Source organism: Flavobacterium hungaricum, assembly GCF_015182285.1.
GTDB classification, from domain to species: domain Bacteria; phylum Bacteroidota; class Bacteroidia; order Flavobacteriales; family Flavobacteriaceae; genus Flavobacterium; species Flavobacterium hungaricum.
Genome location: NZ_PRDM01000001.1, coordinates 115,344 through 230,686 on the forward strand (window position 1 = coordinate 115,344; position 115,343 = coordinate 230,686).

At 35.3% G+C, this 115,343-nt stretch carries 103 protein-coding genes and 2 tRNA genes (2 of these 105 cut by a window edge); 37 read left to right on the forward strand and 68 right to left on the reverse strand.

Features of this window, described 5'->3' with window-relative positions:
* Nucleotides 1-161: the final stretch of an McrC family protein gene (locus tag C4F50_RS00365; protein WP_193844459.1), read on the forward strand. 1,192 nt of this gene lie to the left of the window's left edge; the window shows 161 of its 1,353 coding nt (coding positions 1,193-1,353); the start codon falls outside the window, past its left edge; it ends in the stop codon at nt 159-161.
* Nucleotides 162-271: 110 nt separating this feature from the next.
* Here C4F50_RS00365 and C4F50_RS00370 read toward each other — a convergent pair whose 3' ends face one another.
* From C4F50_RS00370 to C4F50_RS00410, 9 genes are all read right to left on the reverse strand, one after another.
* A complete protein-coding gene (locus C4F50_RS00370) occupies nt 272-931 on the reverse strand; it encodes a class I SAM-dependent DNA methyltransferase (RefSeq protein ID WP_193844460.1) in 660 nt (219 codons plus the stop codon).
* A gap of 259 nt (nt 932-1,190) precedes the next feature.
* Nucleotides 1,191-2,357, reverse strand: a complete 1,167-nt coding sequence (locus C4F50_RS00375; protein WP_193844461.1) for an iron-containing alcohol dehydrogenase — start codon at nt 2,355-2,357, stop codon at nt 1,191-1,193.
* A 68-nt stretch (nt 2,358-2,425) separates the two neighbouring features.
* A complete protein-coding gene (locus C4F50_RS00380; protein WP_193844462.1) occupies nt 2,426-3,310 on the reverse strand; it encodes an AraC family transcriptional regulator in 885 nt (294 codons plus the stop codon).
* A gap of 263 nt (nt 3,311-3,573) precedes the next feature.
* Nucleotides 3,574-3,948 carry a hypothetical protein gene (locus tag C4F50_RS00385; protein ID WP_193844463.1) on the reverse strand — a complete coding sequence of 125 codons (375 nt, stop codon included), beginning with the start codon at nt 3,946-3,948 and terminating at the stop codon, nt 3,574-3,576.
* A 227-nt stretch (nt 3,949-4,175) separates the two neighbouring features.
* A complete protein-coding gene (locus C4F50_RS00390; protein WP_193844464.1) occupies nt 4,176-7,493 on the reverse strand; it encodes a TonB-dependent receptor in 3,318 nt (1,105 codons plus the stop codon).
* A gap of 288 nt (nt 7,494-7,781) precedes the next feature.
* Complete coding sequence (locus tag C4F50_RS00395) at nt 7,782-8,573, reverse strand: SDR family NAD(P)-dependent oxidoreductase (RefSeq protein WP_193844465.1); 792 nt, start codon at nt 8,571-8,573, stop codon at nt 7,782-7,784.
* A gap of 50 nt (nt 8,574-8,623) precedes the next feature.
* Complete coding sequence (locus C4F50_RS00400; RefSeq protein WP_193844466.1) at nt 8,624-9,205, reverse strand: TetR/AcrR family transcriptional regulator; 582 nt, start codon at nt 9,203-9,205, stop codon at nt 8,624-8,626.
* Between the two features lie 79 nt (nt 9,206-9,284).
* Nucleotides 9,285-10,199: an AraC family transcriptional regulator gene (locus C4F50_RS00405; protein ID WP_193844467.1), complete on the reverse strand. Its 915-nt coding sequence runs from the start codon at nt 10,197-10,199 to the stop codon at nt 9,285-9,287.
* 17 nt (nt 10,200-10,216) lie between these two features.
* Complete coding sequence (locus C4F50_RS00410; protein ID WP_193844468.1) at nt 10,217-11,050, reverse strand: SDR family NAD(P)-dependent oxidoreductase; 834 nt, start codon at nt 11,048-11,050, stop codon at nt 10,217-10,219.
* A gap of 1,118 nt (nt 11,051-12,168) precedes the next feature.
* Here C4F50_RS00410 and C4F50_RS00415 point away from each other — a divergent pair.
* Nucleotides 12,169-12,585 carry a hypothetical protein gene (locus C4F50_RS00415; RefSeq protein WP_193844469.1) on the forward strand — a complete coding sequence of 139 codons (417 nt, stop codon included), beginning with the start codon at nt 12,169-12,171 and terminating at the stop codon, nt 12,583-12,585.
* A 43-nt stretch (nt 12,586-12,628) separates the two neighbouring features.
* Nucleotides 12,629-12,910, forward strand: coding sequence for a helix-turn-helix domain-containing protein (locus tag C4F50_RS00420; RefSeq protein ID WP_193844470.1), 282 nt, complete (start codon nt 12,629-12,631; stop codon nt 12,908-12,910).
* Nucleotides 12,911-13,080: 170 nt separating this feature from the next.
* Here the strand turns inward: C4F50_RS00420 and C4F50_RS00425 are convergent, their stop codons facing one another.
* The 23 genes from C4F50_RS00425 to C4F50_RS00535 all read right to left on the reverse strand — a co-directional run bounded on the left by C4F50_RS00425 (nt 13,081) and on the right by C4F50_RS00535 (nt 43,036).
* The gene (locus C4F50_RS00425; protein WP_193844471.1) at nt 13,081-14,322 is read right to left on the reverse strand and encodes an McrC family protein; all 1,242 of its coding nucleotides are present in this window, start codon (nt 14,320-14,322) and stop codon (nt 13,081-13,083) included.
* Entirely contained in the window at nt 14,315-16,843 is a 2,529-nt protein-coding gene (locus tag C4F50_RS25810; RefSeq protein WP_284438364.1) for an McrB family protein, read from the reverse strand. Before C4F50_RS25810 ends, C4F50_RS00425 begins: the two co-directional genes overlap by 8 nt.
* 189 nt (nt 16,844-17,032) lie before the next feature.
* The gene (locus C4F50_RS00435) at nt 17,033-18,091 is read right to left on the reverse strand and encodes an HNH endonuclease family protein (protein ID WP_193844472.1); all 1,059 of its coding nucleotides are present in this window, start codon (nt 18,089-18,091) and stop codon (nt 17,033-17,035) included.
* Nucleotides 18,084-19,769, reverse strand: a complete 1,686-nt coding sequence (locus C4F50_RS00440; protein WP_193844473.1) for an AAA family ATPase — start codon at nt 19,767-19,769, stop codon at nt 18,084-18,086. Before C4F50_RS00440 ends, C4F50_RS00435 begins: the two co-directional genes overlap by 8 nt.
* Nucleotides 19,770-19,771: 2 nt before the next feature.
* Complete coding sequence (locus tag C4F50_RS00445) at nt 19,772-21,097, reverse strand: restriction endonuclease subunit S (RefSeq protein WP_193844474.1); 1,326 nt, start codon at nt 21,095-21,097, stop codon at nt 19,772-19,774.
* Complete coding sequence (locus C4F50_RS00450) at nt 21,090-22,709, reverse strand: HsdM family class I SAM-dependent methyltransferase (RefSeq protein WP_193844475.1); 1,620 nt, start codon at nt 22,707-22,709, stop codon at nt 21,090-21,092. The genes C4F50_RS00445 and C4F50_RS00450 overlap by 8 nt, the downstream gene beginning before the upstream one ends.
* 16 nt (nt 22,710-22,725) lie before the next feature.
* The gene (locus C4F50_RS00455) at nt 22,726-25,803 is read right to left on the reverse strand and encodes a type I restriction endonuclease subunit R (RefSeq protein WP_193844476.1); all 3,078 of its coding nucleotides are present in this window, start codon (nt 25,801-25,803) and stop codon (nt 22,726-22,728) included.
* Between the two features lie 633 nt (nt 25,804-26,436).
* Nucleotides 26,437-26,521 (reverse strand) — tRNA-Ser (locus C4F50_RS00460).
* A 554-nt stretch (nt 26,522-27,075) separates the two neighbouring features.
* Nucleotides 27,076-29,244 (reverse strand): TonB-dependent receptor, encoded by a 2,169-nt coding sequence (locus C4F50_RS00465; RefSeq protein ID WP_193844477.1) that lies wholly within the window; start codon nt 29,242-29,244, stop codon nt 27,076-27,078.
* A gap of 522 nt (nt 29,245-29,766) precedes the next feature.
* Complete coding sequence (locus tag C4F50_RS00470) at nt 29,767-30,327, reverse strand: hypothetical protein (RefSeq protein WP_193844478.1); 561 nt, start codon at nt 30,325-30,327, stop codon at nt 29,767-29,769.
* A 72-nt stretch (nt 30,328-30,399) separates the two neighbouring features.
* Nucleotides 30,400-30,972 (reverse strand): Crp/Fnr family transcriptional regulator, encoded by a 573-nt coding sequence (locus C4F50_RS00475; RefSeq protein WP_193844479.1) that lies wholly within the window; start codon nt 30,970-30,972, stop codon nt 30,400-30,402.
* Between the two features lie 23 nt (nt 30,973-30,995).
* The gene (locus C4F50_RS00480) at nt 30,996-31,730 is read right to left on the reverse strand and encodes a metallophosphoesterase family protein (RefSeq protein WP_193844480.1); all 735 of its coding nucleotides are present in this window, start codon (nt 31,728-31,730) and stop codon (nt 30,996-30,998) included.
* Nucleotides 31,731-31,753: 23 nt separating this feature from the next.
* Nucleotides 31,754-32,824 carry an ACR3 family arsenite efflux transporter gene (gene arsB, locus C4F50_RS00485; protein ID WP_193844481.1) on the reverse strand — a complete coding sequence of 357 codons (1,071 nt, stop codon included), beginning with the start codon at nt 32,822-32,824 and terminating at the stop codon, nt 31,754-31,756.
* Between the two features lie 2 nt (nt 32,825-32,826).
* Complete coding sequence (locus tag C4F50_RS00490) at nt 32,827-33,441, reverse strand: arsenate-mycothiol transferase ArsC (RefSeq protein ID WP_193844482.1); 615 nt, start codon at nt 33,439-33,441, stop codon at nt 32,827-32,829.
* Nucleotides 33,442-33,487: 46 nt separating this feature from the next.
* Entirely contained in the window at nt 33,488-33,961 is a 474-nt protein-coding gene (locus tag C4F50_RS00495; protein WP_193844483.1) for a DUF6428 family protein, read from the reverse strand.
* A gap of 96 nt (nt 33,962-34,057) precedes the next feature.
* A complete protein-coding gene (locus C4F50_RS00500; RefSeq protein ID WP_193844484.1) occupies nt 34,058-34,543 on the reverse strand; it encodes a GNAT family N-acetyltransferase in 486 nt (161 codons plus the stop codon).
* Nucleotides 34,544-34,553: 10 nt separating this feature from the next.
* Nucleotides 34,554-34,886 carry an ArsR/SmtB family transcription factor gene (locus tag C4F50_RS00505; RefSeq protein ID WP_072973580.1) on the reverse strand — a complete coding sequence of 111 codons (333 nt, stop codon included), beginning with the start codon at nt 34,884-34,886 and terminating at the stop codon, nt 34,554-34,556.
* Nucleotides 34,887-35,282: 396 nt separating this feature from the next.
* Nucleotides 35,283-36,008: a superoxide dismutase gene (locus tag C4F50_RS00510; RefSeq protein ID WP_193844485.1), complete on the reverse strand. Its 726-nt coding sequence runs from the start codon at nt 36,006-36,008 to the stop codon at nt 35,283-35,285.
* Nucleotides 36,005-37,174 carry a chromate transporter gene (locus C4F50_RS00515; protein ID WP_193844486.1) on the reverse strand — a complete coding sequence of 390 codons (1,170 nt, stop codon included), beginning with the start codon at nt 37,172-37,174 and terminating at the stop codon, nt 36,005-36,007. Before C4F50_RS00515 ends, C4F50_RS00510 begins: the two co-directional genes overlap by 4 nt.
* An 11-nt stretch (nt 37,175-37,185) precedes the next feature.
* On the reverse strand, nt 37,186-37,701 hold the full coding sequence (locus C4F50_RS00520) for a hypothetical protein (protein WP_348536967.1): 516 nt from the start codon (nt 37,699-37,701) through the stop codon (nt 37,186-37,188).
* Nucleotides 37,702-37,741: 40 nt separating this feature from the next.
* A complete protein-coding gene (locus tag C4F50_RS00525) occupies nt 37,742-38,611 on the reverse strand; it encodes a chromate resistance protein ChrB domain-containing protein (protein ID WP_193844487.1) in 870 nt (289 codons plus the stop codon).
* A 450-nt stretch (nt 38,612-39,061) separates the two neighbouring features.
* A complete protein-coding gene (locus tag C4F50_RS00530) occupies nt 39,062-42,046 on the reverse strand; it encodes a type I restriction enzyme HsdR N-terminal domain-containing protein (RefSeq protein ID WP_193844488.1) in 2,985 nt (994 codons plus the stop codon).
* A 678-nt stretch (nt 42,047-42,724) separates the two neighbouring features.
* Nucleotides 42,725-43,036 (reverse strand): hypothetical protein, encoded by a 312-nt coding sequence (locus tag C4F50_RS00535; protein ID WP_193844489.1) that lies wholly within the window; start codon nt 43,034-43,036, stop codon nt 42,725-42,727.
* A 464-nt stretch (nt 43,037-43,500) separates the two neighbouring features.
* On the opposite strand from C4F50_RS00535, the gene C4F50_RS00540 reads away from it, so the two are divergent.
* From C4F50_RS00540 to C4F50_RS00575, 8 genes are all read left to right on the forward strand, one after another.
* Entirely contained in the window at nt 43,501-44,598 is a 1,098-nt protein-coding gene (locus C4F50_RS00540; protein ID WP_193844490.1) for a Fic family protein, read from the forward strand.
* A 27-nt stretch (nt 44,599-44,625) separates the two neighbouring features.
* On the forward strand, nt 44,626-47,418 hold the full coding sequence (locus C4F50_RS00545) for a type I restriction endonuclease subunit R (protein ID WP_193844491.1): 2,793 nt from the start codon (nt 44,626-44,628) through the stop codon (nt 47,416-47,418).
* Nucleotides 47,418-47,792: a hypothetical protein gene (locus tag C4F50_RS00550; protein ID WP_193844492.1), complete on the forward strand. Its 375-nt coding sequence runs from the start codon at nt 47,418-47,420 to the stop codon at nt 47,790-47,792. The genes C4F50_RS00545 and C4F50_RS00550 overlap by 1 nt, the downstream gene beginning before the upstream one ends.
* 5 nt (nt 47,793-47,797) lie before the next feature.
* On the forward strand, nt 47,798-49,375 hold the full coding sequence (locus C4F50_RS00555) for a type I restriction-modification system subunit M (protein ID WP_193844493.1): 1,578 nt from the start codon (nt 47,798-47,800) through the stop codon (nt 49,373-49,375).
* Complete coding sequence (locus C4F50_RS00560; RefSeq protein ID WP_193844494.1) at nt 49,375-51,228, forward strand: restriction endonuclease subunit S; 1,854 nt, start codon at nt 49,375-49,377, stop codon at nt 51,226-51,228. The genes C4F50_RS00555 and C4F50_RS00560 overlap by 1 nt, the downstream gene beginning before the upstream one ends.
* Complete coding sequence (locus tag C4F50_RS00565; protein ID WP_193844495.1) at nt 51,225-52,871, forward strand: restriction system-associated AAA family ATPase; 1,647 nt, start codon at nt 51,225-51,227, stop codon at nt 52,869-52,871. The genes C4F50_RS00560 and C4F50_RS00565 overlap by 4 nt, the downstream gene beginning before the upstream one ends.
* Before the next feature lie 77 nt (nt 52,872-52,948).
* Nucleotides 52,949-53,938 carry a hypothetical protein gene (locus tag C4F50_RS00570; RefSeq protein ID WP_193844496.1) on the forward strand — a complete coding sequence of 330 codons (990 nt, stop codon included), beginning with the start codon at nt 52,949-52,951 and terminating at the stop codon, nt 53,936-53,938.
* Nucleotides 53,939-53,953: 15 nt separating this feature from the next.
* Nucleotides 53,954-54,472 carry a hypothetical protein gene (locus tag C4F50_RS00575; protein ID WP_193844497.1) on the forward strand — a complete coding sequence of 173 codons (519 nt, stop codon included), beginning with the start codon at nt 53,954-53,956 and terminating at the stop codon, nt 54,470-54,472.
* A gap of 13 nt (nt 54,473-54,485) precedes the next feature.
* Here the strand turns inward: C4F50_RS00575 and C4F50_RS00580 are convergent, their stop codons facing one another.
* The 11 genes from C4F50_RS00580 to C4F50_RS00630 all read right to left on the reverse strand — a co-directional run bounded on the left by C4F50_RS00580 (nt 54,486) and on the right by C4F50_RS00630 (nt 64,411).
* The gene (locus tag C4F50_RS00580; RefSeq protein WP_193844498.1) at nt 54,486-54,842 is read right to left on the reverse strand and encodes a hypothetical protein; all 357 of its coding nucleotides are present in this window, start codon (nt 54,840-54,842) and stop codon (nt 54,486-54,488) included.
* A 262-nt stretch (nt 54,843-55,104) separates the two neighbouring features.
* Nucleotides 55,105-55,530 (reverse strand): hypothetical protein, encoded by a 426-nt coding sequence (locus C4F50_RS00585; RefSeq protein WP_193844499.1) that lies wholly within the window; start codon nt 55,528-55,530, stop codon nt 55,105-55,107.
* Nucleotides 55,531-55,540: 10 nt separating this feature from the next.
* Nucleotides 55,541-56,167 (reverse strand): SOS response-associated peptidase, encoded by a 627-nt coding sequence (locus C4F50_RS00590; RefSeq protein ID WP_193844500.1) that lies wholly within the window; start codon nt 56,165-56,167, stop codon nt 55,541-55,543.
* A gap of 290 nt (nt 56,168-56,457) precedes the next feature.
* Complete coding sequence (locus tag C4F50_RS00595; protein ID WP_193844501.1) at nt 56,458-59,511, reverse strand: DNA polymerase III subunit alpha; 3,054 nt, start codon at nt 59,509-59,511, stop codon at nt 56,458-56,460.
* 3 nt (nt 59,512-59,514) lie between these two features.
* Entirely contained in the window at nt 59,515-60,696 is a 1,182-nt protein-coding gene (gene dinB / locus C4F50_RS00600; RefSeq protein ID WP_193845816.1) for a DNA polymerase IV, read from the reverse strand.
* A 169-nt stretch (nt 60,697-60,865) separates the two neighbouring features.
* Nucleotides 60,866-61,105, reverse strand: a complete 240-nt coding sequence (locus tag C4F50_RS00605) for a DUF6965 family protein (RefSeq protein ID WP_193844502.1) — start codon at nt 61,103-61,105, stop codon at nt 60,866-60,868.
* A gap of 58 nt (nt 61,106-61,163) precedes the next feature.
* Nucleotides 61,164-61,634: a JAB domain-containing protein gene (locus C4F50_RS00610; protein ID WP_193844503.1), complete on the reverse strand. Its 471-nt coding sequence runs from the start codon at nt 61,632-61,634 to the stop codon at nt 61,164-61,166.
* Nucleotides 61,635-61,903: 269 nt separating this feature from the next.
* A complete protein-coding gene (locus C4F50_RS00615) occupies nt 61,904-63,220 on the reverse strand; it encodes a PcfJ domain-containing protein (protein ID WP_193844504.1) in 1,317 nt (438 codons plus the stop codon).
* A complete protein-coding gene (locus tag C4F50_RS00620; protein ID WP_193844505.1) occupies nt 63,217-63,597 on the reverse strand; it encodes a Cas9 inhibitor AcrIIA9 family protein in 381 nt (126 codons plus the stop codon). The genes C4F50_RS00615 and C4F50_RS00620 overlap by 4 nt, the downstream gene beginning before the upstream one ends.
* Before the next feature lie 27 nt (nt 63,598-63,624).
* Entirely contained in the window at nt 63,625-63,984 is a 360-nt protein-coding gene (locus C4F50_RS00625) for a DUF7222 domain-containing protein (protein ID WP_070908213.1), read from the reverse strand.
* 37 nt (nt 63,985-64,021) lie between these two features.
* Nucleotides 64,022-64,411 (reverse strand): single-stranded DNA-binding protein, encoded by a 390-nt coding sequence (locus tag C4F50_RS00630; protein WP_193844506.1) that lies wholly within the window; start codon nt 64,409-64,411, stop codon nt 64,022-64,024.
* A gap of 315 nt (nt 64,412-64,726) precedes the next feature.
* Here C4F50_RS00630 and C4F50_RS00635 point away from each other — a divergent pair, with 315 nt between their 5' ends.
* The 3 genes from C4F50_RS00635 (at nt 64,727) to C4F50_RS00645 (ending at nt 66,817) form a co-directional block, all read left to right on the forward strand.
* Nucleotides 64,727-65,152: a DUF1810 domain-containing protein gene (locus C4F50_RS00635; protein WP_193844507.1), complete on the forward strand. Its 426-nt coding sequence runs from the start codon at nt 64,727-64,729 to the stop codon at nt 65,150-65,152.
* A gap of 1,210 nt (nt 65,153-66,362) precedes the next feature.
* Entirely contained in the window at nt 66,363-66,575 is a 213-nt protein-coding gene (locus C4F50_RS00640) for a hypothetical protein (RefSeq protein ID WP_193844508.1), read from the forward strand.
* A gap of 11 nt (nt 66,576-66,586) precedes the next feature.
* Nucleotides 66,587-66,817 carry a hypothetical protein gene (locus C4F50_RS00645; RefSeq protein ID WP_193844509.1) on the forward strand — a complete coding sequence of 77 codons (231 nt, stop codon included), beginning with the start codon at nt 66,587-66,589 and terminating at the stop codon, nt 66,815-66,817.
* A gap of 1,003 nt (nt 66,818-67,820) precedes the next feature.
* Here the strand turns inward: C4F50_RS00645 and C4F50_RS00650 are convergent.
* From C4F50_RS00650 to C4F50_RS00665, 4 genes are all read right to left on the reverse strand, one after another.
* Nucleotides 67,821-68,702 carry a hypothetical protein gene (locus C4F50_RS00650; RefSeq protein ID WP_193844510.1) on the reverse strand — a complete coding sequence of 294 codons (882 nt, stop codon included), beginning with the start codon at nt 68,700-68,702 and terminating at the stop codon, nt 67,821-67,823.
* Nucleotides 68,703-69,125: 423 nt separating this feature from the next.
* Complete coding sequence (mobC, locus tag C4F50_RS00655; protein ID WP_193844511.1) at nt 69,126-71,114, reverse strand: conjugal transfer protein MobC; 1,989 nt, start codon at nt 71,112-71,114, stop codon at nt 69,126-69,128.
* Nucleotides 71,115-71,132: 18 nt separating this feature from the next.
* Nucleotides 71,133-72,383 carry a relaxase/mobilization nuclease domain-containing protein gene (locus C4F50_RS00660; protein WP_193844512.1) on the reverse strand — a complete coding sequence of 417 codons (1,251 nt, stop codon included), beginning with the start codon at nt 72,381-72,383 and terminating at the stop codon, nt 71,133-71,135.
* A complete protein-coding gene (locus tag C4F50_RS00665) occupies nt 72,368-72,790 on the reverse strand; it encodes a plasmid mobilization protein (RefSeq protein ID WP_228011930.1) in 423 nt (140 codons plus the stop codon). The genes C4F50_RS00660 and C4F50_RS00665 overlap by 16 nt, the downstream gene beginning before the upstream one ends.
* A 368-nt stretch (nt 72,791-73,158) precedes the next feature.
* On the opposite strand from C4F50_RS00665, the gene C4F50_RS00670 reads away from it, so the two are divergent.
* From C4F50_RS00670 to C4F50_RS00680, 3 genes are all read left to right on the forward strand, one after another.
* Nucleotides 73,159-73,449, forward strand: coding sequence for a hypothetical protein (locus C4F50_RS00670; protein ID WP_099719111.1), 291 nt, complete (start codon nt 73,159-73,161; stop codon nt 73,447-73,449).
* Nucleotides 73,450-73,668: 219 nt separating this feature from the next.
* Complete coding sequence (locus tag C4F50_RS00675) at nt 73,669-75,186, forward strand: MauE/DoxX family redox-associated membrane protein (protein ID WP_193844514.1); 1,518 nt, start codon at nt 73,669-73,671, stop codon at nt 75,184-75,186.
* Nucleotides 75,187-75,293: 107 nt separating this feature from the next.
* Nucleotides 75,294-75,584: a DUF6520 family protein gene (locus C4F50_RS00680; protein ID WP_193844515.1), complete on the forward strand. Its 291-nt coding sequence runs from the start codon at nt 75,294-75,296 to the stop codon at nt 75,582-75,584.
* 54 nt (nt 75,585-75,638) lie between these two features.
* Here C4F50_RS00680 and C4F50_RS00685 read toward each other — a convergent pair whose 3' ends face one another.
* The 3 genes from C4F50_RS00685 to C4F50_RS00695 all read right to left on the reverse strand — a co-directional run bounded on the left by C4F50_RS00685 (nt 75,639) and on the right by C4F50_RS00695 (nt 82,720).
* Nucleotides 75,639-78,209, reverse strand: a complete 2,571-nt coding sequence (locus tag C4F50_RS00685; RefSeq protein ID WP_228011931.1) for an alpha/beta hydrolase family protein — start codon at nt 78,207-78,209, stop codon at nt 75,639-75,641.
* Nucleotides 78,210-78,308: 99 nt separating this feature from the next.
* Nucleotides 78,309-79,694 (reverse strand): RagB/SusD family nutrient uptake outer membrane protein, encoded by a 1,386-nt coding sequence (locus tag C4F50_RS00690; RefSeq protein ID WP_193844517.1) that lies wholly within the window; start codon nt 79,692-79,694, stop codon nt 78,309-78,311.
* 11 nt (nt 79,695-79,705) lie between these two features.
* Complete coding sequence (locus tag C4F50_RS00695) at nt 79,706-82,720, reverse strand: SusC/RagA family TonB-linked outer membrane protein (protein ID WP_193844518.1); 3,015 nt, start codon at nt 82,718-82,720, stop codon at nt 79,706-79,708.
* Nucleotides 82,721-83,233: 513 nt separating this feature from the next.
* On the opposite strand from C4F50_RS00695, the gene C4F50_RS00700 reads away from it, so the two are divergent.
* Nucleotides 83,234-83,560, forward strand: a complete 327-nt coding sequence (locus C4F50_RS00700) for a hypothetical protein (RefSeq protein WP_193844519.1) — start codon at nt 83,234-83,236, stop codon at nt 83,558-83,560.
* A 116-nt stretch (nt 83,561-83,676) separates the two neighbouring features.
* Here C4F50_RS00700 and C4F50_RS00705 read toward each other — a convergent pair whose 3' ends face one another.
* The 3 genes from C4F50_RS00705 to C4F50_RS00715 all read right to left on the reverse strand — a co-directional run bounded on the left by C4F50_RS00705 (nt 83,677) and on the right by C4F50_RS00715 (nt 85,605).
* Nucleotides 83,677-83,853, reverse strand: a complete 177-nt coding sequence (locus C4F50_RS00705; RefSeq protein WP_193844520.1) for a histone H1 — start codon at nt 83,851-83,853, stop codon at nt 83,677-83,679.
* A 78-nt stretch (nt 83,854-83,931) separates the two neighbouring features.
* Nucleotides 83,932-84,306: a helix-turn-helix domain-containing protein gene (locus tag C4F50_RS00710; protein WP_348536981.1), complete on the reverse strand. Its 375-nt coding sequence runs from the start codon at nt 84,304-84,306 to the stop codon at nt 83,932-83,934.
* A gap of 39 nt (nt 84,307-84,345) precedes the next feature.
* Nucleotides 84,346-85,605 carry a tetratricopeptide repeat protein gene (locus C4F50_RS00715; protein ID WP_193844522.1) on the reverse strand — a complete coding sequence of 420 codons (1,260 nt, stop codon included), beginning with the start codon at nt 85,603-85,605 and terminating at the stop codon, nt 84,346-84,348.
* A gap of 331 nt (nt 85,606-85,936) precedes the next feature.
* Between C4F50_RS00715 and C4F50_RS00720 the strand changes: the two genes are divergently transcribed.
* From C4F50_RS00720 to C4F50_RS00810, 19 genes are all read left to right on the forward strand, one after another.
* Nucleotides 85,937-86,542 (forward strand): hypothetical protein, encoded by a 606-nt coding sequence (locus C4F50_RS00720; protein WP_193844523.1) that lies wholly within the window; start codon nt 85,937-85,939, stop codon nt 86,540-86,542.
* Between the two features lie 434 nt (nt 86,543-86,976).
* Nucleotides 86,977-87,750 carry a helix-turn-helix domain-containing protein gene (locus C4F50_RS25830; RefSeq protein ID WP_193844524.1) on the forward strand — a complete coding sequence of 258 codons (774 nt, stop codon included), beginning with the start codon at nt 86,977-86,979 and terminating at the stop codon, nt 87,748-87,750.
* A 53-nt stretch (nt 87,751-87,803) separates the two neighbouring features.
* Nucleotides 87,804-89,000 (forward strand): hypothetical protein, encoded by a 1,197-nt coding sequence (locus C4F50_RS00730; protein WP_193844525.1) that lies wholly within the window; start codon nt 87,804-87,806, stop codon nt 88,998-89,000.
* 193 nt (nt 89,001-89,193) lie between these two features.
* The gene (locus C4F50_RS00735) at nt 89,194-89,655 is read left to right on the forward strand and encodes a hypothetical protein (protein WP_193844526.1); all 462 of its coding nucleotides are present in this window, start codon (nt 89,194-89,196) and stop codon (nt 89,653-89,655) included.
* Nucleotides 89,656-89,783: 128 nt separating this feature from the next.
* Nucleotides 89,784-90,119, forward strand: coding sequence for a DUF4134 domain-containing protein (locus C4F50_RS00740; RefSeq protein WP_193844527.1), 336 nt, complete (start codon nt 89,784-89,786; stop codon nt 90,117-90,119).
* Nucleotides 90,120-90,131: 12 nt separating this feature from the next.
* Complete coding sequence (locus C4F50_RS00745) at nt 90,132-90,446, forward strand: DUF4133 domain-containing protein (RefSeq protein ID WP_193844528.1); 315 nt, start codon at nt 90,132-90,134, stop codon at nt 90,444-90,446.
* A gap of 32 nt (nt 90,447-90,478) precedes the next feature.
* Nucleotides 90,479-92,950 carry a TraG family conjugative transposon ATPase gene (locus C4F50_RS00750; protein WP_193844529.1) on the forward strand — a complete coding sequence of 824 codons (2,472 nt, stop codon included), beginning with the start codon at nt 90,479-90,481 and terminating at the stop codon, nt 92,948-92,950.
* A gap of 9 nt (nt 92,951-92,959) precedes the next feature.
* Complete coding sequence (locus C4F50_RS00755) at nt 92,960-93,643, forward strand: conjugal transfer protein TraI (protein WP_193844530.1); 684 nt, start codon at nt 92,960-92,962, stop codon at nt 93,641-93,643.
* Nucleotides 93,644-93,658: 15 nt separating this feature from the next.
* Nucleotides 93,659-94,273, forward strand: coding sequence for a hypothetical protein (locus C4F50_RS00760; protein WP_193844531.1), 615 nt, complete (start codon nt 93,659-93,661; stop codon nt 94,271-94,273).
* Nucleotides 94,274-94,284: 11 nt separating this feature from the next.
* Nucleotides 94,285-94,920, forward strand: a complete 636-nt coding sequence (locus C4F50_RS00765) for a TerB family tellurite resistance protein (RefSeq protein ID WP_193844532.1) — start codon at nt 94,285-94,287, stop codon at nt 94,918-94,920.
* Nucleotides 94,921-94,923: 3 nt separating this feature from the next.
* Nucleotides 94,924-96,135 (forward strand): conjugative transposon protein TraJ, encoded by a 1,212-nt coding sequence (gene traJ / locus C4F50_RS00770; protein ID WP_193844533.1) that lies wholly within the window; start codon nt 94,924-94,926, stop codon nt 96,133-96,135.
* Between the two features lie 12 nt (nt 96,136-96,147).
* Complete coding sequence (traK, locus tag C4F50_RS00775; protein ID WP_193844534.1) at nt 96,148-96,768, forward strand: conjugative transposon protein TraK; 621 nt, start codon at nt 96,148-96,150, stop codon at nt 96,766-96,768.
* Between the two features lie 6 nt (nt 96,769-96,774).
* Nucleotides 96,775-97,026, forward strand: a complete 252-nt coding sequence (locus C4F50_RS00780) for a hypothetical protein (RefSeq protein WP_193844535.1) — start codon at nt 96,775-96,777, stop codon at nt 97,024-97,026.
* Nucleotides 97,027-97,030: 4 nt separating this feature from the next.
* Nucleotides 97,031-98,320 (forward strand): conjugative transposon protein TraM, encoded by a 1,290-nt coding sequence (gene traM, locus C4F50_RS00785; protein WP_193844536.1) that lies wholly within the window; start codon nt 97,031-97,033, stop codon nt 98,318-98,320.
* Between the two features lie 12 nt (nt 98,321-98,332).
* Complete coding sequence (traN, locus tag C4F50_RS00790) at nt 98,333-99,196, forward strand: conjugative transposon protein TraN (RefSeq protein ID WP_193844537.1); 864 nt, start codon at nt 98,333-98,335, stop codon at nt 99,194-99,196.
* 15 nt (nt 99,197-99,211) lie between these two features.
* Nucleotides 99,212-100,366 (forward strand): hypothetical protein, encoded by a 1,155-nt coding sequence (locus C4F50_RS00795; protein WP_193844538.1) that lies wholly within the window; start codon nt 99,212-99,214, stop codon nt 100,364-100,366.
* A gap of 5 nt (nt 100,367-100,371) precedes the next feature.
* The gene (locus C4F50_RS00800) at nt 100,372-100,674 is read left to right on the forward strand and encodes a hypothetical protein (RefSeq protein ID WP_193844539.1); all 303 of its coding nucleotides are present in this window, start codon (nt 100,372-100,374) and stop codon (nt 100,672-100,674) included.
* Between the two features lie 35 nt (nt 100,675-100,709).
* Nucleotides 100,710-100,985 (forward strand): MerR family transcriptional regulator, encoded by a 276-nt coding sequence (locus C4F50_RS00805; protein ID WP_193844540.1) that lies wholly within the window; start codon nt 100,710-100,712, stop codon nt 100,983-100,985.
* Nucleotides 100,972-101,289 carry a hypothetical protein gene (locus C4F50_RS00810; protein WP_228011932.1) on the forward strand — a complete coding sequence of 106 codons (318 nt, stop codon included), beginning with the start codon at nt 100,972-100,974 and terminating at the stop codon, nt 101,287-101,289. Before C4F50_RS00805 ends, C4F50_RS00810 begins: the two co-directional genes overlap by 14 nt.
* 45 nt (nt 101,290-101,334) lie before the next feature.
* Here the strand turns inward: C4F50_RS00810 and C4F50_RS00815 are convergent, their stop codons facing one another.
* From C4F50_RS00815 to C4F50_RS00885, 15 genes are all read right to left on the reverse strand, one after another.
* Nucleotides 101,335-102,648 carry a site-specific integrase gene (locus C4F50_RS00815; RefSeq protein WP_193844541.1) on the reverse strand — a complete coding sequence of 438 codons (1,314 nt, stop codon included), beginning with the start codon at nt 102,646-102,648 and terminating at the stop codon, nt 101,335-101,337.
* Nucleotides 102,649-102,939: 291 nt separating this feature from the next.
* Nucleotides 102,940-103,024, reverse strand: a tRNA-Ser gene (locus C4F50_RS00820).
* Nucleotides 103,025-103,164: 140 nt separating this feature from the next.
* A complete protein-coding gene (locus tag C4F50_RS00825; RefSeq protein ID WP_193844542.1) occupies nt 103,165-103,563 on the reverse strand; it encodes an acyl-CoA thioesterase in 399 nt (132 codons plus the stop codon).
* A gap of 1 nt (nt 103,564) precedes the next feature.
* Nucleotides 103,565-104,698 (reverse strand): 3,4-dihydroxy-2-butanone-4-phosphate synthase, encoded by a 1,134-nt coding sequence (ribB, locus tag C4F50_RS00830; RefSeq protein WP_193844543.1) that lies wholly within the window; start codon nt 104,696-104,698, stop codon nt 103,565-103,567.
* A 2-nt stretch (nt 104,699-104,700) separates the two neighbouring features.
* On the reverse strand, nt 104,701-106,155 hold the full coding sequence (locus C4F50_RS00835; RefSeq protein ID WP_193844544.1) for an LptF/LptG family permease: 1,455 nt from the start codon (nt 106,153-106,155) through the stop codon (nt 104,701-104,703).
* An 8-nt stretch (nt 106,156-106,163) separates the two neighbouring features.
* Nucleotides 106,164-106,790: an outer membrane lipoprotein periplasmic chaperone LolA1 gene (lolA1, locus tag C4F50_RS00840; RefSeq protein WP_489114252.1), complete on the reverse strand. Its 627-nt coding sequence runs from the start codon at nt 106,788-106,790 to the stop codon at nt 106,164-106,166.
* Between the two features lie 73 nt (nt 106,791-106,863).
* Nucleotides 106,864-109,317, reverse strand: a complete 2,454-nt coding sequence (locus C4F50_RS00845; RefSeq protein WP_193844545.1) for a DNA translocase FtsK — start codon at nt 109,315-109,317, stop codon at nt 106,864-106,866.
* Nucleotides 109,318-109,335: 18 nt separating this feature from the next.
* Nucleotides 109,336-109,710: a diacylglycerol kinase family protein gene (locus C4F50_RS00850; protein ID WP_193844546.1), complete on the reverse strand. Its 375-nt coding sequence runs from the start codon at nt 109,708-109,710 to the stop codon at nt 109,336-109,338.
* Between the two features lie 13 nt (nt 109,711-109,723).
* Entirely contained in the window at nt 109,724-110,221 is a 498-nt protein-coding gene (tpx, locus tag C4F50_RS00855) for a thiol peroxidase (protein ID WP_193844547.1), read from the reverse strand.
* A gap of 749 nt (nt 110,222-110,970) precedes the next feature.
* Nucleotides 110,971-111,228, reverse strand: a complete 258-nt coding sequence (locus C4F50_RS00860) for a DUF6952 family protein (RefSeq protein WP_008462029.1) — start codon at nt 111,226-111,228, stop codon at nt 110,971-110,973.
* A 112-nt stretch (nt 111,229-111,340) separates the two neighbouring features.
* Complete coding sequence (locus C4F50_RS00865; RefSeq protein WP_193844548.1) at nt 111,341-111,649, reverse strand: thioredoxin family protein; 309 nt, start codon at nt 111,647-111,649, stop codon at nt 111,341-111,343.
* Nucleotides 111,650-111,884: 235 nt separating this feature from the next.
* Nucleotides 111,885-112,523, reverse strand: coding sequence for a peroxiredoxin (locus C4F50_RS00870; protein WP_057119327.1), 639 nt, complete (start codon nt 112,521-112,523; stop codon nt 111,885-111,887).
* Nucleotides 112,524-112,648: 125 nt separating this feature from the next.
* Nucleotides 112,649-114,262 carry a glycoside hydrolase family 3 protein gene (locus C4F50_RS00875; RefSeq protein ID WP_193844549.1) on the reverse strand — a complete coding sequence of 538 codons (1,614 nt, stop codon included), beginning with the start codon at nt 114,260-114,262 and terminating at the stop codon, nt 112,649-112,651.
* A 2-nt stretch (nt 114,263-114,264) separates the two neighbouring features.
* Nucleotides 114,265-114,714 carry a GNAT family N-acetyltransferase gene (locus C4F50_RS00880; protein WP_193844550.1) on the reverse strand — a complete coding sequence of 150 codons (450 nt, stop codon included), beginning with the start codon at nt 114,712-114,714 and terminating at the stop codon, nt 114,265-114,267.
* A gap of 30 nt (nt 114,715-114,744) precedes the next feature.
* Nucleotides 114,745-115,343 carry the 3' portion of an XAC2610-related protein gene (locus tag C4F50_RS00885; protein ID WP_193844551.1) on the reverse strand. Its footprint extends 229 nt past the window's final position, so only the last 599 of its 828 coding nucleotides appear in the window; its start codon lies off the right edge, out of view; its stop codon occupies nt 114,745-114,747.

The following is a 115,343-nucleotide window of genomic DNA, read 5'->3' on the forward strand; positions in this document are numbered from 1 at the left end:
TTGCAGACAAGGAAAAAATATTCATCAAAGCCTATAAGTTGAGTATTATGGATAAAAATATTACTTCTGAATCTCTTAAAGAGTGTAGGTATCTATTTGATAATTTTAAGAATCTTAGAGCAAATCTGATATCCGAATTAGAACTTTGTTTAAAAGATTAATCTAGGGAGCAAAAACCATCATCTAAAATCTATGCTTGAGGTCAAAAATGCAGCTATTATTTTTTGTGCCATCCTGCCCATTAAAAGTTTTTTTTATAAAATTTACATCATTAAAAACTGTCTGCAGACGGGGTTTCTGCTGTTTTTTGTGCTATAATAATGGTGTGTATTTCTTCTGTTAGATCCTTTTTTAGATAATTTTTTCGGATTAGATTTAGATTTTTAAAAGCGTTTGCTTTCAACTGATTTTTTAATTTTTCTAAATTGTGATAATAAAAGTAAGTTCTGTCTCCGGTACTTCCTTTAATAAAACCCGATTTTTCTTTCTCGCCTTCAACAAAACTTAAATACAGTATTCCATTATTATGGAGCAGGTTTTTGCAGTCGCGTATGATTTTTTCCACATCCGATTCTGATAAATAAGGAATACAAAATCCGCATAGGACAGCATCAAATTTAGATTTTATCTGCTCAATTTTTCTACTGTCAATAAGCTCAAATTTGGCACTTGGACAATTTTTTTGTGCTAATTCAATCATATTGGGCGCTATGTCAGTTCCCAAAATTTCAAAATCGGGTCTTTTATTCAGTAAATATTTGGTGATGTTTCCGGGACCGCAGCCGATCTCCAGAATTGCAGCATTATTTTTTGAAAGTAAATCACAAAAAAGGTCATATGTATCATTATACAGATCTAAATCCATAAAAACATCTTCGTATAATTGGGCAATCTTATTCCAGGTTGCAAATGTTTCTAAATAATTATCCATAATTTTTTTTAGCTGACAGTTAGTTAAAACCAAAGATGATTTTTAGGCTAATATAAAAAGTATGATCAATAAAAATAAAAGAACAATTAAAGAAATAGAGGAATAAATAAAAATATTGTGATTTGAAAATTAGTTAATCAAGATTCGTTTTTATTTGAATAGAACAAAAGAGCTGCAGACAAAAATGCGAAACAGCGATAGATTTAAATCCATCAAGATTCCATTTTTGACTGCAGCTCTTATTCTTGAAACAATAAATTTAGCTTAAAACAGCGCTTTCGGTGTAAACCACTCCTTCATAACAAGCGTTATAAATGTCTTTTAAATCTTCTAGACTTGGAACACGAGGATTAAAACCTGTACACGGATCAATTAAGGCATTGCCTGCAATATAATCAAGGTTTTTAATCCAGTCTTCTTTAGAAATTCCGAATTCTTTAAGAGACCCAATATTGTTTACATTTTTTCGAAGTCCCTCAATTGCCTGTGCAAGTCCTTCTGCCGTTTCTTCTCCGATAACTTTTGCAAGTGCAGGATATTTATCTGTAGCCGACTCATTGTAACGAATAACATTTGGTAGGAAAATAGCATTGGCGCATCCGTGAGGAATACCATAAAGCGCACCTACTTGGTGTGACAATGAATGTACAATTCCGAGCCATGCATTGTTAAAAGCAAGTCCCGCCATAAATGAAGCATCATGCATGTTCTGACGCGCCGTAATGTTTGATGGATTTTTTACAGCTTCCTGCAGGTTATCAAAAACAATTTCTAACCCGCCTTTAGACAATACGTCAGCATAATTGTTGTCAATATTAGAAACAAAAGCTTCTACACAATGCGTTAAGGCATCAAGTCCCGTGTTTGATGTAATGTGAGCCGGCATAGAAGCGCAGATTTCACCGTCAACAATTGCGATATCGGGAGTCAATTCATACGATACAATTGGGTATTTTACACCTTTCTCACGATCAGTAATAACAGCAAGACCTGTAGTTTCTGTTCCTGTGCCGCTTGTAGACGGAATTGCAATAAATTTTGCTTTATTTCTAAGTACAGGAACGCTGAAAGGTTTGATTAACGAATCAAAATCAGTTTCAGGATATTCGTAAAAAATCCACATGGTTTTGGCAGCATCAATTGCAGAACAGCCTCCCAAACCAACAATCCAATCGGGCTGAAATTCAAGCATTGCCTGCGCACCTTTTAAACTTGTTGCAGATGACGGATCTTCTTCTACACCATCAAAAATCTTAGTTTCTATCCCTGCTTCTTGTAAAAATGCGACTGCTTTGTCAAGTGTACCGCTTTTTTTCATAGAACTTCCGCCTGTAACAATAATCGCCTTTTTACCTGGAATGTTTTTTAACTCCTCAAGGCTTCCCGCACCGTGAAATACCTCTGAAGCAATAAATAATTTGCTCATTTTTATACTTATTAGTTTATGAAGCAAAGGTAAAGTGGCGCCAGAGGCTGGCTGTTATACAAACAAGACTATGCGTTATAAATTTGCGCCAGTTCCTGCTGCAGTTCGGTAGGCGTTTCTTTGAGTTTGGCTCTTACAAATTTATTAAATGCCGATGGAGAGCTGAAACCTAGATCCAAGGCTATTTGTTTGTGCGAAAGATCAGAAAAAAGAAGCTGTCTTTTTATTTCGGTAAGAATTCGGTTGTGAATGGCATTAATGGCCGTTTCGCCGCAGTGTTTTTTGGTCACAGCATTCAGTTTTTTAGAACTCAGCGCCAGTTTATCAGAGTAATATTGTACTGTGCGTTCGCTTTTATAATGTTCATTGAGCATCTTCTTAAAACGAATGTAGATTAGTTTATCCGTTTCGGTTTCCTGATGTAAAAGCGTATGCTGTCCGTGAACAGATTCTATAAGTCCCAAAAGAAATACCTTGATAAAAAAACGAGCCTGTTCTTTTTTTATAAGGGTAGGAGCGTTATAAATCTGCTGAATTTCGGCAGTGAGTTTCAGACTGTTTTCAAATTCCTGCTGCGAAAGAAAAACGCAGTTTAGGTTTGTTGAAAGATTGACATTATAAACGCTTAATTCATTTTTAAGGATATCAGAACAAAAAAGAACTTCTTCAAATAAAATTATTTTACCCGCTAAATCGGCACTTGGATTGGAGATAAAATGGATCTGATCTGGAAAAATGATCGAAATTTTTCCGCCTTTTAGAAAATGTATTTTATCTTCTATTTGTATTTCAACAGTGCCTTTTTCGATAACTGCTATAAAGAAATGGTCTTTTTTATGCGGCTGCAGATAAGCGGCAATATTTGCATCATTTAAATCAAAAACACGGAAAGACAAATTTTTATCTTCCACTTTTTGAATGTTTTTCTTTATTTCCAGTCTTTTTAAATTCATATAAATGGGAGATTCAGAACAAAAACTTTTTTGGTTCAGGTACGGATTCTTTTTTTAATTGTGGTATGTTTTGGCAGTAAGCCAAGTCTTTTGTAGAAGTATGTATTTTTTGCAAAATTAGTTAAATTTTGATGTATAGCGAAAAGGAAACTCTTTTAATCGGATAGGTTTATTTTAAAATTCTATAAGCTAATGAACTAGATTGAAATAAGACCTAGAATAAAAAGTCTGAATTTTGCAATTTAAAGATTGTAAGCTTTGAATTATTTGCTTTTTAATAGATACTCATCGGCCATTTTTTTTGTCTTTTTATCTAAAAATTTCTCATCATGCATTAATATATCATAGACATCGAAAGAAGCTCTTTTGTAGTTGTATTTATTCGACATTATCAATGCATAATATAGAAAACCATTAAATTTTTGTTCTCCTATATAATGAATCCCTTTTAATTCATTGTACGCTAGAGTATCCCCTTTACTCAGTACAAGGTAGTCTAAGCTGTCCATAAGTTCCTTATTATGTAGTTTTTCTCTAAAAAAAGTTCCTGAATTTTCTGATGAGGTAATTTCACTTGGATTCTTTTTATTACAAGAAAACATTCCACTGCTGATAATAATGATTATAAGCCATTTCATAATTAAAATTTTTTAAATTTTTCCAATAGCGATGCATTCAGAAAGTCTTCGCGAGTGATTTTACGTTTTTTCTTTTGATTTTTTAAAATATGTAAATGTAGGATTTCTTGTTAGATATCTTTCAGCTTTATTTTTCCGTACAAAAGAAGCAAAAAATAGTATGACAAAAAGAAAACCTTCTCAATTCATTGAGAAGGTTTTCTTAAATAAGTTATTCTTGAAAAAAATTAATTACCAAATGTATATCTTAAGGTAAATTGTGCCTGCCATACATCAAACGTCGACGTGTTTTTTTGGAAGGTATCTTTTATCAATGTTTTAATTCCATTAGCATCTGCTTGTGTCGCTAACTGATAAACCGGTACGTTTCCTGCAGTAGTCGAGTTGTAAGCCAAAACATTTGGATTGGTAGCTCTTTGGGTAACTCCCCAGTCTTTATTAATCATGTTGGTAAAGTTTAGAATGTCTGCTCTTACTTGAAAAGAATTCTTTTTACCTTTTATCTTGATGTAGATGTCCTGAGTAACAGAAAGATCTAATCTGTGAAGCATTGGCAGGATAGCAGCATTTCTTTCAGCATACTGTCCTCTTCTCGTACGAAGGTATTTATCTTGATTGATGTAAGCGTCAAATGCTTCTTGTTGTTGTGCCTCTGTATAGGTAGTTACCACATTTGCACCATTTACAAGATTGGTCACTGCTAAGGGAGCGAAACGAACTTCAGAAGCACTGTTTGGAACATACATAAGGTCATTTCCATTTACTCTGTCTCCATTCATGTCTCCTCCGTAAGCATACGTAAATGGATTTGCCTGCTCTCCGATGTAACCTAAGCTTATAGAAGTAGCACCGCCTAAACCTTTACCGTATTCGATTCTGTATCCAAGAACTCCAACAAGTCTATTTGGAGTATTGTTATTTGAAGCTGAAACCTCTAAATCATTATTTCCGTTTACAGATCTTGCACCAGTCCATGAGCCAGATGCGATTGATCCCGGAGAAATTAAATCTGTTGCTTCAGAATGTGTGTAGGCAAAAGATCCCCAAAGACCATTTTGATACGGGTATTCTAATTTGAAGGTAGTAGAGTAGAAGTACCCTTTATCAGAATTGGTTAATACAATACCGTTAGAAACATTGTCATTTACTCTTGTTCCCGCATCATTACGAGAATATCTTGGTCTGTTGTCAGGACCAGCAAATGTTCCTACAGGAGCATCAAAATTTGCGTTGTAATAATCGATCGCATTAATGTTTTTCTGGATGATCCCTTCAACAGTACCTACAAAACCAAAAGGTAGTTTTTGATCTACTGCCATGGTGGTTTTCCAAACCTGAGGATATTTGAATTTTTTGTCTGTAAAAGCCAAATCAAAACTAGTTGGAAGAGTTGGGGTAGCAGGTGTAAAGTAATCTGCAGGTCGAGGTGTAAAACCGTAGCCTCCGGCCGCTAAAGCCGCACCGCTGACGTCAATAAATCCGGTAAGAACACCATTGTTTCCAATTTGGTTTGAAAGGAAAACCGACGGAGCTCTACCTGTAAAAATTCCTGAACCTCCACGTAATATTGTAGAAGCATCTGCATTTAAATCTAAATTGAAACCAATTCTAGGTTCAAATAAATATTGTGGATCAGGCATTTCTCCTGTATTAAATTTTTCTCCATTTGCAAAAGTCATAGCAGTTACAGCTGGGTTTTCTAACGCTGTGTCTGCAAACCAAACTCTTGAAGCTCTAAGACCAACACTTAATTTAAAGTTGTCGCCTAATTTAATTTCATCCTGAGCATACAAATCAAATTTATTAGATTTTAAAACCTGCATAGGTTCCTCACCTCCTGGTAAAGCAGAATATCTGTATTGAAAACGTGCAGGAGAAGTAGCCGTAGCTGAAGAAGGTGCACCTCCATTTGCTGCAGATTGATCGGCAGCAGCATAAAAATCAGCCAAAGAGTTGAAAACATAAACACCATTTGAACCTGAGAAAAACAAGTTACTTGATTTAAAGTATTCAAAATTAGCACCTAAAACAATAGAATGTTTTCCGATAGTCTTAGTCAGATTGTCTGTAAAGTGAAGTGTAGAGTAGCTCAATTTATTACCTTGAGTAAAAGGATCTAAACCAACAGAAATATAAGTTTGAGCTCCATTTTTGATATCAATAGTTGGAAATAATCCACCGCCTTGTAAACCTCTGTCTTCAATCTGTTTGTCATAACCCGCAATAAAGTTATTGTACCATGAGTTTCCAAATTTACTGTTCAATTCTACCACTATAGATCTTGTGTTATCTAAGATCGTATAACCGCTGTTTTTATAAGACATAGCCAGTACGCTTGTTCTTCTGTTTCCAAAACCTAATGAGTTTGAATTTGAAGTCAACTCGTCAGAAGATGAATTATGAAATACATAACGAGCTGTAAGTTTATGATTATCGTTAATATTCCAGTCAATACGAGTTAAGAATTTTTTGGATGTTTTAGACGCATCATAATTTTCCCAAGGTCCTGTTTCATATCCAAATTTATCTTTCATGTAATTTGAAAGTGTCTGCATTTCGGTATAAGTAGGATTCGAAGTCTGCTGTCCTCCAGTTGGAGAACCAGTAGAAGTCCAAGTGGTAGCAGGGCTTGTATTTTCGATAGTTTCAAAATTACCAAAAAAGAATAATTTGTTTTTGATAATGGGCGCCCCTACACGTAATCCCCAAATTTTTTCGTCGAATTTTCCAGGCTTGATAGTTACATCTTTACCAGGATGAGTTCCGATAAAACTCTTTTTGTTATTTCTGAAAGAATTATAAACAGATCCTTCAATTTCGTTTGTTCCGCTTCTAGTTACAGCATTAATACCTGAACCCAAAAAACCAGACTGACGGATGTCAAAAGGAGCAATATTTACCTGAAGCTGTTCGATAGCATCCATAGAAATCGCAGTAGATCCAGTTCTTCCTCCTGCTTGAGATTCAGATCCTAAACCAAATCCATTATTAAAAACAGAACCATCAATAGTAAAATTGTTTAATCTAGAATCCTGACCGCCGAAAGTTCCATTTGCGCCAGCATTAGCATTGTATTTTGTAACAGAGTTTACAGAACGAGATCCTAAAACAGGAACAGATGTAATCTCTCTATTAGAAAACTGTTGAGACGCACCCGTTCTTCCTTTATTAAAATTTCCTTTAGATTTTGTAGAGACCACAACCTCTTTAAGAGCATTTGATTCCTCCTCGATTTTAATGTTTACGGTTAAATTACTTCCCAGTCCGACATTAATATCTGTTATTTCCGAAGTTCGGTATCCTACATAACTTACTTTGACAGTGTAGGGACCTCCGGGTCTTAAACCTTGTGCAGCATATCCGCCATCGTAGTCGGTAGTAGAAAAGTACTTTGTACCCGTTGGTTTATGAATAATTTCTACGGTTGCACCAGGCAGTGCCTCGCCGTTACTTGATTTAACAGTACCGGACATTGCTGAACCTGTTACTTGCGCATGCCCAAATGCTGTTAAAAAAATAATTAAAACAAAAATAATTTTTTTCATTGTTTATGTTATAAGTTTAAAATTTTAGCAAAATTATAACATTCTAAAACCGACATGTTAATGAATTGTTAGTAAAAAGGTATGTTTACTGTCTTTTGAAAAATAACGGTTTATAGGGGATAGGGGAGATTCATTTAAATGATTTTCAAAGAATTCACTCCTAGATATTTTTTATAAAATCGCTTTTTTTGAGGAGTGAATTATCTTAAAAACTTGCTTTAAAATTTTGTGGCAGAAAGGAATCAAGTTCAATTTTTATTGGCAAAAAAAATAACAGCTTTTTAACGATCAGATAGTTTTTAAAACACCTCCATCAGCTCTTAACGATGCCCCGTTTGTTGCAGCCGAAAGCGGACTTGATAAATAAACAGCCAGCGACGCAATTTCGGATGGATCAATAAAACGCTGCAATAAAGAATGCGGATTGGTCTGCTGTATAATAGCACTTTTCATTTGTTCCACATCTATGTTTTGTAAAGAAGCAATATGTTCAATTGTGGAAGCAACGCCGTCAGAATAAGTTGGTCCGCCTAAAATCGTATTCACTGTAACTTCTGTACCTGCAGTTAATTTAGACAATCCATTGCTTACCGCCATCATGGCAGCTTTTGTCATTCCGTAATGAATCATGTTTCCGGGAATGTTTACACCAGATTCACTGCTGATAAAAACAATTCTTCCCGATTTCTTCTCCAGCATTTTTGGTAAAAGTTTTTTAGAAAGCCGGATACTGCTCATCACATTAACTTCAAAAATTCGATACCAATCTTCGTCTTCCAGATTTTCAAAATCTTTCAATTCAAAAATACCAACGTTATTAATCAAAATATCAATAGCGTTTAGTTGATTTAATAAAGCGGTAACTTCTTCCTTTTTTTCAAAATCACATACAATTCCTGAAACTACGGCATCTGGAAATTCATCCTTTAGTTTTTGTACCGCTGCATTTGTTTTTTCTTCGTGTCTTCCGTTTATGATGACTTCGGCTTTTTCATTTAATAATTGTTTGGCAATTGCAAAACCAATTCCTTGTGTCGAACCGCTTATGAAAGCTCTTTTTCCTTCTAATTTTAAATTCATTTTTATTGTTTTTATTTTTGTAATGATTGATACATAAATAGTCAAAAAAATTAGCTGATAACAGCTAATTGCATTTCGATTTGATTTTTTAAGACATTTTTGTCCGGGTACATTCGTCTGAGTGTATTGAGTCCGCACCAAAATGTTATTAGATATCTGCCCAGAATTTCGGGATCTGTTTGTGTTTTTAAGTTTCCTTTTAATTTTTCATTTTTAATTGCCTGAGTAAACATTTGTTCGACCTCTTTTAAAATCTGAACCGCATTGGCTTCCAGATTTTCATCAATAAAAGTCATTTCTACAACCGTATTGGCAATAATACAGCCTTTGAGGTGCTCATTTTCTTCCGAGGAAGCGATACTTCTAAAAAAGTCCTTAATTAATTCTAAGGGAGATTCACTTTTGCTTAATTCAGTTTTAAAAGTATCAAAAGCCAATCGTCGTTCTTCAATCGCTTTCTGGAAAACCTCTTTTTTGCCGCCTTTAAAAGTATTGTAAAAACTTCCGGCTCCAGCTCCGGTTGCTTTTTGCAGATCGCTCAATGAGGTTGCACTGTATCCTTTCTGCCAAAAAACTTCTTGCGCTTTTTTTACAATATTAGCGTCTTCATAGACGGTAGGTCTTCCTCTCATTGTTTTTATTTTTGTAATGATTGATACAAAATTAAATAAAAATAAGTTTACTCCAAATTTTTAAAGCAATTTTTCTTTTTTAATTAAAAGATTGTCTGAATTGCAGGGGAGTTAAATTGGTTTTCTTTTTGAAGAGTTTGCTAAAGGACTGTGCATACTCGAAACCTAATGAATAAGCGATTTCATTTACGCTTAAACTTGATCCGGCAAGTAATTGTTTTGATTTTTCAATAAGATGATTCTGAATGTATTGCTGAGCGCTTAGACCTGTAATGGTTCGGAGTAAATCGCTCAGATAATTGGAGGAAATATTGAGTTCCTGTGCCAAGTACTGAACCGTTGGAACGCCTTTTAGAACTCCGTTTTCATGATCAAAATAGTCCAATAAAGTTTGATCAATTCTGCTTAATAAATCATGATTTGACGTTTTTCGGGTAATAAATTGGCGGCCGTAGAATCTATTAATATAATTGAGCAGTAAATCGAGATGCGAAACAATTAAATCCTGGCTGTAATGATCGATATTGTTTTTCAGTTCATCCTGCATTTGTTTTAAAAGACCAGAAATAATTACATCTTCCTTGTCAGAAAGATGTAATGCTTCGGCAATTGAATAAGAAAAAAATCCGTAATTGTGTATTGTTTTTCCTAACGGATAATTTCGGATTAAATCTGGTTTAAAAACCAGCATAAAACCAGTTACCGGATTGTCATTGGTCTGTGTAACCGAAAACACCTGATCGGGTTTGGTCAAGGTCATCATTCCTTCATCAAAATCGTAATCACGCTGGCCGTATTTAAATTTTCCGTTAATGCCTTTTTTTAAGGTAATACAGTAAAAATCATTCGTAAAATGTTTCCAGATATCGCTGTGTTTGTAGCTCAGCAAAGCAAAATCAATTACACTCACCAAAGGATGATCTGGTTTGGTAAGTGCAAATAACTGATGCAGTTCTGAAATGCTTTTGATTTTATGTGGAAACGATTTTTTCATTGCAGCAAATTTACGAATTAATCGAAATTAGTCGAGAACGAAAGCTGTTTCCACGTTTCCATTTCCTGCGCTTCATTTTTTCGGTGTTCTACAATCGAATTATAACTGTCGTTTCCTAACGGAAGATGTACGGGCGGATTTGGCAATTCAGTAACAGCAAGCAGGACTTTGGCAAGTTTCTTTGGATCTCCGGGCTGGTTTCCGTCAAAACTTTTGAGCACATTTACATGTTGTTCTACATTGTAAACAGCTATTTTATTTTTGGCTTCCGCCAAAGTGCTGTCGCTCATAAAGCTGGTACGGAACATTCCCGGAGCGATTGCAGTAACTTTGATATGAAAAGGTTTTACTTCCTGAGCCAATGCCTCCGAAAGTCCGATGACAGCAAATTTTGCAGCGTTGTAACTTCCCGTATTGGCGTAACCGATATAGCCCATATTGGATGCGATATTTAAAATATGCCCTGATTTTTGCTGACGCAGAAAAGGCATTGCGTTACGGATTACGTTTACGGTTCCCAATAAATTGACGTCCATTGTTTTGCGGAATTCTTCATCACTGATTTCTTCAATACTTCCAACCAGATAATAACCTGCATTGTTTAATACCACATCAATTTTTCCGAAAGTATCAATTACGGTCTGAATCGCATTTTTTACTTCATCATCCTTTGTAATATCAACCTGAAGCGGAAGGAAATTTTCATTTGGATTCCCAATATTATCAATTAATTCTTTGAGATTTCTGGAAGTGGCGGCAACTTTACCGCCGTTTTTTAAAACTGCATTTACGGTTTCAAGTCCCATTCCTTTTGATGCGCCGGTAATAAACCATACTTTTTGAGTGCTCATAATTTTGTATTTTAATTATAAAAGCAAAATTCAGGAAGTTATGGCTCTAAAAAGTGTTCGAATTCAGGATTTATGTGTTCAGATTAAATTGTTTTCTTTTTTAATCTTCTCTTTAAAATGGTTAAAGATGTTTAAAATTCGCCTTAGCTTTTTGTGGCAGAAAAGGTATGGAGTTCATTGGACACTGCGCCACGAATGCGCCATAAATTTTTTGATTGTTTTTATAAATATTAAAAAGCGCTATAAAAGACAAAACCCTGAAAATCTTATGATCTGCAGGGTTTTCCGTTTGTTTTAGGCTTTTTTTGTAAACTTTGAAAAGTCTCTTTTTAAGCTTTCAGCGGAGAAAGAGGGATCAGAACCTAAACTCCGCATCCCGCTCTTATACTGCATTTCTAATATTTTTTTATGTTCTGCGCCACGATTCTGCCACGAACTTTAAAATGTGCTAATTTAGTATGTAATACCTTGTTTGTTAATTGGTTATGATTCTGGTTTTTTTAATATTACAAAAATACATTTTTTTATAACATAATCAATTTCTTTTGCAGTTATTTGTATTTGTGATTAATGTGAATAGATAATTTAATGCTGCTTCCGATTTTTTTATTGTATAGCAGATTATATGCTTTTGAATATAAAAAAGCGTATACTTTTAAGAATATATGCTTTTGCATATAAAGAGGCACACTTTTCTTAAAGTCATATATAAAACTGCAATATTTACTGCTTTAGGAGTAAAAGAGCCTTTTTTAATTTCATTTTGAATCCTCTGAATTTTCAAAATACATTTTTTACTGCTAAAGCAGTAAAATTATTAATACTTCAAAATTTGGAGATTTTTACCAGTGTCATAATTTTCTTAAAATAAATAATTGTATTCCAATACTTCTTTTCTACTGGAGCTTATATGCTTTAAATCTAATGTAAAAACTTAAAAGTTAAATAAATAAAAAGGTCGAGTGTGACAAATGATACAGATAATCCCATTTTCGACAATTACTTTAGCATTGTTTATAGTGAGATTTGTTTTACAGCTTGATAGCCTAAAATCATTATGGCTAATTGTTGGACAGAAACTTCTGTCGGGAAAAAATCAGAAATAATAATTTATTTAAATGACGAAAGCCAAGACCTCTGAAATTTTAGATAATTTCTTTAAGCTCGATAAGAGGGTAAAAAAGATTGAAAACTTATTGCTCTTAAATGATTTTCAGAGTAATCAATCATCGTCTGAAAGATGTAAAAGCTCTTATAGTAAAAGTGAGCTTGCAATTCTTTTTTATATCCTAATGGATGAAGGTCTTTTATTTTTTGATCCATCTGATGTGAAAAAAAATCGAATCAGTATTCAGGAATTTCTAAGTGAAAATTTTACATATAAAAATAATGAAGGAGTTCAGAAAAAAATAACTAGAATAAGCAGACAGTTTTCTGAGTGTAAAGGTTATACTTATAAAGAGAAACAGATTAAATTTTTAGATGATTTGATTGGAATATTAATGGAGAGGAAAAGAAAGCTTGAGAACTGGTAGGCCGAGGATTAGAAAATTTATAACATTAACGAATAATTCAATTATGACAAAGAAGGAAAAGAGAGAGGCTTTTATAATGGAGATTAAAAATATTATAGATCCTTTAATGCTAAAACTGGAAGTGATCGATTCAAAAATCAGTAAAGGGAAAACCTTGAGACCTGCCTATTACAGAAATGAAGATTTAAAAAAGATATTTGGGCTGTCTAATAATACTATTATAAAATACAGGCAGACTGGGATTCTTCCGTATACCAAATTGGGAGATATATTTCTATACGACAGTGTAAAGATTGAGGAAATTCTACGTGAGAATAGTATTTGAATGAATCTTTTTTTTAACAATGATATAGATTAGCAGGCTTTCTTTTCTGGAGTCTTGATTCTACAAGAAATAATAATAATATGGATATAAACAGAATTAATATGCTTCAGATCTGCATCTGGAGTTTATTAAAAACAAAGAATTTATGACGGATAAAAGATGATAATCTGTTAAGGAGATTTTAATTTAATAAACCAATTGATAATTTCCTCTCCCATTTTCTCATTTAAATTCTTTCCATCTGTTTTGAAAATTGAAATTTTTGCTAAACCACATGTATGTTTTGAATCGTCTCCTTCAAATTTTTTAAATCCTTTAAAATTTGATTTATTTGAAGGATAAAGTAACATTGCCTTTGTGGATTCCCAATAATCATTGTAGACATACATTTGACGTAAATCATGAGTAGATGGTTTACTATAGTCTATGTTTTTCCACTTGGTATCAATTATAAATTTTTCATTGCCTTTTTTAATAACAATATCCGGACGAATTGTAATCCCATTCCAAAGAACTTTTGAATCCTGACTAAGAATGGTTAGATCATTAGAGGCTTGTTTCAGCCGAATTAGGATATATTCCTCCCAAAGAGAATTCATATCAAATAATAATGCGAGCATACGTTCAGATCCGCTGGAAACACTTGGAGCATAATTCAAAATAATTAACCTTGCTATTGCTAAAGCATTTTCATATGGAGCAGTTTTTCTAGATTTGGGAATTTTAGCAAAAGTAGATTCATTGGCTTTTATGGTTTTTACTTCCGGAAAATCCAATTGCACTGTTTTGCATTTGCTGTATAAATAATTTCCTTTAGAACATTCTTCTACAATAGATAATGCTTGTGAAAGTATTTGATGAAGCAAATGATCCTTATCATACACTTGGTGTGTGGTGTAAAATCGTTCTTTGTGAACAAGATTTTTGCTAATATGTCCCGAAAATTCCAGTTTTCCTTTTAAGGCTTTTACATTATTGGTTTCCTTATAATATTGTTTAATTAAACCTTGGTGAATTAGTAATTGAACTTCATTTAAAAACCACTCGAAGTAAATATCAAGCAGATGAATGTTTTGTTTATTTACGTTTGCTTCGCCTACTTTCTGTATCTTAAGTTTCTTAGTTACTCGAAGCATTTCAATTAAAACATTTTGCCAAACGTTTTCGTCTTCATTGTTATTGTCAATTTTGGGTAAAATTTCAATTGTAAGGCCATCAACTTGAATAACTCCAACAAATTGCTTTAATTTTAACCCTTTGTGAATTACAGTAAAGTATTTATTATCGTGTAATTCATTTAATTTAACTAGCGCGCTAAAATGTTTTTCCTTAAAAGACACGTTTTTATAAACCCTTCCATAATGGAGGGTATTGTGTTCAAAAACTTGTATTCTGGGAGTTCTATTATTCATTTTTATTTAAAAGTAACTCTATCGCTTCTTCAATATCTTCAATATCATTAATTAATTCAAACTGTTTTGCTATTTCAGGTTGACCCAAACCTTCAACAAAAGCAAATTGAACATTTTTATTCTCTTTTACCTTAACAAAACCTTGACCTAAAATCAGTGCTATTTTTTCGTAATCGTGATAAAAGTACTCTTGTAGCAACGGAATAATACAATTTTGAAAAACCGCAGTTAATTCTTCAGTATCGTTACTGTTGACTTTCAAAAAATAAGAATGACCGATGGTATGATCTCGATCAAGTAATATTTCAATCCTTTGATTAATAGTTCCTAAAACTTCATCTAAAGTAAATCCATCAAATGAAATTTCTTCCAATAATTCAGGTTCCGGCATTACTTCTTCAAATGAAAAACGACGTCTTAGTGCAGTATCTAAAGCTTCAATACTTCTGTCTGCCGTATTCATTGTTCCAATTATATAAACATTGGAGGGAACTCCAAATTTTTCTTTACTGTATGGTAAAGTTACTTCTATAGCTTCTTCTTTTCCTAAACGTTTGTCTTCTTCAATCAATGTAATTAGTTCTCCAAAAATTTGAGAAACATTACCACGATTAATTTCATCAATGATTAATATATATGGTTTCACTTCTTTTTTACTAATTTCCTCTTTACTCAATAAATCAAATTGTTCTTTAACCTCTTCGAAAGATAACTCATCATAATCATAATGAAGCATTTCAATCACTCCTTTGTTTGCTGTAACAAACTCATAGAATTTTTTATAGACTGCAAAAAGTTCGCAATGGATATGACCTATGAGCGGATGCAGTTCTGTTTTAAGATTTTTAATTTTAGAAGGGTCAATTTCTTCTAATAATACCTTTTTTAATTTCTCTTTACTAACTGTAAAAACATTAGCACCTTCAGCTTCTTTTTTGTTATTACTCCAAACATATTTTACTTGGATTGAAGTTTTACTTGCCTCAACAAGCATAATTTCAACACCTGTTTTTGTCGTAAATGTTCCCTCTTTTTTTCCTTCCAAAGGTTTTATACTTTCTACAAAATCATTATAAAGCGTATCAAAACTATTTGTTTCTACATTTACATCTTCCTTTCTAATGTATTCGACCAATGCTTTTTTTACCAAAGATTTAAAAACACCATCTTCTACAGCATAAGTAACATTTTCATTTTTTGTATGTGGTTTTATTCCTTCTATGAAATCTTCATAAGACATACTTTGATGAAAAGTAGTAAAAACGATTTGTTCCTTTTTAATAAAACTTTCAAATCTATCTTTTAATTCCTTTCGACTCTTAAAATCTAAATCTTCATGGTTTTCAGGATCAAGTATAAATAATGCTTCATTAATCGTACTATAAGTCTTTCCTGTTCCTGGTGGCCCATATAAAATTTGATTTAACTTCATATTCAGATTCTTATTTTTGGTTGCATTATCTTCTTGAATTTCATTATTTTCAAAATACTGATTCAAGAATTTGATATAATTTTTGTTTCCTAAAATTGCTCTTGGTCGGTCATTGCTTTTATCTTTACTATATTTTGAAAAACTAGCAGATTTATTATAGATATTAGCTTTAATGACTTCTATTTGCCTTTTATAGTTTTTAATTTCTATAACAAATAACTCAGTATTGAAATCATTTTTATAAACCTCTTCATATTGATTTATTTCTGAGTTTAAGCGATCTAAATTTGAACTAAATTGTTGAGAGAAATAATTAGTGGTTTTGCCATCGTTTTCTACAAACCATTTAACAAATTTTTCCTTTACATTTATTTTGTCCAATTGAGTTTTTATTTTACGAATTGTATCTCCCAAGTTTTCTTCAAGATAAAGAAGTGCAGTTTCAATTTTGTTTAAAAGATCTGGATCATCATAAGAGAATTTGTCTTTATAGCTAATGCTTACACCTGGCCGATGTTTATCATTCAGATAAGTATTAGTTGGTAAAATATCTTTTAGCTTATCAAAGTAGTTTTTTTTGAGTTTATCTTCAAAATGAATTTCGACTGATATTTTTTTTATATTATTTTCAATATTATCAGCTCTTTCTATTATTTCATAATGACAATTATAATCACCAATTATATTTGCTGAATCAGAAATCCATACCCATTTAGCTTTGGGTTTATGTTCACTGATTGTAAAATCTCGAGTTATTGAAGTACTATTTTTTAGTTGATTCTTTAAAGGAATTATAAGGCTAATAAAATTCGTAATAGAAGGTAATTTATTTTTTGACTTGGTTATTATCGTGAATCCTTCGTTTTCTAATAATTGGAAAGCTGGTGTATCGAGACCTCCTGCAAAATTATTAGGATCAAGTTCTGTTCCGGTTGCAAAACGATTGGCTATACTAATTACTAGTTTTGGAGGATAAAACTTATTCTCATATATTAAATCATATGTGCTTGATTGCCTGCTCGCCGGAATGCCATTTTCATCAATTTCTTTAATTGCCGATAGTATATGTTGCTTTGTAATTTCGTTCATAAGCAAATTAAAATTTTTAAGAGAGTTACAAAAGGGATATAATATAATTTACTTTTCTATAGCTCTTATATGTGGCATTATCTAAGTCTCATCATAATCTTTATGAATATTTTTTCAATCTCCTATTGAAAAGTACTTAGAAATAGAGTCTCATAAATTACTTCAAATATTTGATGCGTATTAAATGTTTTATTCTTGAATTAGTTGAAAAGTATCGATTTGAAGCAATACATCTCTCATTAATTTCCCTTGTGGTTTCATTAGAATTAATTTTGATTCAATAGGAATATTTTGCAATAACGCATCTCTATAATCAAATCCAAATTCTGGACTATTGATATAATTTTGGTAATTTACATATAATTGAATGAATTTATTAACTTCATCAAGGTGTATTTGTTGATACCGTTCCTGTAATTTAAAATCTCTACTATTAAAATCATCCAATCCTGAAATGTTTTCTAAAATAATATTTTCTGTAGAGGCATTAAGGAAAAAATCTTGATCAATATTAAATTTATAGATCTCATTAAATGATTTAACATAAGGATGTGAATGTGTATTTAATAAAAATACCTTGTCTCCTTTTTCGGAAGCATTACAAGAATGACATGACGGGACAAGGTTATAAAAAGAAATTGCAAAAAATGGATTTTGTGATTTAGAAAAAAAATGATCTAAATCCAAATAAGCTCTTAAAGTTACGTCCTCATCTGCTCCACTTATATCAATGATGTTAATACGTGTATCATTGCAGTAGGGGCATGTAATATTTTCGTAGCCTGTCTTAAGCATTAATGCTCTGCAAAAAGGTGATTTGCGAAAATTATCGTAATTAAACAAATCTTCTAATAGAACCTTTCCGAATGAGGTTTGCCTATATCCTCCGTTATAAGAATAATAAAAATCATCTGCGTTTAAAATAGCTAAAATTTCCTCTCGAAGATTATTTAACTCTTCTGGCCTTGATATGATAATGCTTTTTAGTTTAGCACATTCATTTTCATTTAAATACGTAAAAAAATCTTTTTGGTTGCCTAAAGTAACCTGGTTATTGTTAGCTACATTAATTAAATAATCATACTCATCAGTTCTTTCAATTAGCTTCTCTAACTTTTTTATTAAAGAGTTTTCGCGATATTCGCCATCTACTTTCGTCTTGTTTAATTCATTCCACATTTCTAAAGCTAATGAGTCTAAATATTCATCTGAATCAGGACGGTCTAAATGTTGTTGAATTTTAATCATAATTTAGCCTTTTTTTAAGATGATGTCTGATAATATCGTCTCCAATTAATTCGATATAATGTGATAGTTCTTCAGAAGTCAATTCTTCATTAGCTGATATATTTTTAATTAAATAATTAATTTTTTTTGAAGCAAACAAACTTAGTCTTTGATTTCCTAAAAAGAAAGGTTCTTCATAAAGCTTATAAATATTCCCAGCAAAAGTTTCATGTTCAAGTTCATTTCCATTCAAGACAGGGTATTCTTGTTGGTCTTTAAATATATTAATCGATTGTTTGGGTAAATCTGAAAGAAGAAAAGGAGAGTGGGAAGTCAATATAATTTGTATTTTGCCACCAAAAATTTGAGGTAAAAAAGTCAATAATCTGTCTAGAAATTCTGTTTGCCATCTTGGATGTAAGTATAAGTCGCCTTCATCTATACAGAGTAATAAATTACTTTTTTTACTTCCTATTAATTCGTTAGAAAGAGAAGCAAAAATATTTATATATGCTTTATGACCAGAACTTATACCTAACCAACTTATTTCAAACATTCTACTGTTTTCAACAAATATTGCTAATTTTTCTACTAATCTTGAATTTTGCGGATTAAAATCAAATATGAAAGTCTCTGAGAATCTTGCGCCTCTACCTTCATTATCATTATCAATTTCAATCTCTTGTATTAAGTTTTTAATATCTATAAGAGTTCTTAGGTGTTCTTTAAAAACAAAAGTATCTGCTTTTTCATCACTATAATTCTGTTTCACTCTAAATTCAATTTTTTCTGCGATATATTCCATCCATAATAGCATATCATGAATCATTTCATCAGTTGTTGAATTTTTGTAGAAATCAGTTATTCTCCCAAATTCTTCTATGTATTTGTCTTTTTCGTTTTTTTCTAACCTATTTAATTGTTTTAAAGTTTCTTGATATAATGAATAGACAAGTATGTAGTAAAGTTTATTATTAACTTTTATATCATTAATTCTTGATCTAAAAGTGTTTATAAAACCTCTGTAATCTTCATAATAATTACCAAATAATTGTTTTTCTGAAAAAGTATTTCTTGCGGCAGACCAAAGATTACTCTTTATCTGTATTTTATTAGGAGATTTTATATTTAGGACTGTAAATAATTCGCTATTTATAAAATTCATTTGAATTTTAAATTCAGAATCTACTTTCTCAATCATTGAAAAAAGTCGACTTTTTGTCAAAGAATTTTTATTCTTAGATAGATCTATAATTTTTTTATCAAAATTATAATCTCTTCCATCTGAAACATTGGAAGTAAATATAATTTTTAAAGGGTCAATATCTTTTTCATATTGGACAAAATTTAAATCAAAATTTACTGAAGGATTAAATAAGATTGTCGGTTTATAATAGCAGTAATAATTTTCTTTTTCTTTTGTAATGATAAAAAAATGATTTTTCAATGAAGATTTCCCTCCTTTAAGTATCTTACATACTAACTCTAAAGCATTACTTTTTCCAGTGCCATTTTCACCTATAAACCCAGTTACATCAACTATCCTCTTTCCAAAAAAATCTACAGGAAGTGGCTTTAAATCATTTTTAAATAGTAGATGATTAATTGAATCGTACTCAAATTTTTCTGAAGTAGAAAAATTAAAGCCTTGATTTTTAAAGTTTCTAAACTTCTCAACCCATATATAGCATATTTTCATGCTTATCTCTTTTTATATTTAACTTTCCCCTCAGCGACAATCTCTAGAGCTTCCTCAGCCTCTTCAATCGTAACCTGCCCATTCATCAACATTGGCAACAACCAATCCCGGAGCGAAGCAAGTTGTTGATTCTCTAATTCTAAGCAATTCTGTTTTTTAAAAATTGTGTTAACCTTTTTATAGAATGACAATAATACTTCTTCCTTTGGTAAAATAGTTTTAATAGTCTTTAAAACTGAAGAGGAAACTTCTTTAAAGGTTGATCCCGATGAATTTGCTTCAATGACTGAGATCAAATTTTGAATTGTATAATAAATATATTCCGAAAAAAAAGTTTCTTTTGGTACAAAGGATTTAAAGCCTTGGTTTGTAGTTACATTTGTCCTGGCAATTGCTAGATATCCAATCGGCGCCCTTGAACTTAATAGTACAGTTCCCGCAGGCATAATTTTTAGTGAAGTTTCTTTTAATCCACGTTGGGTAACATTATATTCTCCTCGTGAAATAAATTTTTTTCCTTTGTTTACTGATAAATCTTTTGGAGTTATCCAAGGAGTACCTTCACTTAAACTAAAATTTTCATTAATAGCTTTTGAGGGTGTACTTCCGCCGATAATTTCTCCAATATTATTTAATGTTCCTTTTTTCCAGCCCTCAGGAATCTCTCTTTTCAACTCAGCATTATAAACCATTTTACCTCCAGAAGATTTATATGGATTACCATTTACATCAGGAAAATCAAACTGCACAAACCAATAATCATAAAGTGTTTTTGCCATTGCTTCAAGCTCAGCATTGATTTTGTTGTTTAGTTCGATTTTGGTATCGAGATCGGATAGGATTTTGGCGATTTTATTTTGGATAGTTAATGATGGTAAACTTAATGGTATATTGTCCATTAATTTTGTATTCAGTGAAGGCATTGTCGCACCGACTGAAATGTTTAACATCATTTTTTTAAATTCATCTTGTCGAAAGTAAAAGTTTAAATACCTGCCATTTGCATTTTCATTAGTCCTAACTCTAATACATCTCCCTGAAAACATCCATCCATCTTCTTCTTTGGTCACATATGTACAACGATCAACTGACCCAACACGACTAAATACAATATCTCCTTCTCTTAACATATATTTTGACAATCGTTCCCTATCTTTATCACTTACTAATGGTAAATTTTGATGTGTAAATCGTTCTATACCTAAATGTTCAACAGTAACCATTGGTGTACCTTCGCTAGCATAATCACTTTGATGTAATTGACTTCCAAATGGGCCTGTTTGGGAATATGCTACATCTTTAAGAAGTACTAATTGATATTTATTCATATTTCAACCTTTTCAAATTAGACTGAATTTCCATTTCTAAAGTTTTACTTTCGTTGAAAAGTGCTTCCAAATTTGCCGAAAAATCTTGTATTTTGACTTCAAATTCAGCAACCGTAATATCGGTATATTCAATTTTTACTTCGAAATATTGTCCTGCGCTTAAAGAGTAATTTTTCCTTTTGATTTCGTCATAAGAAACCACAACGGAAAAATCATCAATAGCTGTCTTGGTATTAAAAGTGTCAATAATTTTATCTTCTTCTATATGACTTAAAACTGTTTTTTGGTTTTTGCCTTCTTTTACTGTTGTACCCAAATTAGAAGCATCTATTAAAACGACATCACTTTTGTTTTGTTTGTCTAAAAATAAGATTGAAACATTGGTTCCTGTAGTAGCAAAAATGTTAGATGGCATACTCACAACACCTGCCAGCATTTTGCTTTCAACCATGCGTTCTCTAATCTTTTTATCAATACCGCTTTGTGCAGTGATAAATCCTGTTGGTACTACAATAGCAGCTTTTCCGTTGGGTTTTAGAGAGTACATAACGTGTTGTAAAAACATTAGGTAAATCGCCATGCTTTCTTTTTTTGTCTTTGGTATATTTGGAATTCCTGCAAAAAAGCGTTCGTGGTTTTCTTTTGTATCCAAATCAGCACTAAAATCAGAGAAATCAAGCTTAAAAGGAGGATTCGAAACGATGTAATCAAATTGCTGTATCCTTCCGTTCTCTTTGTGAAAAGGCTCTAAAATGGTATTTCCTTTGACAATATTATGTATCGAGTGTACCAAATTGTTAAGGATTAAATTTAGGCGTAATAAGTTTGATGACTTTTGCGAAATGTCCTGAGAGTAAATGGTGCATTTGTCTTCACCAATCTCATGTGCTAAATTCATCAAAAGTGTTCCTGATCCTGCACTTGGGTCATAGCAGGTAGCATTGCTTACTTCACCATTTACCAGACAGCGCGCCATTATTTTAGCTACCGCGTGAGGTGTAAAATATTCAGCATATTTTCCACCACTGTTACTGTTGTAATCAGAGATTAAGTATTCGAAAATAGTGGCGTAAAAATCGAATTTTTCATGAAATATATTTTCAAAACTAAAATGAACCAACTTGTTGATAATAGCTCTACAGAAATCATCTCTTTTGTCGGTAACATATTTGCTGATGTTTTCGAATAAAACAATTTTTTCACCACCTTCAGTAATTACGGAGAAGATCTCGCTGTTGTTTTTTGCAATATCCAAAAGTGTATTGTCTAAAATATCTGCAAATTTAGGCTCATTTTGTCTGTCAAATAAAGACGAAATCAATTGGTCAGGATGAATCGTTGCAGTGCTTTCGCTCATTTGCATGGTTAGCATCTCGCGATCGTCTTCGGATAAATTGCGTAATGCTTTTTCCCAATCTTCTGCTGCTGCAATATTCGGGTCTAATTGTTTTACCTCGTGAACAAATTTATCATTCAGGAATTTATATAAAAAGACTTGGGTGATAATCTTAAACTCATTTCCATCATTTCCCAAACCATAATTGGCACAAACGCTTTTTAAATCGTCTATCAGGCTTTTGGTTTGTTTTTCAAACTGTGCAGTGGTTGTCATTCTATTATTTTAATTTTTATGAGGCCGTACGACCATAATATTCATTCATATATTCCTTCACAATAATTCCGTTAATGCGTTTTGCAGTAGCAGTATCTAATTGGAATTTGTTTTTATTTTTAAATTGATCTATGACTAATCGCATCATCATTTTATCTACAAAACTTTCATTTTCCAGCATTTTACAATTTTGTAAAATCTGCAAATCTACTTCTTTTTTTAATCCTTGTAAAGCTTCAAATAATTTACTTTCGCTATCAGTTAAAGGATCTTTTTCCATCAGACGTTTGTGCATACGGGCGTATTTTTCGTCATTATCATATTTAGCTCGTAACAAGATATTTTTACGTTCCAGTTCTTTGGCTTTGGTATAAATTTGTTCCAATGCTTTTATGTTGGCTTCCATTTCTTCTTTAGATACTTCGCTTAAGTTTTTCTTTTTGAACAAGCGTTCCAATTCTTCTTTCAAAGAAATAAATACAGGATCCTTTTGATCAAAATTACCTCCTAATGTTTCTCTGGTTTTTTGTAACGTTGTTTTAAGCTGATCCGCTAAGACCATTTCTTCTTCCTTAATTTTTACAAATGCAAACAGTACATCCTCAAGTGCAATATTTAATAAATTGGAAGTATCGATATTATTTTCTAACGCTTCCTTGGTATTTATTAATGCTAAGTGATTATTTGCTTCACGCGATAAAATGGTTAGTTTATGAAAGTCCAATTGCTCTAACATTTCATAATTTCCGGACAAACGTATTAAATTGTATAGACTTTTTGCATTGTTTAATGCTTTAGTTATTTGCAACATTAAACTTCTATCCTGTATCTGCGTAATTTGTTGCGAAAAAATCTCTGAATTTTTAATGTCAAAAGGAAATAAAACTTCTTTTATTACTTGAATCTCTGAGTCTATTTCTTCTTTGGATTTGAATAAATTAGAATAATGCTCCATTTCATCACCCAACTCCGATTGCAATTCATTAAAGTAATCTTGATTTGTTTTTTCAAATTCCTTCTGGATATCTGCAAAATCTACTACATATCCATATTTAAAATCCTTATAAGTACGATTTACACGGGTCAGGGTTTGTAATAAATTATGAGATTTTATAACTCTGCCAATGTAAAGTTTTTTCAGTCGTGGTGCATCAAAACCTGTTAACAGCATATTATAAACAAAAAGCAAATCTATATTTCCGTCTTTGAATTGTTCTACTTGATCTTTACGGTCGCTTTTAGTGCCAATATCGTGTAAAATAACTGCAGCCGAAACAACCTTGCTTTCCTGCTTTTTTTTATTCCCGTAGCTTGCCCGTGGTTCGGCTACCATAAGCAATCCTTCATCAGTAAAATTATCTACAGCATATTTGGATTGAAAAATTTCAAAAAGCATTTTAGCTTGTTCAGCAGAATCACACACAACCATTCCGCCTACAGAATTATCATTCATGGTAATTCTGGCTTTCTCAAAATCTTGTACTATAAAATCTAGCATTGGTTCTGCAAACCTAGCGTCTGCGTAAACTAATTTTTTATCTGAATTACCTTTAAGAATACTAATTGATTCTAAAGCAGCTTTTAATGTTAATTGATATTTAGTTTCTATTTCTTCTCGAATCAGTCGTAAAGTATAACCGTCTGATATCGAAGAATTATAGTAATATTTGTGAATATAGCCACCAAAGAGTGATTTAGAATTGTAATCGGTACCCAGCAAAGGCGTTCCTGTTAATCCAATTTTTATTGCGTTCGAATCCGATTCATTCAAATTCGCTAAAAAGCTTCCTTTTGGGTTGTAGCTACGATGAACTTCATCCAGGAAATATACTCGTTGAATATTTAAGTTATAATCAGTATTACGCAACACATCAGGATCGTCTTGAAATTTTTGGATGTTTACAACCGTTATTTCTGCTTTACCAGAATTATTATGAATAACACTCGTAGCTTTGATATCTTTGGAGAATGACTCTCGACTATTAATTTCATGAACGGTTAAACCACGGCTTTTAAATTCTTTTGCTGACTGAATTAACAAATCTATCCTATCTACTATAAAATAAAATTTAGGTACAATCTTCTTTTTACGGTAATAGTCAGTAAGATATTTTACATTGTAATAGGCGAGGGCAGTTTTTCCGCTGCCTTGTGTATGCCAAATAATTCCTTTTTTTACGCCTTCATCTAACTTAGTTTCTATTGCTTTGGTGGCAAACAACTGAGGATATCGCATAATGTGTTTTTGCAATCCACGGGTGTCTTTTACATAAGCGATTCCGTATTGTAAAATAAATTTCAGGCGTTCTTTTTGAAGTAAGGAGGTACAAATTCTATTGGTTGGTGTATTTGGATTTTTATTGATGATAAATTCCGGTGAATGTTTAATACCAATAAGATTGTTGTCCTTTAATACCAATGTTTCAGTAACTTCATCAGTACTTAGTAAAATTTGATTTAAATCGAATTCATCTTCCTCTCTAAAAAAATTTAAACTCGGTTTTTGATAAGAAGACGTTGCATAAAATGCACCTTGTAGCATCAATGTTGATTCTTTATCATATTCCATGTTATTTGAAAAAAGCATCAATTGCGTTAGGTTTACGAAATGACGAAATTTTTTATTCTTGAAGCGACTTTCTATTCTGTTGTGCTCGGCTTGAATTCCATCAAGGTTGTTAGGTTTTTTTACTTCAATAAAAACCAAAGGGATTCCATTAATCAATAATGTTATGTCTGGTCTAAATTCTTCATCGTCTTTTTTATATGTCAGTTCAGTAACAACATGAAAAGAATTGTTTTCGAAGTTCTCAAAATCAATAAATCGAACATTCGATTGATCTGTTATTTTTTCATAAAATACTTTTCCTAAATCTTCATTTTCCAAAGTAATTACTAGTTCAGAATATAAACGGGAAGCTTCAGTCTCATTTAATTTAGGATTTAACTTTAAAATATTTTCTCTGAAAATATCAGTAAAAATATTTGTGCTTTCATCCCAAATAGCATTACCTAATGGTAGGTATTTGTAACCTAAGCGTATCACATGTAATAACGTAGGAATTTTAACTCTTGAATCTTCGTTGAAAACCATTTATTATATTGTCATTTGGTAAAGAAATGCTAAAATATATATAAATTACTTACCTTTCTGAATCTTTTAGTTTTAATTATCTCTTTATATAAACTTAGGTTCTTATGTATTAAATAATAGACATTATGACATATATAGTATTTTCAAATAGCTATTAAAGACCTTTTAAACTTTTATTAGAATGATGGGGTAATTTTAAGCAAAGAAATTTCTATAAAGGTGGTATGAAAGTCAATTTTTAAGTTTAAAATATATTGTATAAAATATTTTGCTTCGATAGATCATAAATTTTTGAACTTTCCATTTTTAGAGGTAAGTACTAATGGAAAAATATATTCCTAATAACACACAAATCAGATATTCAATAGGAAAGTTCAATTAATAAAAGTGATAAAATGGATTTATAAACAATGTAGGACGATGTAAAAGTTTTAATCTTATATCATCGTTATAAGCTGATATAGTTGGAAGCTATTCAAACTTTGTTGTCGTCTGGCGGAAGTATGAATATTTATGAAAATATTAAAAATGCTTATAATAGAAAAACCCTGAAAACATTTATATTTTCAGGGTTTACCACATTTTTTCAGGCTTTTTTAAACTTTAAATGTCTGTTTCACTTTTCAGTTTCAGCGGAGGAAGAGGGATTCGAACCCCCGGACCTGTTACAGTCAACAGTTTTCAAGACTGCCGCATTCGACCGCTCTGCCATTCCTCCAATATAGCGCAATCATTTTCTCATTGCGGGTGCAAAGATAATATGTTTTTTCGATTGCGAAAACTTTTTTGAAACTATTTGTAAAGAAATTTATAGTATATAAAAAAAAAAGAAACCCTTAATAAAATTAAGGGTTTCAAGTTCAGCGGAGAAAGAGGGATTCGAACAAAACCGTCACATCCCTCTTTTATACTGCATTTGTAATATTTTTTTCGTACTGCGCCACGATTCTGCCACGGGAATTTTCACCATTTTTATAAATATTGAAAATTCTATAATGGTTTAAATCCGCTTAAATTTACGTTATAATTCATTAATTAATTCAGACACAAAAGTACTTTTTTTATGATAAGAAATGACAATAGAAGTGCAATTACTATTGCGCTTTTGCCTTACGTTAAGATAATTTGACTTGTCATCAAGCATTCTCATAAATAGATAAATAATTCGTATGCCTTAATATTTTATGATTGAGGAAGCTTTAACATTGTCTTAGTTCTTGTTTTAATGCAATTAGGCCTAGATTCAATAGCTAAATTTAATGTTTATTTCGCCTAAATTTTTATTTTAATCCCAGCATTTACAACAAAACCATCTAATGGGGCATAAATATCTTTGAAAACTGGATTTGAAATAGGACCAGTATAAATACTGCCAAATTTCGTTTGTCTGGTATCGGTAAAGTTTTCGAAATTGGCATAAAGAGAAAAGTCCTCCCATAGTTTTTCCACCATAAAACCAAAAATCCAATATTCCCTTCCGGTTGTTCCATCATTTAATTTTTGAGGACTGTAATAATACGCCTCTAATCCAGCTTTCCATTTATCCTCTACTTCATACATCAAAACATTATTCAAACGATGCTTGGCTGTTAAGGGATTTTCAGATTTAATGCCATTATTATCTATTGATGCATCGGTGTAGGTATAACCTAAAAATAGTTTAAAATCCTTATATCCTAATTTTACATTGGTTTCAGCTCCCTTGGTATTTAAATAGCCATCAATATTAACAAATTGATAAATATTATTAGGAAGAGAAGCTAATATCAGCGGATTGTCTACATTAGTGTAAAAGAACAACTGATTGAGTGATAAAGATATATCTTCACTAATACGAGTCTTGTAATTAACATCAAAATTTGCACCGTAGCTTTTTTCAAGCTTATTAAAATCACTATTGATAGGCAATACATTTTGATATTGAATACGCTCACTTTCTTCTGTAAATATGGTAGGTGTTTTATACCCCAATCCACCGCCAAGTCTTGAAGTAAGCTTAGGAGTTATTTTAAATAGAGCAGAGATTCTTGGCAAAAGTGAAAACCCGTAATCAATAACATAATCTCCTCTCAGACCTGTCTCAATATCCAGCCATTCTTTTGCCTTTAGGGTATTTTGAACAAAAGCCCCGTAGGTAATCTGATTATAATCTCTTAGAGGAAAGGCAGTAGCACTATTTTCTGTAAATTTATCGGTGTATAGGTTAGCTCCTGTAACCCATTCGGATATTTCGCCATTGTGAGAATACGTAATTTCAGAAAAAGTACTGTTCTGAAGCCCATCAAAAGTATAATTCGGAATAGTTATCACACGGCTAAAATTATTGAAACTATTTTTGAATGTTAAAGATTCCTTTTCATTGAATTTATGGGTAAGGGTAAATTGAGTACTGATTCTCTGTGTTTTATTTTTTTCAAAATAACTATCAGGGTACTTGCTTTCGTCTTTAATATAATCAATGTTTCCACCAATACGATTTTCGAAAACTGTATTTATACCAAAATTAAGTTTTGTCTTTTCATTAAAATAAACAAATAATTTGGGATTAAAATTAAAACGTTCAAATTTTGGAATAGCCGTAAGCTGAATATCGGCGGGATCATAGGGTGCATTTCGATCATGTGACGCAAAAACTGTCAATCCAATTTTATTGAATCGTTGTGAATAAAATCCATTAATGTCCAATCCAAGGGCGGAAGTTCCATTTAATAAAAATCGCAATTCTCTTTCTTGTGTAGGAGTTTTAGAAACTAAATTCACCAAACCTGCAATTGCTCCTCCGCCATATAGGGTAGAGGCAGATCCTTTAATGATCTCTACTTGTTTTAAATCCAGTGGTGGTGTCTGTAGTAATCCCAATCCGCTGGAAGCTCCTGAATAAACGGGGAAACCATCTTTTAATATTTGAGTATATCTACCGTCTAATCCCTGAATTCTGATAGAAGAATTTCCAGATGTTGCCGATGTTTGCTGGGTTTGTATACCAGTACTTTCATTAAGCATCATTCGAATATCGCCTGGTTTCATATTGGCTTTTTCTTCGAGCTCTTCTCCGGCAATAAATTCTACGCGGGTAGGAATGTTACTTATCGTTCGTGTACCTCTGGTGGAAGTAACAACAATTTCATCCATCTTTTCTGCTTCACTTTCTAATAAAATTTCTAAAAATTCCCCAGTAAAAGGTATTGTAAAGGTTGTTATGTTCGATTTATAGCCTTCCATAGAAAAAGAAACATTATAAACTCCCTGTTGAAGATTTTCGAAAGTGATAAGTCCTTCTGTATTTGATACAGCTGATAAATTTGTCTGCTCAATTTTAGCAGTTATACCGTTAATTGGCACATTTGTTTGGGCATCTTTAATAAGAACTCTAATTTTATTCTGTGCTTGTGCTGTGCCAATAGTTGTTATTGCCACAATCAATAAAATATATTTAAACATTTATAATTTCTTAGTATTAATACATAAATATGCTCATGATCTTGCAATCATGAACGTAAAACTATTTTAAATAATAAGAAATTTAGGAGGCTGCCAAATTTTACAAAAAAAGGAGGAATCAACAAACTTATCGTAGGAGATAGGCTGTAAAATCTGGTTTGTTGTAAAATCTAATTTTTCTGAAATTAATATTGTAGTTTGTGTAATTGTAAAGCCAAGACAGCTTCCACAAGCATAAAAGGGTGAACATTTTCCATTACAATCATTTCCACAGTCATGCGAATCATTTTTGCAATTTTTCTCAACATTACATTCTGAATGTTTAGAATATGCACTGCAAGGCACTGTTGAAAGAAACAGTACAATGATTGATAATAATGTTACCCAAATTTTCACATTGCGAATTTAGAGATAAAATATACGTTATCGAAATTTTCTTTGAATTATTAAAAATAGATTTTCGATAGATTGGTAAAAACCGTGAGAGATTGAAGCTTCATATGTTATTTAGGTTTCTAAGTTTTATTTTCTACTTGTCAAATTGTTCCAAAAAATACTTGTTTTTGAAAAACATAAAAAGAAGTGAAGAAGTCCAACTAGAACGGAACCTGGTAAAAGATTAATTAAGATAGTATGCAATAGCTCATAGTTTTGATTTTCAATAGTGGGTAAGATTATTATTTGGCTATTATCCAATTGTAGTTTAATAGACAAGAAAACAGCTATCGAGGCAAAGTGAAATCCATTAACAAAAAGATGTAACATATATTCCCAAGGAGGAAGTCCGCCCATAAATTCCCTACTGTCTTTCTCTGTATAAGCATCAAGTGCTAAAACTAGAAGATCAAGTGCTACAATTACTAAACCAATTATAAAACTAAGAGAACAGCTCTGTGACAGGAATAAGAAATATAAAATTGCAGGAAAGAAGATTGCTCTTATTGTATGGATATAATGTTCTGTTTTACTTTCTGGATGATTGTGCAATTTGTATTTGAAAATATGAAGATAAAATCCATCATACAGTGCGAGAATAGAAAAAAGAATAAGTAAAACTGAGGTGATAATAATAGCTGTTTCCATTTGTTTTTGAATTTGTTATAAAGCAAAAATAATGGAAGGCTAAAATGTATTAAAGGACAAATGTCCTCGAAATTATTTTGTGATTTCTTTTCGAATCCGGCTGAGTGTTCTGCGGGTTATACCAAGATAGCTGGCGATATCATTTATGGAAGCTTTGTTTAGAATCGATGGCTCCTCTTTTAATAAACGCAGGTATTTTTCTTTAGCTGTCTCATTGCAAAGAACACTCGCATACTGTTCCATTACCATGTATTGTCTCTCAGCAATTATCCTCCCGATATTCTGCCAAACTGAACTTTTTTGATAAAGATTTTGTAAATCACGGTAATCAATAACCAAAAGCTCAGTATCTTCGATAGCCTGAATAGATAGCTCCGAAGGCTGTTGGGAAACAAAACTTTTATAAGATGTTGTTAAGTTGTTTTGGGTACAGAAGCAAGAAGTTACTTCCTCAGATTTTTCATTAAGATAATAAGTTCGGAGTGTTCCTTTTTTTATAAAAGCCACTTCATGACATATTTTGCCCTGCACTGCAAAATAATTGTTTTTAGGTAAACTACGGCCTTTAAAATATTGGCTGTAATTTTCAAATTCGCCATCGCTGACAGGAGTAAGACTATTCAAAAATAATTTAAAATTTTCCATGAATGATTTTATTGCGGCATTTTTTAATATGCTTTTCGAAGCATAAGTGCGTAAACGTTTGGTAGCGGACTTTCTTCAATAGCTATCGCAGTTTTTTCAACATCATAGTCGACTCTTATGAATTCTACCTGTACACCTTCTTTTTTTGAGAGATTACTGCTTTTATCAATAGTTAGTACTGCATAACAGCATTTAGGATTTCCGTCCTTTGGTTTTCCTACTGATCCTGCATTAATAGCATGGAAATAACTGCCTTTTTTATTCGGGTTTTCTAAAACTCTATGATAAGGTTTGTGTGAATGGCCACAAATAATAATGTCAGCGTTGGAGTCAAGAAAAATAGCAGTAAATTCTTTTTCCTTTTTATCCTGAAGCAAATATTCCTTATTGCTGTAAGGACTGCCGTGTACCATTAATATCTTGATTAGTTTATCGGCTGTCTGAAATTCCAGTTTAATATGGGCGGGAAGAGCAGAAAGATATTTAATCTGCTCTTTGCCCACTATTTGATATGCATAACTTTCGGAGTCATTAGAACCCTCATTACGTATTTCTACAGCTTTAACATCATGATTTCCTGCCAGAGTCGGAATATGTCTTTTACGAATTTCATTTATCACGGCGTTAGGACATAAATTATAACCTACCAAATCTCCCAGGCAGTAAACAGCATCAATATTCTGGTGTTCGATACTTTTTAAGGTTTGTTCCAGCGCTGGAAAATTGGCATGTATATCGGATATTATTGCAATTCTCATCTTTTAGAAATTAGTATTGGAAACTATACTGTTTTTAAATAATACTTCTTTCTGAACCAAAATGCAACATTAACCAGTGCAATAAGCGCCGGTACTTCTACCAATGGTCCTATAACTCCTGCAAATGCCTGACCGCTGTTTATTCCAAATACACCAATTGCAACTGCAATTGCAAGTTCGAAATTGTTTCCTGTGGCGGTAAAGGCTATTGCAGTTGCTTTCGAATAGTCAGCACCAAAATATTTTCCAACAAAAAAGCTGATGATAAACATGATGGTAAAGTATATTACCAATGGAACTGCTATACGAACAACATCCATAGGAATCTGGACAATAAGCTCCCCTTTAAGGCTGAACATCACTATGATGGTAAAAAGCAACGATATAAGTGTAATAGGAGAAATAAATGGTACGTATTTAGTTTCAAACCACTCTGAACCTTTCAGGGCAATAAGAGCATAACGGCTTATGATTCCAAGAGCAAAAGGAATTCCTAAATATATCCCCACGCTTTCGGCGATCTGGCCAATACTGATGTTAACTTCAAATCCATTATAGCCAAAGTAGGGAGGAAGAACAGTTATGAAGATATAAGCATATACACTATAAAGCAGAACCTGAAAAATGCTATTAAGTGCGATTAGGCCTGCAGCATATTCCCTGTTTCCATCTGCCAAATCATTCCAAACCACAACCATTGCAATACATCGAGCCAGACCTATCAGAATGACACCGATCATATATTCAGGATAGCCATTTAAAAAAAGCAAGGCTAGTAAAAACATTAAAATTGGTCCAACAACCCAATTTAAAAATAAAGAAGCTCCCAGGATTTTTGTGTTTCTAAAAACTTGTCCCATTTGCTCATATTTCACTTTGGCAAGTGGTGGGTACATCATAAGAATAAGTCCAATAGCCAAAGGAATATTAGTTGTCCCGCTTGAGAATGAATTTATAAAATTACCACTGGACGGAATGAAATATCCTATTGCTACGCCAAGAGCCATAGCCAGGAAAATCCAGAGGGTTAAAAATCTATCCAGGAAACCTAATTTTTTGCGTCCTGCGGCAGGCGCACAGTTATTTACTGACATTTTTATTGTTTGATTTGTGAGAATACATAAAACATTTCAGTCCCAATCTGAAGGCTTCGCTCCAGATATACTTCTTTTTGCTGTGCTGTGCCGTCTGAAACTTTTGGATCTTCAAAAGTAATCGGTATACGCTTTTCGGCACCTGCAATAAAAGGACAGCCTCCATCAGCCTGTGAACAGGTCATTATAGCAACAAATTCACTCTCGGGATTAAAATCATCATCATAGGTTTTAGAAAAACCGATAAGGGGTAGTTCATTTGCTGAAAATTTTATAGAGTAAACCGGGTTTTGACCTTCAGAAATAGTTTTAATATTAAATCCATTGCGTTGCAGGGTTTCTGCAACCATTGGGAATAGGGCAGTAGCTTCTGTACCTCCTGAATAGCAGGAAACATTCTGTACATTATAATGTGTAGCAGCAGTCTGTGCCCAGACCTGAGACAAGTGACTTCTTCTGGAATTATGTGTGCAGATCAGATTAAGTCTAATCGGCAGTTTGTTGTCGACTTTATTTTGAATATAGTCCACTAATGGCTGCAAAATAGTTTTACGCTCTTCTGAAATCTGATTAAAATCAAATGAGTTTATGGTGTTTTTTATTTCAGTAAATAACATAGTTTTTGTCTGGTATTTATAATAGATGTTTAATTTTCATTAAAAATTAACAACAGCCTGATCCAGGTGCGCATGAACTTGCACTATCAACATTTAATTGAGTTAATTTTACTTTTGATTTGTCGGACGGGATTCCACATTGTTCCTGAGCCAAACATGCAGTCTGTTTATTTAATAGAATAAAGTTTTTGCCATTAAAATCAAGATCATATTTACCGATTGTGGTATCCTGATATTCAACTTCAATTTCATGGTCTTCAATGCCTAAAACCTTTTCTGAAAGTTCAATTATATGAATCAATTTTTGTGGTTTAAGTCTGTGTTCATAATCATTAGCATCCCAAAGCTGAAAGTTTACAACAGTTTCTTTTCTTACTGTTCCGCCACAATCAATAAAGTTTTTAGTAATTAGACCAACTTCTGTTACATGAAAATATTCCGGAACAAAATTTCCGTTTGGCAATTCAAAATTTACAGCGTCAACTGTTTTTAATACTTCTTTAATTTCTGAAAGTTTCATAATTTATGTGTTTTAAAAATTTATAATATTTTTTGCAGCAGTGGTAATAACTAGGATTAAGCATTTACTTCTGCTATTATATTTTCAATTAAATATTTAATTGATCAATTTGCTTCTTCTTTCCAGAAGGACGTTATCTCTCCAGATTCCATTTTGCTTACCGATCTTTTCGCGAATGCCTAAGATCCTGAATCCGGCTTTTTCATGAATACGCAGACTTGCTGTGTTTTCAGGAAATATACCAGCCTGAAGCGTCCATATGCCTTCAGCTTCACTTAAATGAACAAGCTCGTTTAAAAGTATAAGACCAATTCCTTTGCCTGACTGTTCAGGATCAACATATACGCTCACTTCAGCTACGCCTGCATATACACATCGTGAAGAGACTGGTGTTAGTGCTGCCCAGCCTAGAAGCTGCCCATCTTTTTCTGCAACAACTCTGCAGGAGGCCAGATGTGATGCATTCCAATCTTCCCATGAAGGACTACTGGTCTGAAAAGTAGCATTACCAGTATTTATACCTTTTTCATAGATTAATCTAACCTTCTCCCAGTCACTAGCTAATAAATTTCTAATTTTCATAGCAATTAATTTAACAGCACTCGTTTCTCTTTTTTTCAAGATGAGTGGTGATATGTTCGAAAAATCCTTTTATTTTTTCTAGTCCGGGTTCATTAATACAGTAACAAATAGAGTTACCGTCAATGCTTCCTTTTATTAAACCGGCATTTTTAAGTTCCTTAAGATGCTGTGATACTGTAGGCTGTGAAAGAGGTAGTTCATTTACTATATCTCCGCAGATACAAGTGTCTACTTTTAATAAGTATTCCATAATAGCTATTCGAGCAGGATGGCCTAAAGCTTTAGCCAAAACTGCAAGTTCGTTTTGACTGTCTGTAAAATAATCTGTTTTTGTAGCTCCCATTGTGTTATGTTTATATTGCAATATTACGATATTGTTTTTATAAAAAAAAATAAATCAGGTTTTTTATGGAAAGGTTGTTTTTTGAAGAGAAATTATCTTCAAAAATATTATTAAATCAAAGGTGGTTTATTCATGAGCCGAACATTAATTAAAGTTTTAACACACAAACTTTAATTGTATTTTCGTTTTTGGAGAGCTGCAGATTCGAACATTATCGTCGAATCACCTGCCAATAATAGCTATCTATTTTTAAAATACTGATGAGCTACGATTGCAGCACAAATTTCAAATTGTCAATTTTAAACAGTTAACTTACTGTTTACTGTGTTATTGTTCTTTTTGATTTGAATTACAAAAGCACAAATTTTTATGATAAACTAGAAATAGAAGACACTTTTACTTTATCAAATTCTCTGCATCATCTAATCTTTGTGCAACATTATCCCAGTTTATTATATGGAATAATGCATCAACAAAATCGGTGCGTTTGTTTTTGTATTTCAGGTAATAAGCATGTTCCCAGACATCAATGACCAAGATTGGAATTGCACCCCATTGTGTCAGCTTTTCATGGTTTTCACATTGCAAAACTACCAGACTGTCGCTGTAGGGCTGATAGGCCAAAATTCCCCATCCGTTTCCATCCACATTCTTTGATGTAGCAGCAATCAGTACTTTTAATCTATCAAAATTTCCAAAACTTTTTTCGATACGTTTTAAAAGATTGCCCGTTGGCAGGTTACTTCTATTGGTCAGATTGGTCCAAAAAATGGAATGCAGTATATGAGATGAAAAATGATACGATAATTTTTTTGTCCAGAAATCAACCGTTTCCAAATTATTGTCATCCAGTGATTTTTTTATCATTTGGAGATCTTTATTAGCTCCTTTAACAGCCCCGCCATGATGGAAGGTATAATGCAGGTGAAGTGTTTCCGCATCCATATAAGGTTCAAGAAAATTCTCATTGTAGGGAAGTGTCTGCTGAATATAATTACCGTTAGCATCTACCAATTTATCAATGGAATTATCGGCTAAATTTTTCGAAAAAGCATCAGTTGTAGGCAGTATCAATGCTGCTCCGAGCAGGCTGCCTGTTTTTAAAAAGTCTTTTCTGTTCATAGTATTACTGATTTTATGATGATACCTAAAATAGCTGCTATAAGAATAATATAAGGTTCCTGAATTTTCTTTATATAAAGTAAAGCAAAAACACTCAAAATAGCTATAAGTGTGGTTGGAATGTCGATTATGCTCCTTTTTGCAATTACAATAACAGATCCAACCAAAGCGCCCACTACCGCAGCAGTGATACCTTCGACAAACGCTTTTACGGGTTTATTTTGTGCAATTTTTTTAAAAGACGGAGCCATTGCAATTGTAAAGAGATAACAAGGCAAAAATGTTGCCAGTGCTGCTACTAATGCGCCCATAATTCCATTAACCAAATAACCGATGAATCCTACAGTGATCACAACAGGACCTGGTGTAATCATGGCTACAGCTACCGAATCCAGAAATTGCTGTTCTGTGAGCCACTGATTTTCTATCACTACACCCGAATGCAGGAAAGGGACAATGGCTAATCCACTTCCAAAGACAAAGGTGCCGGCTTTGGCAAAGAAAATGGCAATTTTGGTAAGCGTTGTACTCTGGTAATCCCAAAAAGCAATCTTTATTATAACTATTGAATTTACTGTTTTTGCGTTCCACCATTTAGGAGGCGCTTTTAGGATCATATACAAAAGACCGGTCGCAATAAACAATAATACCTGTTCCTGTTCAGTCCAATACGTAACAATTACAGCCAGTATAAAAAACAGCCATAAGATCCATTTTGATTTGAAAGATTCCAGATTAAATTTACCGATGGATTTTAAGGTTAATTTATAGGAACTCAGGGCTATAATTCCGATAACCGCAGCACCCACACCGTAAAAGACGGCTTGTATCCAAGATAAGCCTCCGTATAATTTGTAGATCATTCCCAGTAAAACTACCATCACAAAAGATGGCAATACAAAGGCAAATCCAACGAGAGTGGCACCAAGAATCCGGTAATGTACAAATCCAAGATATATTCCGAGCTGTGCGGCTAGGGGACCCGGAGCCAATTGAGCCAGTGCCAGTCCTTCTTTATATTCTTCTTCTGAAATCCAGTTTCTGTTCTCTACCAGATCTTTATGCATATATCCCACTAAGGCAACCGGGCCTCCAAAGCCAATGGTTCCTAATTTTAAAAAGTAAAGTACTAATGCCCTTAAACTATATTTTTGATTTTCTTCCATGATGCGTTTTTTTAGAAGGCAATTCCAAATTGAAAGCCAACGGTGAATGTTGCGGGATGGTCATTTCCAAAACGAACAGGGAGGGGCACAGCCACGAAATAGCTGCTGTTTTTGTTTTTTATTACTGTTTTATTGAGAACGGGTGTAAAGCCATATCTGCCTCCGCTTTCAAAAGCCATCCTGCCAGCAAAAGTGTAACCATTTCCCAAAGCGACCAGAACACCGGGATGAAACACGATATTGGTTACTTTATCGCTGGCACCCTGAACCCTGATATTGGGTACTATTTCAAAAGAAAAACCTATTTTGGAGCTTTTCCAGATGTTTATGCCGGTTGGAAAACCAACGGCATAATAATCCCTAAAATTTAAATTGGTCTGCTCGCTTGAAGTTGTAATTATAGGGTGATAAATTCCAAAATAGCCTGTAATTTTTGGATACGTTTCCTGGGAAAAAGAAGTTATGCTTATAAACAGCATTATAAACAGCAAGGTCGGTTTCATTGTATTGGTATAGTTTTGTTTCACAGAACAAAACTATATGTACAAGACATATAGAAATAGAAGGTTATTTACTTTTTGTATCTGGATTACTTTTTTGCGTTTTTTTTCGGTACGAAGACGGATTTTTTCCGGTATGAAGCTTGAAAATCCTTGTAAAATGGCTTTGGTCTGAAAAGCCAGTCATGTACGCAATTTCGGTTAAGCTGTAAGTAGAATTTTCAATTAGATTGATTGCTTTTTCGATCCGTAATTTCCTGACGTATTCCCCAAAATTCATATCTTCAAAGTATTTGGAGAATTCTCTGGACAAGTAGGAGGGATTAAGTTCCAGATCAGTTGAAATCTGCTTTAAGTCAAAAGTAAACTGGGTGTCGATCTGGTCCTGAATCATTTCCTTTAAGTCCTTTACCCATGAAGGTGTTTTTTTACTTTCAGATTTTTTATCATTTAAAAATTTGTTGTACACCTGGTGCAGTAAGTTTTCAAAAGGACTGTTTTGAAGATGGTTCTGTTTGTAGAGATGTGCTGCCCAGCTGTAGAGCGCATCGTAAAGCATCATGCCGCTTTGCAGCAGCTCATAATCATCAGTGATATTATAGGAAAGTCCGGCCGAAATTGCCCAAAGACCGGCAGATTCCTTTGCAATATCATGTCTGTCTGTGTCTGCACCACGGACAATCCCTGCTATAATGAGTATAGGAGGATCATCAATTTTATATTTTTTAATTATGTAGTCAAATGTGCAATGCTCATTATAGTGCGTAAATTCCACATCAGGAATGTCAAAAGGAATTGCATTCAGTTCTTTGGCTTTCACTAGTACCTCACTGTAAGGAACGTAAATAAATTCAGCCTCCTTGTCAACAAATTTCTTTATCAGCCAGGGGCAGGCAATACGATCTATTTTAGGTCTTTCTCTTGTGATCCATTTCATAATACAATGTTCAGTTTTCTAAAATAATATAATTCAAAACTTAGGCTAATTTATATTTTTTATTCCTCAATATTATTATGTTTTTTGGGAGAGTAGTATCCAAGACCTTACTTTTAAGGAACCTGCGATAAATTGTAGTTATTTCTCAAAAAAAGATTGATGTAAATGCACTTAAGGAAATGTCTAAAAGTTTCGAACCTAAACTCGTCAACGCTTGATTTTACTGAATTTCTAGTTTTTTAAAATAGAATGTGCCACGATTCTGCCACAAAACTTAGACGGGTGAATTATCTTTAAAAACCACCTTATCTGTTTGTGGCAAATTTGAAGGTAATTCCAGTATAATTTAATACCATCCCATAACGCCAGCTTTTATCGTTCATTTTGAAGGCAGACCGCTGGGATTCATTTTTCAGTAATTTAGAGTACCAAATTATAAGGAGCTAGTTTTTATTGTTCGTATTCTCCTTTAAAAAGAGTTCTTAAATCATCTTCTAGTATTTTATGCACCCAGTTTCTTAACACGCAGTACTTGTCAAGTTCAGAAGTATTTATATTTCTGACTGTCTTAATCGGATAGTACCTAAAATCATCTTCAATGCATAAAAATTTATCAAGAATGAAAGTCCATAAAGAATCAAGATTTTCTATGTCAAAGGCTTTCTCGGAGTCTTCCAGATTGAGCAGGTAAAATTCGATCTTTCCAGTTCGTGAAGGCCTGTACCCGTAACTTCCCCACTTCAAAATATCTTCGTCTTTAAGGTATAAAAAGAATTCATTAGGCACTGCATTGTAAAATTTAAATTGATCTTTAAAAGTAGGAAAGCACTGTTCTACAAATTCCTTGTAGCATATCTCCAGCTGTCTTAAAAAATCTTTTGTATAGTTCCATGCCTGATCTCGACTGTACTGGCAGCTGCGCTGGAAGTACCGGTTCGATTTAGGATCTAAATTGTAAAATGTCTCCGCCTCCTGAACTGTTTTGTCTGGATAGGGAAGATGGTATTTTTCTATAATAGTATAACCTTTTTCTAGGAGGCTATTTACAACCGTATAGAGCTCTTCAAACGGCGGAAAGCTTCCTCCGACATTTAGTTTGGGAATCTGCAGCTCCTGTGCTATCGCTTTTTCGACCATTTCATCAATTGAAGCAGGATCATTATTTTCTTCTCTGTAATGATAGCGGGCGCGAAATCTGTATAGTTTTTCCTTTAAAAGTTTTAAATCGATAGGGTATATAAGTTCAAATCTGGGTAGCCTGAAGTCTTTAATTTTAAAGTTGTAATCCAGTTTATCAAAATTATGATACAGAAGTACTGCAAGTTTCTCCAGATTTAATAGTTCAGATTCATACGTGTTCAATCCTCCTTTTTCAAATATTTCTTTCAGATCCTTTAGAATTTTTTCTCTTAGGACAGGGCTCTGGTCTTTTTTCAGTAAAGCTTTATTGCTGCCGTAAATTGATTTTACGCCGTACTTGAAGAATACAATTTCCGAATGGGGAATTTCATTTCCGGTACGTAGATTTGCAAATTGAATGCTGTTTTGCGAATCATCATTCAGGGGAAAAAGGGCATATCCGTCCTCATTCAAAATATCCTCAGGGAGCAGAATGCCGATTCTGCCGGCAGTATTAGGATTGAATTGGGATTTTAACTGCTGGAAATTCAGATCTAAGTAAGAATTATATGCCTGAACAAATTCTTCCGCTTTATCCTTTTTGTATTTGACAAAGGTATCTTTATGTGTCGGTGAAGCATTCTGCAAATAGTACGCAATAGCGCTTTCTCCGATGTAGTTCTCAAAGAAAACATGCAGGTTATTATAAAAATCGGCGTCATTCATTTTATCCAATGCATAAGCATGATAGCATATAATGTGATCACGGATTTTTGAATAATAAAACGTAATATTGTATGAATCTTCGAGGTTAGATCTTACCAGCAGGTTTCTTGTAAAGAGCTCCTGAGGCAGATTTTCACGTACCGAATAGTTCAGCTCATCTAGCAGACCATTAATTTCCAGCCCCTCGTTCTTATGCTCCTGAACAGAAGTGAAGCTGGTACGGAGCAGGACTTTTCCGATTTCACTTAGTGTTTTGACGGCGATGCGGTGTTCCAGGTCTGTTTTTTCGATAGACTGCTTAATGTATCTGCTTATGAGGTCCTTGTCATTTAAAATTTCCGGAACTTGCCTGCCGGAATATACTTCGCTGAAAATCCTTAAAAAGAATCCGTTTTTAAGCTCCTTCAATAGCCTGTCTGAAATTTCCCCTTGAAAATTATATGCTCTTTTATAGACCGGAATGATTGATCTTAATTCCTCAGCACTAAAATCCTCAAGAAAATATCCTGGGTTGTTTTCCGCTGCAGCAACTGTGGATTCGAATCGGGCAACTTCTTCAAATAAATGCGTACGGGTATCTCTTCTGTAAAGGAAATTTTTCCATAAGCCGGTCTTGCAGCTGACGCATAGTTTTATATAGGACAGTTTCCGTACTGCCAGAGAAAGTTCACTAAGTTCTGTTACAAGGCTGCTGTCTGTGCTTTCATCAAGCGCATCTATAAAAATTAATATTTTTTTTTTCAGATGTCTGCCTATATCGTCCAGTCTTTTTAAAACCGTATCGGTTTCCGTCCTGCTTGAAAATGTTAGATTCAGGTCATCTGCAATATGCTCGACGGGCGATTTACTTATGAGGGGGGCATTATAAAAAAATACAAAATTGTCATCCAGATACTGCAATGCCAGGGAACACATTGCATTTGTCTTTCCCACTCCTGCATCCCCGACAATTGCAAAAACAGGTGAATCTGATTCGGTAAAAGAAGCAAAGCGGGCACTTAAGCTTTGCCTGACGATAAAAAGCTCTTTGACAAATTTTGCCGTTGGGTCATCAAGATTTCCGAGCAAAGGGCCGATCCGATCCTGCACTTGGTTCTGGCAGAAAAGCTTTAGGTTTTCGGAAGAAAATGAAATAAAGTTTTTAAGGGCGTCATATCTGATGAGAATATCGTCATCTGTAGCGAGCGTACAGCCATTGGTCCAGAAAGCAGACTGTTGTGCGATATTTTCTCCTGTCAGCTCCGTCTTTGTAATTGTGTCAAAAACTCTGGTTACTTTCCCGTTTGTGACAATGGTGAAGGGCGCTATGTTATCTTCAAGCAGTCTGGCATATGATATTCCTTGTGCAATGTCCTGGTCGGTTATCTTTACGGTGTCTTTTTTCAGTTCAATGATAAAGAGGTTTCTTCCGTTCCTCGTGCATAAAATATCAGCACGTCCGCGCATTTTCTGCACGGATTTTCCAAGCCTGATAGAGAATGATTTCTCAATCTGAATTTCACAAGGAGAAAAACCGAGTGACTGCAGGTAAGGCATAAGCAGTTTTAGCCTTATATCTTCTTCGTTTACCAATATTTCGTGACTGTCCATAAAAAAAACATGTATTTATATGCTGCAGACCTAAGCTAGGGTTTATTTATTAATTACTTTTCCCTTCATTCTAAAAATACGGATAAAGTATAATTATAATATCACCGTAAAAGAATTAGATGAGTAAATATAACGAAAAAAGCTCTAGATTTCTCTGAAGTTTTTTACTTGTAGCGGCGATAGGACTCAAACCTGCTAATGAAATAAAACAATAACAAACATAAAAACAGCGTATAATAGCTTCGAACCTAAATTTGTCAACCCTTGATTTTGCTGGATTTCTGGTTTGTAAAAATAGCTTGTGTCACGATTTGGCCACAAATCTCAGATTGCTAAATGTTATAACAGTTTTTGATGTAGTAATGTTTCGAACTTAGACCTTCAATTTTCACTTATTCAGTGTTTTAAGTTAGTGTTAAATTTAAATGCACCGATTCTGCACCTAAATTCAATTATGTCTATTTCAATATTTTATTCATAAAAATGTTTTTACTAAGTTTCTAAAAGTTTCGAACCTAAACCCGCTAGACCTTGTTTTTGCTAAATTAGTGATTTTAAAAAGCACGATGTATTACGATTATGTCACAAAATTCAAAGTAGTAATTTTTTTAAGATTTAAACTTGCTTTTACATTTATCTAAATCTAGGATCTTTACAATTTTGACTGTCTTTAAAAACTTAAGGAACTATTTCTTTTCCCCATATTTTTTTTCCCGCTTTCCGTGGATTTAAAAGGAAATATTCGTTCCTGCTGGTAAAATATTGACAGATGGCCTCCTTGCATTCCTCAAGACTTTCATAGTTACTATTATGAATTACGGATTTTGCCAATCCACTGAATACCGACTCAATTACATTTAAGAACTGAGCTGAGGCTGGTAATGGCGCTAATGCAATAATTGGAGTTTGATACTCTTTTCTGTAAGCTTCATGATTTATAGAATCTAAAAAAAATATTGAGTTCTTTTGAGGAGTGCCATGATGCAGCATTGAAGAATTTAATAAATTAACTAATTACAAAAATGTGGCTTAACTTTTTCTCTACTTTTTGTTTGTATATCCAATATTACTCAGCACTGTTAAGTAGTGTTTTTTTTTCAACTTCATTTGATAGAGATAGAATCGAAATTATTTTGACTGACTACTTATTACTTTACATATACCGATGTTGATATAACAATTATAGCTAAAGGCTCAATGATAGAAAATTTAATTAAAAGGATACAAACTGCCAAAACTTAACTTACTACGTCTCATCGAATTACCAAGAGTATATTCATTATTGGTATTTGATAAATTCAAGGAATAGAATAAACATAATTTAAAAATGGAGATAATAAAAATTAAACGAGGGCAAATTTTACCTACAACAGTAAAACGAGAGTAATTTTTTACTACTTTTACGCTTGAATATAAAACAGAGGCAAAGAACACCCTTGTTCAAAAATAGTAATATGAACAGCGAAACAATCTACAATCCTAGAATACCCTATAATAATTTACCTCCATTACCACCTCAATCGGAAATAGAGAATATAGTAATTCTAAAAAAAACAATTAGTGCCAGTAGAGCGTTGTCAGAACTTAAAGGAGCGATAACGAATTTGCCAAATCCAACGCTTTTTATTGATACTATCAATTTGCAAGAAGCCCAAGCAAGTTCGGCAATCGAAAACATTATCACTACCCAGGACGAATTATTCAAAGCTTCCATTGCCGATAAAAAAAATGATAATCCAGCCACCAAAGAAGTAATGCATTATAAAGATGCCTTATGGTATGGCGTAGCACAAATTGAAAAAAGACCCATTCTAACCACTAATTTGTTCATCTCCTTAGTACAAATCATTAAAGAAAATCAATCCGGTATCCGAAATGCACCAGGAACACAATTAAAAAATCCGGTGAGCAATACGGTAGTATATACACCACCGGAAGGAGAAAATGTAATTAGAGAAAAACTAAAAAATTTAGAAGACTTCATTCATGCCGAAGACACGACAGATCCTTTGGTAAAAATGGCAATCATACATTATCAATTTGAAGCCATTCACCCCTTCTTTGATGGCAACGGACGTACGGGAAGAATCATCTTGTTGCTCTACCTCAAAATGACAGGCTTATTAGATTGGCCAGCATTATTTCTAAGCAATTACATTATCGAACACAAAGCCGAATACTACACCAATTTACGCAAAGTAACCGAAGAAAACAATTGGGAAGATTGGATTATGTACATGCTCGATATGGTAGAACAAACGGCTTTAAAGGGCAGAGCTCAAATTGCAGCAATAGAAAATGTAATGAATGCAATGGCAGCAGAAATACAACAAAAATTGCCCAAAATATATTCCAAAGATTTAATGGAAGAACTGTTTAGACTACCCTACACCAAAAGAAACCAATTAGAAAAAGCAGGTTTAGGAAATCTAAAAACAGTAGGGAATTACCTCAAGGAATTAGAGAATCAAGGCTTCTTAAAAAGTGAACAAGTGGGGAAAGAAAAACTATACCTCAATTTCAGATTGCTGGAAGTTTTGAAAGGGAAATAATGTATTTCATAAATTGAATTGTAAAACTTGAAAAACGAAAAACATACTCGCAAAGAAATTATTGATATCCGCCTAAAACAAGCGGGTTGGAATATCAATGACAGAACTCAAGTAGTAGAAGAGTTCGATATTATTATTGATGAAAATCTAGTAAGAGAAGCTACAACTCCTTACACAGGTCATCAATATAGCGATTATGTTTTATTAGGTAAAGACGGCAAACCATTAGCAGTTATTGAAGCTAAAAAGTCAGCCGTTGACGCTGCAATAGGTCGAGAACAAGCCAAACAATATTGTTATCACATACAAAAGAAAACAGGACTATTGCCTTTCTGTTTTTACACTAATGGACATGACATTTATTATTGGGATTTAGAAAACTATCCACCTAAAAAAATATATGGTTTTCCAACTCGTGAAGATTTAGAACGTTATTTATATATCAAAAAAGCTCGTAAATCTTTAGTTGGTGAATTGATTAATACAAAAATTGCAGGTAGAGATTATCAAATAGCAGCTATTAGAGCCGTTATGGAAGCCATTGAAAAAAGAAGACGTAAGTTTTTACTAATCATGGCAACTGGTACAGGAAAAACGAGAACTTGTATTGCTTTAGTTGAAACGCTTATGAAATCGGGTTGGGCAGAACGTGTGTTATTTTTAGTAGATAGAATAGCATTAAGAGACCAAACCTTAGAAGCTTTCAAAGAACATTTACCAAACGAACCAAGATGGCCTCATCATGGTGAAAAAGAAATTTCAGCAGATAGAAGGATTTATATTTCTACATATCCAACAATGCTAAATATTATTAGAAGTGAAGAAAAATCATTATCACCTCATTTTTTCGATTTAATTATTATAGATGAGAGTCACAGAAGTATATATAACACTTATGGTGAAATTTTAGATTATTTCAATACAATTACCTTAGGATTGACCGCAACACCTACTGATGTAGTCGATCATAATACGTTTCAGCTATTTGAATGTGAAGACGGATTGCCAACATTTGCATACACTTATGAGGAAGCAGTAAACAATATTCCACCCTACTTGAGCAATTTTCAGGTAATGAAAATTAAAACAAAATTTCAAGAAGATGGGATTAGTAAAAGAACAGTTTCATTAGAAGACCAAAAGAAATTAATCTTAGAAGGAAAAGAAATTGAAGAGATCAATTTTGAAGGAACTGATTTAGAAAAGAAGGTATCGAATAAAGGAACTAATGCTTTGATTGTTCGCGAATTCATGGAAGAATCAATCAAAGATGCTAATGGTGTTTTACCTGGTAAAACTATCTTCTTCTGTATGACAAAAGCGCATGCAAGAAGGATGGAAGAAATATTTGATGCTTTATATCCAGAATACAATGGAGAATTAGCGAAAGTTCTGGTTAGTGATGACCCAAGAGTGTATGGAAAAGGCGGATTGCTTGACCAATTTACCCATCAAGACATGCCAAGAATAGCTATCAGTGTGGATATGCTAGATACTGGTATTGATGTTCGTGAATTAGTAAATTTAGTATTTGCAAAACCGGTTTATTCATACACTAAATTTTGGCAAATGATTGGACGTGGTACTCGTTTACTTGAACCAAGTAAAATGAAACCGTGGTGTACTGAAAAGAGTAACTTTTTAATACTGGATTGTTGGGATAATTTTGATTACTTCAAATTGAATCCAAAAGGAAAAGAATTAAAAAGTCAAATTCCGTTACCAGTTCGATTGTTTGGTATTCGTTTAGATAAAATTGAAAAAGCTATTGAACTAAATGAAAATGAGATTTCTAAAGATGAAAGTTTAAAACTTCGCAAACAAATTGAAAATTTACCTCAAAATTCAGTGGTCATTTTAGATGCCAAACATGAGCTTCAAAGAGTAGAAGATGAGAATTTCTGGAATTTCTTGACTCAAGATAAAATTGATTTTTTAAGAAATATAGTAAAACCTCTTTTAAGAACAATTTCAAATGTTGATTTCAAGGCAATGCGTTTTGAAAAAGATATTGTTGAGGTTTCATTAGCTCATTTAGCCGATGAAAAAGATAAGTTTGAAGCTTTAAAAGACAGCATTATTGAAGAAATATCTGAGTTGCCTTTAACAGTAAACACAGTAGCAAAAGAAGAAAAATTAATTCGACAAGCACAAACCAATCACTATTGGTCGAAAATTAAAGAAACAGATTTTGATGAGTTAATTGAAAAGTTATGTCCATTAATGTATTTCAGAGAAAGCTTAGTTGTGCCATTGGGAACTGCTAAATATAATTTTAAAGATGCATTGCATAGCAAAGAATATATTGAGTTTGGCCCAGAACATGAGTCATTAAGTATTGCAAAATACCGAGAAATGGTAGAGCAAAAAGTAAATGAATTAGTCAAGGCAAATCCTTTGTTACAAAAGCTAAAATCAGGTATTGATATTACAGAGGAAGAAGCCAAACAATTAGCACAAGATTTACACAACGAAAAACCTTTTATTACTGTAGATTTGTTGCGCAGAGTGTACAACCATAGAAAAGCACAATTAGTACAATTCATCAAACACATTTTAGGGATAGAACTTTTAGAAGCGTTTCCTGATACAGTTTCAAAATCCTTCGATTTATTTATTGAACAGCACAGTTATTTAAACAGTCGCCAACTAGAATTTTTAAATCTTTTAAAATCATTTCTAATTGAAAAAGGAGAAGTGGAAAAACGAGATTTAATAAATGCTCCATTCACTAGAATTCATCCTGATGGGATTAGAGGTGTTTTTTCAAACGCGGAGATAAACGAAATAATTGTATTCATAGAAAAATTAGCCGCATAATGGATAAAGAAATAAGATCTAAATTAATAGAGTTTGCTCGACTTAAAACTACTTGCACTTACTCACAACTAAATGAACAATTACAATTACATCTCAACTTTGCTGATGCGTCAGACAGAAGTTTAATTGGTGATTGGCTCGGAGAAATTTCCATTCATGAACACGAAAAAGGAAGACCTTTATTAAGCAGTTTAGTAACACATAAAGATAAAATGCGTGAACAAGGAGACGGTTTCTATAAATTATGTGAAGAGTTATTAGGAATTCCGTGGCAAGAATTAAAAGCAGACAAAGAATGGGAAAACAACCAAATTGCAAAATGTTTTGAGTTTTGGATCAATCCAACAAATTATAAAAATTACAAAAACGATTAATAAAAATGTTAACACCAATATTAAAAAGTAAAGTTGCAACATTGTGGGATAAATTTTGGAGTGGTGGAATATCCAACCCATTAAATGCAATAGAACAAATCACCTATTTGCTATTCATGAAGCAATTAGACGAAACTGATAAGCGAAAAATAAGCAATGCCGATTTTTTAGGGGAAGAGTTTAATTCTATTTTTTCTGGAAAATATTTTCCTCCCGGTGTAGATGAAAAAGACGAAAAAAATGCGGTAGAAAAAGAAACACTGCGTTGGAGTTTTTTTAAAAATATGCCTAGTGATGATATGTTACTACACATTCAAAGTAGAGTATTTCCTTTTATAAAGCAATTAGACGATGCCAATTCGTTTTTTACAAAACACATGGCGAATGCTGCTTTTTTGATTCCTAGTGGAAGAATGTTAACAGAAGCGGTTAAAACTATTGATGAAATTTACAAGGAATTAGAAAAAGAAAATCGTTTTATTGATGCTCAAGGAGATTTCTATGAATATCTTTTAGATTCATTGCGTAGTTCTGGTAAAAATGGACAATTTAGAACACCAACGCATATAATTGAACTAATAACTGAATTGGTTGAGCCAAAATTAGGACATAAAATTGCAGACCCAGCCAGTGGTACGGCAGGTTTCCTATTAGCTGCATACAAATACATTATAACTGAATTTACAAGTAAAGAATACAAACAAGAAGACGACAATGGCTTTGAAAGAGGAACACTTGCGGATAAGTTAGTTGATGAACAAGCTAAAAAAATATTAAACGAAGAAACATTTTATGGTTTCGATATTGACCCAACGATGATTCGTATTGGGTTAATGAACCTAATGATGCACGGCATTACGCAACCTAAAATTGATTATAAAGATACCTTAAGTAAAAATTACAATGAAGATAATTTTTACGACATAGTCATGGCAAATCCTCCATTTGCGGGCAGTATGGACAAAGGAGATTTAAACCCAAGTTTTACCGTTTCTTCTACCAAGAGTGAATTATTATTCTTAGAGCGAATTTATAAAATGCTTCGCATGGGAGGAACAGCTGGTGTCGTTATACCACAAGGTGTGTTATTTGGCAGTAGTAATGCTTTTATTACAGTTAGAAAACTGTTATTAGATAAATGCGAATTAAAAGCAGTAATAGCAATGCCTAGTGGTGTATTTAGACCTTATGCAGGGGTAGCATCAGCAATTTTGTTATTTACGAAAGGCGGTGAAACAAAACATGTTTGGTTTTATGAAATGCAAGGTGATGGATGGAGTTTAGACGACAAACGAAATCCTAAAACTTTACCAACTGGTGAACGAGATTTTGAAGATTTACACGTTATCATTGATAAGTACAAAAAAAGAAACGCTAAAAAAGAAACAGACCGAACCCAGCAACATTTCTTTGTACCTAAACAAGAAATTATAGACAATGGCTATGATTTAAGTATAAGCAAATATAAAGAAGATGTTTATGAAGAAATCACATATGAGAAACCTGAATTAATTTTAGAAAAATTAGAAAAATTAGAAGAAAAAATCAATAATTCTATTGAAGCATTAAAAGGTGTATTATAATGAAATTAGAAAGTTTAGGAAATATTGCTCAAATTATTGCAGGACAATCTCCACCTTCATCAGAATATAACAAAAATGGTGATGGTGTGCCATTTTTTCAAGGCAAAGCAGATTTTGGTCTTACTAATCCTGTGGCTCGAAGTTGGACAACAAAAACAACGAAATTAGCTTTTCCAAATGATATTTTGATATCCGTTAGAGCACCTGTAGGTTCTGTAAACATAAATAATATTGACGCATGTATTGGCAGAGGTTTAAGCGCAATAAGAGTTAACAAAAATATCTCGAGAGACTATGTCTATCAATATTTAAAAGTAAATGAAAAGAGAATTTCTAAAATGGGAGTTGGTTCAACTTTTACAGCCATTAATCAAAAGGATTTGGCTTCTATTAAAATACCAATACCAGAAAACCTAGTTGACCAAATCCGTATTGCAGAAGTTTTAACAAAAATAGAAACTCTAATTCAAGATCGAAAAGAAACAATTGAATTATTAGATGATTTTTTAAGAAGTACTTTTTTGGATATGTTTATTAACAACCCAGAAATAAAAAAATGGGATTTTACAGAAGTAAAAAACGCTGTGCAAAAAACTAAAAATGCTATTAAAGCAGGCCCATTTGGATCTTCATTAAAAAAAGAATTTTATGTTGAAAAAGGATATAAAATTTATGGCCAAGAACAAGTAATAAAGGACGATTTAAATTATGGGAATTATTACATAAATGAAGAACTATACAAAAAACTTGAAAGTTGTAAAATTAAAGAAGGTGATGTATTAATAAGTTTAGTAGGCACTTACGGAAAAATTATAGTTGTTCCAAAAGAATTTCAACAAGGTATAATTAATCCTCGTTTGATGAAAATTAGTTTTGATAAAAAAGTCATTAATCCTGTTTATTTCAAATTTTTCTTTAAAAGCGAATACTTATTAAGACAATTGTCAAAATTATCTCGTGGCGGAACAATGGATATAATAAATGTTGGTATAGTTAAAGAAATAAAAATTAGTATCCCACCAATCAAACTGCAAAACAAATTTGCTGCAATAGCAGAAAAAGCAGAAAAAGTAAAACAGCAGTATAAACCAAGCTTAAAAGAGTTAGAGAATTTGTTTGGGTCATTGAGTCAAAAAGCTTTTAAGGGAGAATTAGATTTAAGTAAATTAGATGTTAGTGCTCAAATACGAGAAATTGAAAAAAAAGTTGAAGCGGAAAGCGGTTTAGATATTAGTTTAGAAACCAAGCTAACTAAACAAATGCAGCAATTTATCAAACAAACCGATGATATTCAAAAAAGACTTGCCTTGGCTAATAATATGATACCAAAAGCTTTATTTCAGCAAATTGAAAACATAAACAAGACAATGGAACCTTTCCAAAATTTAAATAAAATTCCTGAACAATTAGCTTTGGCAATGAAATCGTTTGATGGAATCAAATCAATAACAAGCCAACTCAATCAAGGAGCAAAAGAGCAGTTTCAAACAAAATTAACTTGGGAAGAGGTCAATTTTGAAATGGTAGCCAATTGGATAAAAGACGAATATTCAGAGTATCATTTCAATAGTGAAATACTAATGAATTTTCTAGAAAATGAACGAGTTACTTTTTCAAATTATCATTCATCTGAGGAATTAAAAACCAATCCAAAATTGATTGAAGCAGATGATATAAAATCATTTGTATTCTCAGCATTAATAGGAAAAAATCAATTCATAAAGCTAGAGCAGTTTTTTTACGATGCAGTAAGTGAGAATGTACAGTTAAAGTTGCGTAGTGAAGACTACGAAGTAATAAAAGATAAAGAAAAGGAATTACGCTCAGGCATATATTTTAAAGTAGTAGAATGAAAATAAAAAGCGTAAAAATATTAGGCGATAATTTCAGAAGTCTCGCAGCAAACAAACTCTATGAGTTTAATGTTTTATTTAGGCAAGATAGGCTATCTACAAAGGTGTTTGCAGGACTAAATGGAAGCGGTAAATCCAACTTTTTAGAATTGTTTTCAGAGATTTTCTACTTTTTAGAGATATACCATTTAGACACGGTTAGCGAAGAAGAAAAAAGCAGTAAAAATTTCGGATTTGAAATTGAATATTTTTTACCATACAAAAGTCCATCAGTTACAATAGGTGAAGTGGAAGCTTCTATTAGTTACGACAAACACATTAAAATTGTTAAACCTTTGGGCGACAAACCTGAATTTTCTGTTAATATTATTGGTGATGTAACGTTTGAAAGGATAGATGAAAACACTCATCTATTACTGCCAAAGAAAATTATAGCGTATACTTCTGGCCAAAATGAGTTAATGAGTAATCCCTATTATAAATTAAAATACCATTACTTTAAGGCTTTTGAAAACAAAGGTAAAATTGAAAGAGGAGAAGAATTAGCAGAAAATCATAGGTTGTTTTTCTTAGATTATAATGCAAATTTTTCAATCTTCATAGCAAACATGCTGTTAGGAGAAGAAAAGAAAGCTAACATTTTAAAGAAAGTACTTCAAATTGAAAACTTAGTTTCATTTCGAATTACGCTCAACACAGATGATTTATTTAAAAAAGTTTTACCAGTAAGTGAAAACATTGCTGAAAATTTAGAAAAATTAAAATGTTGTGCTTCGATTTGGAAAGAGAAAAAAGTTGGAAAATATAATCTTTTAATATTAGATTTTTCAATTGATGATGCTATAAAAGACAGTTTTCAATTTCATTTTAAAAATGCCTTTTCCTTATTTAAAGTATTTTATGAATTAGAAATTTTCAATTTATATTTAGTTAACTCAACAACAAGAAGACAAATTCTAAACGCAAATAAAACATTAAACATTTCAGACGAAATGCCTAAACCTGATCCATCAAGATTAGTTTTTAGAATTGAAAAAATTGTAATAAGTAAAATTCTTGAAGAAGGGAAATTAGAAAAAGACATTTATTATAAATCATTATCCGATGGTGAACACCAATTCAATGAGGTAGTTGGAACGGTTGTGATGATGCAAGATGAAGGTTGTTTGTTTTTAATGGATGAACCCGATACACATTTTAATCCACAGTGGAGAGCCAAATTTATTAATACCTTAAATCTTGCAGCTGCCAATTCTTATGATAGTGAGGGTAATATAACTAAAGTCCGAAATCAAGAGCTAATACTTACTACACATTCACCATTTGTTATTTCGGATTCATACAGTCAAGACGTTTATAAATTTGAGAAAATTGATGGATTGGTCCAATTTAATAGTCCTGAATTTCAAGTTTACGGAACTTCTGTGTCAATTATTTTAGATGAAATTTTCGAAAAATCGGAAGGTATTTCGGAAATGGCTAAAAAAGAATTAAAAGACATGGTTGAAAAAATTACAACTACAGATGAATTGAGAAATGTTGTTGAACGATTAAATAGAGATTTTGGTGATTCTGTTGAGAAATTTGATTTATTCAGCAAACTTAGAAACATAAAAGACGAACTTGAAAAAAGTGGTAAATAATGCTATACTTCTACAAACCCATATCACCACAACCTATAGAAAATCTACATAACTATTTAGATTTCTTTTTTACAAAAATGTTTGATGATTCTCAAACTGTTTATTCACATGCGTATTTAATTCATCCAGATTTTCAAGGGATTATTGATACATACAAAACTCAAATTGATGATAGGTTAAAAGCAATTTTTAACGCCTACATTGGTTTGTTAACACCTCAAGAACAACAGACTGTAAAAGATGCCTATAATATAAATAATGATATTGTATCACTTTCAAACGCAACAAATGCGCCTATAAAATATTCACAATTACCAGCTGTTATTTCAGCTCAAATAGAAAGTTTTTATGACGAACTTTGGGGTGATAATAAAATATTGGGTTATTCAAAAGTTGTAAATTCTTGTGGTACTGTTAAGCAGCATTTTAATAGATTTCGAGAAATTAATGAATTTTTAGTTTGTCCATTTTGTGGTCTAGAATCGTTATTGTGTGAGCATGATGACGGAAGAGATGATTATGATCATTATCTTTTAAAATCACAATATCCTTTTATATCAATAAATTTCAATAATCTATTTCCTATGTGTCATAGGTGTAATTCAAAAAATAAAAATCAAAAAGATTTGGTTTATGAGAATTTAGTTGCGCCACAACGACGTTTTTATTATCCTTATTCTAATGAAACTAATCAGGAAATTAATCTTAACATAATTTCTTCCAATAATGATTTAAAAGACCCAACACAATGGCAACTAGAAGTAAATACCACAAACCCAGCTTACCAAGATCGCAAAGAAACATGGAAAGATGTATTTGATATTGAAACTAGATATAAGGCAATAATTGCAAAACATTCTAAATTTTGGCAGGACAGAATATTTTTAAAGCACCACAAAATATGTATAAAAAATGGAAGAAGTTATGCTGAATTTGAAGATGATGTCTTAGATGATTTTAATGATTATTTAAATATTTCAAATGGAATTTTAATGAAATCGTATAATGATTTTGTAATAAATGATCCAAATTGTGAAGCAAATTTATTAGGAACTTTAGTGGTTTAAGTCAGGATGCAAAAAATGGAAATAGAAAATTATAGAATCAGTTGTGGAAAACATTTACAAAATGTAAAAGCTGCTTTTGAAAATTTCAATTTAATAGAAGCTATTGAAAAAGCTGCAAAGTCTATTGATCCTACTAACGAAAATAAAATGTTTAGCCATCAAAGACGAGTTGGTTTTAAAGTAGCAAACAATGGTTTTGAATTACTAAAACAAAGAGAAGTCGATTTAAGAAAATGTCAAAATTTTGAAGAAATTTTAGCAATAACAGATGAAGTCTCAAAACAAATTTATAGACTAGGATCATTATGGAGTTACGATACTGCTTTACGAATTGGTTTCCAAAAGAGAGTATATCCTAAAAATGTTTATTTACAGGCAGGTGTTAAAAAAGGATATAAAAAAATATTCAATCAGAATTCTAATAATAGATTTGTTAATAAAAAAATATTTTCTCAAGAACTTCAAATTCTTGAACCTTATGAAATCGAGAATTTTTTATGCATTTGGGGGAGTAATCAAATGTTTGGGTGTTAAAAATCCCTTTATCTTAAATACTTTTTAATTTAAGCAGTTTTTTAGATAGCCATTTTAAGGCAAGAATATCATACTCAATCCTTCTTTTGGATAAATCTTTCACAATATTGTAGGTTTGTAAATGGCATCGTTTCAGTTTTTCTTTTTTACCACAAAAACAATTATCATTCCTATTCATTTTTTGGGTGTTGAGAAAAGACAATAAGTTTATTACTTCTTCAATGGCTTCCATTTCAAAAAGCTCTTGGTAGAACTGTAAGATTCCTTCAGCTCCATGTTCATAATCTCCATTTGCCCATTCTTCTTCACTGTCAAAATATAACTGATTAGCCAAATAAGGAACAACTAGTAGTTCCAAATGCTCAGGCAAATATACTTGAAAGTTTAACTCGCTACTGTTCAAAATTAATTCATAAGAATAGAGTAGATAGAACAAGATTGATAAGGTTAATTATAAATATGTATTCCATCCAGAGTCGTATGTCTACCACGCTATTGAGATAGATTTTGAAATAAATGATTTAAGTGAACTACAAATTTCAGTTCAGAATCTAATAGGTAGATTAATAGAGAAAAGTCGTGAACATACAGATAAGCTAGCTTTCAAATAAATGTTAAATTTCGGCTATTTGTTATCTGGTGTACAGTGATTTTAAGATGTTCAAAAAACTACACAACCATCTCTGTATAATAAACCTCTGTCGACATAACGGCGCAGGGTCAATATAGGTCACTGAAATCTTTTTAATGTAGTCTTCGATTGCCGATCCTGTCAGTTTGTTGATCTCTTCTCTTTTCTGCTGCACCATTTCCTCAATCCGCTCCTCAGTTAATATTGTTCCAGCTTCAGCGGATCTACTTCGGATTAATTCTCGTATAAAATCTCTTTCTTCAGCAATACACTGTGTTATGTAATTTCCGTATTCCTGTTCTGGATCGAAAAAGTCATCAGGGTCATTATATTGTATGAATTCGGTTTTGGAATACAGCTTCTGCATAAATCTATTAAGCAGATCTTCGGTGCTCATGCCGTTGAAATAATCGATATCCTGTTTCATAGAGTCAATATTAATTTGACGGAAGTGCAATTAAGTTTCCTTCGTAGGGAAAGGCAAATTCGGTGATGGCAACAGACTGGTCCAGCCAAGCTGTTTCATCCTGCTTTTTAAGCATTATAGGCATCCTGTGTTTATGGTTGTGAACATAATCCATTATTTTATTGGCCTTAGTGGTCACCATGGTGTAGGTATTTTTAATCTCATCCGTTACCGGATCAGTCCATGTTGAGTACAAGCCTGCAAAGGTGAAGATTTCATCATCCTGCGAATTGATCTGGTACTTGTCCTTGCTTTTTCCTTTTTCATCATTCCAGTGCCATTCATAATAGGCTGAAGCGATTATCAGGCAGCGGTTATGGGTTATATTTTTGAACGATGCTTTCTCGTCAATGGTTTCAATGCGGGCATTAAGGGTGTTTTTTCTAAACTCAATGTCTTTTGCCCAGGAAGGCAGAAGCCCCCAGGTGTAATCCGTTGTGATGAGATGGGGAGAGGAATTTAGTATCACAGGTATGTTGGGATGCGAAAAACCGTTTATAAAATCCGACTGCAGATAAGTCTCTTCATTATCGAGTTCTGCATTAAAGCGTCTTTTGAGATCTTCTATAGAGGCATTCTGCTGGGTATAATAACACATAATTTCCGTTTTAAGGCTGTTTTAAAAATGTCTTATCCTGATATTAGTATTGCCTTTTAAAGGCATTTGTCTTTTTTATACCGTTTAAGTTTGAAAAAACGGATCTTATGGAATTATGCCCAATAGACATCAAACGCATCGAAAGACTTTTAAAAGAAAATGAAAAGCGAAAACAAAAGCTTAGGAAAATAAACAGCAGAAAACTGAGGTACTGCATGCTTGTTTTTCTATTTCTTTTTTTCTTCTCTATCAAATTTAATTCATTCTTAGGACTTTACATAAATAAATATTCAAAATTTCATTCTGTGGCGCGGCAGATTAATTTCATGCTCCTGTGGATAAGGCTGGCGGTGGGTACTGCTGACATCCTGTTTGATATTGTGCTGTGTGGTATACCTTTTTTCCGAGTCCGAATATCTTGGATCAGGTATGAAAGGCATTTTCGCCATTCGGGAAATAGTGATGGTCGGAAAATGATAGTCAATTTCCACGGTTCCTAAAAGCAGATAACATCCGCCTCCCTGAAATGGATTATTTACCAGACTATCCGGGAAATGCGCCGTATCAAAATAAGCCCCCTCATTATCAATCCATGTCCCGAAATACATATTGCCCCTTTTGGTTGGGACCTGCTTGGTTGAAATGAGGTAAGCCAGCATGCGGACCTGCTTTTTATGGTATTTGAGAAGGTCGCGCACCATCACATCTCCGCGGTGTCTGGTCTGCAGCAGATCAAAAACGGTGCAGGAAATGGGAAAATTCAAAAGCTCGATTTCATCAAAGGCATCCTCAAATACAGAGCGCTCCAGGACAGGCAGCTTAAATTCTTTGGCGGGCTGCTCAATGAGCATAAGCCCGCGGTTTTCCGGTTTGAAATTGTTCATCAAAAGGCTAACCTGAACCAGCAGCTGGTTTTTGTTTTTTCCGGTAAAGCGGAAAGCGCCGATAAAAATAAGCACTTTTATATTCTCAATGCCCATGGGCACCCTGTTTATGAAATCCTCGAGCGATTTATAAACGCCGTTTCTTTCTCGTTCAAAAGAAATGAACTGCGAGAGTTTGGAATCAAGGCCCTGCAGGTGCATAAAACCCAGATAGATATCGGTGCCGTAAAGAGCAGTCTCATATCCGCTTTTATTAACGCAGGGAGTATGGATAACAGCGCCGGCCATTCTGGCTTCGTGCACATAGATTTCAGTTCTGTAAAATCCTCCCTGATTATTGATCACAGCAACCATAAATTCAACAGGGTAGTGCACCTTCAAATAAAGGCTCTGGTAGCTTTCAACGGCGTAGGATGCCGAGTGCGCCTTACAGAAGGAATAACCTGCAAAGGATTCTATCTGGCGGTAGATTTCCTGGCTCAGCTCTTCGGGATGCCCTTTTGCGGCGGCTGAAATAAAGAAATCGTCCTTTACTTTCTGCAGCGCGGCTTTTGACCGGCCTTTACCCGACATAGCACGCCTTAGGATATCTCCGTCGGCTGCTGAGAGTCCGCCGTAATGCAGGGCAATTTTGATCACGTCTTCCTGATACACCATAATCCCGTAGGTTTCTCCAAGCTCCTTTTCAAAAACCGGATGAAAGTATTCAAATTTTGACGGGTTGTTATGTCGGAAGATATATTCCTTCATCATTCCCGACTGCGCCACTCCGGGACGGATAATCGATGATGCGGCCACAAGTGTTTTATAGTTGTCGCATTTCAGGCGGCGCAACAGTCCGCGCATGGCCGGGCTTTCAATGTAAAAACATCCTATTGTTCGTCCCTCGGCAAGATACACGTTTGCGGACTGTTCGTTTTTTGATAATGAGGTATCCCGAATATTGATTCGAAGGCCTCTGTTTTTCTCAATTAGTTTTACCGTATCATCAATATGGCCAATCCCTCTCTGACTGAGGATATCAAATTTTTCAAATCCGATATCCTCAGCGGTGTGCATATCAAAGAGCACGATAGGGAATCCTTTTGGAGGCATTTCCAGCGGCGTGTAATTGGTCAGCGGTTCTTCCGAGATCAAAATCCCGCAGGAATGCATGCTGCGCATATTGGGATATTTCTCGAGCATCATGCCGTATTCCTGCACCAGCTTGATAATAGAATTCGGTTCATGGAATTTCATAGGATTTTTGGCCAGTAGGTCTAGCTCGTCTTTGGGAAGTCCGAAAACCTTGCCGACTTCCCGGAAAATCGAGCGGTATTTGAATTCTACATTGGTACCGCAGAAAGCCACATTCTCATAACCGTAGCGGTCGAAGATGTATTTTAAGATTACATCACGCTCTTTCCAGCTCCAGTCGATGTCAAAATCGGGAGGGCTTTTACGGTTCTCATTGAGGAACCGCTCGAAATACAGATCAAGTTCCAAAGGGCAGATGTCTGTTATTCCCAGACAGTAGGCAATTATGCTGTTGGCACCGGATCCCCTTCCGATATGAAGGAAACCCCGGCTGTTGCTGTAGCGTATGATATCCCAGGTAATGAGAAAATAGCCGCTGAATTCAAGGTCATTGATTACTTTGAGCTCTTTCTCCACGCGCGCTTTTGCCTGGTCATTATGTCGTCCGTAACGCCATGCCAGACCTTCTTCGGCCAGCGTGGTCAGAAGGGCAATGTCCCCAGCCTTATTTTTGGTGTAATGTTTTTTGTTTTTGGGGCTTTCGAAATCATACTGAAAATTGCAGTGTTCGATGACATACAGGGTATTGTGGATGATCTCAGGATAATCTTTATACAGGACGATAAGTTTCGCTTCGGGCATCATCATATCCGATTTTCTGCAGCAGTCATCAGGCCCAAGTTTGGACAGAAGCTCATTGAGGTCAACGGCGCGCAGGATCCGGTGCAGGTTGTATTCCCTTTTGGTACGGAATACCACAGGCTGCAGGATAATCATTTTGGAAATCTTCTTTTTAAGTTCTGGCATAAAAAGCCTGCCGAGCTGGTCAGGCTCAATTCCAATAAATTCATTTTCGCCGAGCTCTGCAGGTGCATTTTCCAGTGTATAGATAAAATAAACCGATTCAAAAGACGGAGCTTTTACTGGCAGGGGATTTCCGCTGAAATTATGATCGGTCAGAAAGCGGTTCATCCGGGCAAGTCCTGCTGCATTTTGGGCAAGTCCAATATAACGCAATTTGTGCCTGCATCGGAATTCTATACCGACAAGCGGTTTTATGCCTGAGGCTTCACAGCCTTTTATAAAATCATAAATCCCAGTTACGGTATTAATGTCGGTCAAGGCTGCTGCCGTGACACCGCACTGTGCTGCCTGTTTTATCAGATCATCCAGCGGAATAGTGCCGTAGCGCAGGGAATGATAGGAGTGGCAGTTGAGAAACATGATTTATTTTTTACGTTTTAAAATTTCGTCTTTATTGTTGGGTTTGAAAGATGCTCCAGCGCATCTCATCACGGCATCAAATCCGTAACGGGTCTTCATTCTGTCCATAGCCTGATACAGGGAAAGAATTTCTTCGGTATCATTGAATAGGTCAATCTGGTAGGTTCCCCTGACTAGTCCGCTGAACCGCACTCCGATCAGACGCAGCCTCATGCGGCGCTGGTAGAGCTTGGTAAAAAGATCAGTGACGGTCTGGGTTAGAAGATGATCCGCTGAGGTGTACTGGACTCTGGACTGCTTGGTTTCGGTATCAAAATTGGCGTATCTTATTTTGACGGTCACCGTTGAGGTGAGCCATTCTTCAGCTCGCAGCTGATAAGCCAGTTTTTCCACCATGCCCTGAAGGATTCTGTTTAGTTTTAATACATCAATGGTGTCCTGTGAAAAGGTATGCTCGGTTGAAATTGATTTTCTTTCCGTATAAGGCTCTACAGGATTGTTGTCAATTCCATTGGCTTTTTTCCAGAGTTCTGTTCCGTTTTTGCCGATCATCTGCTGCAGGGATTCGGCAGGCATTTCAGAGAGTGTGCGGATGGTGCGGATGCCGATGCGGGAAAGAAGCTCAAAGGTTTTCTGGCCGACCATTGGAATCTTGCGGATGGAAAGCGGATTTAAAAAAGACTGCACCAGATGCTCGGGAATTTCAAGGTTCTGCTTCTGTTTGCCTTCACCGGTGCCGATTTTCGATACGGTTTTGTTGACCGAAAGCGCAAAGGTTAGGGGAAGTCCTGTTTCTTTTGTGATGCGCTGGGCGAGCTCATCTGTCCATCTGTAGCTGCCATAGAATTTATCCATGCCAGTGATGTCCAGATAAAATTCATCGATGCTGGCTTTTTCCACTACGGGTGCTTTTTCCTGAATGATTTCTGTAATGTCATGTGAAAGCCTGGAGTAGAGCTCCATGTCGCCTTTCATAATTTTGGCCTGAGGGCAGAGCTTCATGGCCATATGGATCGGCATGGCCGAGCGCACGCCGAATTTTCGGGCTTCGTAAGAGCACGAAGCCACAACACCTCTCTCACCGCCTCCAATGATAAGCGGTATGCCGTTAAGTTCAGAATTTGTCAGTCTTTCGCAGGATACGAAAAACGTGTTCATGTCGATGTGTACAATAGCCCGGCTCATAATCTTAATCATTTTATACAGATCAAAATTAGTACAGACAGCGACAATTCTCAAAAATAAAATGTTCTAAATAATAACAAAAATAAAAAAGCCTTATTTTTCGGGGCATAAAAAAAGCACCCAAATCGGTGCTTTTTTCCTTTATTAAGAATTTACGGAAGGATCAGAATTATTCTGAAGCAGGTTCTTCGCCGATCGGCTGGCCTGCTGTTTTCTTCATCAGAATGTAAAAATCCCTTAAATGCCACCATGCCGGGCAGCGGTCTATCGGGCCGTTAAAATTTTTGATGGTGGTATAACAGCTGTTGAGAAAAACCTGAGTGTCGGTAATCTTCGCCCATTCGGTCCACACTACTTCCTTCGGCGGCGGATTGTTCTCAAAATATCGTTTTATTTCTTCATGATTCATAGGGCAAAATTACTTAAAAAACCAGAACAGCACAAGGGCATGAAAGATGAAAACGCCCTTAAAGGGCGCCTTCATCTGCAAAAGAGTAATAGGTCTCGGGTGTCACAATCAGGTGGTCGAGCAGCGGAATATCCAGCAGTTTTCCGGCATCCCGGATTTTTCGGGTCATATTTCTGTCGGCCTCGGAAGGTGATGTTTTTCCGGAGGGATGGTTGTGGGTGATAATGATCCCGACGGCGGCAGCTTTAAGGGCTGCAGCGAAAAGCAGGCGCATATCCACCACAGTTCCCGAGATGCCTCCTGAGGAAACCTCGTAGATTCCCAGAACCCTGTTGGACTGGCTGAGCAGCAGTACTTTGAACTGCTCAAAGAATTCTATCTTGCCGGGATCCCAGCTGTCGAGCAGTATGCGGTAAGCATCTCGGGAAGAGCTGATATAAGGCCTGTCGGCACTTTTTACTTTGGTTTTATAGATCAGTTCGATTTCTGATACTTTCTGCCAGTCTGTGTTTTGATGTGCATTTTTCATAGCTGCTGTAGTTTTAAGATTAATTACAGCACCGCTGAGCGGGCAGGGACGAGCGAACGCAGAAAGCAACGCAATAAAGCAGGAGCGCAGCCCTGCATTTATGGGGGAATTTTTTGCGGAGAACCGAAAGCCGTGCCCGAACTTTGTGATGAAATTGACTTAACATTCCACAATAGCCCCTAAGCCGGGACTGCCCTGTACACCTTAAAGTGTCTGCGCGCCAAAAAAAAACCGCAGTGTAAAATCTGCGGTATCAATAGTAAAATTGGTTAAGCAGGAGCAGTCTGCTTTTTTCGTTTCTTCAACCGTCCGGCAATCTCAGGCAGGTTTTTATTTATAATCCTAAGAATCCTGCCGTGATATTTAGTGGCTTTATTGCGAAGTCCCCTGCACTGGATAATTTCCATTCTCGAAAGGGATACTTCAATGGTTTCCACGGGTCTGTTTTCAATCTGCGCCGAGAGTATCAGGGAATCTTTCTTTTTATAATACTCGTTGGTAAATACGCAGTGCTGGAGCGTGTCGCCCTCTTGGAGAAAATCCTGCACACGGTCAAGGACTTTTATGGTAAGGTCATTATCGGTAAAAGAAAGTCCGAAGAACTGTTTTTTATCATTTTCATAAATCGGCTCTGCTTTCTGTATTTCAGCACGCATCTGCGCAAGATGTTTCCTGCGCTGAATATTCCTTTTTTTAGCAACAAGCCTGTCATGCGCCTGGTCTAAATTTTCGGGGCAGACAAGAGCAGGGGAGCTTAGGTCTTTTTTAAACCATCGGAGCAGGGCAATATAATCCTCCCAAATTTTGATGTCCTGAATCTGATAACGCTGTTTAAGGCAGGTTTTTACTGCCTGCCAGTTTTTACGCAGGTGCTGTTCATGGGAAGTGAGGTAATGTTTCAGCAGAGAAGTCTGAGAACTTTTTAAAAGGGTTTCTGCAATGCTGTCCTTTAACAGGGCGGTAAAGAGTATCTGCGGGGCAATGCCATAGTTGGAAGTCTTAAAACCGTTTCTTTTTAAAAGCGGAATCACTTTCATGTGCGGATAAACCTTGTAGGGATTGATGCGGTATTTTGAGGAGTTCTGAAAATCCTTTGGACGGATTTCTAAAGAGGAATAGTACTGCCATGCATCATAGGCATTGGAAAAAACATTGGTGCTTCTTGAGATGGTGCGCACTTCCCCTTTTGGATTTATCCAATGCTGCATGACTTCGGTATGGGAATAGTCAGGAAGAAAATTCTTTTTCATGTTTTTATGCGAGCAGATGATGCGCACCACCTGATACCCAGAGCAGGTATCGGTGAGGGCGAAGTATTCAATTTCCCTAAAATGCACCTGATTGTGCTGATGCATTTTAAGTTTCCCCTTACAGGAGGCGCATTTGATAAACTTCTGGCAGGACAGGCTTTGGCTGTCAGGTTTCCATAAATGGGTACATTCCAGACAATGGAATTTCCCTCGTGAGAGTACCGCCCATTTCAGGAAAATATTTTTTTCCGCCCACTGATGCATCTGCGCAGTAATGGGCACAAGGGTGGTGCTTAAGGCGCTGATTTCTTTTTCTATAACTGTTTTGGGTATCATAAGTCAAAGAGTGTTAGGGTTTTCTGTACAGGATTCACGGATTGTACTGCCACTGTTTTTTGAACTGTGCTTTGAGATACTGCGGTGGCAGTTGAGAACAAATCAGGTTTTACAGGCGGGCTTACTGCAACTCTGCATTGAATAGTGGCAGGTGTTCCAATACTGTCGTCTGTGTAGTACTTCACAGCCATGTCAAAGATTTCCTGATTGTCAAAGGCGCATTCCCCTGTTTTTTTGATCTCGCCGAAAATGTAATGGAAACAGCTTTCCATGTTTTTGCTTTCTTTTTTATAGTCCTCTGAAAACAGGGGATCGTTCTGCGCTTTTTCGCTCAGGTAGCTTTCTATGGCGGTTTTAAATTTTTCTGATGCTTTCATAAAGGAAGATTTAAGATTGAAAAAGCGTTATTCAAAACTGTTTCTGTAGATGTCAAAACAGTATTCTTCAAAACAGAGCCAGCATACAAAGGTGTAATGGGGCAGTCGGTGGCGGTTTTTGACAGATTCCCCAAGGGAATCTTCAATTTCATATCGGATATTTTCCAAATCATCTAAATGCTGGATATAGAATTTCCTGCAGTCCGAGTTGTAGACAAACTCTGAAATCATCCCGCAGATGCATCCGTTTTTCTGCAGGTCTTCCAAGAAAGATTTTAACTGCTCTTTTTTTGTTCCGTCATAAGATTCCATATTAGAGAGGACTATTTTTTTGAACTGGGCGGATACGGGATATTCTATGTAAACTGATTTTTCAAAGGCTTTCATGGCGTATAAATTTTGATGTGAAACGGCTTTTATCCAATCAGAATGGCAGGTCGTCGGGTTCGTCTTTTGGCGCATTTTTCTTTTGGACTGCGGGAACTTCAGCAGTATTATCTGTTTTTGGGAAAACCAGTATTTTTATGTTACTGGTGTGAAAGGTCAGCGAACCGAGCGCTTTGCCCTCGGCATTATTGTAGACATTCAGACCTATACGCCCGAAGAGTTCGACCACAGTGCCTTTTTTAAGCCACTGCGCCATTTTGGAACCCATCCAATAAGAGCAGTCGATGTAGGTTACTATCTTTTTAAGCTCGTCAGATCCTTTTGGTCTGTAGCTGTCGTTTATGGCAATGGAGAAATTTACCACCTCCCTGTCATTTGAAACTTTTGCCGTTACGGCATCTTTTGTAATTCGTCCTGAGATTTCCATGATGCAACATTTTAAGTGAGTATTTTTTCTGTTTTTTCTCAAGCCCGCATGAAATTTTTCAAAAGAAAAACGGGAAAAAAGAAAGCACAAAATCAAGCGCCCGATAAAGGATCCGGAGTGCTATAAGTCCCGAAGGGCGGCAAGGCCGTTATGCGCATGCAGGAGCCTGCGGGTGCTATTTTCGCGGCTCTTTTAATCCGTTTTCATTGAAAATTTCCCTATTAGTTTTACAGCAGTCAGCACCCCTATTTCAAATGCCTGTTTTGGGATAGGCATTGAAATATTTTGTAATTTCAGGTGACAAAAAGCAATGCAATGGAAAAGCGATATGATCTGAACCGTTTTTTAGAGGCACAAAGGGAAACGTATGAGAACGCACTGCGCGAGATCAGGCAGGGCAGCAAACAGACCCACTGGATGTGGTTTATTTTTCCCCAGCTGAGAGGACTGGGATACACGGATTATAATATCTTTTACGGCATTGAAAATCTGCAGGAAGCCTCACTGTATCTAAATCACCCCATACTGGGAAAACGTCTGGTGGAAATTACCCAGGCAATGCTTGAGATCGAGAATAAAACGGCACTGGAAATTCTGGGCAGGGCAGATGAAAGAAAACTCAAATCCTGCGTGACCCTGTTCGGACTACTGCCTGCAACGCCTGAATGTTTCAGGCAGGTGCTTGAAAAATATTATAATGGGGTAAAGGACGAAAAGACACTGCAGATTTTAATTTACTGAATTCTTCAATCATAATTTACTGTTTTATATTTTGAATTTCAGGTGTCTATTAAATTATTTTGGCTTCAAGTATTATCCAAATTAGGTCAATATCAAATTCAAGCTGGGAAAGGCAGAAGGACGGCCAATTGTAAAAAAAAAAATATTTAAAAGCTCGTCAATATAGAGATTACGTTTGTATACAAATCTGCCATCAGTTTGAAATCTGCAATGAGCTGTCGTGAAAGCTCAATTGCTACTTCTTTTGGCATACCGTAAAGAACTCGGCTAAATGAGAATCTTAAGGAAATATTGAATTAATATAAATCATAGAAATCGAATCCTCCTCCATAGTTATTGACTTGGTAATGTTATTAATATTTGACATAATTATTTAGATAAAATGAGAAACACTAAATTAGCATAAATATAGTAAAGAGATATTAGATAATGAAAGGACTGGCAATAGAAGAAATAGTATAAAAAGTAAATAATGTAGAAGGAGTAAACATAATAAAGGGAGTACAGATATTAATTATATTAAATTTAATGATTATATTTACACCGTAAAAATAAGAAACCACCAGAACCAGAAAAAAGGTCTAGTGGTTTTAACTAAGTTTTACTTGCTTTTAACTGCTCGAACTAGTTTTCGAAGTTGTTTTAAACAAGAGGGTAAGAAATATAATATTCCGATTACCCCAAGATAAGTTGTTATTTCCATAGCATTAGAAATAAAGGATTGAACAAATCCACCCTTAAACCAAAAGACTCTGACCTCTTTTGGTTTTTTTATGGCTTCAAATGAAGATTCATTTGCCGTTCTACAAATATACGGCATCAGTTTTATAAATTTTTGAAAGGTTTACAAAATCAAGCAACAGTTATAAACAATTATTTTTTTAGCCGCAATTATCCATCTTTAGTCGTTTTAATTGTTTTTATCTCTTCATTTTGTTTCATTTTGTTTCATTCTGTTTCGTTTTTCTATGTATTTTAAAAAAAAAAATGGAGTTATCAACACCCCGTTTTTTTAATATCCTTCTAACTAACTTCTAAAATGCAATCTAATTAATAAAAATTCTAAATAAGGATTCAGAAAGTATTTAAAATAATCAATTAAGGAAAATGACATTATGTATATTTGTAATAATTAACGTAAAGAAATGATACTAGAAATAATGAAAAAAAACTAGTTCCTCTAAGCAGACTAACGAAAAACTATTATAATATGCCTTCACATCTAGAAAAAGTAATACAAGATTTTCAACACATGAATACTCCTACTGGTAAATTTGCTGATTTCATTACAAAACAACAAGATTACATTCGAGCAAAAACAGATAAGGAAAGAAAAAAGATAATAATGGAGATATCGCAAAGATTTGCCGATGTGTTTAATAAAGGTGAGTATGAAGAATTAATTAAAGAATTTAAAAACTAATTTCATATTTTATGAGCAATATGGCACAATTTGAAAAAGATTTTAATGAGCATCTTGAAAAAGAATATAACGCTTCAAATCAAAATGACAGTATTAAAAAATTAGCAGATGCAGAAAAAACTGTACACGCATTTGTAGATAATTATATTGAGCAGTATGGTTTAGATAGAAGTAATTTAAATATAACAGCAACTTATCTGATTAGAAAATTTGCAAGACGAAAAATCAATTACATAGATTAAATTGTATCAATTCAGATTTGAATATTTATAAAATCAAATAATTAAAAAAATATTTACAATGTGCTGCTTTAAAAAAAAATATCGTTGAAAAATTAAAATTTTTCTTAACAGCGCAAATTCTTTATTAATAGCGCTTTACGATGCGTAATTATAGAAATTGTTGATAAACAAAATATGGAAAACCTTCTCTAATCATTTTTTTATTATACTTTTGTAAAACGAAAACCCGCCTAAAAGACGGGTTCTTAATTTGGATTAATAATTTTATTACTTTTTCCACATTTGTACAACCATCGATATTGTACTGATAACGTTTAAAGTAACGGATGAAATTATCAACCAATGCTCTGGATTGTAAGGGTCCATGACCAAAGATTTATAAAAAGCTGCAGCCTAGGAACTGCGGCTTTTTTGTTGAACCACAAATTTCGACATTTTTCGGTGTACGTGAAAGCCAAACTTATTCACAATCGGACGTAGTTTTTAACAACACTATTATTTTGAGATAAAATTCACACAATGATTAAAAACTTAAAAATCAAATACTTAGTATTTTAAAATATCTAAAAACACCCGTAGAATATAGACTTTTTAGAATAAAAAGCAAGAAATTTTAAATAGTTTTAGAAAGTTTTTCTGGACATAAAAAAGCCAATCAATTATTAATTGATTGGCTTTATATTAATTATTTTATAATTATACTATTCAGATTTTGATTGATGTATATTTACCAATCGTTTTGCTTCATATGAACTCAAATTATGAAGATGTTTACCTATCATTCCATGGTTATATTGGAGGATTAGTAATTCAACACCATTATTTGAGTTATCCATCTCTATAGCTAGCACATCCAAAAGATTACGATATGCAATCTTTGCCGTTTTAATATATTCATCAATACCTATGTTATTATCACGTGCACTTTTTTTGCTATATCATCCATTTCTTCATAGTCGGCAGATGACAACTTAATGTTTCCCATATTTATTTAAATTTTATTTTATTTTTCCAGAACAATCAATTGCGGTGAAATATTCACACCGGATGTCCCCATGTTTTTTAAAATTTCATCAATTTTACTAATAATCTTTCCATAATTATCTACATCAAAATCACCATTAATATTCAGATTACTTCTGATAGCGTCACCAGTAATACCTATCACTTTTAATTTATATTGAACGTCAGCATCCTTGTATGTAACTGCTGCCGCTATGTTTGGCAAAGAACTAATATTAGCGGAATTCTTTTTTGACTTAACATCTAAACTTAAATCTACACCACAACCATAGACAACTTCTTCTTCTTTACCATTGATCGTACATTTCTGTTTTTTATACTGCAAGAACTTATAATTTAAATTTGTTTTAGAAGTACTAGTTCCAGCTGAAACAAAAACTATTTTACCATTAACATCTAAAATATATTTAGTGGAACTAAAGAATACATCATATCCACCATCTAAATCGTTTAACGTTTTAGGCTTATCACAGCCAACACCATCAGCATCAATTGGATTATCATCTTTAACTTTGGTTGGTGTACTACTACTTCCAACTAATGCATGAGAAGCTAAATTTGAAATATTAGTTTTGAAATTTTCAACTAATACTAATTTATATCTTTCTTCTGCATCGGCTTTTGCTTTCGCATCCGCAGCCATCTTCAATTTTCCCGCATCTGCATCAGCTCTTGCCTTAGCTTCTGCAGCGAGCTTTGCCTTTTGAGCAGCTTCTGAATCGATTTTAGCTTTAGTTTTTTCAGCTTCTGCTCTCGCTTCTTTTTCAGCTTTTGCTTTTTGTGCAGATTCTAAATCTGTATTATTTTGACTATTCGCAATCGATAAAAAAAGCACGCAAATAATTAAGTAAATTTTTTTCATTTTGATTGGTTTATATTAGATGTTAAATATAAGAAAAATAGCAAAACACCATATAAACTAACCAAAATCTGTTTAATCAAAATTCCACCATTAGACTGAGATATAACTGAAAAAATGAATTATAGACAAAACCAAAATAAGATGTGCATTCTTTTTTTTGTTGAGTTTAGAAATCAAATACTTGCACTAAAATCGAGATACGCAGTAGGCACTCCATGAGGTTACCAATTAGCAAAAACGTACTCTTAGAGCGCCATAGATGGCCTCTAAAGAAGTTATCCAAAGTTATTTATCCTGCAAAATGAAATCTAAATTTCCTAGGATAAGCAAAAAAAATGTCTTGAAAAACTCAATAGATTTGAGCTTTATGGTATATATCGTAATTGTGAAAATGCACAGTTGTTTTTTATCTCATATTAAAGGTTATTTTTCTTTTTTGAGAACCAGGGATGAAAGTGTCGGGTTTTTGATTATCCGTTCCATTTCGCTTTGTATTATTTCCTGAATCTCAATTTTGATCTGCAGATAATTTTTCTGGACAATAACATTACCTATGTTTTGAATGATAGGGATTTCTTTGTAATTATCTGTTTCTTTTTTAATTTTTTCGTGGTCGTTGATTATCTCACAGTGAAAGGTCTTAAGTTCAATTCTGCAGTCCGGGTTGTCAGCTGTCATGCCAACAAATTCCCCCGAACTCAGCGTTGAAATCTTTGATGGCGGCACCGCTGATTCGAGCTGTCTTGAAAGGCTGATAGAGGTGTCGCTGCTGTTGATGGTGAGGCTTTCGCGATCCTGCATTATTTTTCCGAAACGCTCTGATAGCTGTTTGGCGGTATCCCCGCTGACCTGTCCTGATACAATATTTCCAACGATGTTGACAATCACGTCAGCCTGTTCGCGGCCGTAGTCCTTACGCAGCTGGCTGAAGTCCTGAATCCCAAGACAGGTGCTCACTCTGTTGCTTCTTGCCGTGGCAATCAGACTGTCAATATTGTTGAGATAGATTGTTGGGAACTCGTCAAAAATAAGGCTGCTTTTTAGTTTTCCCTTCTGGTTTACCTGTTTGATAAGACGGCTGACGAAAAGGGAAAGCACCGCTCCGTAAGTCTGTATTTTCTGCGGATTGTTTCCCATTGAAACGATTTTCGGATCGGATGGATTATTAATGTCAAGGGTAAAATCACTGCCCGACAGCACATAATAAAGCTGTGGAGAAGAGAGTTTTGCCAGCGATATTTTAGCTGAAGCAATTTGGCCCTCCAGCTGGTCTACAGCCTCGTTCAGGAAGGCGCTGACAAAGGGATTGATGAGCACTTCAATCTCTTTTTCGGTTCGCAGAAGCGTGAAAAGGCTCTCGTAATCGGTCTGTATCATTTCAATGACATGGGGCAGGGTGCAGTATTGGCCATCGCTGTATTTTCTGAGGTACCAGATTACTGCGGTCAGGAAATTTATGGGCGATTCCACAAAGAAATCGCCCTGTTTTTTAATCCACTCCCGATTGAGTCCCATAAGGATTGTGCGGGCAGACTCAGCGGCATCGGTAATGTCTGTCATTGCCGCAGGATCAAGGGGATTACAGCGGTGGGTTCTGGAGAGGTCATCAAAATTTATGATGTAAAATTTGGGTTCCACGTCATAAAGATGACGGAATTTCAGCCAGGCATTATAGGCGATAACGGTTAGATCGTCGAATTTGAAATCATAGATGAACATGGAAAAGCCTTTGGCAATGTGCTGGGTGATTATATGGCGGATTACAAAGTATGATTTTCCCGAACCCGGCGTGCCTGGAACCAAAATGCCTCGGAAGGGATTTATAATGTTAATCCAGCTGCTGCGCACTTTGTCTTTGAGATGATAGCGTGCGGGAAGGTTAACGGAATATTCGTTTTCAATAAGCCTTTCCTCCTGGGGGAAAGTTTCATTTTCCTTATTGAATATATCTGCTGAACTAAGCTTTCTGCGGATAATGCGGGAGAGCAGGGTGCCCCCGGAGAGTGTCATCAGATAGCCCAAAGAACACAGTGAGATATATAGTACGGAGCATACCTCAGCATCCGCAAATATTACAAAAGCCAGATAGGAACCAAAGTAAAGCAGGAGGCCCATTGAGATATAATAAAAAGCAGTTCTAAAATGGAGTTTTTCATCTTTTCTTCCTCTGGCACCCATAAGGGAAATAACCAAGAGTCCAAGTGCAAAAAGCTTTGATTTATGGAAGCTGTCCAGAAGTCCAGTACGATAAATATTCTCCATTATCCTGGAGGCAAAATCCGGTGCAAGATTCCAATGCCTGAAGGAATCGAAGCAGTAATGATAAAAATGGATGAGCAGCACTGTAATGCCCATAAGTCTTGTCATATCTAAAATTTTTCTAAGCGCCTGTTCATTTTCTCCCGTCTGCATGCTGTTGATTTTTATGTGTTAATTATTATCGGACTGTCCTTTTCTCCTTCTTTTTTTCCGCTTGTTTTTAAGCTCTCGGGTAACGTAATCTAACGGCGTTCCGGCGTAAAGCACTTCATCAATTATCCGCTGCACTTCCCCTGCGGAAATAAAGGAGCCGTGCTTCTGAGCCGTACCATCAGGAACTGTATACTGCTTCTCAGAATGGGACGATTGGCCCAGACGCTGCAGGAGCCCTTTGGCGGCATATCCTGATCCGAGACTGCTTCCGTTGAAAACGCATCTGGTGTTATGATCTATGTAGGTCATGCCGTATATAAACCCCTGTTCATTTTTTCTGACAACTGCTGTAATGCCCTGATTCGCCAGCCGTGTTTCGAGCTGCGAGAGTGTTATGGATGGGTATTTCAAAAGGAGCAGATCCACCGCGTTTCGGGTTCTTTTCATGTTTATCATACGAGAAGTTTTAGCTGCAGCAAAATTAATTTCAAGCCGGGAAAGAGTAGGCTTGGAATAAAAACTGCTGGCTTTTATAGGAACCCCGACAGTCTTTTTGTTCTCATCCAGAATCTGGTAGATCAGCCCTTTGTTCTGAAACATTTCTGAATTTTCCTTTCCCCTTTCCGCCTTCACGTTATACAGGTTCAATACTGCGTTCAGCTCACCCAGCGTTGTGTATTTGTAGTTCGGAATGACCGCATTGAGTACACTGCCGATGGCTCTTTTGGAATCCACTGCCCCGTATTTTATTTTTTCCGCATCAATGGCATTAATAAGTATCGGACTCTGTTTTTTTCTCGAATCTGCCCGAACCAGATTAAAAGAAATCTCCAATTCTCTGCGGGCCGTTTCGGACTGGTTTCTACCAATATTGTGCATATTGATTCTTGAGCCATCTGCCCTCACATTTATTGCTGCGATATGCAGGTGCGGATGTCCCGCATCATGATGCTGGTAGACCAGATAAGGCTGTGCGCCGAATCCAATTTTCTCCATATAAGAAGAGGCAATCTGCATGAGTTTCTCTTTTGATAAACCCTTATCGGACCGGTCAAAATTCAGTGAAATGTGCACAGCGCCGCGTTTGACATTTTCATTGAGCTGGAGCTGTCTTAGAAATACGCCGAGCTTAAAAGATTCTGACATTTTTTCAATATCGATGGGATAATTTCCCTCGCCGATGCACACAGCTGCACCCTGGGAAACTTTATTCTCATTATAGATAAGGATGCCTCTTATCGAGTGTCCTGTGTTTATGACTGCAACCATTTTTGGGCGAGATTTTCAATGCTTTTTTTTATTTCTTCAACCAGCGAAAAAAATTTGTTCCTGTCGGAATCAAAAGCCAGAATCCAAATTCTGAAATCGGCAATTTCAAAAAGGGTGTGGAGTTTTTTAACGCTTTGATTGAAATTATTTCCCATGAAATTAAGCTGTGTCCTAAGCTGTATAAGATCCTGCAGCAGCTTATCGAGAGACTCGTTTCTATATCTCATAACAATGGGTTTTCTCAGCAGATTTCTGCGGACGAATTCACTGCGTTTGCGGCAGACTGAAGCTTTAAAATTTCTGTCAATCTGCTCGAATTCTTCTTTGGTCAGCCGGATGTGCAGCCATCTGTTTCTGCTATTGTTTTTTTCTTCCATGATCTTTTCTTTTCGTTGTTTCAATTTCATTCAACCTTTAAGTTTCACTGCCAGCGAGTTCCGAGCAGAGGGGCAGCAAGATTTTTGGTTGTGATACAACCAGACATCTTGCTGACTGCAGAAAACCGCAGTCCTAAAGCTTCTAAACGTCTTTTTTCTGCTGCAGCAATCAGCTAAGAAGCAGCTGTCATCCCTAATAAAAATTAAAGGGAATCCATTCAGAATCAGCTTCAAAAATCTAAAATGCACCAATTGAACAGGTTCTAGCGATTTACATGAGAGCTAAATTAGAAAAGGCCTCCAAGCCATGCAATCCTCCCCAAATTTTGAGTAGGGTAAATAAGGATGATACCTTATAATTTTACGGTAAGTGAAATATTAATTTAAAATGATGAAGTATGATTACAGCAAATGATGCGGCCAAGGTTTTTGATACGGTGCTGAGTATCCCTGGCATGAATGAACCGGTGAAAATGGATTTGAAAATTTCACGAAAAAATGTGCTGCTTTTAAGCCATTTGATACAGGACGGGCTGAAGATAAGAGAAGGATCTTCGGTACTATTGGAGAGCATAAGCGAGCAGGGAAGGACAGAACTGGAGAGTCTTTCTCAAGAGTGCCTGCAGAAAGCAGGGCTTATAGAGCTGCATGAAAAACTTGCCGGAATCAGCGCCTCGATAAAAGGCTGATTTCAAAAACAATTACAATGATTTAATGCCTGTGCGATTCTTACAAAGTGCAGGCATTTATTTTTTATGCCATCTCAAATGTAAAACTGCCTGATTTTCAAAGTTTTTGGCTTTATTTTTAAAGGGTGTATACGAAATTTCGTATATACATTTGTATAAAGAAATTGGAAAAGCAACATCTGATTTTTTAAAACAGCTTATAATTTCAAAAAATAAATAATGATGATGATTCCAGTTACTTCGGTTAAACGTTTTATGATCCAAACGATATGCAGTTTGTTTGCAGGGCTGTTTATATATGCAGCAGTAAGTAAAATACTGGATTTCGAAAATTTTAAAGTGCAGCTTGGCCAGTCACCTCTTATCAGTGCTTATGCAGGCTTGATTTCTTGGGCTGTAATTGCAATAGAAATTATTATCGCATTTTTTGTCATTATTCGAAGAACGAGGACTTTCGGATTATTTGCATCACTTGGATTAATGACTATGTTTACGGCATACATCTTTTTAATTTTAAATTTCGGTTCCTTTATACCCTGTTCATGCGGAGGAATTTTGGAAAAAATGAGCTGGCAAGCGCATTTTATATTCAATATAGTGTTTGTAATAATGGCTTTAGTCGGAATTTTTAAAAATGAAGAGCTAAAGCAAAGTAATAAGAAGAATGTTTCCAAAGCTAAGCTGACGCAAATTTCTGTAATAGTTATCATACTAAGTACCACTGTTATGATTGTACTATTTTTTACTTCGGAGACCATTATGCACAAAAACAATCCGTTCATTAGACGTTATCCGCAGCATCCGGTTGAATTTTCCGCTTTAGTCGATATCAAATATAACTCCCATTATATCGCAGGAATTTCTGATTCCCGGATTTATATGGGCAATTACCAATATCCCGCCTATATCCTTTCCTTCGATCATAATTTAAAGAAGAGAAGAGTTGAAAAGATGCACCTGGATCTAAAAAGCAAACCATTTAGGACGATAACCGTAAATGTCAAGCCGCCTTTCTTTTATATTACTGACGGAACTGTTCCAGTGCTTTTACGAGGGAAAATTAAAGACTGGAAAATTACAAAGGACCTGAAAGGAATACCCTATTTTACAAAGGCTGTTATTATGGACAGTTTAAGTGCTGTCATACGTTCAAATAACTCAAAAAAAGCAGCCAATGTAATTGCGGTTTTCAATTCAGATGCTACTGAAAAAATCAGCTATAAAAGAGCACTGCTTGAGAAACAGAAGGATGGGATTTTTGATACAGACGGTATGCTTCTATATAGCAGTGAATCTGAATTAATTGTCTATCTGTATTACTACCGCAATGCATTTTTTACAGCAGATAAAAAAGGAACGCTGCTTTCAAGAGGAAATACAATTGACACTATAAGTCATGTTAGTTTTAAAGTGTCGACATTAAATAATGGAAAAAGTTTTGCTATCAGTTCCCCTAGAGAAGTTGTTAACGCAAAAGCTGCCGTTTATAAAAATCTGCTTTTTGTACATTCTAAAATTAAAGGCAAATACGAGAATGAAAAGTTATGGAATCGTTCCTTTATAATTGATGTTTATGATTTAAAAACCATGACCTATCGAATGAGTTTTCCGATCTATCACACTTCAGGTAACCAGCTAAATTCACTGATGATCAGCGATAATAATTTATATGCACTGATAGGTACTGATCTTGTTGTTTATAAACTTAGCGAAATCCTTAAAAAAGAAATAAAATAAACCTAAAAAAAAACTATAAATGCAATAATATACCGGCCGGTGTCAGGGCTTAGATCGAACACCTGTATAAAAAAGTAGATCAGATTATTATATAAAAATTAGTTATTATGAAAACGTTATTTGTAAAAAATGTGATGCCAGCTGCAGTTGCAGTGCTGGCTATAGCTGGAGCATTTGCAACGACTTCAATGCAGCGTGCGGAGAAAGCTAAGACAGTCGCGCTTACCACAGGGTATTATTTCTCCAATGGTCAGTGTAACCAAGGGCCTGTGGAATGTTCTGATATTCCAAAGGATGAGGTCTGCAGGCTAAACATTGACTCCGGTCCGACCATTTACGACAGGGATGAGGATAACAACTGTCCACTGCCATTATACCGCATAGTAGATGGCCAATAATTTTGTAAACAGAGAGGATGCAGTTCCAAATATGGAACTGCATTTTTTAATTCATTAATTTACCCCGAAAGAAATCCAGTCCGAAGTGTGATCATCTTTCAAAAAATAATTAAACCACTGCAATGTCCGGATAGTAATATCTTTCTGGTTTTTCTTGTCAAGCAAAATATGGCCTTCATCGGGGTAGAGCAGCATGATGCTTTTTTTTCTTAATCTGCGAAGAGCTAGATAAAATTCTTGGCTTTGGCGCATGTCTACCTGAGGATCATTTTTACCGCTCCATAGGAGCAGTGGCTTATCTATTTTATCAGCGTGGAAAATTGCAGAATTGGCTTTATAAAGCTCAGGGATTTCATGGGGTGATCCCATATTCCATTGCTCAGCTTCAAATCGCCAGATATTAGGACGGCCAAAACTTCCCACGGAATGATAGTAACTCACCAGATCAGTAATAGCCCCGCTCGCTACAACGCTTGCAAACATAGAGGTTTGGGTTGTAATAAACAAAGACTCATACCCCCCGAATGAATGTCCAAGCAGACCGATCTTCTGGAAATTTACAAGATCTTTTGTTAAAACTTTTCTAACTGCTGAAGCAACACAGTCGAAAGCCGAGATACCGGGATTCTGATACTCTAATTTAATATCTGGAAGCAGGACAAAATACCCTTCCAAACTATATACTAAAGCATTGAAGCCACCTCCGTTAAGCAGACTGGGATTCTGATACATATGAAGTTCACTGGATTTTTTCTCGTATATATTCACAACCATGGGATATTTTTTATCTGGATTGTATGCTGCAGGATAAATCAGCACAGCTTTCAGACTGTCACCTTTCGAATTCTCAAAGGATATTAATTCTGATTTTCCCCAGAAATACTTTTTATGCTGTGCATTGCTTTTGAAAAAAGTAATGCTTTTTCCCGTAACATTATTTAAACTGACCAGCTGTGGAGGGACATCAAAATTTTGTTCCCGATAAAATATATGCTGTTTATTGTCAGTGAGCTTGAACTGGTCCAGATAGCTTTCTGAAAAATGAAGCTGTTTTTCTCCAGCTGACTTTTTCCAGATGAAGCACCCTATATTTTCATTAGGACCTTTTGCGCGGAGGAAAAGAGGCTTGTCAAGATCAAATGTTTGCAAAACAGGGCCATCATAAATTTTTTTTAGATGCCTGCTGTCGGGGATAATTATACGGTAGACTATTTGTTTTTCCCGTCCTTTGGTTAGTCTGCGGGCAGATTTTCCATCTGGATTTATGCTCCAGATATCAAACTGATCATAAATTAAAATTTTTTTATCACCATCTGTCCATCCTGGATTTCCATATACAGATTCAGGGATAAGTTCATATTTTTTTCCCTTAAAGTTTACTTTAAGTGTAGCTGTAATATTCGTATGGGTATCTTCTTTGGGGTTATATATCCACCAATTACTTTCTTTAAAATAGGCAAAATATTTTCCGCCAGGTGAGGGGTTAAGCGCATAATAATCATACGGATGGTTTTTTAAGAATATTTTTTTCTCAAAGGTCTTTAAATCCACGGCATAGAAATCCCTACAACCTTCATATTCAAACTGAGGTTCATACTGTTTTGGATTTGAAAGATAGGCATAATTCATGTCTGCATCTAGTATTATTGAAGGAAGGCTTTGGGAGGTTACGGCCTTTAATTTGCTCTGATCTGGAAGCCACATTGCACACCTTGTCTTGTCCAGAAGCGCCCCCTGCTTTATCTGATCAGTATATATCAATTTATCCTGTGTGTTCCATATTTCAACCTTGTTTTTAGCTGTTAAAGGAAATGACTGGCAGTTATTTTTTACTGCAAAGAATACTTTTTGAAGATCGTCGGAAATTATTATTTGACGGCTTATTTCGGGCGTAATGCACCAACTTTTGAAAAATATAGAGTCGCTTTCGGAGCTGAGTTTAAAGGTTCTATTTTCATTTTTTCTGTAATAAAAAAGCCTGTTGTGGCGCTCGTCTTTGAATTGTTCAATAAATGCAACTCCCTGTCCTTTTCTCTGCCACACAGCTGAAGTAATTTTTTCCTCGGAATCTTTAATTAGCCAAGCCATATTATCCATTTTTTTTAAGTCCACATAGGCCGCACTATTTTTATTATTATCGCAGACGGTGTAAAAAAGGCTACTTCCTTCAGGACTTAATAGAAAGTTTGTGACCTTTGAGATCAATATGGATTTACGGGTCTTAAGTGAGTAAATTTCAAGTGCATCCTTATTGGTGCCAGTACTGTACAGCAGCAAAACCATCTGTTCTGCATTGCTACAGGAAAATGATTCAACGCCTTCAAAAGTTTTTTCAATTAGAGTCTTTAGATCAAGGATGTGAAGTCGGTCGTTTATTATGCAGATAAAACTATTACCAAGAAATGTTCCCTGCTTGCCATCAGCAAAACGAAAGGTTTTATTATTGAAAACATTTTGGACCAAAAGAGTATCAGATTCATTTTCGTAAGACATTTTAAAAGAAGCCCAGTTTTCATCTGGGCTTACTTTTTCCAAAACAGTTTGGCCCCAGAAATGGTAATCTTCGGGTAGGAGCTTTTTTTTCTGCAGATCCTGCCCCCGAAGGGGACAGGTTACTAATAACAAAATAAATGCAGATAAAAAAAATGAACAATACATGCTGCAGTTCCTTATGGTACTGCAGTGCTTCTTAATTATAATTTGTAACATGCTTATAGTTTTACGTTAATACCCGGGATTCTGCGGGAGTAGGTTTGGATTTGTGGCTAATTCACTCTGAGGGATCGGAAGTAAGATATTGGTGGTATTCCACGCCATTTTAATAGGACCAAGTACATTGTCAAGCTTTCCTGTTCGTTTCAGATCAAAAAAACGATGCCCCTGCTCTGTGAATAATTCATGTCTTCTTTCATGGACTACCGCTTCGATAATTTCCTGCTGTGATACGGCACCAGTATTGGTCAACCCTGCCCGGTTTCTGACTTTGTTCAGATCTTCTTTAGCTCCTATCAGGTCACCCTGGTAAGCTCTGGATTCAGCCCTAATTAAAAATTGTTCTGCTAATCTGAAAACAATAGAATATTCCTTTGAGACCGCAGTGGCATTATTTTCTTTGTATTTGAAAGCGTGATAAAATGTAGCGCTATTTTTAGTGACAGCTTTTATCCATGCAGTTCTTCGCAGGTCTGCGGCGTCAAATGAACTGAGGAGAGTACCGCTAAGATATACCTGAGGAGGGGGAATTGCTGTGAAGGTAAAGTAAGAAGCTTCAGAGGTATTTCTTCCTGCAGTGCCGGCATGCAACTGCCATATGGTTTCTTTAGAAGAAATCAAAAAGGCGGTATTCAACGTCTCAAGAATGTAGAGCTGGTTTTGATTCAGAACAGCCGAGGCAGCATTTGATGCTTCTCCATATGCTTTGTTGTAAAGATAAATTCTGGCCAGAAGCGCCTGAACAGCTGCGGCATTGGGTCTAACTCTTTCCTGTTCTAAGTATTGAGAAGGAATCATTGTCAGAGCTTTTTGCAGATCAGCTTCGATATTTTCATAGATAAGAGGCAACGGCATTCTGGTAGCCTTGCTGTTTTTTCTAAAGTCGGTATCAGTAATATATGGTATACTTCCGAATAATTCTGAAAGATAAAAATGAAGCAGTGCCCTGATAAAATAACACTCGCCCTGCAACTGTTTTTTTTGTTCAATTGTCATTTTATCAGATTTGTGCGTACCTTCTAAAATGGCATTTGCAGCATAAATCTGGTTGTAAGAAACAGTCCAAAAACCACTAACTGCCGTATTCGTTGTCATTAATGAATTTTTATAGAAATTTAGACTGGAATTTGTCGGAGATTCGCTGCTGACAAGTTCGTCAGCATAGTTTCCCAAAAGGTTTGAGATTCCCTGACCTGTTCCTGTTAAGATTCCTCTGTCCCTGATACCAGAATAAATATTCAGTAGGGCTGCCTCGGCAGTATTATAATCCTCGAACACTGCCTCGGTAGTGAGCTGTGATTTAGGAAGACCAACTTCTATAAAGGAGTCACACGAGAATAGGGAATTAAAAAGTACTGTCAATGGGATATAAAGTTTTAATTTAGATAATGCTTTCATGATTTTTTGTTTTAAAAGTTTAACTGTATTCCAGCGGTTATTATCTTGAGGGGTGGAAGAAAACCATAACTTATAAATTCAGGATCACCATCTCTGTATTTTGTAAAAGTCAGCAGATTCTGTCCCTGAAGAACAATTTTTAATTGTGTATCTCGAAGATTCAGTGGTACATCATAGCTAAGACAAATATTTTTCAAACGGATAAAAGATGCATCAGTCACAAAGGCAGTACTTTCATTATATAATGCATCTGCAGTGACCGCTGCTTTGTCATAACCGGTGGTATATATCTGGTAGATGGCCTGATCTCCAGGCTGTGACCAGCTGTTTTTAATACGCTGCTGCTGGTTAGACATCAGTCCTGCAGGGCCCATTGGGTAACTTTTGTTTAGCTGCTTGGTAAATTGGAACAGAAAGTCCAGTGAAATTCTTTTGTAAATCAGTTGATTCTGGATTCCACCATAGTATTTTGGACTCAGATCCCGGACGATCTGTTTGTCTTCAGGAAAACTTATTATGCCGTCATTATTTATGTCTTGGTACTCATAAAGACCAGTTTGCGGATTTACTCCCTTGAAATTATAGAGCAATTGTATATTCAGCGGGCTGCCGATACGGTACTGATTTCTATAGGAAGAGGATTGCAGATTTGGGAAATCAACCAGTTTGGTACGCGGAGAGGTGAGGTTCAAACTGGTAGTCCAGGAAAAACTTCCTTGTGTAAAGTTTACTGTTCTTAGTGTAAATTCCAGACCGCTGTTTTCTACCACTGCGCCTAAATTGGCCTGTATGGACGTAAAGCCTGTTGTTGATGGCAAGGGGATTCCAACAAGCTGGTTGGATGATCTATTTCGGTACCAGGCTGTGGTAAAAAAAATCCGATCTTGAAGAAATCCAAGCTCCATTGCCACCTCTAGTTTTCTGTTGGTTTCCCATCCAAAACCAGCATTGTAGAGACGGGAAGGAGCAAGACCTGTGATGCCGCTGTATAGAACACTGTTGGCCGTGTAGGTGTCCAAAAACTGATAATCTCCAATCTGGTCGCTTCCAGTGGTTCCGTAACTTGCTCTGATTTTTCCAAAGTTCAGCCATGAATTGTCTTTTATAAATTGTTCTTTGTAAAAAAGCCATGCTGCGCCAACGGCACCAAAAAAGGCAAACTGGTTTCCCGGACCAAAACGGCTGGAACCATCCCTTCTAGCTGTCAGATTAAGGATATATCGCTGATGTAGGTTATAATTAAGACGTCCAAAAAAAGCCTGATACTTATACTGTGTTTCATCGTTGCCTAGGACACGGACAGTCTTGGCGGAAAGAAGATTATAAATTAGGTTGTTGGAGGTGAATCCCGTTCCTGACTGAACCATTCTGCTACTTTCCCTGTTCTGGAATGTAGCGCCAAGCAACATATCAAAGGCACCATACTGGGTGCTTTTCTTCCAATTCAGTTGCGGTTCAGCGATCCAAGAAAATCTTTGTATGTCATTAAGGAAAATCGAAGAGGACGCACTGGTTATGTTATAAGCCGGATTTTGAATTGTTGAAGGCACAATGCGGCTCTCATCGTTCTGAAGACTAGTGTATCCTATATTGATTTTGGCCGATAGTTCTTTTGCAATATCGTATGAAAAGACTGTATTTGCAGTTAAATCATTGGTATGTGATTTGAATTCCGTATTGAGATTTCTCAGCGGATTGTCCCATGTTCCGTTCTCCCAGTTCAACCGTCCATCGGCAGTGAAAAGTGAGGGTGCATTTGGAGGAAGCGATCGCGCATCATAGGTAAAATCATATGAAGGCTGGTTATTCCTCTGAATATTATATCCGACTGAGAATGACAAACGGAATTTGGAATCCTCCGACTGATGATTAAGACTTACATGAGCACCGGCTTTGCTATAAGTAAAATCACCAGGAAAAACAGTTGACTGGCTGTTATAGGATCCGTTTATAGAAAATTGGGTATTTACAGACCCGCCGGATATTGATGTATTAATATCTGTTAGCTGCGCGGTACCACCCAAGAGTTCTTTTTGCCAGTCGGTGCTACGGTTCTGGTCCCAAGTACCGTTAACATCATAATCAAGTGGACCGTAAGTGGTAATATTATCATTGGCAAATGCTTGTCTGCGCATCTTAAGATACTCGGTGGTATCCATAAGATTTAAAAATTTAGTAACCCTTCCAGTTCCGCTTGAAGCATTAATGGAATATCTCGTGCGGCCTGCCTTTCCCTTCTTTGTAGTTATTAGCACCACTCCGTTAGCCCCTCTGGAGCCGTAAATTGAGGTGGCGTCTGCATCTTTCAGGATTTCGATGCTTTCCACGCTGTCTGGATTAATGCTGTTCAGCGGACTGGTCAATCCAGGGAAAGAAGTACCGGTTTGGCTTGCTCCAATTGATTCGGATGAAAAAGGCACACCATCAATAATATACAGTGGCGAATTGCCGTCCGTACGAAGGCTATTCTGTCCACGGATTTTAATATCAAATCCTCCTCCTGGAACTCCAGTCGTCTGCGTAATGCTCACACCGGCCATACGTCCTTGCATAGAGGCAAGGATATTGCTAACGGGCTGATTTTCTATGTCTTTGGAAGTAATTCTTGCAATGCTACCCGTGCGCTCGCTTTCCTTGACCGAATAGTACCCTGCATTCACTTTCACTTCCTGCAGTGCGGTGGTGTCGTATTCCAGTCTGATATCGACCACAGTTCGGCCTGCAACAGCTATAACGGCAGTTTTAAATCCGATGTATGATACAATCAGCTCATCATCAGTAGCTGCGGTTATTGTATACTGTCCGCTGTAATCGGACACAGCAATGACAGGCTTGTTTTTTACGGAGATTGTAACACCGGGAAGGGGATCTGAGCCGTTGGTGACGACTCCTTTAATCTGAAGCTGCGGATTGGAATTCTGCCGAAAGGAAATGTTTGCGTAAAGAGATGAAAAAGACAACATAATGCCAAGAAAAAACAGGCAATAAAGCGCTTTTCCATCCTTGTAAAATGAAAAATAATTCATAATATTGGGATTGGTTAGTTAAATATGGATTTGATTGGCTAAGGTCCTCTGCTCTAGTTTGGTCGCTGCAGCTGAGGGCCATTTTTTATGTATTAAGTAACGGCTTAATAAGCATAATAGAAGTGACTGGTCTTATGTCAAATAAAATAGTTTTTACATTAAAAGGTTTAAATTTAATGCGAGACTTAATAAAAAGCAGTGGCTAAGAAATGATGAGATTACACTTAAGTTCCTAAAAAGGAGGCGTGGGTTTAAACTCAACTTAAATCGACTTAAAGGTACTGGTATACCCGCACACGAAATAAGTGAGCCCACGCCAATGACGTGAGCATCTAACTTATCATCCCGTGTGCAAAAATTACCAGTTTTATAAGTCGGGATTCAAAGCGAATGCTTCAAATATTTTAATGAAGTATCGCAAATATATGGATTCAGTTACAAATATAACAAAAAAGTTTAAAACTGGCACTATCGTGCCAATAAAAATGCTGGATAATTTTTTTATTTGTTAATATGTCGCAGAAATCAGGTGTCAATAGTGATTTAATAAAAAAAGAAGAAGTAACAAAAATTTTTTTGTTAGATAAATTGGTATGCAATTTTATTAATGAGGAATGGGTTTCAGACGACAAGTCTAATTTATCACAAAGTCATGAACTAGGCGTTCATCCTCATGTTTTGAGTAAAATTCGAAAAAATGATGGTTATCGTATACCGATGTCTACATTAGCTATTATGTGTTTTTACAAAAAGATAAAATTGTCGGATTTTTTTATTTTGATAGAAAATAAGTACGGATCTAAGATTAATGATGATTTTATTACTAAAACAGAAAAATAGCTAGGAGGATCAAAATCTTTTTAGTGATTAAAGATTTAAAAGAGATTTGTAAAAAATGGCACTAAAACTCTAGGAAAAAAAAATGCCATTATTAAAATGGCACTTAAATGAGTTTTTTATTTTTTTGATTCCTCAATAGAAACTTTTCTAAACTCTTTTAAAAGTTTTTCGATTTCTAAAGAAGATTTACGTGCTCTTGCACCGGCAGCTTTAACGCCTTTTTCTGATAATGATTCAGCTTCTGTTTTAAATGTTTCGATTTCAGCGTTGATTTTTGCAACAAGATCTTTCATAATACAATTTTTTTTCAATTAATCGGGCAAAAGTAAAATTTTGCCTTAAATGAAAACGATATTATTATAAAAATATTTTCATGAATTCTCTTTCTTCAGTTCTTTAAGAAAGTAACTGAACGAAATTCCTGTTTTTGAGTGGAATGCATTAGTAAATCGGGGAGTGGAAGTAAAACCGGCTTCCTCCGCCAGTGATCCTATGGAGTAATTTCTATGCATGCTTGAGTTTTGGAGTAGTTCCACCAGATAATCAATTTTTAGTTCATTGATGTAATCAGCAAAACGCTTGCCGCTGCGATGGTATATCACTTTTGAAAGGTATTTGCTGTTTGTATTAAATCGTACAGTTAAAGCGGCAAGTGTTGCCTCTTTGTGCAGGAATTTTTTATCCCTTTCAAATTTTTCAAGGTGTCTTATTATGTGCTGTACAGTGTCCTGCGAAATATCGGTTATTTCGAATTTATCGGGTGACTGTTTCTGGAAGCTGCTCTTTTAATTTTTTTCCAAAAGCAGATCAAATTTGATCTTATTGCGCTTTTTAGTTTCAAAGTGGTTATAGGTCCCGTAAATGACAGCGGAGAACAGAACTACAACCACGCTGATCAAAATAACGTCATAATATTTCTCTTTTACAAGCTGCTGCTGTATTTTTTCTTTTTCAAGCAGAATTTCCTTCGTGTCATATTCCTTGTGAATTTTGCCCATCAGGTACTTATTGGTATCTGTTAATATAGAATCTGCTTTTAAAAGCTGGTCTATATAATACAATTGGGATTTCAGGTTATTTTCTTTCTTGTAATATTTAATCATTAATTCAAAGACTTCTCTTAAATCGGGACGAATGTAGCCTTTTTCATCAAATGTCTTTTCCACCTTTTTGAAGTAAGGAACCGCTTTTGCCGGATGCTGCAGTTTCCAATAGTTTTTTCCAATGTAAAAATTGGCAATTGATTCATTTGCAAACTCTGTCATGCTGTTTAACTGCGGCATAACTTCCTGAAGCAATTGAATAGAAGTGTGATAATTATTTAGAAAGAACTGGTTGACTCCTTCGGAGTGCTTAAAAAATGATTCCATCTCGGGAATCTTAAGGCGCTCACATTCTTTAAGTCCTAAAGCATTAGTTTCGGAGCATTTACTGTAATCTCCAATCTTGTTGTAACAAACACTAAGTGAGTGCAGTGAATTTAAATAGGGGCGTGCCTGATTTTTTTTAAAATATGTAACGCATTCATTAAAGAGTGAAATAGCCTCATCATAGAAGCCGAGATAATATTTAATCTGAGCAATATGATATTTGGTTTTGTAGATCAGGTAATCATTATCGGTTTTGGAAATGCTTTCATTTGCTTTAATGTAGTAATCATAGGCTTTTATATAGTTTTTCTGGCTGTAATAGACTATTCCTTTGGATAGCTGAGCAGATCCGATCAGTTCGGGACTTCTTGACTTTACAGCTGTCTGTACCATGCTGTCAGCGTATTTTAAACGGAGAGTCATAGGTGACTGATGCAGCATATTTTGATATGCATTAACTAACTCTTCATGATTCTTTTCCCTTCGGGCTTTTCTTAAATAGGCATATAAATATGGAGATGCTTTCAGGCTGTCATTTTTGTATTGATAAATTTTATCATCCAGATATCCATAACTTTTAAAAATAAGGGAATCAGGAATTGTGCTGGGACTATTCTGGGCAGTTAAAGATTTAATTAGAAATAGCAGCAGCAGTACAGGTAAATTACATTTCATAATACATAGAAATTTTGAGTTTATGCTTTAATAAAAGCATAAATCAGATTAATAAAAAAAATGTAGAGGTCGTTAGAAAGCAGTTTTCAAAAATACTGTAATTATTTGAATTGCAATATTTAATGTAAGAAAAATACTTTATTGATTTCATGGAAATCGACTGTGGATTTTCGGAAAATCCATACATACGTTCTTGATTTATGATTTTTTGCAATTTAGATTTGCCTTGAATTCAACAGCAAAAGATTTAGTAAAGTACTGAACAAAAGTTCTGCTGGCCCGGGTAAAATGGACTGAGACAAGTTCTCAATTAACCAAACCATTTTGCATTATGAAAAATTTATTATTAACTGGTTTAATTATTTTTTTAGGTTCATGTTCAAATGACGATTTTAACAATTCTGATTTAAGATTGGTTTCCAGCCAAGCAATCAGCAGAGAGAAAACTGCAGATTTTAAAAATGGCTCTGCTTTAAATGAGAAGTTTAAGGAAGTTCCGGCGGGAGATTACATACTTCTAGTTCCTGCCCAATTAAAAGAAAAGATCATTTCTGTATTAAGGGCGCAACCTGAGCGAAATGTAGTAAAGACTTTTGAGAAAAGCACTTCTGATTTAGATACAATTTCTTCTGCAGAGGATCCTGTCTCAACATTACTTATAATTGTTGATGAAAGTACGCTGGGATCATCATTGAAACTTGATGTGAAGGGGTATATCGTCAATCTCGGAAATCTTCGCGGCCAGCAGTACCATATCGTGGATGATTTTATAATTCAGTACGAGATTACCAAACGACAGGATTCAACGCTTCTATCAGAAGAAACAGAAACCGTTCTATCTATTTCCTCAATTTCGGAAGCAGTTTTATTTAGCGAAAAGGATAGAAAGGACAGGGATTGGGAGACATCCACAACAAGTAAAAACAGCAGATATTAATGAAGTACCATGCTGTTGAAGTTAAATAACATACTATTTTAATATAGTTGATTAATAATTTTCTAATCTACCTGATTTATGAAAAAGAGAGCTTTGTTTTATATTTTATTGTTCCTTTTTAATCTATGCAGCCTTTATTTTATAATGAAGCTTTTTACTGCTGATCTGCTGGTCCAGTACGTACTTTACGAGGACAATATTACTGAGAGTCCGAGATTAACCGCATATGTTTTATACATCTGCTGTTTGTCTAATTTATATTTCCAGTTTTTTATTTGGATGGAACATTTTTTTAATGATAAAATTCAAAGCTGAACCAGCTTAAAAAAAATATTATGATCCGACAACTGTTAAATACAGAGCTTAAAAGCATTGAAAATGATGGAATTCAAGTAGATCATCTCAAGTACTTCAAAATAAAAAATGAAGTAGCAGTGCCATTTATTATTTCGAATTTTTCAGTGCTTTTATTAAAAAGCGGTAAGATGACTATCGGCTTTTCGAACGACGCCATGGTTATCAGGCGTAAAGACCTAATTCTAATTCCGGTAAATTCAATCTGTACAACACTTGAAGCAACTCACAATATTCAGCTTTATCTCATAAGAACGAGTTTTGATTTTGCTTTTAATAACTGTTATGAAAAAGAACTTGCTGACGCTTTCAGTTTTTTGATGATGAAATCTGAGCATAACATTAAGCTTAAGGAACAGGATTTTAAGGTTTTATCACTAATCTATAAATTAATGCATGTTCTGCAGACCGGCAATGAAAAACCTGACATAATTAATCAGCTGCGCAGAATATGTTTTAATTTATTTATCTATGAACTTAAGATAATACACTCTAAATATGCACCGGAGATAAATCTTGATTTTTCGCGGAGAGAGATTATCGTAATCCAGTTTTTGACTGTTCTGGCAATACATTTCAAAAAACAGCATCATGTGCAGTTTTATGCAGGTGCTTTATTCGTGACTCCAGGTCATTTGAATAAAATGGTTAAGGAAATTACAGGCAGATCCGCAAAAACTTTTATAATTGAAGCCCTTATTAATATTTCGAAAACTCTTCTTGCTGATTCAAGCTATACTGTTGCTAAAATTGCTGATGAGCTTGAGTTCAGCAGTGCTGAAAACTTTGGAGTATTCTTTAAAAGGCACACAGGTCTTATGCCAACAGAATTTCGCTCAAAGAAATATAAATAACTATAAATCGCTCCTTATGCTCCCAGAGATTGTTTAATTAAAACAATAAGACGATGACTAAAATGTATCCTTTGGAATGGTTCGATTCATTAATAATTAACACATTTGAATCTCATAATACTTCTATTGATGTTATTTCAGCTTATGAAACAGAAGTTTTGCGAGAAAGAATAACATCAGAATCAAAAAAAATTAAAATTCAAATTAAGGAGTCCTTTTTTGAACTCAAAACCAAACGGCAGATCAGACTTCTTATTCGGAAATACCATTCTTCATTCATTTTTTTATTAGACAGAATAATAGAGATAAAAAAAAATGAAAAATTCAGTGCGCCGGAGTTTCTAAAGGTATTTGATTTTATTGTATCCTCTCTAGATGATCTGCTTTCATTTTTGGAAACCAGATATCCTGCCTTTATCAGTCTTGATCAAAGAGTCCCGCTCAGTTATTATGCAGTTTGGAAATCAGAGATAATAGTAGCTTTAAATAATTTCACTAAAAAAAAAGCTAAAGTTGGAGAGCACGATTTTGAAATTGAATTTGTTGTAAACCTTCTTCTTGTCCCTCTGCAGGACAGCAAGAAAATTAAATACACCTATCGGCAGATCCTTTATTACAGGGAACTGCTTATTGAACTTGAAAAGCTGAATTATTTAGTCTCGGATTCCTCATGTTTTTCAGAACTTGACCTGCTTCTTATCAGAATGAATTTTAATTCCAGAGAATATACCGAGAGACTGGTTAATAGAATAGGCAGGTATTTAGAAGGTTTAGAGAATTTATCTGAAAGACTCGAAAAGCTGCTTTACTTCTGCAAGAAACTTTCTAAAATAAACGCAGATTTAAAATTAACCTTTAATCCATCTCAACAGAATCTTATTTCATTTTTGGAATACTGGTTCTCCAGCGAAATCAGATTTGCTGAAAAAAAGGCTGCAATTCTACTGCAGGAACAGATTGATGCTTCTGTCGGGAGTGAACTTGTGGAGAAGGCAGATTCAAAACTTGAATGTATACTTTCAGGAGATCAGATTGGACTTATTTTAAGGGCTACAGATGAGGCGAGAATTATTAAGGCCAAGTCTATGAACTACATATTTAAAAGTATAGTTCCTTATCTCTCTACTCCAGTAAAGAGAAATCTTTCTTACCAGTCAGTGAGAAGCAAATCATATAATGCGGAAGATCGTGATAAGGAAATTGCGATTGAAAGTCTTGAGAAAATAATTCGTAAGATAAAAACATACTAGATTTTATTGTCTTGTGTAATCTGACAACCCTTTAAATTCGGGCATTTTGAAAGGGTACAAAAAGGGTACAGAAAAGTTGTACTTGTAGAAAATTTATTCTTATCGTTCCTTTGACCTGTAGAATAAATCACATCAAAACGGATGGTGATTTTCATAGAGGAGGATAAAATGTTGAATGATAAAATGAGAAGCTATGTTTACAAATATTTCATGGGGCAGTTATCTGACCGCGGCTGGTATTGCTATAATTTTCTGGTATCTAATAATCTTACTGAAATTTCACAGTCGTGATTTAAAAAAAATCTTATCAGGTGAAAAGAAACTGAAAATACCATTTCTAAAAAAAACTTCTAAAAATTTACAGGAAATAAAATCGATATCCGATTCATTTCCGAAATCTTTTGATACTCTTGAAGATGCGGAAAATCTATCTAAGCGTATTAAAGAGGCAGTTAAAGAAAGTGCAGAAAAGAGACTAACAAAAGAGCAGTTTCAAAACTACCTGCGAGTGCTTCTGGATGAATATCCTTATGTTAAAATTTCCTCCCTCAGAGAAAACATTAACCAACAAATGGTCTTTGAATCTCAAAAGCATCCCGATCTGCTTTTAACGCTCAGCGAAGCAGACAGTCTCTGGGAAGGACCAGTATTTTAAAAAATTCAGAGGAGGAATATTCCCCGTTCTCTCTGGTGCGGTATGGCTTTATGTGACAGGAAAAATAGAGCAGCAACGGCGGTATTCCTCTTCTTTTTATTAAAGAATAACTTTAAAAATGATTTGTGATGAAAAAATGCAGATGGAAATTAAAAAGTCTTATTAGAAGATTTAAAGCTATGGGATCCTCGCTCCTGATGATTCTGGTTAGTAATGTTATTTACAGCCAGGATGGTGTGGCGGGCATTAATGAAGCCAACCAGAAAGTGAGAAGTTACTTTGATGCCGGCACTGAGTTAATGTATGCAGTAGGAGCGATCCTCGGGCTGATAGGGGCAGTAAAAGTCTACCAGAAATGGAATGCCGGAGATCCTGATACCGGAAAAGTCGCAGCCGCCTGGTTTGGAAGCTGTGTGTTTCTAGTGGTAGTCGCCACTGTAATTAAATCCTTTTTCGGGGTTTAACCGAGAGAAAAAATGAGTAACAGTGTTTATTCTATCAATAAAGGAATCAATCAGAGTATAGAATTTAAGGGACTTAAAGCGCAGTATATCTGGTATTTGGGCGGAGGTGTGGTAGGTCTTATGATTCTGTTTGCTGCCCTGTATATAATTGGAGTTCCTTCCTTGATATGCATTGGTTTTGTTGGAACGGCGGGAGGTTTTCTTGTTTTTAAAATATACAGAATGAGTAATACCTACGGAGAATACGGCATGATGAAGGCTCTGGCTAAAAAACAGATTCCAAAGTGGATTAAAGTCTACAGCAGAGCAGTTTTTATGAAGTTATAGCTGTAGAGAGTTAATGATATAATAGAGAAAGGATGGAGAAGAGGATGGAAGAGCAGCTGCCGGTTATGGCAGTGGAGCATGATTGTATTTTATCAAAACAGGGCGATGTAACTATAGTTTTTAAGGCAGAACTGCCTGAAATTTTTACGCTGTCAGACCAGGAGTATGAAGCTTTCCACCAGTCATGGATAAAGGCGTTAAAGGTGCTGCCGAAGTTTTGTGTGTTTCATAAACAGGACTGGTTTTTAGAGAGTGCTTATAGAGCTGATTTTTTAAGTGAAGACAGCAGTTTTCTGACCAGAAGCAGCGAGCGTTTCTTTAACGAGAGACCATTTCTGGATCATTCCTGCTATATCATGCTGACCAAGAAACCGGCGGGAAGAAGAAATGCAACCTCATTGTTTTCTAATCTGCTTAGAAGTTCCATAGTACCCGAGGAAACCTTAAAACCGCAGCTTTTGCAGGATTTTGCAGATACCTGCGGCCAGTTTAAGAGAATTATGGAAGACAGCGGATTTATAAAGCTGGAGCGTCTGCAAAATGAATCGCTTAGAAGCGAGAGCAGAAGAATAGGGCTGGTGGAAAAGTATTGTTTTTTGTCAGAGCGTGAAGATTCATTCGTATTTAAGGATATAAGGTTTGATGAGGGATTAGCGGTAGGGGATAAACACTGTCAGCTCTTTACTCTTGGTGATGCAGCTGATCTGCCTGGATTATGCGGATCGAGAATCAATTTTGACCGCTATTCAACCGATAAGACCAAATTCAGTATTGGTTTTGCATCAACCCTCGGCCAGCTCTTATCCTGTAATCATATTTACAATCAGTATATCTTCATTGAGGATTCACAGAAAACCATCCAAAAGCTGGAAAGCAAGCGACTCAGACTGCAGTCACTCTCTGCCTACAGCCGGGAGAATATGATTGCCAGGGATGCGACGAATGATTTCTTGAACGAGGCAGTATCACAGCAGAGGCTTCCGGTTAAAGCCCATTTTAATGTACTGGCCTGGAGCACGGATAAGGAAGACTTGAAAGAGATTAAAAACAAAGTTTCATCAGCTCTTGCGCAGATGGATGCGGCTGCCAAGCAGGAAACTGTCGGAGCTCCTCAGATCTATTGGGCTGGAATTGCGGGAAATGCTGCGGACTTTCCCATGAATGACACCTTCGACACCTTTACTGAACAGGCGGTATGCTTTCTGAATATGGAAACGGGATATAAATCTTCGCTGAGCCCGTGCGGTATCAGGCTGGGAGACAGGCTGACAGGAAAACCAGTTCATGTTGATATCAGTGATGAGCCTGTTAAGATGGGAATCTGCACCAATCGCAATAAGTTTATATTGGGACCTTCGGGCAGCGGCAAGTCCTTTTTTACCAATCATATGGTGAGAAGCTATTACGAGCAGGGAACGCATATTGTGCTGGTGGATGTCGGGCACAGCTATAAAGGGCTCTGCGATATGGTAAACGGTTATTATTTTACTTACGATGAAAAGAATCCTATCCGTTTTAACCCATTTTATATTTCAGAAGGAGACAGTCTGGATACGGAGAAAAAAGAGAGCATTAAAACGCTTCTGCTCGCACTCTGGAAAAAAGACGACGAAACCTTTAACCGGAGCGAGTATGTAGCGCTCTCAAATGCCCTTCAGCTTTATTACGAGAAATTGGATAATAATGCAGAGATATTTCCCTGTTTCAATAGCTTCTATGATTTCCTGAAGGTGGATTTTATTTCAATTTTGGAAGGAGATAAAGTAAAGGAGAAGGACTTTGATGTGAATAATTTTCTTTATGTACTCAGGCCTTATTACAAGGGAGGCGAGTTTGATTATCTACTGAACGCGACAGAAAATCTGGACCTTCTAAAAGAAAGGTTTATTGTCTTCGAGCTTGATAATATCAAAGACCATCCGATTCTTTTTCCAGTAGTGACCATCATAATAATGGAAGTTTTTATAAACAAGATGAGAAAACTTAAGGGTATCCGAAAAATGATACTTATTGAGGAAGCATGGAAAGCCATAGCAAAAGAAGGGATGGCGGATTATATAAAATATTTATTTAAGACTGTGCGTAAATTCTTCGGGGAAGCGATAGTGGTCACGCAGGAGGTAGAGGATATTATTTCTTCGCCAGTGGTCAAGCAGGCAATTATCAACAACAGCGACTGCAAGATCCTTCTGGACCAGAGCAAATATCAGAATAAGTTTGACCAGATTCAGGAGCTGCTTGGACTTACAGACAAAGAAAAGGCACTTGTACTTTCTGTAAATAAAGCCAATGATCCAGCCAGGAAATACAAAGAAGTGTTTATCTCTCTGGGAGGGATGCTTTCAAAGGTCTATAGAACCGAAGTTTCGCTGGAGGAATACTTAGCTTATACAACAGAGGAAAGCGAGAAAGTGAAAATGAATGCCTATGCGAAGAAGTTTGGCGGGGAAATAAAGAAAGGAATAGCCGCAATGGCTCAGGATATGAGAAATGGAATTAAATGAAAAGGAATAATGAAAAAGAAATTAATAGTCTTGATGGTCTGCCTGCTGCTAGTCGGCACCTCGGCAAGACCTGCGGAAAAAGTTGCGGTATTGCCGATACTGGAAATTGTAAAAGCTGTTACGAAAAAGGTGATTAAAGCCATTGACCTGAGAATCCAGCGGCTACAGAATAAAACGATCTGGCTTCAGAATGCACAGAAGCATGTGGAAAATGTACTTTCCAAATTGAAGCTCGATGAGATCTCGGACTGGACTCAGAAACAGAAAGATCTTTACAAAGGCTACTATGAAGAACTCGCAAAAGTAAAGTCAATTATTACCTACTATCAGAGGATAAGAGAGATTACCAAAAAGCAGACACAGCTTGTTCAGGAATATGAAAGAGCTTGGAATCTTTTCAAGCAGGATACCCATTTTAAAGACAGCGAAATCCAGTATATGGAGCGCGTATATACAGGAATACTCGAGGAAAGTGTGAAGAATATCGACCAGATTTTTTTGATTCTGGATTCTTTTGCCACCCAGATGAGCGATCTCAAACGTATTGAAATCATCAACAAGGCTGCTGATCAGATTGATGGGAACTACGACGACCTTACAATGTTTAACCAGCAGAACATACTGCTGAGTCTTCAGAGGGCCAAAACAGAAGCAGATGTAAACCAAGTGAAACAATTTTACGGAATTCCATAATTCAATAAAAAAAACATGAAAAAGATAGCTGTACTACTAGTAGCGCTCTGTGTTTTTAATCAAAGTATGAGCGGGCAGGCAAAGCAGAGGAAGGAACTAATCCTTCAAATAGCGGCACTTCAGGTTTATATTGACTATGCAAAGAAAGGATATTCGGCAGTATCAAAGGGACTCAATTTTATTGGGGATGCGAGAAAAGGTGAAGTCAACCTGCATGGTGACTATTTTACTTCACTTTTAAAAATCAATCCAAAGGTTCGGAATTATTATAAAACTGTTGAGATCATTTCCATGCAGTTTAAAATAATGAAACTCTGTAGAAAGACTTTGTCAGATCTTAAAACTGTTGATTTGTTTCATGGTAATGAACTGGACTATATAGAGAGGTCTTTTGAGAAACTTCTTCAGAACTGCAGCCAGACTATTGACCAGCTGCTTGTTATTACCACCGATGCAGAACTGGAACTAAAAGATGACCAGAGGCTTGAGCGCATTGATCTTCTGCACAAAACTATGCTGGAGGATTATAATTTCTGTCTTTCTTTCAGCAGGGATGCCAGACTGCTGTCGGTTTCAAAATCTGCCGATAAAAAGGATTCTAAGAATGTTGATGAATTATATGGATTATAAATTAAGCTACTATGAAAAAGATTTTGATTTTGACAATATTGATCACTTTGTTAATGATTCCAGTTAAATCAATGGGGCAGTCAGCAGAAATTCAGCAGCTGATTTTGAATATCGAAAAGCTATCCCAGTTCAAGAAAATTCTAAGTGACATGAAAAAGGGATATGAGCTGCTTTCAGGTGGATACAAAACGGTGAAAGATATGACTGAAGGAAACTTCAGCCTGCATAAAACTTTTCTAGATGCGCTTATGCAGGTAAGTCCAGCGGTAAAGAATTACAAAAGGGTAGCAGACATAGTAGAATATCAGATTTCAATAGTCAAGGAAAGCCGCAACGGAATGAACCGATTTATAAAAAGCGGAAATTTCAGCGGACAGGAAATAAATTACTTTGAGAAAGTTTACGGAAACCTGCTTAATCAGAGCCTGCGAAATCTCGATGAACTTACGATGATCATAACAGCAGATAAGCTCAGGATGTCGGACGACGAAAGACTAAAGGCAGTTGACGATATCTATGAGCAGATGCAGGATAAACTGCTTTTTCTCAGAAACTTTAATACCACGTCGAACGTGCTGGCTCTACAGCGGGCAAGGGAGAAAAATGATGTTTACGCGTCAAGAGGATTACAGACATTTAAAGACTAAAGAATGAAGATGTTATTAAATAAAAAAGTAGTATCAGCGGTGCTTATGGTATTATTGTTTCCATTCAGGATCATGGCTCAGGGACTTGGTGATGATATGAGTAGTCTTCATGGGGTTTTAGAACAGCTTTATGATGAAATGATGCCTTTGTGTTCTAATCTTATAGCAGTAGGGCAGGGAATAGCAGGCTTTGGAACTATATGGTACATCGCCTCACGCGTATGGAGGCATATTGCAAGTGCAGAACCTATCGATTTTTATCCGCTCTTCCGTCCCTTTGTAATAGGATTCTGCATTATGATTTTTCCGTCGGTCCTAGCACTAATTAACGGAGTTATGAAACCAACTGTTACAGCTACTGCAGCTATGGTAACAGGCTCTAACAATGCAGTTGCTGTTCTGCTTAAAGAGAAAGAAAAAGCAATTAAAGAAACCGATCCATGGAAGATGTATGTCGGGACTGCAGGTACGGGTGATCGTGACAGATGGTATAAGTATACGCATGACGGTGCTGATCCATCGGATGAGAGCATGCTCGCAGGCATAGGCAATGATGTCAAATTTGCGATGGAAAAAGCTTCTTACAGTTTTCGAAATTCGGTCAAGGAATGGCTGAGCGAGGTGCTGAGGGTTTTGTTTGAAGCGGCCGCCTTATGCATTGACACCCTTCGGACATTTCAGCTGGTGGTGCTTTCCATTTTAGGGCCGCTGGTATTTGGAATAGCGGTATTTGACGGTTTCCAGCACACGCTCACTGTCTGGCTTGCCCGATATATCAATATTTACCTGTGGCTTCCCGTGGCCAATATATTCGGAAGCATAATCGGAAAGATTCAGGAACTCATGCTCAAGCTGGACCTCTCGCAGGTGCAGGCAACAGGTGACACTTTTTTCAGCAGGACCGATATGTCATATTTAATTTTCATGATAATAGGTATCATAGGATATTTTACCGTGCCTTCTGTTGCCAATTATATAGTTCATGCAGGCGGAGGAGGAGCCTTGGGTCATAAGGTGACAAGGCTGTTTGGAAATTCAGCTAGTTCTGTTGTGAGAACCTCTTCAAATGCGGTTGGAATGACTGCTGATGCGATGGGAGATGCGGATCGGAGAATGACCAGCAGCATGGCTGCGACAGCAGGAAGCAGTCCTTATTTTACTGATAAAGGAAACTATATGAATGACAGGCTTAAAGGAAATTCTAAACAGACTTAATAATAGAAGCATATGTTTACCAAAATGAAAAACATTGATACGGCATTTAGATATGTGAGAGGTTTCACGATGCTTGTAATTGCAGGCTGCATCATAATAAGCTGCTATGCTGTCTATAAAAGTTTCCAGACAGTGAGCCTTATGCAGGATAAAGTATATATTCTGGCAAACGGCAAAGCGCTGGAAGCTTACGCTTCGGAAAGAAAAGATAACATTGCTGTTGAAGCAAGGGACCATGTGAAAACCTTTCACAAGTTTTTCTTTACCCTTGATCCTGATGAAAAGGTCATTAAAACTAATATCACAAAAGCGCTATATCTGGCAGACGACAGTGCAAAACGGATTTATGATGACCTAAAGGAAAACAATTTTTATTCGGGTATTATATCAGGAAATATCAGCCAGACCATCCAGATTGACAGTGTGAGCATTGATATCCGTGAATATCCCTACCGTTTTAGATGTTATGCCAGACAGAACATTATCCGTACTACCAGTATTTTGAAAAGAAGCCTGCTTACAGAAGGTGCGCTTCGGAATGTATCAAGAAGCGATAATAATCCGCATGGTTTTCTTATCGAGCGGTTTAATACGATTGAAAACAAAGATCTTTCCGCAGAAACCAGAAAATAGAGATTTATGAAATCCTTTTTTACAAGACAGACTGAGCCTTTTGTGTATCACAAGAATTATCTGCTATTGCAGAAAAGATGGGCAGAAAAAATGAAGAGAGTCACAGATGGGCTCTCTAAAACAAAACTGATCTGGGGACTTCTGTTCTTTACGGTTTTGACATCGGGTTATTTAATTTATAACCTGTATAGGACATTTTATAAAGAAGCTGAGGTTTCAACAGCTTCAAAAATTAAGACAATCAATTTAAAAAACTAAAATTATGCAAGAGAAAACATTATCTCCAAAGGAATCTAAAAAGAGAAAGATGCTTTTAATGCTGCCTCTTATAGCATTTCCATTTCTCACATTCTTATTTTATTCATTAGGCGGCGGAAGAATGGAATCCAAGATGGCAGGGAACGACGAAAGGAAAGGATTCAATTTTCATCTGCCGCTGCCTAAATTTAAAGAAGATTCAGCACTGGATAAGATGAGCTATTACGATCAGGCAGCAGTTGATTCGATAAAACTGCGCGAGCAGATAAAAAAAGATCCTAACTATATTGATAATAAAGTCTCGGAAGATAAAGCAGATTCTTTTTCCACAAGTGATTTTGAATCCCGGATGCTTCCAAAAAACAGATCAGCTTTTAATTCTCAGTCTTTTCAGGACCGCAATGAACAGAAAGTTTATGAAAAGCTGAGGGCTCTTGAAAACATAATCAGCCAGCCTGCTGTCCCTCCTTACGGTCAGGACATGAGGGAATTTGAAAATTACGGCACTTCTCGTGGAGAATCGGAAGAGATTAAAAAACTTGAAGGGCTAATGTCGACGATGAGCACGCCCCAGGAACCTGATCCGGAACTTCAGCAATTAGGCGGCATGCTGGAAAATATTTTGGATATACAGCATCCGCAGCGCGTGCAGGAAAGGCTTAAACAAACATCTGAGAGCAAAAAAGGCAAAATATATTCAGTGCAGAAAAAAGAAGCAGAGAATAACATAAGCTCACTTCAGCGGAATGCCGATTGGCAGACCTCTTTGAAAACAAATGAATTTTATTCTCTGGACGACGCGCAGCCTGCTGAAGAAATACAAAATTCTATTGAAGCAGTTGTGCATCAGACGCAGACTATTGTCAATGGCTCGGTGGTTAAATTAAGACTCACGAATGATATTTTTCTCCAAGGAACAATGATACCCAGAAATACTTTTCTGTATGGTATGGCGTCTTTAAAAGGAGAGAGACTGGAGGTAAAAATCACAAACATCCAGTACAATAATTCGATATTTCCCGTCGAGCTGGCAGTCTATGATTTGGACGGGATTGACGGTATCTATATTCCCGGAGCGATTAACAGGGATGTGGCTAAAGCATCTGCCGATCGTTCTATCCAGACACTCGGTCTTACCGGGATTTCGGATTCTTGGGGTGTACAGGCCGCAGGTATGGGCATCGAGGCAGCCAAAAGTCTGATGAGCAAAAAGGTAAAACTCATAAAAGTGGTTGTAAAGGCAGGGTATCAGGTGCTGCTGTATGACGAAAAGCAAAAGAATTTAAAACCTTAAAAGAGAGAAAATATGAAAAGAGCGAATTATTTGTTTTTAATCAGCTTACTGCTGGTTTGTGTTTCAGTTAATCCACAGTCAAACGCAAAGGAAACTGCCTTTTACGAAGACCAGTATAAAAATCTACAAGTAGGTTTTTCTAAAACCACAAGTATTATTTTTCCCTATACAATCAAGAGCATAGATAAAGGAAGCGCAGAAGTTCTTGTCCAGAAAGCAAAGGGAGTTGAGAATATACTACTTGTAAAAGCTGCTAAACAGCATTTTATCCAGACCAATCTGACAGTTGTAACATCTGACGGGAAATTGTACGTTTTTGTACTGAATTATGACGATTCGTGCCCTGACTTAAATTTTAAGGCTGAAAATGCAGTGGCTGCAAGCAGGGACGTGCTGTTTTCTTTAGAAAACGAAAATCAGAAAAGAACGGAACAGTGTGCTTGGGCTGCGTATTCCAAAAAGAAAAAAATAAGTGGTCTAAAAAAATCAAAGTATCAGATCAGACTGGAGGTGAACGGCATTTTTATCCAGCAGAATGTTTTGTATCTGCGTGTTGTTTTTGAAAACAAATCAAAGATTAACTACGATATTGATCAGTTTCGTTTTTTTATCAGGGATAAGAGAAAATCAAAACGTACCGCGTCGCAGGAAATTGAATTGGAGCCTTTGTATGCAACTTCATCATCTCCTGTAATTCCTTATAAATCTGAAATAATAAAAGTCTATGCGCTGGAGAAATTTACTATACCTGAGAATAAGTATCTAACAATTCAGATGATTGAAAAAAACGGCGGAAGACATTTGGAAGTAGATATAAATAATAATCTGACTGACCTGGTTTTTCCGATTTCCGAATTAAGCAGTGACACTTTTTAAGCTTTAAAATAAATTATGATAATCAATTTAGCTGACACTGAAATGATGCTGTCGTTTGCTGAGGAAATGGCTTATAACGGTCATCGATTTGCCGCCTTTAATACCGATGAGGTAACTGATACCGACACAATTGAGTTTTTTAGAAACCCATTGGATGCGAAGGAGTACTGTCTGGTTATGACCAATGATGCGAATTATTTTCAGAGCCTGCCGGTTGAATCAGTTATTGATGATTTACGAGCAGTTTTAGAGAGCGGAATTAATACATCCGATAATGAAGCTTTTGAGCTTAATGGATTTGCTAAGCTATTTAGGGAGAGCAAAGAAATATTAGATAACAACTTAAATACAAATATTATGAATCAGAAAAATTTTGAATTCCTGAAAGACCAGCTGAAATACACTGGTTTTGGAGAGACGTTTGATGCTGAACTTAGAGAGAAAATGATGAAAGGTGATCAGGATTTTAAAATCATGCATACCGGCATTATGAACAATGGTGTTCCAAATAAAGATATCCTAACTGTAGATTTAAATTTCAAAAAATCTGAGCAGACAGATATGTACTTTTTTAATTCCTATCACGTCAATCTGCAGAAAGAAGAGAACAAGCCTGGTCTGGAACACACCTTTTACATCAACAAAGACAGCGCCAGTATTACAATGAAAGAGGCTTATAATTTGATGGAAGGCAGATCTGTCAATAAAGATCTTAAAAATAAAGAAGGGGAGAGCTACAATTGCTGGTTAAAAATGAACTTCAAAGAATCAGATTCTCAGGGAAATTTTAAACTCAATCAATACCATCAGAACTACGGGTATGATCTGGAAGCAAGTCTGGCAAAACATTCAATCAAGGAACTGAATACTCCGAAGTATAAAGAAGACCTTTTGAATTCGCTAAAGAAAGGAAACCTTCAGTCGGCGACTTTTGTTGTCGGCGGTACTGAAAGTAAAATGTATGTGGAGGCAAATCCCCAGTTTAAGACTGTTAATTTTTATGATGAAAATTTACAAAGAATTAATCATCGAGAGAGCAAGGAAGAAAAAAAGGCTGAATCTCAAAAAGAATCAGTATCTAAAGATCAAAAAAAAAATCTAGATTCTGATGAAGGTGATTCAGGGAGGAAAGATAATAAAGTAAAGAAAAGAAAAATTCCTTCACTTTAAAAGTTATGGAAAAATTAAAGCCTTTATCGGATTTTTTCACCGCAATAGAGAATGATTACCGGATTAGTCCGATGCATATTGCCATTTATGCAGCTCTATTACAATTTAGATCCGTTAAGGGCTTTATTAATCCAATTTTTGTATTCAGCTCGGAGATTATTGTTATTGCAAAAGTTTCTTCAGCAAATACGTATCATAAATGTGTCCAGGAACTTCATCAGTATGGATACATAAAGTATAGCCCATCTTTTAAAAAAAATCGTGGCAGTGAAGTATATTTTTTGTTTTCAGCTGATGCGGACATCTAAAGATTCTGCAATTAATAATTTTATGAAATTGTACTATGAATGAAATTGTAACCAAAGAAGATCTGAGACAGTTTGGTCTTCTTCTATTAGATAAAATACAGGCTGTATTTAAAGATAAGGATTCTGGACGGAAAGAACCTTTGGAACCAGAGTGGTTAAAAAGTAAAGCTGTCAGGAAACTGCTTGATATTTCTGCAGGTTCAGTTCAAAATCTTCGAATGACACAGAAAGTCCGTTTCAAAAAAGTGCTTGGCTCGTACTACTACAATAAAGAAGATCTGCTAAAACTTTTCAAAGATGAGTCAAATTAATAATATAAGCGAACACCAAGTAATAGATTGCTTATCTGTTTATATGGATGATCCGCAGCTCAACGTTTGGCATTTGGCTATTTTAACAGCAATTCTAACTTTGGGATATAGGCAGGGAGAAAGGCAGAGAATTAAAGTCAGCCGTCGCAAGCTCATGTTATTGTCACATATCAATACACTGCCCACTTATCATAAATATTTGAAACAACTTCAGGATTTGGGCTATATTAAGTATATGCCTTCTTATCATCCTGATTATAGAAGTGAAGTTGAATTATATCAAAAGAGGTTATCTCATAATTGAGATAACCTCTTTCTTTTTATATCAAATTATTTTAGAGATTATATTCTAAGAGGATGGTATCTTATATTTCTCTTTAATGAATTCTAATTCATTCTCCAGTCTAATCAGTGCTGTTAGATCTTCCTGTGACATTTCAGTTTTTTCAGGGTGTAGCCTTTTATTAAGCAATGTCATTTCCCGGCCTATAGTAGCCTGCTCTGTAATAGCGTAAGATTCTGTCTGTTTGACTGATGAATGTCCGAGCATTTCCTTTACTACATTAATGGGGACGTTATTGTTCAATGTTACAGTACTTCCAAATGTCCTGCGTGCCATATGCGTATTGAGCGTGAATGGAAAACCGCATAGAGATGCAATTTCTTTAAGGTATTCATTCATTTTCTGATTAGAAGAAACCGGCAGTACAGTTCCACGCTTAAGACAAAGCGGATGATCTTTGTATTTTTCTAGAATTTCGATCGCCTTTGGAAGAAGCGGGATTCTTGCCGTAGAATTTGTCTTCTGCCTCTCAGATAAAATCCACTGATTTCCGTCAACGCCATCTTTTATGTCAGCTTTCCGGAGCTGAAATGCATCAATATAAGCAAGTCCTGTGTAGCACTGGAAAACAAAAATATCACGAACGGTATTAAGCCGGTCAGTAGAAAATTGGCGTCTTTCCAGTTCAGCCAATTCTTTTGCAGATATAGGCTTCTTTACAATTTTAGTTTTCTTTCCTTTAAAATTCTTAAATGGATCTTTAATTATGATTTCTTTATCGATGGCTCGTATTACAATTTTCTTGAAATTGGAAATATATTTAAGTGTGGTATTATTTGCACATTTCCTTACGGTACGAAGATAGAATTCAAAGTCTTTTATGAATTCAAAATTTAAATCAGCAAATTCAATATCACTGTTATTGTATTTAGATTTAATAAAAGCCGTTACGTGATTTTTAGTAATATTGAATCTCTCCAGTGTGGCTTCAGTATATCCGTTGCCGATCAGGGCTTTCAATTCATCATTGTGTTTTTGAAATTCTTCAAGTACCCTTGCTCTGGGAGTTATTCTTCCCATGACATGATCCATAATCTTTTGGGAAGTTATGGGTTTTCCGGTGTACATAATTTCGGATTTGATTTCATGGATTTTCGCAGTGAGTGAATCCAGGAAAAAGTTCAGCGACTTGGCATCTTCTTTTGTGCCTGTTGCTCTTTCGGTTTTCTTGTTCCAGCGCTCAGTGTCCCACTGGCGTCTGGTGGATGCTTCTTTTGGGATTCCGTCAACGGTTATCCTGAAATAGACACTTCTAATGTTACTCTCATTGTGTCGGGGTGCTTTCAAAAAGAAAATCAACCCAAAGCTGTTCTCTAGCATAATTCAACTTATTAGATTAGTAAATGTAGAATTATAACCTCATTTAAACAAGATGTAAACGTGCTTAACCCCTTTGATATCGGGACTTAAGATGAAATTTTGTGGCGCAACTTCGAACTTTAAAAATGCGCCACGAATGCGCCACAAAGTTTTTGTTCGATTTTATAAATATTGAAAAATGGTATAAAAGAAAAAACCCTGCAAATCGTTGGATTTGCAGGGTTTACCGCTCTTTTTGGCCTTTTTTGAAAACTTTGAACATCTTGTTTTTCCTTTGTTTTCGGGCCTTCGCGGAGAAAGAGGGATTCGAACCCCCGGACCTGTTACAGTCAACAGTTTTCAAGACTGCCGCATTCGACCGCTCTGCCATTTCTCCAGTATGTCGCTCTCGTTATCTGATTGCGAGTGCAAATATAAGACGCTTTTTCGGTTCTCAAAACTTTTTCAGCGCTTTTTTTTAGTTATTTTTCAACTGTCTAATTATCAGTATTTCGGAAATAGATATTTTTGAAGAAACTAGGCTTCGTCATCTAAAATCGGTACTGGTTTCTTGTTTTCGTCTACCGCTACAAACGAAAAAGTTCCAGAAACTACCGTCTCACGAAGTTCAGAATACATCTGCTCCATAAAAATGTCTACGTGAATTTTACAGCTCGTTCTTCCAACACTGTCTACTTTTGCTACTAATTCGATTAAAGTTCCTGCAGGAATTGCTTTTTTAAAGTCAATCTGCCCCGTAGAAATCGTGACCATTTTTTTGCGGCTGAAACGCGTGGCGCAGATAAAAGCTACTTCATCCATTAAATGAAGTGCAGTTCCGCCAAATAAAGTGTCGTAATGATTAGTTGTGCTTGGGAAAACAGCTTTAAAAATGCGTGTTTCAGATTTTATAATTCGTTCTTCTATTGTACCCATATTAGTAGTTTACGTATTCCGTTATTTCAAGGCCGTAACCAATCATACCTACGCGTTTAGTCTGTTCGGTATTAGAAACCAATCTGATTTTAGAAATATCAATATCATGAAGAATCTGGGCTCCAATTCCGTAATCTTTGCTGTCAATAATAACTTTAGGAGCTTTTAACGTGCCTTGTGACTGAAGTGATTTAAGTTCAGAAATTCTGTTTAAAAGATTTACTGCCGTCATATCCTGATTGATAAAAATAACAGCTCCTTTTCCGTTTTCATTGATTACTTTAAACATATCGTCCAATTGTTGTTCTGCATTATTGGTTAGAGTGCCTAATAAATCATTGTTTACCTGCGAAGAGTGAATTCTCGTTAAGATTGGTTCGCCCAAATTCCAGGTTCCTTTGGTTAGCGCAATATGTATTTGTTTGTTGGTGGTTTGTTCGTAAGCTCTTAATCTAAAAGTTCCAAAACGGGTTTCAATATCAAAATCTTCTTTTTTAATGATTAAGCTGTCGTGCTGCATTCTGTAAGCAACTAAATCTTCAATAGAAACCAATTTCAAATTGAATTTTGTAGCCACTTTAATCAATTCCGGCAGGCGAGACATTGTTCCGTCTTCATTCAGGATTTCACAGATTACTCCTGCAGGTTTAAATCCTGCTAAACGAGCAAAATCAATGGCAGCTTCTGTATGTCCGGTTCTTCTTAAAACACCTCCTTGTTTGGCAATAAGCGGAAAAATATGACCAGGACGAGCCAGATCGTGAGGTTTGGTGTTAGGATCAACCAAAGCTTCGACTGTTTTAGAGCGGTCTGCAGCAGAAATACCTGTTGTTACCCCATTTCCTTTTAAGTCGATTGAAACTGTAAAAGCAGTTTCCATATGATCCGTATTATTAGTAACCATAGCGCGAAGATCCAATTCTTTACAACGGCTTTCTGTAAGTGGTGTACAGATCAAACCGCGGCCGTGAGTTGCCATAAAGTTAATCATCTCAGGAGTTACTTTTTCGGCAGCAGCCAAAAAATCACCCTCATTTTCGCGATCTTCATCATCGACTACAATGATAACTTTACCTTGACGAATATCTTCTATAGCTTCTTCAATGGTGTTCAATTGTATTTTAGTTGTTGACATAATTATTCTTTGTTTTGAGCTGGGAAAAAGCGCTCGGAAATTTTTTGAAAAAATAGTGAAATCGGCGTCGTAATTGCATCAAAATTGATTAACCCGTTGTCGTTGGTTGCGCGATACGTAAGTAGAATTGCCAGCGGCGACAAAATAAACGACGACATCCATGATCCCATAAACGGAGTCATTCCGCCTTCCTGCGACAATCTTTTTCCAAAAGTATTGATGAAGTGGAAGGTAATGAAGATTAAAACGGCAAATACAATCGGAAGCCCAAGTCCGCCTTTTCTAATAATAGCGCCCAAAGGAGCACCAATAAAGAACATTAAAAAACAGGCAAAGGTAATTACGAATTTTTCGTACAGCGCATTCATGTGCTTGTTAATTTCTCTTTGTTTATCTTTTAGATCTTTTTGAGTAGTCTCAATAGTGTAAATATTACTTGTAATATTGCTGGCAGCCATTTTTAGAATGTCTGCTTTTTCTTTACTGTTGTATAGAGAAAGAAGGTTTGCAGGCAGTTCTTTTTTCTTAAAATCTTTTTTTACTGAAGTTGGCGGTTTTCTTATTCCAACGCGCTGATTAATGTTTTCTGAAAAAGAAAGAATCTCGTTATCTAGATTTTTGTTTAAGGAATCTAACGTGTATCGAAGTTCGTTTACATTCAGCATTCCGTTAGTGCTGTTGATGCTTTCTTTGCTGTCATCAACTTTATTTAGTTCAGACAAATCAATATTGATGATGTGCTTTTTAAAAGCTCCTTTTATAAAAGGCAGTTTGGCTCGCTCTTCGTATTTTTTTGGAGTAACATCTTGGTAATAATAACCATCGTTTAAAACTAATTTTAAAATACTTGATTTTTCATTACTGATCAATTCTCCATCTTTAGCTTTAATAACCGTTTTGTTTTCGCCCATATTATTAGGCTTTTCATGAATGGTTACGCCAGTAAGATGGTTTCCGTTTTCTCCCGATTTTTTTACAACTTTAATATTGTAAAAACCAACGTCGTTAAACTGACCTTCTGCGATCGCCATAGCGGGTTTGGCTTGCGCAATATTTTTTCTGAAGTTAACGAATTTATATTCCGCATACGGAATAACATTGTTGGCAAACCAAAAGGCAACAATGCTCAAAATGCAGATAAATACAATTAAAACCCTCATGGCTCTCTGTAAAGATATTCCAGAAGATTTCATGGCGGCGAATTCATAATTCTCGGCTAAATTTCCGAAAGTCATAATCGATGCCAATAAAACAGAAAGCGGTAAAACCAGCGGGATAATTCTCGGCATAGAGAAAAGCAGGAATTTTACAACCAAAAGTAAATCAAGATCTTTACCGGCAAGTTCAGAAATAAACAGCCAGACAGTCTGTAAAATGAATATAAAAAAAAGGATTACAAATACCGTAGTAAATGTAATCAGAAAAGTTTTTAGTAAGTATTTGTCTAAAATTTTCAACCTTGTAATTAATCTAATTTATTAATGTAGTATTTCGGGTATTTACTCGCTACAAATGTAAATTGATTTTTTGACAATGGCTGATTGGTTTTAAAAGAATTAACGGTTAAAGTTGTTTTTGTTCCGTTTTTTCCTGTTTCAATCAAATTGTAAATGTGTTTTGTCTGAACATCAATACCTAACAAAATTTCTTTTCTTTGGTCTTTCCCAGATGTTGGTGCCAATTTGATGTATTGAATTTTTCTTCCTTTTACATTTTGTACAATGTCCATCGTGTATTTATAGCCAGAATTAAAGAACGTAAGCATTTTTGAAGGCGTGATAGCATTGTCATCTTTTTCATTTACTTTAGAAATAGTAACTTCTTCGTCTTCTGGAACAATAGTGTAGGTTTTTTGACCGTCAAAAATTTTAGTAACGCCCATAAAATTCAATACGTATTGATTGCCTTTCATGGTAACATTTCCTTTACTGTCTTGATTTATGTTTTCTTTGCTATTATTTAGTGAATATTTAAAATCGATAACAATATTATCGTAGCTTTTTATTTTAGAAGTCACTTCGTTCAATAAATCCTTAGCTTTTTTATCCTGCGCCTGAATAGAGGTGAAGCTCAAAAGCAATATAACTGCCATTTGAAAACACTTTTTAGTCATGTTTGTGATAGAATTGTTGTTGATTTCTTGAAATTTTGCTTTCATGATGAGATTAATTTTGTTCATTATTAAAAAATTGATCAAGAGCACTTAAATCTAAAATATTAACACTACGTGCTTTACTGCCTTCAAACGGACCAACAATTCCTGCTGCTTCCAGCTGATCGATCAAACGACCGGCTCTGTTGTAACCTAACTTTAATTTTCTTTGCAGTAATGAAGCAGAACCTTGCTGTGCATTGACAATAATTTCTGCCGCTTCTCTAAATAAAGTATCTCTTTCAGAAATATCTATATCAAGATTAATGCCACTTTCTTCACCCACAAACTCCGGAAGCAAATAAGCTGTAGCATACGCTTTTTGGCCGCCTATAAAATCTGTAATTTTTTCTACCTCTGGAGTATCAATAAAGGCACACTGTACACGTACAACATCGTTTCCGTTGGTGTATAACAAATCTCCGCGTCCGATAAGCTGATCGGCACCTTGTGTGTCCAAAATAGTTCTCGAATCGATTTTAGACGTTACTCTAAAGGCAATTCTCGCAGGGAAGTTGGCTTTAATCAAACCAGTAATAACATTAACAGATGGTCTTTGTGTAGCAATAATTAAGTGGATACCGATCGCACGAGCCAGCTGTGCCAGACGTGCAATAGGGATTTCAACCTCTTTTCCAGCGGTCATAATCAAATCGGCAAACTCATCGACAACCAAAACGATGTAAGGCAAAAAGCGATGACCGGCTTCTGGATTTAATTTTCTTGCTTTAAATTTATCGTTGTACTCTTTTATGTTACGAACCATCGCATCTTTTAATAAAGAATAACGATTGTCCATTTCGGTACAAAGCGAATTTAAAGTATTAACAACTTTTGCGTTGTCTGTAATAATAGCATCTTCTGTATCTGGAAGTTTGGCTAGGTAATGTCTTTCTATTTTATTGAAAAGCGTAAGCTCTACTTTTTTCGGATCGACCAAAACAAATTTTACTTCCGCCGGATGTTTTTTATATAAAAGCGAAGTTAAAACCGCATTTAATCCAACCGATTTTCCTTGTCCCGTAGCACCCGCCATTAGTAAGTGAGGCATTTTGGCTAAATCGACAACAAAAGTTTCGTTTGAGATAGTTTTACCTAAAGCAATTGGCAGTTCCATTTCGGCTTCTTGGAACTTAGCAGCGCCAATAACACTTTTCATCGAAACCATCGTTGGATTCTTGTTTGGGACCTCAATACCAATAGTTCCTTTTCCTGGAATTGGTGCGATAATACGAATTCCTAATGCAGAAAGAGATAAGGCGATATCGTCTTCTAAACTCTTGATTTTAGAAATCCTGATTCCGGCTTCTGGTACAATTTCGTACAATGTTACAGAAGGTCCAACGGTTGCTTTAATCTGAGCGATTTCGATTTTGTAGTTACGAAGCGTATCTACAATTTTGTTTTTATTTTCTTCTAATTCTTCTTGGTTGATCGTAATTCCTCCAGTTGAATATTCTTTTAATAAATCAATTGTAGGGAATTTGTAATTCGATAAATCTAAAGTTGGGTCAAATAAACCGAAATCGGCAACCAGGCGAGAAGCTAAGTTTTCTTCGATAATATCTTCTTCTTCTGCTTTTTCGATTACAAAAGCTTCATCGGGAGCAACTACAGGTACTTCTTGCTTAGGTGTGATTGGTTTTAAAATCGGATTCAATTCAATTTCAGAAGAATGTGAAATTGTTGGTTTTAAAGCTTCTTTGTTGATTTCGAATTGAGAATCGACTGTTTTGATGTGAATATTATCTAAGTCAGGATCATTTTCAGGCTCTTCTACCGCAAACTCTTCCAGGTTATAAGCACTTTCTGGTTGTGAAGTGACCGGCTTTAAAGTTTCCAGCTCTGATTTGAATTCTTTTTTAGTAGAATCAAAATACGATTGAATTTTTTCTGGTGATACTTTAATTTTGAATATTAAGTACACAATTAATCCGAAAAGCAGTGTCAATAAAGTTCCTGTTTTTCCGATATAATCTTGTAAAAATAAATTGAGCTCGTAACCAATTGTACCGCCTAATTCTGGTGCAGAAGTTGCAAAAAAGCCAAATAAAACGGAAACAATAATGATAGCAAAAATATCCCAAAACCAAGTGTTTTTAAGTTTTTGGGTCGAAAGTTCTAGTGCTAAGAACATTCCGGTAAGGAAAAATAAACGCACAAATACAAAAGACGCAATTCCAAAGCCTCTGTAGACAATCAGATCTGCAAGATATGCTCCAAATTTACCAAGCCAGTTTTGCACCACTTCGTCGCGGTCCCCCAGCTGGCTTACTGCGCTTTGATCGGTCTGCCATTGTCCATTTACGTAAAATGAAATAAAAGCGACCAAAAGTGCAATAGAGAAAAGAACCAAAAGACAGCCTAAAACAATTTTTTGCTGTTTGGTCATTTTCAAAGATCTTTTATGGTCTTCTTGTTTGTCTTTTTTTTTGTCTAAAGTTTCTTTTTTGCTAGTTTTTGCCATTCTTGCGTTTACTGTTGCCTAAATAAATTTTGGAATATAAATAATCAAGCCTATTGCGATTGCAGTCATTGCAGCAAAAAATACTGCCCCTGCAGCAATATCTTTAATAAAACCGATTCGTCTGCTAAAATCGGGGTGGATAAAATCGGCTATTTTTTCAACTGCTGTATTTAATCCTTCAATGCTTAAAACAAAACCGATGGCTAAGGTTTGGCAAAGCCATTCGGTTTGTGAAATCTGAAAATAAAACCCAGCTATGGTCATGATAATCCCTAAGGAGAATTGAACCATTATGCTGTGTTCTGTTTTTATTAATTTTACGGCTCCATTAAAGGCATATTTCATGCTTTTTAAGCGACCCGTAACAAAAGTGTTATCTTTTTGAAACTCCATTTAAGAGGAAATATTATAGTGCTGCTAAAGCTGCTTCGTAATTTGGTTCGTTTGCAATTTCTGCAACTTGTTCTGTGTGGATTACTTTTCCAGATTCATCAACAACAATGATTGCTCTTGAATGTAAACCTGCTAAAGGCCCGTCAGTAATTTCTAAACCATTTGCTTTACCAAAAGCACCTGTTTGAAAATCAGATAAATTTACTACATTTTCTAAACCTTCAGCACCGCAGAAACGTTTTTGAGCAAAAGGTAAATCTCTAGAAATACATAAAACGGTTGTGTTTTCTAAATTACTTGCACTAGCGTTAAATGTTCTAACAGATGTTGCACAAGTTCCTGTATCTACACTTGGAAAAATGTTTAAAACTAATTTTTTACCAGCAAAGGTGCTTAATGAAGCTGTTGATAAATCGTTTTGAACTAATTTGAAGTCAGCTAATTGTGAACCAACTGCTGGTAACTCGCCTGATGTATGTACTGGATTTCCTCCTAATGTGATAGATGCCATGTTTTTTATTTAAAATTAATGAGGCTCAAAAGTAAGGATTAATATTTGAATCTAAAAGTATTTGTTAACGGTTTAAGGAGAGATTAAGGACTCCTTTTTAATAGCCACGAATTCACGAATTTGCCATTTTTTGTCAAATTATTTCTAGTCATAACTTTTGTTTGGAAGAATGATGTTCTCTTTATTTGGGACTCTTTGTATTCAACTTTGTCAAAGTGTTATTCGAAATAGTTTATAGAAATTGAGACTGAAAACCACAACTGAAAACGTTTACCCGCGAGAGGGATAGAAGCTGGCTACCGAAGTAGCGCGGATAGCCCGACAGCATCGCGATAAAAGGGCGAATAAGCGAAAAGTGAATTTGCCCTTTTATCGCGATGGTGGCTCGCCCAGATTTTAGATTTTAGAATGTAGATTTTAGTCCCGAAGCCTCGGGATAGATTTTAGATTTTAGAATGTAGAATGGGGAATGGGGAATGGGGAATGGAGATTTTGAAGTATAGATAGATTGTAGACTTAGTTTGTCAAGCTGAGCGGAGTCGAAGCCCAGCAAAGATTAGCCATTTAGTTTGCAGAGCTGCTTGTGTGGGTTTCGACTCTGCTCAGCCTGACAAACATGACTTGAAGCGTGAGCTGGGAAACTGCAACTGAACACTAAAAACCTGACCACTGAATACTAAAAAAAGCGTCCCTAAAATAGAAACGCTTTCCTGTCATGTTTTTTGTTTTTTTTTGAAAAGGAGGCTCGATTATTTATCGATAGAACCTAAAACACGTTTCATAAACGTATTTAAAGCTTCTTTTTTATCAGTTCCTTGAGCTACAAGTTTTTGAACTTCAAGGGCACCGTACATATTTGAAATTAATTCGCCGATTACGTCCAATTCTTCGTCTTTTAGGGACGGAATCTCTGTCATTGCTTCTAGAACTTCAATGGTTTCTATAATGTAATCCTGATCGTTTTCTTCGATGAATTGCGTTAAATGCTTTATTACTGGTAATTTCATAATTTTAGACTTCTTAGATTTTTAGACATTCTTAGACTTCTTAGACTTTTTTAAAGTTTGTAGACAACTTCTAAGAAGTCTAAAAATCTAAGCCAGTCTAACTAATCTGAATTTAAGCAATTGCGTTTACAAGATCGATTAAAACTTCTTGCTTGTTGGTTTGTGTTTCGCCAACCAATTGTCCGTTTACAAAAGTTGCAAATGTTGGCAGATTGCTTACATTGGCTAATTTTCTTGATTCTGGAGAATTTTCTGCATCAACCAAAACAAAAGTGATAGCTTCATTTTCTGTTGCTAATTTTTTGAATTTTGGTTTCATAATACGGCAGTTTCCACACCATGAAGCTGAATATTGTACTACTACTTTTTCGTTTTTAGCAATTAAATCTGCTAACGTATCTTCGTTTAAGTCGATTAACATTTGTTTATTTTTTTAAGGTTCAAAGTTACAAAGGTTCAAAGGGACAAAGTTTTGGAACTTTGTATAAAAAGTGTTTTGCAAAACTAGGTTGTTTTGCATTTGACCTCTGTTGTATTTAATTAGAAAAGATCTTAAAGTAACAAAAGTTCAGGGGCAAAGTCTTGGACTTTGTTTATAAGCAGCAAGAGAGCCTTTGCCACTTTGCACCTCTGAACCTTTGTACCTTGTATAAAAATTAGTTTGCGCTTAAGTATTCAGCAGTACTAACTCTGTCAGCAGACATTGCTTCTTTACCAGCTTCCCAGTTTGCAGGACAAACTTCACCTTTAGTCTGGATGTGTGTGTAAGCGTCTACCATTCTTAAGTATTCGTTTACGTTACGTCCTAATGGCATATCGTTAACACTTTCGTGGAAGATTTTTCCAGTTTCGTCAATAAGGTAAGTAGCTCTGTAAGTTACGTTTGAACCTTCGATGATAACTGAATCAGTATCTTCGCTGTAGCTTGTAGATTCGATATCAAGAATACCTAAAATGTTAGCTAAGTTACGGTTTGTATCTGCTAAGATTGGGTAAGTTACACCTTCGATACCACCATTATTCTTTGGAGTGTTTAACCACGCAAAGTGCACTTCGTTTGTGTCGCAAGAAGCTCCGATTACGATAGTATTTCTTTGCTCGAATTCTGGTAATGCAGCTTGAAAGGCGTGTAATTCTGTTGGACATACAAAAGTAAAATCTTTTGGATACCAGAACAATAGTACTTTTTTGTTGTTGTTTACTGCTTCTTCAAAAATGTTGATTTTTAAATTATCACCCATTTCTGAGATAGCATCTACTGCAATACTTGGGAATTTTTTTCCTACTAAAGACATATTTTTCGTTTTACGTTAAAAATTTATTTCTGATGCAAAAGTAGGGGATAAGTCCAGTTGATTACAATAAGATGTGATTATAAAAACTTATAAGTTGATAAATTTTGGCTATTTAAGTTTTTAACTCATTGAATTTCAATGTTTACGGGCAAGATTCCGTTATGCGAAATTTTAGCTAAAATTTTTTCAGCTGCTGTTTTTTGAAATTCATCAAAATCCTGATACGCTTGTAAGAGTTCTACAGCATTTTTTAAATTGGGAATTAGAGGCATTACATACGGATTTCCGAAGACGTAAACAATGCACTTTTTAGTTTGAAGCAGATTGGAAAGTAAATCAAATACTTCGGTATCAATTTCAAAATTGTTTAAGGGCTTTGCTTTTGGAGGGAAAATTGCAATTAAAATCGTTTCAAAACCTTCCAGATTTTTTTCAATTTCTTGAAGGCTTGAATTTTCAAGATTTTCAAAAGAAAACTCTGGGGATTGTAATGCTGAGTTTAAAGTTTTGAAAAATGTATTTTCTGTATTTTTATACAAACTCAGTTTTGCTAATTGCTTGTTTTTCTGTGCTTCAAAAATCAATTCAGGATTTGAATTGTCTATGATTTTTGTAATAGTGTTTTGAGCAACTTCGAGATTTAATTCGGATGTTTTTTCAAAGTTTAATTCGCCTGAAGCTGCAGTATTTCCAGAAAGAATGCCTGCTTTTTCTTTGGCTTTCATTATTCGGTTATAACTTTCAAATATTCGGTCTGGAGAAGCATTTTTAAAGATGGCTTCAATTCCTTCGGGAACATTTTCGGCAAAACATAAAACGTCATTTCCGGCATTAAATGCTTCCCATTCCAATTCGCCTTTCGTATCATATAATTTTGAAACGCTGTGCATATTGAGGGCATCAGAAATTACTAAACCATCGTAACCTAATTTATCTCTTAGTAAATCCTGAATTACGGCTTTTGATAAAGTTGCTGAGGTATCTTTTCCATCGTTTAAACTCGGAACGGCCAAATGTCCAATCATAATCGAATCGACATTATTCTCAATTCCTTTGATGAACGGATACAATTCGTTTTCTAATAATTCTTCTAAAGTTTCCTTTAAAACGGGTAACCCTAAATGAGAATCTACGTTTGTGTTTCCGTGTCCCGGAAAATGTTTTAAACACCCTAAAACTCCAGCTTCTGATTGTCCTTTTAAATATTGAATCGCAAAATCGGCTACTTTTTCTTTGTTTTCGCCAAAAGAACGATATCCAATAACGGGATTATTCGGGTTGTTGTTGATGTCGGCCAATGGCGCTAAATTGTACTGAATTCCGGCAGCTTTTAAATCCAGGCCAATTTGTTTTCCGACTTCGTAAACTAAATGAGATTTAGCTGAAGGTAAAGCGCCAAGTGTAATCGCATAAGGATATTGGGGTGTTTTTTCGATTCGCATTGCCAATCCCCATTCGGCATCAATACTGATTAAAAGGGGCGTTGAAGCTGCTTTTTGATAACGAACAATTAAGGATTTAATTTTTTCGTAGCTGTCATCGTTAAAAACGACTTTTTTCTTGCTTTCATAATTGGTTGCAGCGCTCGCACGACTGTGAAAAAAGGTCAGTCCGCCAATATTATGTTCTTTAATAAGGCGTTCGGTTTCCTGAATGTTTTCTTCGGTATCGTTGATGAATACAGCAGGAAAGAAAAATTGTCCTATTCTTTGTCGTAATGCTTCGGCTGTCATTTTCATTATTATAAAGTCTTTTTCATGCAGACACTATTATCCATTTTCTCGTAAGGCGGATAATTTGGAATGATGGTATAATTTAGTTTTTGGTATAAGTTGATGGCTTCGGGCTGATTTTTTCCTGTTTCAAGAATGGTATAAATATAACCAGCTTCTTTTGCCCAGATTTCCAATTCGTTTAAAATGGCAGAAGCAATTCCTTTTTTGCGATGATCCGGATGCACATACATTCGTTTGATCTCGGTTTTGCCGGTTTCTTTTTCGCGAAAAGCACCACAGCCAACAGGAACTTCATTTTCATAATAAACAATTACATGTTTTATTTTATCGGTTTTATTAAACTGATTGTAAAACGCATGATCTTCGCCGTCTCTAATCGCTAAATCCTGATCTAATAAAGCAACCAGATTTATAAAATCAATATCGTCTGAATTGGTTCGTTTTATGGTAGTCATGATTTTTTGTTTTTGTTTTATGAATTATTTTTATTCAAAACCTTTTCCTGTAAACCAGTCAATTCCTTCAATGTTTTTATATTCATCCGGTATTGAATCTACTATGATTTTCTTTTTGTTGTCGGCTCTGTATTTATAAATAATTATTTTTCCTGTTTTTTTCTCTTCTTTATTCATTTCATATGCTACAGATTCTAAGGTATCTACTGCCTCGCCATTCCATTGATATTTATACATTGCAGTATATCCGGCATGCCCATAATTTATGCCTCTTATTATTTTTTCCTGTTGAGAAAAGGTAGGATTAATAAATTCAAAGTTTTTTGAAAATGTTTTTTTATCCTGTCTTAAAAGGTAAACATTGCTAAAAGCTTTTAAACAACAGCCAATAGCACCGTACCATTCAACGACAAAATCTTTTAATCCGTCTCCGTTAATATCCCTGATAGTATCGTTGCGATAAGTAATTGTCTCTATCTCATGAGAGATCACCTTTTCAAATTTATGATCTTCTTTTGAATAAATATCTATATAAACTCCATATCTGCCATATCTGTGAATGATTAAATGAGGAAAATCTTTTGTGAAATGATGATCCAGATTTAATTCCACTTCAAGTCCAGACGAGA

Bases quoted from the DNA above. Each gene is read 5' to 3' on its own strand.
- C4F50_RS00845 (WP_193844545.1), bottom strand. From the start codon at position 109,317: ATGGCAAAAACTAGCAAAAAAGAAACTTTAGACAAAAAAAAAGACAAA.
- C4F50_RS00595 (WP_193844501.1), bottom strand. From the start codon at position 59,511: ATGTTTCTCAACTGCCACTCCTATCATTCCCTGCGCTACGGCACTATT.
- lolA1 (WP_489114252.1), bottom strand. From the start codon at position 106,790: ATGGCAGTTATATTGCTTTTGAGCTTCACCTCTATTCAGGCGCAGGAT.
- C4F50_RS00735 (WP_193844526.1), top strand. From the start codon at position 89,194: ATGTTTACAAATATTTCATGGGGCAGTTATCTGACCGCGGCTGGTATT.
- C4F50_RS00380 (WP_193844462.1), bottom strand. From the start codon at position 3,310: ATGAATTTAAAAAGACTGGAAATAAAGAAAAACATTCAAAAAGTGGAA.
- C4F50_RS00680 (WP_193844515.1), top strand. From the start codon at position 75,294: ATGAAAACGTTATTTGTAAAAAATGTGATGCCAGCTGCAGTTGCAGTG.
- C4F50_RS00535 (WP_193844489.1), bottom strand. From the start codon at position 43,036: ATGCTGCATCATGGCACTCCTCAAAAGAACTCAATATTTTTTTTAGAT.
- C4F50_RS00525 (WP_193844487.1), bottom strand. From the start codon at position 38,611: ATGAAATGGATCACAAGAGAAAGACCTAAAATAGATCGTATTGCCTGC.
- C4F50_RS00870 (WP_057119327.1), bottom strand. From the start codon at position 112,523: ATGTCTTTAGTAGGAAAAAAATTCCCAAGTATTGCAGTAGATGCTATC.
- C4F50_RS00645 (WP_193844509.1), top strand. From the start codon at position 66,587: ATGAGCAATATGGCACAATTTGAAAAAGATTTTAATGAGCATCTTGAA.
- C4F50_RS00480 (WP_193844480.1), bottom strand. From the start codon at position 31,730: ATGAGAATTGCAATAATATCCGATATACATGCCAATTTTCCAGCGCTG.
- C4F50_RS00470 (WP_193844478.1), bottom strand. From the start codon at position 30,327: ATGGAAACAGCTATTATTATCACCTCAGTTTTACTTATTCTTTTTTCT.
- C4F50_RS00860 (WP_008462029.1), bottom strand. From the start codon at position 111,228: ATGAAATTACCAGTAATAAAGCATTTAACGCAATTCATCGAAGAAAAC.
- C4F50_RS00720 (WP_193844523.1), top strand. From the start codon at position 85,937: ATGAAAAATTTATTATTAACTGGTTTAATTATTTTTTTAGGTTCATGT.
- C4F50_RS00585 (WP_193844499.1), bottom strand. From the start codon at position 55,530: ATGAAACAGGATATCGATTATTTCAACGGCATGAGCACCGAAGATCTG.
- C4F50_RS00510 (WP_193844485.1), bottom strand. From the start codon at position 36,008: ATGAACAGAAAAGACTTTTTAAAAACAGGCAGCCTGCTCGGAGCAGCA.
- C4F50_RS00375 (WP_193844461.1), bottom strand. From the start codon at position 2,357: ATGAGCAAATTATTTATTGCTTCAGAGGTATTTCACGGTGCGGGAAGC.
- C4F50_RS00475 (WP_193844479.1), bottom strand. From the start codon at position 30,972: ATGGAAAATTTTAAATTATTTTTGAATAGTCTTACTCCTGTCAGCGAT.
- C4F50_RS00440 (WP_193844473.1), bottom strand. From the start codon at position 19,769: ATGAAAATATGCTATATATGGGTTGAGAAGTTTAGAAACTTTAAAAAT.
- C4F50_RS00415 (WP_193844469.1), top strand. From the start codon at position 12,169: ATGACGAAAGCCAAGACCTCTGAAATTTTAGATAATTTCTTTAAGCTC.
- C4F50_RS00865 (WP_193844548.1), bottom strand. From the start codon at position 111,649: ATGTTAATCGACTTAAACGAAGATACGTTAGCAGATTTAATTGCTAAA.
- C4F50_RS00755 (WP_193844530.1), top strand. From the start codon at position 92,960: ATGAAAAAGAAATTAATAGTCTTGATGGTCTGCCTGCTGCTAGTCGGC.
- dinB (WP_193845816.1), bottom strand. From the start codon at position 60,696: ATGAGCCGGGCTATTGTACACATCGACATGAACACGTTTTTCGTATCC.
- C4F50_RS00750 (WP_193844529.1), top strand. From the start codon at position 90,479: ATGGAGAAGAGGATGGAAGAGCAGCTGCCGGTTATGGCAGTGGAGCAT.
- C4F50_RS00630 (WP_193844506.1), bottom strand. From the start codon at position 64,411: ATGGAAATCTCAGGACGAATTACAAAAGATGCCGTAACGGCAAAAGTT.
- C4F50_RS00420 (WP_193844470.1), top strand. From the start codon at position 12,629: ATGACAAAGAAGGAAAAGAGAGAGGCTTTTATAATGGAGATTAAAAAT.
- C4F50_RS00505 (WP_072973580.1), bottom strand. From the start codon at position 34,886: ATGGGAGCTACAAAAACAGATTATTTTACAGACAGTCAAAACGAACTT.
- C4F50_RS00515 (WP_193844486.1), bottom strand. From the start codon at position 37,174: ATGGAAGAAAATCAAAAATATAGTTTAAGGGCATTAGTACTTTACTTT.
- C4F50_RS00625 (WP_070908213.1), bottom strand. From the start codon at position 63,984: ATGAAAGCCTTTGAAAAATCAGTTTACATAGAATATCCCGTATCCGCC.
- C4F50_RS00425 (WP_193844471.1), bottom strand. From the start codon at position 14,322: ATGAATAATAGAACTCCCAGAATACAAGTTTTTGAACACAATACCCTC.
- traM (WP_193844536.1), top strand. From the start codon at position 97,031: ATGCAAGAGAAAACATTATCTCCAAAGGAATCTAAAAAGAGAAAGATG.
- tpx (WP_193844547.1), bottom strand. From the start codon at position 110,221: ATGGCATCTATCACATTAGGAGGAAATCCAGTACATACATCAGGCGAG.
- C4F50_RS00455 (WP_193844476.1), bottom strand. From the start codon at position 25,803: ATGGTTTTCAACGAAGATTCAAGAGTTAAAATTCCTACGTTATTACAT.
- C4F50_RS00695 (WP_193844518.1), bottom strand. From the start codon at position 82,720: ATGAATTATTTTTCATTTTACAAGGATGGAAAAGCGCTTTATTGCCTG.
- C4F50_RS00715 (WP_193844522.1), bottom strand. From the start codon at position 85,605: ATGAAATGTAATTTACCTGTACTGCTGCTGCTATTTCTAATTAAATCT.
- C4F50_RS00610 (WP_193844503.1), bottom strand. From the start codon at position 61,634: ATGAAAAATGCACATCAAAACACAGACTGGCAGAAAGTATCAGAAATC.
- C4F50_RS00555 (WP_193844493.1), top strand. From the start codon at position 47,798: ATGTTAACACCAATATTAAAAAGTAAAGTTGCAACATTGTGGGATAAA.
- arsB (WP_193844481.1), bottom strand. From the start codon at position 32,824: ATGTCAGTAAATAACTGTGCGCCTGCCGCAGGACGCAAAAAATTAGGT.
- C4F50_RS00565 (WP_193844495.1), top strand. From the start codon at position 51,225: ATGAAAATAAAAAGCGTAAAAATATTAGGCGATAATTTCAGAAGTCTC.
- C4F50_RS00615 (WP_193844504.1), bottom strand. From the start codon at position 63,220: ATGATACCCAAAACAGTTATAGAAAAAGAAATCAGCGCCTTAAGCACC.
- traK (WP_193844534.1), top strand. From the start codon at position 96,148: ATGTTTACCAAAATGAAAAACATTGATACGGCATTTAGATATGTGAGA.
- C4F50_RS00800 (WP_193844539.1), top strand. From the start codon at position 100,372: ATGGAAAAATTAAAGCCTTTATCGGATTTTTTCACCGCAATAGAGAAT.
- C4F50_RS00530 (WP_193844488.1), bottom strand. From the start codon at position 42,046: ATGGACAGTCACGAAATATTGGTAAACGAAGAAGATATAAGGCTAAAA.
- C4F50_RS00500 (WP_193844484.1), bottom strand. From the start codon at position 34,543: ATGAAAATTAGAAATTTATTAGCTAGTGACTGGGAGAAGGTTAGATTA.
- C4F50_RS00760 (WP_193844531.1), top strand. From the start codon at position 93,659: ATGAAAAAGATAGCTGTACTACTAGTAGCGCTCTGTGTTTTTAATCAA.
- C4F50_RS00575 (WP_193844497.1), top strand. From the start codon at position 53,954: ATGGAAATAGAAAATTATAGAATCAGTTGTGGAAAACATTTACAAAAT.
- C4F50_RS00370 (WP_193844460.1), bottom strand. From the start codon at position 931: ATGGATAATTATTTAGAAACATTTGCAACCTGGAATAAGATTGCCCAA.
- C4F50_RS00810 (WP_228011932.1), top strand. From the start codon at position 100,972: ATGAGTCAAATTAATAATATAAGCGAACACCAAGTAATAGATTGCTTA.
- C4F50_RS00875 (WP_193844549.1), bottom strand. From the start codon at position 114,262: ATGAAAATGACAGCCGAAGCATTACGACAAAGAATAGGACAATTTTTC.
- C4F50_RS00805 (WP_193844540.1), top strand. From the start codon at position 100,710: ATGAATGAAATTGTAACCAAAGAAGATCTGAGACAGTTTGGTCTTCTT.
- C4F50_RS00705 (WP_193844520.1), bottom strand. From the start codon at position 83,853: ATGAAAGATCTTGTTGCAAAAATCAACGCTGAAATCGAAACATTTAAA.
- C4F50_RS00435 (WP_193844472.1), bottom strand. From the start codon at position 18,091: ATGATTAAAATTCAACAACATTTAGACCGTCCTGATTCAGATGAATAT.
- C4F50_RS00700 (WP_193844519.1), top strand. From the start codon at position 83,234: ATGTCGCAGAAATCAGGTGTCAATAGTGATTTAATAAAAAAAGAAGAA.
- C4F50_RS00670 (WP_099719111.1), top strand. From the start codon at position 73,159: ATGATTACAGCAAATGATGCGGCCAAGGTTTTTGATACGGTGCTGAGT.
- C4F50_RS00605 (WP_193844502.1), bottom strand. From the start codon at position 61,105: ATGAATCATGAAGAAATAAAACGATATTTTGAGAACAATCCGCCGCCG.
- C4F50_RS00740 (WP_193844527.1), top strand. From the start codon at position 89,784: ATGAAAAAATGCAGATGGAAATTAAAAAGTCTTATTAGAAGATTTAAA.
- C4F50_RS00690 (WP_193844517.1), bottom strand. From the start codon at position 79,694: ATGAAAGCATTATCTAAATTAAAACTTTATATCCCATTGACAGTACTT.
- traJ (WP_193844533.1), top strand. From the start codon at position 94,924: ATGAAGATGTTATTAAATAAAAAAGTAGTATCAGCGGTGCTTATGGTA.
- C4F50_RS00395 (WP_193844465.1), bottom strand. From the start codon at position 8,573: ATGAATTTAAAATTAGAAGGAAAAAGAGCTTTCATAAGCGGTTCGACA.
- C4F50_RS00620 (WP_193844505.1), bottom strand. From the start codon at position 63,597: ATGAAAGCATCAGAAAAATTTAAAACCGCCATAGAAAGCTACCTGAGC.
- C4F50_RS00745 (WP_193844528.1), top strand. From the start codon at position 90,132: ATGAGTAACAGTGTTTATTCTATCAATAAAGGAATCAATCAGAGTATA.
- C4F50_RS00650 (WP_193844510.1), bottom strand. From the start codon at position 68,702: ATGAAAAAAATTTACTTAATTATTTGCGTGCTTTTTTTATCGATTGCG.
- C4F50_RS00780 (WP_193844535.1), top strand. From the start codon at position 96,775: ATGAAATCCTTTTTTACAAGACAGACTGAGCCTTTTGTGTATCACAAG.
- C4F50_RS00495 (WP_193844483.1), bottom strand. From the start codon at position 33,961: ATGAAACTTTCAGAAATTAAAGAAGTATTAAAAACAGTTGACGCTGTA.
- C4F50_RS00665 (WP_228011930.1), bottom strand. From the start codon at position 72,790: ATGAAATTGAAACAACGAAAAGAAAAGATCATGGAAGAAAAAAACAAT.
- C4F50_RS00405 (WP_193844467.1), bottom strand. From the start codon at position 10,199: ATGAAAAAATCGTTTCCACATAAAATCAAAAGCATTTCAGAACTGCAT.
- C4F50_RS00385 (WP_193844463.1), bottom strand. From the start codon at position 3,948: ATGAAATGGCTTATAATCATTATTATCAGCAGTGGAATGTTTTCTTGT.
- C4F50_RS00880 (WP_193844550.1), bottom strand. From the start codon at position 114,714: ATGACTACCATAAAACGAACCAATTCAGACGATATTGATTTTATAAAT.
- C4F50_RS00540 (WP_193844490.1), top strand. From the start codon at position 43,501: ATGAACAGCGAAACAATCTACAATCCTAGAATACCCTATAATAATTTA.
- C4F50_RS00450 (WP_193844475.1), bottom strand. From the start codon at position 22,709: ATGACAACCACTGCACAGTTTGAAAAACAAACCAAAAGCCTGATAGAC.
- ribB (WP_193844543.1), bottom strand. From the start codon at position 104,698: ATGTCAACAACTAAAATACAATTGAACACCATTGAAGAAGCTATAGAA.
- C4F50_RS00765 (WP_193844532.1), top strand. From the start codon at position 94,285: ATGAAAAAGATTTTGATTTTGACAATATTGATCACTTTGTTAATGATT.
- C4F50_RS00570 (WP_193844496.1), top strand. From the start codon at position 52,949: ATGTTTGATGATTCTCAAACTGTTTATTCACATGCGTATTTAATTCAT.
- C4F50_RS00550 (WP_193844492.1), top strand. From the start codon at position 47,418: ATGGATAAAGAAATAAGATCTAAATTAATAGAGTTTGCTCGACTTAAA.
- C4F50_RS00445 (WP_193844474.1), bottom strand. From the start codon at position 21,097: ATGAATAAATATCAATTAGTACTTCTTAAAGATGTAGCATATTCCCAA.
- C4F50_RS00850 (WP_193844546.1), bottom strand. From the start codon at position 109,710: ATGGAGTTTCAAAAAGATAACACTTTTGTTACGGGTCGCTTAAAAAGC.
- C4F50_RS00640 (WP_193844508.1), top strand. From the start codon at position 66,363: ATGCCTTCACATCTAGAAAAAGTAATACAAGATTTTCAACACATGAAT.
- C4F50_RS00815 (WP_193844541.1), bottom strand. From the start codon at position 102,648: ATGCTAGAGAACAGCTTTGGGTTGATTTTCTTTTTGAAAGCACCCCGA.
- C4F50_RS00400 (WP_193844466.1), bottom strand. From the start codon at position 9,205: ATGAGAGGAAGACCTACCGTCTATGAAGACGCTAATATTGTAAAAAAA.
- C4F50_RS00465 (WP_193844477.1), bottom strand. From the start codon at position 29,244: ATGTTTAAATATATTTTATTGATTGTGGCAATAACAACTATTGGCACA.
- C4F50_RS00390 (WP_193844464.1), bottom strand. From the start codon at position 7,493: ATGAAAAAAATTATTTTTGTTTTAATTATTTTTTTAACAGCATTTGGG.
- C4F50_RS00825 (WP_193844542.1), bottom strand. From the start codon at position 103,563: ATGGGTACAATAGAAGAACGAATTATAAAATCTGAAACACGCATTTTT.
- C4F50_RS00660 (WP_193844512.1), bottom strand. From the start codon at position 72,383: ATGGTTGCAGTCATAAACACAGGACACTCGATAAGAGGCATCCTTATC.
- C4F50_RS00560 (WP_193844494.1), top strand. From the start codon at position 49,375: ATGAAATTAGAAAGTTTAGGAAATATTGCTCAAATTATTGCAGGACAA.
- C4F50_RS00675 (WP_193844514.1), top strand. From the start codon at position 73,669: ATGATGATGATTCCAGTTACTTCGGTTAAACGTTTTATGATCCAAACG.
- traN (WP_193844537.1), top strand. From the start codon at position 98,333: ATGAAAAGAGCGAATTATTTGTTTTTAATCAGCTTACTGCTGGTTTGT.
- C4F50_RS25810 (WP_284438364.1), bottom strand. From the start codon at position 16,843: ATGAACGAAATTACAAAGCAACATATACTATCGGCAATTAAAGAAATT.
- mobC (WP_193844511.1), bottom strand. From the start codon at position 71,114: ATGCAGACGGGAGAAAATGAACAGGCGCTTAGAAAAATTTTAGATATG.
- C4F50_RS00795 (WP_193844538.1), top strand. From the start codon at position 99,212: ATGATAATCAATTTAGCTGACACTGAAATGATGCTGTCGTTTGCTGAG.
- C4F50_RS00730 (WP_193844525.1), top strand. From the start codon at position 87,804: ATGACTAAAATGTATCCTTTGGAATGGTTCGATTCATTAATAATTAAC.
- C4F50_RS00490 (WP_193844482.1), bottom strand. From the start codon at position 33,441: ATGTTATTTACTGAAATAAAAAACACCATAAACTCATTTGATTTTAAT.
- C4F50_RS00635 (WP_193844507.1), top strand. From the start codon at position 64,727: ATGGAAAAGCGATATGATCTGAACCGTTTTTTAGAGGCACAAAGGGAA.
- C4F50_RS00410 (WP_193844468.1), bottom strand. From the start codon at position 11,050: ATGAGCACTCAAAAAGTATGGTTTATTACCGGCGCATCAAAAGGAATG.
- C4F50_RS00590 (WP_193844500.1), bottom strand. From the start codon at position 56,167: ATGTGTTATTATACCCAGCAGAATGCCTCTATAGAAGATCTCAAAAGA.